Here is a 114,489-nt window from a genome sequence, read left to right as displayed (position 1 = left end):
TGTTAGGCCTGCCGCCAGCGTTCAATCTGAGCCATGATCAAACTCTTCAATTAAAAGTTTTTTGAAACCGAAGTTTCGTGCTCAATGAATACTGTGATGATATCTTTCGATATCGAATTGACTGTGCTGAATAAATTTCTTTATTCCGTTGGTCACTCACTTTCCATTTAAGGAAAAACATTGAGACTCTAAATTTGTTTGCGTCATCTAGCGAACTAGAATCTGCTGTTAGAACTCAATCTGTACGAGTGCCCACACAGATGATTGCTTCATATTTTTAAAGAACATTTCGAGTCGCTTTCGCGTCTCGAGGGCTGTGCATTCTACTCAACCCTGATTTGTTGTCAACACTTAATTTTGAGAAAGTTTCTTTTTTCAAGGAAAGCCTCAAAACTCAGTTTCACTTGACTCCCTGAGTCGCTAGCGCCTCGCTATGCGTTGCTACGCTGCGCGTCGCGCCTGCCGTCTCAGTGGGGTCGCATTATAGGGAGATTCGATTTCGACGCAACCCCTTTTTTAAAGAAAATTGCGAAAAATAGCCTTTTGCGTATCAATTGATTAATAAGCACCCAAAACCGGATGTTAAGTAGCCAAATTCAGGTCTTGAATTCAGGCCTTGTTATGATTCTTCCGTGGCAGGACTACTAAGTATTGAACAACTGCGGTAAAGATCAAGGTAGGAATCTAAAAATAATAACGGCGAGCCTAAGCTCGCCGTAGTCATATCTATACCTATATATGTAGGTACTCAAAAATAGCCCTAGTAAAGAATGCTATATAGTTTTCGACGTGACGCCGCCGCCAGGGCATCCCCCTCAGGTAGGCTGGCGATAATATCAAGATAGAACTTCTTCGCATCGGCAAAGTTAAGATCTTTCTTTAGCACTAAAAATAAAGTTTCGAGCGCTTCAGCTTTACGACCGGCATCATTAAAAGCCACCGCCAGTTTCACCTTAAGCTCTAAATTATCGCCTTGCTGCTCAATTTCCTGCTGCAATAAGCGGATCTCAGGAGAGTCTTGTGCTTGCTCTGCTTGCTCTAATTTTGCTTTGATATTGTTGTAGTAGGCGTCCTGATCCGCCAACGCTATAGTATCTAGCAAGGCTTTTGCATCATCCAACTTATGTATTTGGATGCAGATATCGGTTAGCACCAGCTTAATTCGAGCATTCTGCGGGTCGATTTCATAGGCCTGCTTGGCGTATTTAAAGGCATCATTCAGGTTATCCGCCGCCAACGCTGCTTTAGCCTGCTGTAATAAAGCATCTTCCGGCTGTGGCAGGTGCTTTTGCAATGCTTCTTTTATTTGTTGCTCGCTTTGCGCGCCTGGCAACATATCCACCGGCGCGCCACCTTTTAATAGCACTAAGGTAGGTAATGTCTGCAAACCAATTTGCTGCGCCAACTGGCTGGCCAGCGCTTGCTGAAGGTCACAGTCCAGGGTAGCAACGATAAGATGCTGCTGATATTGCTGCGCTAAACCATCGAGAATACGTGCCTGCTCTTGGCATTCATGGCTCTGCGCCGAGTAGAAGCTCAAGGCAACGATATTGTCTTCGGAAGTTTGTCCTAAAACCTGCTGAATATTTTCAGCAGTAAGTTGAATTTGATTCGTCATGGTTAAGTTGCCATCTATTTAGAATTAGGCTTTGATATGGAGTCAAAGATCACAATTACAAGTGTAAGGAATATTATGGGTTTTCTGCAAAATATGACAATAGCGAGCACGGCGTTATTATTAACCACGGCTTTGCCCGCCGACGCCGCTATTAAGGTTAACGAGCGCCTGCCCGAGCTGGAAAAGCTCTATTTGGACTTACACCAATCCCCTGAGCTCTCGTTACAAGAACAACAAACCGGCAAAAAAATCGCCAAGCAACTAAAACGTCTGGGCTTTGAGGTGACCACAGAGGTGGGCGGTTATGGCGTGGTCGGACTGCTAGAAAATGGTGCAGGCCCTACTATTATGATCCGCACCGACACCGACGGTTTACCCATCACCGAACAAACCGGCGTTTCCTATGCTTCTAAGGTGAAGGTGCTAAATAAAGAAGGGACTGAGGTCGGCGTGATGCACGGCTGTGGTCACGATATTCACATGACCAGCTTTATTGGCACCGCCGAGCACCTGGTCGCCCACAAAGACCAATGGCAAGGCACCCTAATGATGGTGGCCCAGCCCGCCGAGGAAGTGGGTGCCGGCGCCAAGGCCATGTTAAACGAAGGGCTCTTTAGCCAGTTTGCCAAACCGGATCATATTTTAGCCCTGCATGTCAGTGCCAGTGTGCCCGCGGGTAAGGTTGCTTTAAAGCCGGAGTACACCATGGCCAGCGTCGACTCTGTTGATATTCATGTCAAAGGCAAAGGCGGCCACGGTGCTTACCCACATACCACTATCGATCCCGTGGTGCTGGCTTCTCGTATCGTGCTGGCCTTACAAACGATCACCAGCCGCGAACTCTCTCCTCTTGAGCCTTCGGTAGTCACCGTAGGTTCAATCCATGGGGGCAGTAAGCACAATGTTATTTCCAACGAGGTCAAACTCCAGCTGACATTACGCAGCTATAACCCGGCGGTACGCGAACAACAGATTGCGGCGATTAAGCGCATTACCGCGGGTATTGCCGCCAGTGCCGGGCTTGAAGAATCACTTTACCCTGAAGTGGTGGTTCATGAGGCCGAGTCTATTCCCTCGACCTACAATAACCCAGAGCAAACCGCTCGCGTCACCCAGGCCATTAAAGCGGCCATTGGCGCCGATAATGTTGAGTTGACCGAGCCAGTCATGGCCGGTGAAGACTTTGGTTTATATGGCCGTACCGAAGACAAGCTGCCTATTACCCTATTCTGGCTAGGTGGTGTAGACCCTGATACTTACAAGGAGGCAATGAAAAACAATACCCAGTTACCGTCATTACATTCGAGTAAGTTTGCTCCGGATTACCAAAAGGCGATTCCAACTGGGGTCAACGCCATGAGTAATGCAGCATTGGCCTTGTTTAATAGAAACTAAGCCTTAGCTTTACTGCTTTTAGGGCGCGGGCTTTTTCTTCTCGCGCCCTTAAACTTCCTTTTTACCTGACTCTTGATATGTGAAAACTGACGACTGTCACAGGTTTTTGCTTCTTCTATTAATGCCCCTAGTTGCCCAACCAAGGGCTGCATAAAATCATCGTACTTAAGCTGTTTCTCTGCAATTTGTGCCAAGGCCATTTCCCAATGAGCGGTCATATCCGGTGTTGAAAGGGTGTCAGGCAAGGCATTGATCAGCGCCACACCCGTTTCTGTGGCAACAATGGTCTTGCCACTGCGAGCAAGGAAGCCGCGGGTAAACAATAACTCGATAATGCTGGCGCGGGTCGCCTCTGTACCCAGGCCATCGGTTTCCCGCAGCACCTTACGGATATCCGGGTCTTTCACATAACGGGAAATAGCGGTCATCGCTGCAAGCAAGGTGGCATCGGTAAAATGCGCCGGTGGTGTGGTGTTTTTATCTAAACGCCGCGCATCCTCGCACAGTACCTGCTGACCCACGCTTAAAGGCGGTAAGCTAGGCGCTTCTTTTTCTTCTTTATTAGGCAACAACACCTTAAAGCCGCGTTCTATCTCTTCTTTGGCCTTGGTAGTGAACGTGCCGCCGGCTATCTCTGCTTCCACATCGGTTTGGTGATAACGGTAGGCCGGCATAAATTGCATCAGGTACTGGCGACAGATCAGCTCATAAACACGGCGCTCCGTTTCTGTGAGCTGCGCCGAGGTCTTTTTATTGGTCGGCACTATGGCATGGTGAGCGGCAACCTTGGCATCGTTAAAGCAACGTGCTTTTCTTAACGGATCCGCGGTAGCCAGCTGCTCTTTTGAAAACACGCCGTTGGCAATCACGCTGTCGATAATGGCAGACGCCTGCTGAAAATGATCCTTAGGCAAATATCTATTATCCGAGCGGGGATAGGTGATCAAGGTGTGTTTTTCATAAAGGCTTTGGCAGGTATCAAGTACCGCTTTAGCTGGCAATCCGAAGCGCTTGGCGGCATCAATTTGCAGTGCCGACAGGTTATAAGGCAAGGGCGCCAGCTCTTGTTTTTCAGCCCTTTTGACCTGAGTGATCAATCCATGCTGCCCCTTGATACGGGAAACAACATTATCGGCCAAGGCCTTGACTAATACCCGACCCTGCTCGTCCTGATAAGGTTGGCAGGCTTCGCTCGGTTGCCACTTTAAGGTAAAGCCTTGTTGCTCTTGAGTGCGCATCAGGGCTTCTACTTCATAGAAGGGCTTGCTGACAAATTCTTTAATTTCTTTATCCCGCGCTACCACCAAGCCAAGGATGGGCGTTTGCACCCGGCCAACGGAGAGCACCCCCTTATAGCCGCCTTTTTGGCCCGCAAGGGTATAGGCCCGGGTGAGGTTCATGCCAAACAGCCAATCGGCACGGGAGCGCGCCAAGGCCGAGACGCTAAGTGGAATAAATTCCGCGTTGGCACGCAATTGTCCAAGGGCCTTTTTCACTGCGGGTAAATTTAGGTCACTGATCAGTAAACGCTGAATACTTTGCTTTTTAGCCTTGCTCACATTGGCTTGGGAGATCACCTCATCGACTAAGAGTTGCCCTTCCCTGTCGGGGTCGCCAGCATGAACAATTTGCGAAGCTTGCTTGATCAGCTTTTTGACCAAGGTAAGTTGTTTGCGGGTTTTGCTCTTGGCTTTAAGCTGCCATTGCTGTGGCACTATGGGTAGATGCTGTACTTGCCACTTTTTATAAGCGGCATCATAGTCATCGGGCTCAGCCTGCTCTAATAGATGACCGATACACCAGGTCACGCAATCGCCATTGCCCAGCTCGATATAGCCGTCTTTTTTGTTATGGGGTTTAGGTAAAGCGGCAGCAATGGCACGCCCAAGGGAAGGTTTTTCGGCAATATATAGCTTCATAGCACAACAACTGTTCATCCATACAGTAAGAAAGAGTGTAGTGCATTTTTAATTTTGATGAAAGAATATTAAGAGCAAGTGCTCACTAAGTAACGCGCACCCATGCTTTAAATTGCTACCGAGCCACTTCAAGTACTTAACCCTTTATTTAAAATCCGCAGATTAAAAACAGCTACACTGGCTCTAAGTGGTCGAAAATCATCACCGCCTTTGACCTGGTCACGGAATCCCCCTAAAATTGGCGCTCTTAGCAATTCAGTAACGAGAGCGCAGGCAATGGCCCAAAAAAAACCAGAAAACCTCACCTTTGAGGACGCAATCAATGAACTGAGCCAAATTGTCACTGAGATGGAACAAGGCGATATGCCGCTGGAACATTCTTTAAAGCAGTTTGAACGTGGGATCAGCCTGGCCAATGTCTCGGCGCAAAAACTGGATCATGCACAGCAAAAGGTAAGCATGCTGATGAGTAATGATCTCGACAGCGAATTAACGCCTATGGACCCTCAAGAGTAATAGTCACTGTGGAATTAAAACAAGCCTTAGCGCAAGCGCAGCAAGACGTAGTGCACACCCTGGAAAACTATTTCCACAGCCAGCAAGATGCCCAACCAAGGATCCTCGCGGCCAGCCAATACAGCGTACAAAATGGCGGTAAACGACTGCGTCCGTTTTTGGTTTATTGCGTCGGCTCCATGCTCGGTGCCAACAAGGGTGATCTTGATAAGGCCGCCGCGGCCATCGAATGTATTCACAGCTATTCCCTTGTGCATGATGACTTGCCAGCCATGGACGACGATGAATTACGCCGTGGTCGCCCCACCTGCCATATTGCCTATGATGAAGCCCATGCCATTTTGGCCGGTGACGCCTTGCAGAGCATCGCCTTTGAATTGCTAAGCAGCAGTGACTTTAACCTAGAGGCCGGTGCGCAAATTCGCTTGGTACAAAGCCTAAGCCGAGCGTCTGGTTTGCTCGGCATGGTCGGCGGCCAGGCCCTGGACATAGCCGCCACAGGAAAAGACATCAGTTTAAGCGAGCTTGAGCAGATACATAATGCCAAAACCGGTGCGCTCCTAAGCTGCGCCATCGAACTTGGCTATTTATGCGCCCCCAAGGGCGACAGCGATACGCAAGCGGCACTGCAAAAATACGGCAAGGCCATCGGCCTGGCTTTCCAGGTGCAAGACGATATTTTAGATATAGAAGGCGACACCCAGACCTTGGGCAAACCGCAGGGCTCGGATGAGGCCGCCAGTAAAGCCACCTACCCGGCTCTGCTTGGCTTAGATGGCGCAAAAGCCAAACTACAGCAGCTCTATGACGAGGCCATTGCCGCCCTCGATAACCTGCCCTATGACACCAGGATGTTGGCGCAACTGGCGCAATACATCATCGCCCGAGATCATTAAAAATTACTACAGATGGCCGTGCCCATTTTGATATACTCGGGCCATCGCAGTGAAGGATAATAAAACGCATGAATTTGGATAGTAGCAAGTATCCCCTTTTAAATCAGGTCGATGAACCTGCACAACTGCGCGACCTGGCTCAAGATAAGCTAGGCGCGTTTAGCTATGAATTGCGGGACTACCTACTGAACTCCGTATCACAAAGCAGTGGCCATTTTGCCTCAGGTTTAGGCACGGTGGAGCTGACTGTGGCGTTGCATTATGTCTATAACACGCCATTCGACCGCTTGATCTGGGATGTGGGTCACCAGGCCTATCCGCATAAGTTGATCACAGGTCGTCGCGAGCAAATGCACACCATCCGCCAAAAAGATGGCCTGCACCCTTTTCCTTACCGTGGCGAAAGCGAGTACGACACCTTTAGTGTGGGTCACTCAAGTACCTCGATTTCTGCGGCGTTAGGCATGTCGATTGCGGCGCAAAAAGAAGGTAAAGGACGTAAAACCGTAGCCGTGATCGGCGATGGTGCTATTACCGCAGGTATGGCCTTCGAAGCCATGAACCACGCCGGTGATGTGAAGTCGGATATGCTGGTGATCCTCAACGATAATGAGATGTCGATCTCGGAAAACGTGGGCGCCTTGAATAACCACTTCGCTCGTATTCTTTCCGGCAGCTTTTACACCAATATTCGTGAAGGCGGCAAAAAGCTGCTCTCCGGCCTGCCGCCGGTCAAAGAGCTGGCCAGCCGCATGGAAGAGCACCTGAAAGGCATGGTGATCCCTGGCACCTTTTTCGAGGAGCTGGGCTTTAATTACATCGGCCCCATTGATGGCCACGACGTTAATATGCTGGTCGACACCCTGCGCAATATGCGCAACCTTAAGGGTCCGCAGCTACTGCACGTGAAAACACAAAAAGGTAAAGGTTATAAACCTGCCGAAGCCGATCCTATCGGTTACCATGCGGTGCCCAAATTCGACCCAAGCGAAAGCAAGTTACCCAAGTCAAAGCCTGGCGCGCCGACCTTTTCCAAGGTCTTTGGCGACTGGCTATGCGATATGGCCGCCGAAGACAGCCGCCTGATGGCCATTACCCCGGCCATGCGTGAAGGCTCAGGCATGGTGCGTTTCTCCAAGGAATACCCAGAGCAGTATTTTGATGTGGCCATTGCCGAGCAGCATGCGGTGACCTTAGCCGCCGGTTTTGCCTGCGAGCAATTAAATCCTGTGGTGGCAATTTACTCATCTTTCTTACAGCGCGCCTATGATCAGCTGATCCACGATGTTGCCCTGCAAGAATTACCTGTGTTATTTGCTATCGACCGTGCCGGTGTGGTTGGCGCCGATGGTGAAACTCACCAGGGCACCTATGATTTAAGCTTCTTACGCTGCATTCCTAATATGGTGATCATGGCTCCGGCCAATGCCAACGAATGCCGCAACATGCTTTACACCGGCCACAAGCTGGATAAGCCAGCAGCGGTGCGCTACCCCCGAGGCAGCGCCGGTGAGGGTGAATTCGATGCACAAATGCAAGCGCTTGAAATTGGTAAAGGCCGTGTGCTTCGTCAAGGTAAAGGTGTGGCCATACTGTCATTCGGTACCCTACTCGAATATGCCGAGCCAGCCGCCGAAGCACTGGATGCCACCTTGGTAGATATGCGTTTTGTTAAGCCACTGGATACGGCGCTGATTGATGAATTAGCCGCTACCCATGAGCACCTGGTGACCTTGGAAGACAATGTGATTGCCGGTGGTGCAGGCTCAGCGGTAAGCGAATATCTGGCACAAAGCAAGCAGCTTAAGCCGGTATTACACTTAGGCCTGCCGGATGTCTTTATCAAGCACGGCACCCAGCAGGAAATGCACGCAGAGCTTGGCCTAGATAGCGCCGGTATCGAGCAACAAGTTAAGGCTTGGTTAGCGTAACTAGCAAAGCTAAATAAAAGCAAAAAGGAGCGATATCGCTCCTTTTTTATGTCCGTGTTTTGGCTCATAGAGGCCAAATACTTAGTTCTGGCTTAACGCATCCAAATCTTAATATCCGCCAGGGACGAGCTCTGCAGCGTCGCTATCTGCTCATCAAGATTCTCGCTTTGCTCGAACTCGAAGGCATCAAGCTGATCATCAAATTCGATATGTGCACAGCCATCACCGCCGCGCTTTTTCACTTGATGCAGAGCGATATCCGCCAGATTCACAGAGGTTTCCCACCCGATCACCTGGCCGCCTAATAAAGGCATGGGATAGCAGGACCAGCCCAGGGAGGCGCTGAGGTTAATCTTTTTACCATTAGGCAGTAAGAAGCTCTTACTGGCGATGGACTTACACAGATTACGCACAAAGAGATTAACCTGATCGACCTCAAAGTCACGCAGCAGCAATAAGAACTCATCGCCACTCCAGCGCGCCACATAGTCCGACCCTTGAGTACAGGAGTTAAGCAGGGTCGCCATTTGCTGCAAGCAGCTATCGCCGCTTAGCGGTCCGTAGGCATCATTAATGCGCGAGAAGTTGTCGATATTGACGATTACCAGCACCAGGGCACGACCCTGCTTTTGCAAGGACTCTGCATTGCGCTGATAGTGCTCTATATCCTTGGGCAGCTGATCGAACAAGAAGCGGCGGCTGCGCAGCCCGGTCAGCTCGTCGGAATGGCTCACTAACTTCAACTGAGAGTTAACCTGATTGAGCTTGTCGTTGGCGTCACGCAGCTCCAGGGTGCGCTCTTCCACCAAGCTTTCCAACGCCGCCTGTTTACGTCGCTCCTGTGCCCTAAAGACCCACAGCAACAGATACAAAATAAAGAAGAAGCAAGAAACGATCAGCAAACGGAAGTAAATGGTTTCATCAAATCGACGTGGCACGGTAAAGGCGTACTCGGCGCTGCTGGCCTCTTGCCAATTGCCGCTGGTGCGCTTGGCTTCAAGTTGAAAGACAAAAGGCCCGGGCGGTAAATTGGTATAAATGGCCTCGCGGCGATTATTGGCGTAGCGCCAGTCATTGTCCAAGCCCTGTAAGCGATAGCGAAACTCCACTTCCGCCGGCGCATAAAAGTCGATGGCGGTGTAGCTGATGGTAAGGTCGCGCTCATCGGTATCAAGCACTGGTTTCTTGCCCAAGGCGCCCGTGTAAAGGGTGCGTCGTGGCGTCGCTATGCTTTCCACCTGAGGAGCCAGAGGATCTTGGCCAAACAGCTGCACGCTTTTGGGAATTTCCACCACACCCTGCAAACTGGGGTACCAAATCGAGCTGCCATTGTCGGCAACCGCATCATGGCCTAAACCGGCACAGCACTGGCTGGCCTTACCGTCTAATTGGCGGTCATAGGAGGAGATCACCTGCTCCACCTGCAAGTTTCCTATTTCATCGGAGAATTGCTCCACCGGCATGCGATACACACCCTTCATGGTGCTGACCCAGACCCGCTGCAGATCTTTGTCATAATGCAAACTAAAGATGGAGCCATAAGGCAGACCGTTGGAAACATCAAGCTGATGCCAACGCCCCTTGGTACTGCGATAGAAAAGGCCATCATTGAGTGAGCCAACTAAAGTGCCCACCCCGTCTATTTCTAAGATACTGGTGACATAGGCGCTCTCAAGGGCGGTGTTATCTCCGGCACGCTCTATGCCTTTATCGGAGAAGATATAACCGCCCTGACTGGTGCCGATCAGGCCGTATTTGCCCTTATCGACGACAAAGGTAATAAATTTACTGTCGAGTACCGCATTATAAGTAAAGGGAGTCAGGCCATTGTAGCCGAGGCGATACATACCCCGACCGGTACCAAACCAAAGCCCTCCGGCGCTGGCCTCGCTAATGGCGAACACTGGATTAAGGCGCAGCTCACGGGCATCTATATTGAAGAGTTCTTCATTTTCAAAATACAACACGCCGCGGTCGGTGGCGATATAGAGGCGCTCGCCGACAAAATGCATATCGTGCACGGCGCTGCGTCTGAGCTTGGCGCGAGGAATACGATTAACGAAGTTATTGTCCTGATCGAAATAACCGACTCCAGAGCGGTTGGCAACCCAAAGTTGCCCCTTAGGAGAGAGGGTCAGCGCCATCACGGCTTCGGTCATGCTTGATAAGGCATTGTGGCGCTCTACCCGCCCGGCATGCGCCAGCCACAAGCCTTCACTAAAACTGGCCAGCCAAATATTGTTTTGATCGTCACGGTAAATGTCTGAAAACCAGATGCTTTGATCCAGTGCTGCCGGCTCCACCCACTGCCACTCTTTGGAGTTATCGCGATACAAAAGGCGGCCATAGGTGGAGATCCACAGCGCCCCATCGGAGTCACTCATAAACTTATAAACGGCGGCATTACTGGCGTTTGGCAAGGCAAATGGGCGCAGTTCATCGTCTATATCGAGGAAATAAGCACCGAGCTCGGACGCCAGATAAAGGGTGCCTTCAAGCCAGGCCATATCATGAATTATGGTTTGTGCCAAGCGCTCGGGCAAGGTCACCCGGGCAGTGATTTTTAAGCGCAGTCGAGATGACGAGGACGACATATTGGTTAGGCGCAAGAGGTGATTTTCACTGACCAACCAAACACCTTGCGGCGCCAGCGCCATCTTACTGACGGAAATCTGGTTAATCGCAGTTAAGCGGCTTTGCATGCGGCCGCTGCGGCGGCGCTGCTCTTCGTCAAGGTGAAAGGCAATTTGGTTGCGCTCGATATAAAAAAGCTCGCTGGCGGCAACCCAGATATTGCCCTTATCGTCTTGCAAGATATCGCGCACCGGACCACTAATGCCGAACTGAAAGTAGTTCATCGAATTGGGGTCGAGCACAGAAACCCCTTTCTTGGTGCCGATCCACAGCAGGCCTTCTTTATCTATCAGCAGCTTGTTAATGGCATTGCTGCTTAGGAAGTTGCTGTTTTGCTCATTAAAGTTGGTGAAGTGCTCACCATCGAAGCGACTGAGGCCGAACTGGGTGCCGACCCAAATATAACCCTGATTGTCCTGGGTCACACTCTTTAAGGATTGCGAAGGCAAGCCATTACGTGTGTTCCATTGTTTGACTACATAATCGGTAATAGATGCCGACGCCGTTGATGTTATCAGCGTCGCCGCCAGCAGCAAAAGTGACTGTAAAAACCGCAGCAATGTCACACCCATGTTCAAAACTTATAGTCCAGGCAAATAACCTACTTTAATTAACGCCTGTAGGCAAATTAGAGAGCAAATCCCGGCCAAAATATCGTCTGCCATAATGCCCAAACCACCGTGTAGGCGTTTATCCAGCATGCGTATAGGTCCTGGTTTGGCGATATCGAAGAAGCGGAATAATAAGAAGCCAACCAAAAGCGTTTGCCAATTCAGCGCCGCACCTATCATGGTGATATAAAAACCAGCCACCTCATCCCAGACGATTGCCGGGTGATCGTGTACGCCCAAATCATCAGCTGTTTTGCCACAGGCCCAGATACCCAGCACAGAGATCACCACCGCAAAAACCAGTTGCAGCCACAGCGGAAAGTTCATGGTCATAAAGATAAAGGGCAAGGCGGCAAAGGTGCCCACAGTGCCAGGCGCCTTGGGGCTTAAACCCAGGCCAAAGCCAAGACCTAAGAACTGATGGCCACGGCGTAAATTATAGCTGTTACTGGTCATGCTTAGCATGCGTCATCCTCGGCAAAATGTTCAAATCCCATGGCGCTGATATCCAGCTTATGCTCACCATCAAAGACGTCGACTTTGCCTTCGCCACCGCGGATCTGGCCGATACACACGGCATCGATACCATACTGGTTAAGCTTGTTATCGAGCATGGCCTTGTGGTTTTCCGGCACCGTATAAAGCAGCTCGTAATCGTCGCCATAGGCCAGAATATACGGCCATTTGGCTTCACCCTCGATACTTTGGCGGAACGCTTCCGTGGTCGGGATCTTATCGGCCTGTATGGTGGCACTGACCTGAGACATCTCAAGGATGTGCTCTAAGTCCGCCAATAAACCATCGGAGATGTCGATGGCGGCACTGGCATAACCGCGCAGCACCTGCCCCGCAGCAACGCGCGGCGTCGGGTATTCAAGCTTATGAGTTAATTTTTTCAGCCACTCCGGGTCTATGTCCAGGTGTTGCTTGCGTGCTTCCACCGCCAATCCGGCATCCCCAAGCGGGCCGGTGACATAAATCCAGTCGCCTGGCTTGGCACCACTGCGGGTAATAGCCTTGCCTTCGGGAACCGTGCCCTTGGCACAAACGGTTACCGTAAGCGGCCCTTGAGTGGTATCGCCACCTATGATCTGGACATTAAAATACTCGGCAATTTCATGCATGCCCGCAGTAAATTCTTCCAGCCATTGCGCATCGACATGAGGCAAGGTTAAAGCCACCGACACCCAGGCCGGCTCGGCGCCCATGGCCGCCAAGTCGCTCAGGTTTACGGCGATGGCTCTATGTCCCAAGGCTCGTGGTGACATATCTTCAAAGAAATGCACGCCACTGACCATGGTGTCTGTGGTGACCGCCAACTGGCTGTTTTGCGGCACTGTGACTAGAGCACAGTCATCCCCAATACCCAAGTTAACGTCGCGACGACTGATGCCACGGCCTTTAAAGTAGCGATTAATTAATTCAAATTCTTGCATACACAAAAAAGCCGGCCTGAGCCGGCTCTCCTTGTTGTCAGGTGCTTAGCTACGCAGTTCCTTGACCGCCTTATCCAGCACACCATTAACGAATTTATGGCTGTCTTCGGCACCAAAAGTTTTTGCCAATTCAATGCCTTCGTTAATCGCTACCTTGTAAGGTACGTCTTCACGGAACTTTAACTCATACGCGCTTAGACGCAGAATGGCTTTCTCAACCATGTCGATGTCTTCGTAAGGACGCGTTAGGTGCGGAGCCAAAATGGTGTCCAACTGTTTAAAGTTAACGGCCACGCCACGAGCGAGATCTTTAAAATACTCTACATCAACCTTAGAAATGTCGTTCTCAAGCAACATATTCTGTTCGATGTCGGCAATGGCATTGCCACTCATTTGCCAAGAGTAAACGGCCTGTAGGGCCAATACGCGCGCTTTGCGTCTAGCTGCTGGTTTCACTGTGAACCCTTAAATTTTGTCTAAAACATTAACCATTTCTAGGGCACTTAGTGCAGCTTCGCCACCCTTGTTGCCCATTTTTGTACCAGCACGCTCAATGGCTTGCTCTATGCTTTCCGTGGTTAATACACCAAAAGCAACTGGTACATCATACTCTAGCGATACTTGTGCCAGACCCTTGTTCGACTCACCGGCAACCAGATCGAAATGCGGTGTGCCGCCACGAATAATAACGCCAAGGGCGATAATGGCATCGTGCTCGCCTTTAGCTGCAAGACGCTTAGCCACAAGTGGTAACTCAACGGCGCCCGGTACGTAAACTACTGTGATGTCGTCGTCACTGACGTTGCCAGTGCGCTTTAACTCATCCACCGCGCCATCAAGTAGGCTGCTGCCAATGAAGTCATTAAAACGTGAAATCACGATGGCAAATTTTTTGCCCGGTGCAAACTTGTTACCTTCAATAATTTTCATTTATAAACCTTTATTGATATTGCCAACGCGTGATGCGGGGCGAATTAGGGGGTATCGCAAAATTGCCGCGCATCATACCATAACTGAAAAAAAATAGCTGCTTATTCTGGCTGTACGTATTCAACCACTTCAAGGTGGAAGCCCGACAGCGCGTGATACTTCTTCGGCATGCTCATCAGGCGCATCTTGGTAATGCCCAAATCCGCAAGGATTTGCGAGCCAATGCCCACGGTACGCGAGGTGCCCTGGAACTTACGATGATTGGCCTGTTGACCTTCATCTTCCATGGCAAACGCCTTGACCATGGCTTCGATATCCTCGCTGCACTCTTGTTTGCCAAGAATAACCAGTACCCCTTCATTTTTGGCAATGTAATCCATGGCCTTAGAAAGCGTCCAGCTGCGATCGGCGCCGCGATCGGATAGCAGAATGTCGTTAAAGGTACTTTGCAGGTGCACACGCACTAAGGTTGGGTCGTTAATTTCACCCTTCACCATGGCATAGTGAAGCTGACCATCGATAGTGTCTTTGTATGTTACCAGCTCGAACTCACCATGCTCAGTCGGCAGCTTACACTGGGCAACCTTCTCAATGGTGGTTTCATTAAGGTTACGGTACTCGATAAGATCGGCAATGGTGCCCATCTTAATACCGTGCTCCTTAGCGAACACTTCCAGCTCTGGGCGACGGGCCATGGTACCATCTGGGTTCAGGATTTCGACAATTACAGACGACGGCTCAAGACCGGCCAGACGGGCTAAGTCACAACCTGCTTCGGTATGACCTGCTCGGGTTAAAACGCCTCCTGGCTGGGCCATAATCGGGAAAATATGCCCAGGCTGAACGATATCCTCGGCTACCGCGCCTTTGGCCACGGCGGCCTGCACCGTGCGCGCACGGTCGGCGGCAGAAATACCTGTGGTTACACCCTTGGCGGCCTCGATAGACATGGTGAAGTTGGTCGAGAACTGGGCACCATTGTTTTTCACCATCAGCGGCAGTGCCAATTGCTCACAACGCTCTTGTGTCAGCGTTAAGCAGATCAGGCCGCGGCCATAGGTCGCCATAAAGTTAATCGCATCAGCACTGATGTGCTCGGCGGCAATAATCAGGTCGCCTTCGTTTTCACGATCTTCGTCGTCCATCAAGATGACCATTTTGCCATTTTTAATGTCTTCGATGATCTCCGCTGCGCTATTCAAACTCATATCTTGCCCACTATGTGTTATTTGATAAATCCGGCCTGCACCAGCAGGCTTTCGGTTACTGTTGATTCTGCTTTCGGAGCTTGCGCCCCTTGAATTAGGCGCTCCAAGTAACGCGCTATTTGATCGACCTCGAGATTGACCTTAGTGCCAACCTGAAATTCGGCGATCGTGGTTTGTGCCAGTGTGTGCGGCACTATGGTTAATTTAAACTGGTTGCCGTCGATTTCATTAACGGTCAAACTGGCGCCATCGATGCACACCGAGCCCTTGTAGGGAATATATTTCATCAGCGCTTCCGGCGCCGCTAACCAATAGTCGATGGCGCGGGCATTAGGGCTGACTTTTACCACCTCGGCAATGCCATCCACATGTCCGGAAACCAGGTGCCCGCCCAGGCGTGAAATCGGCTGCAGAGCCTTTTCTAAATTGACCCGCTGGCCGCGCTGGTAATGCGCAAAACGCGTCAGTGACAAGGTCTCTTTTGAGACATCAGCACTAAAACCATCGCTGAATTTTTCAGTAACGGTCAAACAGACGCCATTGGTAGCGATACTGTCGCCAAGCGCTACGTCACTCATGTCCAAGTTGTCACTTTGTACGCGCACGCTTAAGTCGCCATCAACCAAGGTCAGGGAGCTGAGCGTGCCCGTTGCTTCAATAATGCCTGTAAACATGGCTATTCTACTCTAAGTTGTTCTAAGGTAAGGCGAATATCCTCACCAACTGGGGTCATATCGCTAAAGTGCAGGGTTGGCACTTGAGTCATGGCCGTAAAGGGGCCCATAGTTAACAAGCCTTTGGCATCACTGCCCATTAATTTTGGCGCAATATAAACAATGTAGCTATCAATAAGTTGCTGCTGCGCCATGGCACCGGCCAGGGTCGCCCCCGCCTCCAACCAAACTGAGTTAATATCGCGCTGCGCCAGCTCCGCCAGCAAGGCGTCGAGATTAACCTGGCCATTTTCAAGGCCTTCGCACATCAACTCGGTTACATTGTTGGGCCACACGGACTGTTTATCAAGCTCTTTGCGCGTCACACTGGCTGTGCGTGAGCGCACTAATAATATCTCGCCGGGCTGTTGAAAAAGCGCTAAATCCGGGGTCAGCCGATAACGGCTATCTAAGATCACCCGCAGCGGCTGGCGCACCTCCGGCAGCACATACTCGGCCAGTTGCGTGTCGTCCAAACGCACATTGAGCTTAGCGTCATCCACCAGCACGGTATCGGCGCCACTTAAAATGGCACAGTGCTGGGCGCGAAACGCCTGCACATCTTTACGTGCCTCGGGGCCGGTGATCCATTTACTCTCACCATTAGCCAGGGCGGTTTTACCGTCCAGGCTGGCGGCCAGCTTACAGGTAACATAGGGGCGCCCGGTGCGCATGCGCTTTAAAAAGCCGAGGTTTAGCTTTTCGGCTTCATCGCCAAGCAAACCGGATGCGACTGCTATGCCCGCCTCGGCCAGCATCTTCATGCCGCGACCACTGACCTGTGGATTAGGGTCTTGCATGGCGCATATGACTTTTGCCACCTTGGCTTTGATCAGGGCGCCGGCACAGGGGCCGGTACGGCCGGTATGGCTGCAGGGTTCCAGGGTTACATAAGCGGTAGCGCCTTCGGCCTTGTCACCGGCCGCCGCAAGTGCATGCACCTCAGCATGTGCTGTCCCCGCTTGTTGGTGAAAACCTTCACCGATAATCTGACCATCTTTAACCAGCACACAGCCGACATTGGGATTGGGTGTGGTGGTGAATCGACCTAGATACGCCAGCTCAATGGCCCGGTGCATATAACGCTTATCGTCCGCACTGAAGATCATCTTAGTCTCCTAGGCGGGCGATTTCTTCACCGAATTCACGGATATCTTCAAACGAGCGATAGACAGAAGCAAAGCGCACATAAGCGACCTTATCCAGACCCTTCAACGCTTCCATAATGCATTCGCCTATCAGTTGTGAGCTGACTTCACGCTCGCCAGTGGCGCGAATTTGCGATTTAATTTGATGCACCACCTCATCGATTTGTTCTGTTTTTACTGGTCGACGTTCGAGGGCGCGATGCAGGCCATTTTGCAACTTGTCTTCATTAAAGGGCTCACGGGAACCATCACGCTTGATCACCCTTGGCATCACTAATTCCGCCCCTTCAAAGGTGGTAAAACGTTCGTGACAGTCATTGCATTCGCGACGACGACGAACCTGGTGGCCACCACCGACCAGACGTGAGTCAATTACCTTGGTGTCTTTAGCGCTGCAGAAAGGACAATGCATAGTGAATGGGGTTCCTGTAGATAACAAAAAGGCCGCAAGCTACTACATCGTGTTTACTGTGCACATTAGCACCCCATAAACACGAAAAGGCCGCAAAAATTGCGGCCTTTATCATACACAAACATTTGTGTAATAGCTATTTCACACTGTTATGCGTAAACAGGGAACTTAGCGCAAATTGCTTTCACTTTTTCTTTCACTTGTGCCTGAACATCAGTGCTTTCGATATTGTCTAGTACGTCACAGATCCAGCCAGCTAGCTCTTTCGCTTCGGCTTCTTTGAAACCACGGCGAGTGATAGCCGGAGAACCGATACGTAGACCAGAAGTTACGAACGGTGAACGCGGATCGTTTGGTACCGAGTTCTTGTTTACCGTGATGTTGGCATTGCCAAGGGCAGCATCGGCATCTTTACCTGTGATGTCTTTGTCGATCAGGTCAAGAAGGAACAGGTGGTTGTCGGTTTTGCCCGAAACTACCTTGTAACCGCGCTCTTGTAGCACTTCAACCATGGCTTGAGCATTAGCAACAACCTGCTGCTGGTATGCTTTAAATTCAGGCTGTAGCGCTTCTTTGAAAGCAACCGCTTTAGCCGCGATTACGTGACATAGAGGACCACCCTGGCCACCTGGGAATACGGCGCTGTTTAGCTTTTTGTAGATCTCTTCGTCACCACAGTTAGAAACGATTAGACCACCACGAGGACCAGCAAGCGTCTTGTGCGTAGTGGTTGTTACCACGTGCGCATAAGGCACTGGGCTTGGGTATACACCAGCGGCGATAAGGCCAGCAACGTGAGCCATATCAACAAACAGGTAAGCACCTACTTTGTCAGCGATTTCACGGAAACGTTTCCAATCAACGATACCTGAGTAAGCAGAGAAACCACCGATGATCATTTTTGGCTTGTGCTCAAGCGCTAGCGCTTCAACCTGATCGTAATCGATTTCACCGGTTGCTTCGTTTAGGCCGTACTGAATAGCGTTGTACATTTTACCTGAGAAGTTTACGTGCGCACCGTGAGTCAAGTGACCACCGTGTGCCAGGCTCATGCCTAGTACGGTATCGTGTGGCTGAAGTAGTGCTTGGAAAACAGCGGCGTTTGCTTGTGAGCCCGCGTGCGGCTGTACGTTTGCGTATTCGGTGCCGAATAGCTCGTTCGCACGGTCAATAGCCAGTTGTTCAACCACGTCAACATGCTCACAACCACCGTAGTAACGCTTACCCGGGTAGCCTTCTGCATATTTGTTAGTTAGCTGTGAACCCTGTGCTTCAAGTACGCGAGGGCTACAGTAGTTTTCTGATGCGATAAGCTCGATGTGCTCTTCTTGGCGAGCTACTTCTGCGTTCATCGCATTAGCTAATTCTGGGTCAAAGTCTGCAATGTTCATGTTACGTTCTAACATGCTGTCTCCTAGGTGCAACGTGATTGTCGATATGAAAGGCCGCTATTGTACGCTTAAACGGCGCGTTTGCCTATTGGCTAAGGTTGAGCTTATTTAAACAGGGATTGAAATTTTTTCACAGCCCTAAAAAAATGATATTTTTTTATCTAATACATAAAAATTTAAAATAAATTAACCGAAAGTCATTTTATTACTAATGAAAAAATCGACTCTTTAGAATTAAAGCCGGTAATTTATCACTGTGGTCGATTAAACGCCCAGCAATCACATGCACCACCCCTTTATGATGCTCCACCACACCTTTAACCTCCAGCAGGCGAGCCGTTAAAAACGCTTTTTGCTGCGCCTTGGCGGTGGCCAACCACACCACCACATTGATATTGCCGGTGTCATCTTCTAGGGTTAAAAAGGTCACCCCCGCGGCACTGCCCGGCGACTGACGCCCGGTGACCAAACCGGCAATGGTGACACTGGCGCCATTACGGCATTGGCTTAATTCGCTGGCTTTCTTGGCACGGGTAAACAAGCCTTGTTGACGTAAATAGGTTAATGGATGCGCTCCCATATTAACGCCCATACTGGCGTAGTCTTCCAAGGTATCCTGGATGCCGCTGGGCGCCGCCAAGACCGACTCTTCCTCCATAATGCTTTCATCATCGGCAAAGAGGGGCAAACGCTGCTGTTTATCCATAATTTGCCAGCGGCTGTTAAACCTGTCCTTGGCAATGGCCGCCAGGGCGTTGCTGCTGGCCAGCGTTTCCAGCTCCCCTTCTTGTAAACCATGATGGTAAAGCTCGCTAATGCTGCGATAGCCCGACGTGGGACGCTGCGCAATCAGCTTATCTGCACTTGCCGCGCTAAAGCCCTTGATACAGCAAAAACCCAAACGCACGGCAACATGCTCGCCCTGGCGTATGACTTGATGCTCCCAGAGGGAGTGATTTACGTCTACGGCCAGTATGTTGATATTGTGACGCCGAGCATCCTGAACCAATTGGTCGAGGGAATAAAAGCCCATGGGTAAGCTGTTTGCCAAGGCACAGAAAAACACCTCGGGATAATAGTATTTTAAATAGGCCGACACATAGGCCAATACCGCGAAACTGGCGGAGTGGGACTCGGGAAAGCCATACTCGCCAAAACCACAAATTTGCTGATAGATACGCTCGGCATACTGATAGTCATAACCACGCTGCAGCATGCCATCGATCAGCTTTTGTTTGAACTGGGTCAGCTCGCCGTCGCGTTTCCACTTGGCCATGGCGCGGCGCAGTTGATCGGCCTCGCCCCCACTAAACCCAGCAGCAACCATGGCCACCTTGATCACCTGCTCCTGGAAAATGGGCACTCCCAAAGTGCGCTTTAATACCTGCTCTACCTGCTTGGAGGGGTACTCCACCGCTTCATCGCCGTCACGACGGCGTAAATAGGGATGCACCATGTCTCCTTGAATTGGCCCGGGACGCACAATGGCGATTTGGATCACCAGGTCGTAATAACAACGCGGCTTCAGGCGTGGCAGCATGCTCATTTGCGCCCGCGATTCAATTTGAAACACGCCCACGGTATCGGCCTTTTGCAACATGGCATATACCTGAGGGTCATCCCCCAGGCGAGTAATATCGGCAATGCTAATACTGTGCTGATAATGTTTTTCCAAGAGCTTAAAACTGCGTTGAATAGCGCTCAACATACCCAAGGCCAGCACATCCACCTTAAGCAGTTTTAAACTCTCCAGATCGTCTTTATCCCACTGGATCACGGTGCGCTCAAGCATGGCGGCATTCTCAACGGGCACCAGCTCATGCAATGGCCCTTCGGAGATCACAAAGCCACCCACATGCTGTGACAGATGCCGGGGAAAGCCCTTTATTTCATCCACCAAACGGAAAAAATGCTGGTTAATGGTTGCCTCAGGGTCTAGCCCGAGTTGGATCAGCTGCGCCTGCCATTGGCCACCGCCGTGGCGGCGATTAAGCTGCTTAATGTAATAATCGAGCTGAGTGTCGCTAAAACCAAGGGCCTTGCCCACATCGCGCATGGCACTTTTTAAGCGATAGGTGATCACGGTCGCGGCCAGGGCGGCGCGTTGACGACCATATTTTTGATAAATGTATTGGAACACCTCCTCGCGCCTTTGGTGTTCAAAATCGACATCAATATCCGGCGGCTCATTGCGCTCTTTGGAGATAAAGCGCTCGAACAAAACATCGATTTGTCTGGGATCGACGGCGGTAATCTCCAGGCAATAGCAGACCACAGAGTTCGCCGCAGAGCCCCGCCCCTGGTACAAGATATCGTGGCGTTTGGCGAATTGCACAATATCGTGAATAGTCAAAAAGAAGGGCTCATAGCCTTGCTCGGCAATAAGCGCGAGCTCTTTGTCTATGGTAGCTTGGATCGCCGGCGGCGGCGCCCCCTTAAAACGCTTCCTCGCCCCTTGTTCTACCAGGGATTTAAGATGTTCGCTGGCGCTTAGACCTTGCGGCACCAGTTCATAGGGGTACTGATAACTGAGCTCATCCAGATTAAAGGCGCAGCTTTGCGCAATCTGCTCACTGGTTGCCAACTGGGTCGGACTGAACAGCTTTGCTAATTTGTCCTGCGGGCGCAAAGCCCGCTCGGCATTGGCTAGCAGGCTCTGTCCTAGCGAAGACACGGTTTGCCCTTGCTTAATGGCACTGAGCACATGCTGTAAAGGCAGGCGCTCCGGCGTGTGCATTAGCACGGCACCGAGCGCCACTTCCTTGATCTGCCATTGCTCGCTCAGGGTGCGCACATAGGCCAATTGCTCTGGTTCAAAGCCATTGAGTTCGCGGCGAACCCCCAGATAAAGCTGATCGCCATAATGGCGTTGCAACCAGAGCCCCCAGTGCCTATCCGACACTTTTGCTGCTTCGCTACGCCCATGTACGAGCCAGATCAGGATGCAGCCCTTCAGGGTTTTTAAATCCCATTCACTGAGTTGATAGCGCCCTTTTTCACAGCGCCTGCGGGCATTGGTGATCACCCGACAGAGCTGGCTGTACGCCGACTTGGTGGGGCACAACACCACCAGCTCTAATTCCTCGTAGCAAAGGTAACTACCAACGATCAGCTTAATGGGCAATTGCTGCGCCTTGATGTGGCTATGGGCCCTGACCACCCCCGCCACCGAACATTCATCACATAAGGCCAGGGCGCTGTAACCCAGCTCCGCGGCCCTGCCTACCAGCTCTTCCGGGTGTGAGGCACCGGTTAAAAAGCTGAAATTACTTTGGCAAAATAATTCACTGTACGTGCCGGCCATCAGGCAAAATACCCCTGAATAAACCAGCCCTTGTGTTTATCCCTAAACACCCAGCACAACTGGCCACGACTGTTTTCACCGATATAGTAATCGCGCTCTAACTGCGCTTGCTGCCACCAATGACTTTGGATCCGCTCCGGGCCGCGCAGTAAACAAAGTTGCTCCTGTAAGGGGACGGGTTCGATCATAAAGTTGGGTCGCAAGAGGGCCTGCGGTGATGCGGGCAGCCCATCTTGATAAGGATGCAAGGTGGCCTCCTGCACCTGAGTAAATTCGGGGATATGCGCCCGCCCCGGTTGCAGACGATAGCAATGCTGCGGCCCTAAACGGGCGTTAAGCAAACTCAGCAGTTGTTGCTTTGCCAGCCCCTGCTGGCGCTTGGCAAAAAGGTTTTCGCTGTGACCGTCGGCGCTGACAAATTCCTCGCACTGCAAACGTATGGCAATGACCGGCGCCGGCAGCACTAAAGCCGCCAGCTTAATTTCCAGCAAGGCCTGCCAGGGAGCCAGCTGTCCTTGTGGCTCAACACTGTCTAAGCAGAGTTCCAGTGCCACTTGCTCGCGAAAAAAAAGACTAAAAACCAGGCGTTGAGTATGCAATTGATGCTGGCGCAGATAACGACACAGGCACTCACACAACTGAGTTAAGGGCCGCAACAGACGCTCACTGTTATCGATTTCAAAATTCAGCTCCCGGCTTTCACTAAAGCTCTGGGTTGGCTGGTAAAAGCGATAATACCCGGACTTTTTCGCCAGGCCCGCATGGGGCAGTTGCCCCTGTAGACGGGTTAAATAATCCACCACCTCATAATGAAAGCGCTGGCGCAGCTGATTCATGGGCAGGGCTAGGAGCTGCTCGACCCGCTCAATGCCTAAGCGCGCCAATTGCTGTTTATGTTCGACTGCGAGTAAGAGATCCGTCACCTCAACGCGAGCCAGATGCTGGCGACAGACGCTTGCCTCATCACTGATAAAGTTCCGTTGCTCGCGGGCCAAGAGCTCCGCCGCCTCCATGCTCTCTCCCGAGGCATAGTAAAAATGCGGCACAAAGGCACGAATGACCGGCGCTAAGGCGCCAAAAAGCTGCTCTGTACTGGGATAGAGAGCCCGCATACTGGTGGCCACCACAATCAAACAATCACTGCCGGCCAGGATGATGTCGCCACAGACTTGATAGCAGTGCGCCGCGAGCTCCTGCAATAATTGCCGCTCCAGCTCAGGCTCGTAGGGATACACTTGTAAGGTGGCGCACAGCGCCGCGGCACTGGCCAGGCCCATACCCAAGCGCACACCCAGACGCTGCGCCGCAGCATTTACTTGCACCACATGCTCTTTGGCCACCAAGACCGCAGGCTCCTGCAACTGCCGACGCTGCAATTGCAAGTGCGTACAATACACAGCCAAATACATTTACCCTACCTCGTAATGCTGGGCAGCCGGTTGCAGCTGTGTCAAAGATGACGCCATTTGTTTGTGGCTATGGCGGAGAAAGGGCCAGAGCTGCACCTTACTCAAGGTCACCTCACCACGGGCAAAACGCCCTTGCTGACGCAATAAAACAAGCTGCAAGCCTTGTTGCTTCTGTTGCAATCGCATACTGATTTGCACCGGTAAGGCTGCGCTTTGACACTGATAATCCACCAGCACCAAAAGCGCCTGCGATTGCTGACACGCCAGGCTAAAGCGCCGCGCCTGAGTAAACGACAGACCCTGATGCCACAGCCACACTAGGGCACAACTGCTGCTGCGACAGCATTGCTCTGCGGCCCACAGCGCATGCGCCGTACTTTGCGGGCGTAAAATCAGTAAGCGAGCAGGAGCAACACCTTGGGCAAGCAACCATTGGATACAGGGCTCTGCCGGCGGATTAATGAGCACCACCAGGCCTTGCTCGCGCGCCTTCACCAGCGCCCCCTGTAGCAGGGTAAATTCGCCTATGGCCGGCTCGCTGCTAAGGTGGATCACCCCGCTCTGCGGCCAGCCGCCGCCAAGCAGCCGATCCAGGGCCGAAAAACCACTGCTAAGCACCGCCTCGCTTTCTTGCTGCTCAGCGCCCCGGTCTTGATTGGCGCTGAAGATCAGTCCTTGATGGTGCATCGCTGCTAAAGTTGTGTTCATCCACACCACCTCAAAATACTGTATATAAATACAGTATAAATGATTTTCGCGGATGCACAAAGGATCGATTTTATTCGAGCAAAAAGACAGGTGCAGAGGCTTGCCAGGAGGAGGAAAACAAAAAAGCCCAGCGTGTTGGACTGGGCTTGTAAGAAACTGAAAAAGCTAAAAACACCTTATTACGAATTAATAGCCAGGCATAGTTTGCTAATGCCATCGAGTATTCGGGTGCTGTAGCGATGCAGCAAATCGGCATCGATGGCGCGGATCGCCTTATTTTGTACCGCCGGGATCATGCCCCATTGTTGCCACTGCTGGGTTTGTTCGGCGGCATTTTTTTCACTGCTTAAAACAATAATATCCGGCTGCGCCAGAGCGACATTTTCGACACTGATCTGCGGATAGTCGGTGCTGTTATCGGCGAAGGCATTCTCGCCGCCACACAGGGTAATCGCCTTGCCAATCAAGGTGTTGTTATTGACCGTCATCATGGGCGCCGACCAAAGTTGATAAAACACCTTGGGCTTTTGCCCCTCACTGCGCCGATAATCTTGTTGCAAGCGCTGATAACCTTGCTCAAATTGTGCGGCCACCCGCTCGCTCTGAGACACATTACCGGTGAGCTTTCCTAGTTGTCGCAACTCGGTGGCAATGTCCTCCACCCCTTGTATGTTACTGATATACAAGGGCACCCCTAAGCGTTCCAGGGTTTCCACATCGGCGGCCTTATTGCCGCCTTGCCACACCACTACCAAGGTGGGTTTTAATGCCAATATTTTCTCTATTTGCACCCCGTAATAGCCGCCAACACGAGGCAAGGCCTTGGCCTGCTCCGGGTAGTCAGCATGATCGACGCTGGCCACTAGATGCTCGCCGGCGCCTATGGCATAGAGGTTTTCCACTATATGGGGAGAGAGGGCGACAATACGCTGCTGTACCGCCGTAGGCTCTTCACTTGCAGCCGCACTTGCACCCGCACTTGCAGCCACACTGGCAAAAAAGAGCGCCGTAAAGGTCGCTAACCAGCGAGAGATGCCCATTAGTAATCAAACCCTGCGCGTGCCTTAATCCCGGCATCGAAGGCGTGTTTCACATTGCGCACCTCACTGACGGTGTCGGCAAGCTCCACTAAACGACGGTGGGCACCACGCCCGGTGACGATCACAGATTGCATTTTCGGTCGATTTGCCAGCGCCTCCAGTACCTCGTCTAAATCGATATAGTCATAGGTCAGCATATAAGTGAGCTCATCGAGCAGGACCAGATCTAGGCTCTCGTCGGCGAGAAATTGCTTGGCCTGTTGCCAGGTTGCCTGCGCCGCCTGAGTGTCGGCCTCACGGTTTTGCGTTTCCCAGGTAAAGCCGGTTTTCATTACCGCAAAAGGCACACCCACCTGCTCCAGCAGGTTGCGCTCGCCACACTCCCAAAGACCCTTAATAAACTGTACTACCGCCGCTTTTTGCCCATGACCGACACAGCGTGCCACGGTACCAAAGCCGGAGGTCGACTTGCCTTTGCCATTGCCGGTGATCACCTGCAATATGCCCTGCTCCGTTTGCGCCTGCTCAATACGCTTATCCACTTCGGCCTTTACTTTTTGTTGGCGCTTTTGATGCTGCGCATTTTTATCCGTCATGCCACGACTCCATGAACTAAATTAGATTACTGATATCAAGGTACGATTATCACACCCCGACAGGGGCTCGTTTTAATGTTTATGCCTGTCGGCTCTATACCGCACCCATTATACCCATTCACAACGCACATTTTTACTTGCGAGAATACTGACAATATTGCAATGACCAAGATGCCCAACTTATCTCCCGTCGCCAATATAAGAACGTCGAGCATCAAAGTTGAAAGAACTAAGTCTTTATTATTAAGTGAAATATTTCATCTGATTACAAATAGTGGCAATCCCACAACTCGCGACTAGGCTTGACTAAAGGGCAATAAACGGAACCTTGTCATGCACGCCTATAAAGATCAACAATCCATAGCCAATTGCAACCAAACTCACCTTTGTGACGGCAGCGTTGCCGGCTTGTTTGCCCACCAGCAACAACGTAGTTTACTAAAGCAACAGCTCAGCACCCAAGTTTTACCAACACTTACAAAAAAAGAACTCCAAACACTTAACGCCGGCACCGCTGCCACCATTTTGCAAGCACATAAACCAAGCCGCGAGCTGGTTACCCCGCTTTTTAATTCGCTTTTTACGGCCTATAACGCCGTTTATCAACACGCCGATATTGCTAAAGCCGAACGCAGCCAACAGTTTATCAGTAAACACGGCCTGGTAATGGCACCGGATCACTGTATTCACACCATTAAAGATGGTTTACGGGTGAGCGCCTATATGCGCGCCATAGACAAGGCTATCACCGCCTTATTTGGTGGCGGCCAGGAAAAAATCTTTATCGCCTATCCCGCCTGCGGCCCCTTTGCTCCTTTATTGTTGCCACTGTTGAGTCACTATCAACGCCAGGGCATAAGCGGCGAGCGGTTGCGCATCACCCTTATCGATATTCAACCCGGGGCCATCGCCTCACTGCATAAGCTGATCACCGAGTTGGGGCTGCAAGAATACATACAGCAAATGTATTGTGGTGATGCCTGTGCTTATAACGCCCCTATGCTCTTCGATCTGGTCATTGTCGAGGCCATGCAACATGGCTTTAGTCGGGAAGGACACTTCGCCATTGCCCATCATTTTGCTCAGCAGTTAAGTAACAATGGTTACCTTATTCCGCAGCAGGTCGATGTTCACGCCATGCTCAATATAGCCCAGCTTGAGTATGTGGAGCAGTGGCGCAATGAGGGTCTCAGTGCCCAACAACTCAGTGAAAAATTAAGGGCCATTAGCCAACAACGCACCGAGCTCGGCGTGGTCATGTCGATCACGGCACAAAGCCTCAGGGCCATAGCTCCTAGCCAGATTGAACAACAAGCACTGCTTGGTGCCGCTACCTTGGTTCTGCCTCAGCTCGCCGAGCATGCCAATAAACAAACCCTGAGTCTGTACACCCAGATCAGCTTATTCGCCGATGAGCGACTCGGGTTGTATGACTCGGGGATCACCCATCCGCTTCCAGATCTCAGTGTCTGCATCAACTTTATCCCAAGCGACCCGCAAGCGGATGACACCTTGGCAAATTCTGGCGACACCCTGAAGTTTTACTACAGTTTAAGCGGTCTTCCCGGCTTTTTGGTCATTAAGGAATAGGCAATGAAGGAACAACCTAGGACGCTTGTGTATGCCAGCAGCCTGTTTGCCTGGCCCTGTATTGAGGCGCTATTTGCCACTGAGCAGCTTGTCGGGGTGATCACCCCGGACCCGCAAACATTGGGGCACAGACAAGAGCCTTTGCTGCAGCTGTTGAATCAACTGCAAACCAATGGCATTCCCTTTGAAGTGGTATGCAAGGAGAAGCTGCATTTAATTCCCAGCCACTTACCGCACTTTAACGCCGAGCTTGCCCTGTGCCTGGGCTTTAGTCATTTATTACCGCAACCGGTACTCGAACACTATAGGTTAGGAATTTATAACTGCCATGCGTCTCCATTGCCCGCTTACGGGGGAAAGGACCCCATTTATTGGCAACTGCGCAACCAAGAAACATACAGTGCCCTGACCTGGCATGCCATGAATGAGCACCTCGATAGTGGCGACATTCTGCTGCAGCTGCCGCTGCCCCTTGGCGGTCAAGATACTTATGCCAGTTTGGTTCAGCGCTTCGCTTATCTGGCTCTTAGCAGCCTGGAACAGCTTTTTCACCAGCTCACAACCGCTACAGTCGGACCGCCGCCAAAGGGACAAAAAGCAGATCAAACAAGTGCTGCGCCGGAATTTATCACACTGGATTTTAATGCCCTCACCGGGGCGCAAATTGAGGCGCTCACACGCGCTCATAACGGTCACTATGGCCGGGTGCTGCTCAATATTAAAGGTATGGCGGTTGAGCTTATTCAAGTCAGCCTGGCCGATTACCCGGGCTATGGCACGGCACCGGGCACCATAGTGATGATTTCCTCGACGCAGGGACTGGTCGTCAATACGCAGGATGGTTGTATTCGCCTGGATATTGTCGCCTGCGAATTAGGCGTTATGAGCGCCGAACGTTTAGCACAATTAATTTACCTCGATGCCGGTGAGCAGCTGCAACGCCCACCGCACCCATTACAACAGCAAGTATAAGGACAACTACATGGACCCCTTTATCGCTCAAATTCAGCCCTTTGGTTTTAACTTTGCACCAAGAAACTGGGCCACCTGTGATGGGCAATTGCTGCCTATCACTGAGTACACTGCGCTCTTCTCGTTAGTAGGCACCAACTTTGGCGGTGACGGTCGCACTAACTTTGCGCTGCCCGATTTGCGTGGCAGAACAGCGGTGAGCCAAGGCTCAGGACCGGGCCTTACGCCTTGGACCATGGGCCAAAAACGCGGTGCGGAAACACATATCTTATCGGTGAACGAGCTTCCAGCTCATACCGCCGAGGCTAACCTTAACGGCGTAACGGGAACCCTGAGCGCCACCACAGATGGCGGCACCACGGAAACGCCGCAAGCTGGCTATGTGCTTGCAACGACCGTAGCCGGCGATAGCCGCAGTGATACCCCGGAAAAAATCTATGCCCCCAGCAACAGCGCCACCGAGGTCGCACTAGGGGGTGTCACCCTCAGCGGCACCGCCCCGGTACAGAGCCCGGGCAATAGCCAGGCCTTTAATATCAGCCAGCCTAGCCTGGGGGTTAATTACTCCATGGCGTTAGAGGGCATTTATCCATCCAGAAGCTAGACTGTTTTATCAACAGGAAGTAACTCGGTGGCGTCACAAGGCGCCACCCTTTTGCGTTTATAAAGGTAGGAACAACAACAATGACGCAGTATCATTTTATTTCAGGCTTGCCCCGCTCTGGCTCCACACTGTTGGCCGGTTTATTAAAACAAAACCCCGCCTATCATGCCGCCATGAGTAGCCCGGTTGCCCCACTGATGGCCGGGTGTTTAGAGCAAATCGGTGCCGGCAGTGAGTTCGCCCCTTTTTTTAGCGAGCAAAAGCGCCGCGCCCTGTGCCAAAGCCTGGTGAATAGTTACTACAGCGAACACGCCGATAAGCAGGTGATCTTCGATACCAATCGTATCTGGACGGCACGTATGCATCAGCTGGTAGAGCTGTTTGACGATTTTAAGGTGATCTGCTGTGTTCGCAACCCTGCCTGGGTGATGGACAGCTTTGAGTGCATCTATCGTAAAAACCCCTTTGACTACAGTCGCATGTATTCCCCGCAAAGCCGGCAAACCGTATATACCCGCTGCGAGTCCATGGCCCATCATCAGGGGGTGTTCGGCAGTGCCTGGACGGCCTTGAAAGAAGCCTACTATGGCGAATATTCGCAGCGCTTATTGCTAGTGGATTACGACTTACTTACCCAGCATCCGGCGCGCACCATGGAGCTGCTCTACCAGTTTTTAGACTTGCCTACGTTCGACCACGACTTTAATCATGTGGAATATGAAGAAGGTGAATTCGATAGCAATATTGGCGTCAAAGGCCTGCATACGGTCAAAAAAGAAGTCAAATTCACCCCAAGGCGCAGCATTTTGCCACCCGAGTTATTCAACAAATACAGTGACATGGCATTTTGGCAAGACACATCGGGCACACAAGCCAGCCTGATCTGCGCCACAGCGCCTCAAGGAGATACCTATGCATCATTTTAAACTCAATAAGGCCGCCGCCTTGCTGATGCCCTTGGGCCTGAGCGCACTCCCCACCTTAGCCGGGGCCTACGGCGGTTATATTCGTACGCAACAACAGCGGCACACGCCACTGGCATCACACACGCTGGGCCAGGAGAGGCACAGGGCTTTTAATGCCAGCAAGATGCCAAGCAACAAAAAGCCGCTGTCACCGGCAGATTTAAGCCTGATGCAAGGCACAAAAACCGCCTCCCCCACTGCCCTGCCAAACCACTCTGGAATCGAGTTAAAAGCAGGACAGCTCAGCCAGGAAGTAATGATCATAGATGCCTCACTGCCTGATAAGTCCACTTTTTACAAGGCCCTAAAACCGGGCATAGAGGTGATAGAAATTGATGATCAGACGCCGATATTTGCCCAGCTTAATAGCAAGCTGGCTGCCTATAAAAGCCTCGATGCCTTACATTGGGTAAGCCATGGCTCACAGGGAAAAATTCATGTTGGCCAACAACAAATCAGTGCCGCCAGCCTCAATGATTATGTGGCCGATATCAAACGCCTAGGTACTAAACTGAGCGCCGGCGCCGACATTCGTTTTTATAACTGTAATCTGGCCCAAGGCGAACAAGGTATTGAGTTTATAGAACTCCTCAGCGCCCATACCGGTGCCGACATCGCAGCATCAAATGACCTAACCGGAGCCAGCGATAAGGGTGGCGACTGGCAGTTGGAAATCGTTCAGGGCGATATCGACAGCGAATCGCCGTTTGATACCCTAGCCTTGCGGGATTTTAGCGATGTACTGGCCGCCTATGATGCGGACAGCTTTTGCCCAAATGTCGACCCAGATGACTCCGAGTGCAATAAGCCGGCTCTCTCCAGTAATGGTAACCTGGCGGCCACGGGGTCGGGACCTTATATCAACCAGTTTGGCGCAACCAAATCCCTTTATTCCCCTTCAATCCCGGCATTGGCAACGGCCTACATAGAATTTACCAAAACCGCCAGTTACACCAACTTTAACCTGGATAGCCTGACCTTGGAGGTAGATGGCACCTGCGATGTGTTGGTGACCAATAACGCGGGCAATACCCTGTTCTCGGGCAATATCTCCACCGGTGTGGTGCCAATCACACTCTCTGGTAACACAAGCAATCTGACTTCTTTTAGAGTCACCAGCAGCAATTGCTCAAACAATACCAATTATCTGGGGGTGTATGCGTTCAATACTACGCCCTCCAATAGCGCGCCAAGCATCGCCAACCTAAATGGCGATAGCCTCAATACTTACCCCGGCAGTGCGACACTCCTAGACCAGGGCAGCAATGCTACGGTCAGCGACGCTGACAGCTCGGATTTTAGTGGCGGTAACCTCAGTGCCACCATTACCTCAGGAGAAGATGCCGCCGAGGATCTGCTCAGTGTCGATACCTCGGGCGCAGTATCCCTGTCGGGCCCCACGGCCGGCAGTAATCTGTCGGTGTCGGGGACAGTGATCGGCACGCTCGCGAATAATATCGCCGCCGGCAACGACTTTACCGCCAACTTCAACGCCAACGCCACCCCAGCCAGAGTACAAACCCTGTTACGGGCCCTCAGCTATGAAAATACCGACTCAGTCAGCCCCACCACGGGAGCTCGAAATGTACGTGTGACGATCAATGACGGCGATGGTGGCACCTCGGCGAACCAGGATATAACCGTCACCGTGTTAGCGGCTAACAGCGATGGTAATTTAAGCGCCGCGGATGGCGTAATTGAACCGGTCGCTCTGTCCACCACGGTCGATACCAGCGGCGAAGCGGTTAACCTCTTCGATTTCACCTTAAGCGATGGCGGCGGTGGCGATAATCTGGCCATGGCTGTGTCCGCTATCCGGGTGCAGGTCGCTGGCACCTCCAGCGCCCCTGAACGTGATAAAGTGACCTGGCGATTAAGTGGGCCTGACGCGAATAACGTCACAGGTGTGTACAATGCCCTCGCTGACGTGATCACATTTTCCGGGTTGAATATATCAATTGCCGATGGCGACAATGAAACCTATACCATCAACGGTTATTTCAATAACAATACGAACCTGACTGAAAAACATGCCTACCTGCTGAGCATTGATGGCGATACCGATGTCACCTTAGGTGCCGGTACACGCATGGGGGCCACCAGCCCAATCAACAATGGTACCGGGTCACCCATAGAGGTCTTGGCCACCCAGCTGCGCTTTAGCACTCAGCCGGCGGGCAGTGTCTCGGGCAGTGCGCTTATGACACAGCCCGTTGTGACAGCCTCCGACGCATTTGGCAATACGGATACCGACTTTAGTGAAACCATTACCCTGAGCGAAGGCTCGGCCGGTGTGCTCACTAACGCCAGCGCCAGCGCCAGCAGTGGTATCGCCACCTTCAGCGGCCTGACCTATACCGCCACCGCCGACCAACAAGCCTTTACGTTAACGGCCAATGACCAAGACGGCGTTGGCAGTGACCTACCCAGTGTCAACGCCAATGCCGTTATTGCCGATGTGGTGGCCACTAAACTGGTGTTTAGCACCGAGCCCGCCCCCACCTCGATACCCGCATGGCAAAGCACCAGCTTTACCACTGTGCCCGTGGTGCAGGCGGTGGATGCAATTAACGTGGTGGATCAGGGCTATAGCACCAGTATCACGCTCGCCGAGGTCAATGGCCCAGGCACCGCCATAATGACGGCAACTGGCGACATTGATGGTAATGCCAGCACGGTTTCCCTCACCCCGAGCTCAGGGGCGGCCACCTTCACCAACTTGCAATTAACCTACAGCCCCGCCGGAGCGGATTCGGAAGTCTTTAACCTGCAGGCCTCATCGGGGGGCTTGGCCACTGCCAACAGCACCTCGATCACCGCCTTGGATACCATACCGCCGCGAGTCACCGGTATTACACTGGTTGGTACTCCCCCGGCCAATGCCACACAAATCAGCTACCTGGTAAGCTTTGACAGTCATGCACAAAATATTTCCAGCGATGATTTCACCCTGACCACCCTCAGTGGCGATGCCAGCGGTACCCTAGCCACGGTATCGGCATCCAGTGGCAGCAGTGTCACGGTTACGGTCAATAACCTGGCGGGCAGTGGCTCCTTGCGCTTAGACCTGAAGGCGAATACGGATATTACCGACGCCCTAGGCAATGGGAATGGCAACAACGGTTATACCCCGGCCTTTACCGGGGGCGAGACGTATCAGCTTGATTTAGCAGGGCCCGTCATCAATACCCTGAGTATCGCCGATACGGCGCATAAGGTCGGTGATACGGTCAGTGTCAGTATTAACGCCTCCGAACCGGGCGCCAGCCTGGTTTTGGGTACGGTGAACGGCTATGCCTTAAACGGCTTTAGCGATTTAGGCGGTGGTAACTACAGTGCCGAGTTTACTATTGATGATGGCGGCCAGAATATTGCCGCAAGCGCCGATGTGCCGGTGAACCTGGTGCTGGCCGATGGCTTAAATAACCAAAGCAGCTATACCACGCCCATCAGCCAGGCGAACGATGCCATTTATGCCAACCTACCAGCCATTAGCCTAAGCAGTGACACCAGCAGCATAGACGAAGCCGGCGGCGTGGCGCAGTTGACCGCCAGCATAGGTAATAGCCTGAATAATCAATGGCCGGAAAATATCCTAGTCACCTTAAGTTACAGCGGCACCGCCGCGGTGGACACGGATTACAGTCGCTCGCCGAGTATTACCATTGGCGCTTTAACAAGCTCGGCAGGCATAGCCATTACCGCCATCGATGACGCTCTTACCGAAGACGAAGAAACCATTATTGTCGATATCACTTCCCTCAGTGGCGGAGCTATCGAGGACGCAACGCAACAAGTCATTATTAGTATCAAGGATGATGAGAACCTGGCACCTGTCATCAATACCACCAGCCTGAGCACAGAGGAAGATACGACGCTCACGGCCGAGCTCGATATTAGTGACGAAACCCCGCAAGCCGTGGAATTAAGCGTCAGTGTCGAGCCGGCACATGGTCAGGTCACTATAAACGGCATCACACTGAGCTATACGCCGGATGCCAATTTTAATGGCCAGGACAGTGTCACTCTGATCGCCAGTGACGGTAGCTTGCAAAGCCAGCCAACCAGCATACTGATCACAGTCAGCGGCGAAAACGATGCGCCCGTGGCGGAAGATGATGTTATTACCTTGGCCCGTGCCGACTCGGGGAGCTATTTCCTCGACGTTCTAGCCAATGACGGCGACCCGGATGCCGACGATAAACTGACCATCACCTCCGCTAACGCCGAGCTAGGCGGGGTCAGCATCAATGATAATGGCCTGATGTATACCCCCATAGCCGGGCTTAATGAAACCGTGGCACTAAACTATCGCGTGGTCGACAAAGCCGGAGCGGCAGACAGTGCCACTGTGCACTTTACCCTCTCGGGAGAGCTTCCCGCGGATACGCCGCAACTGACGGTGCCTGCCGATGTGGAAGCAAATGCTACGGGGCTCTATACCAAGGTGAATTTAGGTATCGCCACGGCACAAGACAACACGGGGCAGTCAATTCCAGTTCAGTTGCTTGATAACCCCGTGTACTTCACCTCGGGGGAGCACAAGGTCTATTGGCAAGCCACGGATGATGAAGGCCGCAGCGCCCTTGCAGCCCAGCATATCCGCGTCCATCCGCAGATCAGTTTCGCTGCCGACAGTACTGCCAGTGAAGGCGGCAGTCATAAGGTTCATGCCTACCTGAGCGGCTCTGCGCCCAGTTACCCCTTGGTGGTGCCCTACAGTGTCAGCGGTAGCAGTGACAACAGCGATCACTCCCTGGTCGACGGCGAGCTGGTATTTCATTCCGAGCACAGTACCCTGAGCATGGATATTTACGATGACAACTTGGATGAAGGCGATGAAACCATACTTATCACCCTCTCGGAGCAAAGTAACCTTGGCGAGCGCGGTGAACACAAGGTCACCATCAGCGAAGCCAATCTTGCCCCCGGGGTTAGCATTAAGGCTCAGCAAGGACAGCAAGTCCGTACCTTATATCGCCTGGATGAGGACATTCGGTTACATGCCCAGGTGACAGATGCCAATCATGGCGATAGCCACACCTACTCCTGGCAACTGGAGCCGGCCCTGACTCTCAGCGATGCCCACAGTGCCGATGTGACCCTGGCCGCCGACACCCTTGTCGAGGGGGTGTATAAGGTCACAGTGACGGTCAGTGACAATGGCACTCCGGCATTGAGCACCACAGTACAGGGGCAATTGGATATTCGCGCCACCTTGCCGCCGCTTGATAACGGCGACAGCGACGGTGACTTACTGCCGGATCAGGAGGAAGGTTTTATCGATCAGGATGGCGATGGCGTCAGCGACCACCTGGATGCCTTGCGTCCATGCCATCTAATGGCGGCGGTGGCGGGTCAGGAGCAAGACTTTATCCTCGCCAGTGAGCCGGGAACCTGCCTGCACAGCAGTCCCTATGCCGACAGTGCCCAGGCCGGTGCTCAGTTAAACCCTGAAGCTCTCAGCCCGGACCCAGACAAGCGCCATGTCGGCACCCTCTATGGCGTGGTGGTATCGGCATTAGCGACTCAGGGCAGCAGCGTCAATCTCGTGTTGCCCCAGCATCAGCCGCTGCCGGGCAATGCCCAGTACCGCAAGTTCGTTTCCTCACAATGGCAGGACTTAGATCTCGATGAGGGTAATGCGGTGGCCTCGGCCTTAGGAAGCCGCGGCTATTGTCCGGCGCCGGGCAGCGAGCAATGGCAAAGCGGACTGAATATTGGCCACTGGTGCGTGCAACTCACTCTTGAAGATGGGGGCGCCAACGACGGTGACGGCATGGTTAACGGCTATATAGACGACCCCGGAGTGATAGCCCTGAGCGTGTCGGGCAACCAGGCGCCGATAGCCAATGATGATGTCTATCGGGTGCCAAAAAACAGCGATACTTCATTGGATGTACTGAGTAACGACACCGATGCCGATGGCGACGAGCTGCAACTACTCAATGTGGAAAGCACTCTGGGTCAGGCGGAAATCCTCGATAATCAAATACTCTATCGCACCCCGAGTCAGTACCTGGGCATGGATACCCTGCTCTACAGCATTGCAGACAGCCAAGGCAATACACACAGTGCCAAGGTGCAGGTGAACATAGCCGCCAATCAGGCGCCAATTGCCAATGATGACCAGGCCGAAACCTGGTATCGCACCAAGGTCACCCTGAATGTGCTTAGCAACGACAGCGATCCTGAGGGGCGTGCCATTAGAGTGGTCGAGGCCAGCAGTGCACAGGGAGAGGTGACTATTAACGCCGACTACAGCCTGAACTTTACGCCTATGGATGAGTTTCGCGGCACCGCCACCATCGAGTATGTGATTGCCGATGAGTTTGGTGCCCAGGCGACGGCCAAGGTGACGGTGGAGGTGGTTGAGCCACCTAAGCGTAAGATCAGCAGTGGCGCGCTCAACATGTATTGGCTGCTGTTACTGGCAGGATTCGTGACCATTCGTCGCCGCGCCAAGCGCAACTGAGCCCGAGAGCCCCGCTTGGTTGCGGGGCTCTTATTTCTCTATTGGTGTTGACGCTGCTGTGTGTATAACAAAGCAAAGAAAAAGGCGCTGCCAAGAGATGCGGTGATCACCCCTATGGGTAATTCCTGATTGGTCATCATGGTACGGGCCAAGACATCCACCCAGAGCATAAACAGGCCGCCACAAACAAAGCTTAACGGATAGACTTGGGTGCTACTAAAACGCCCACTGAGGCGCACCAAATGAGGGATCATCAAACCGACAAAGCCTATGCCGCCACACACGCTCACCAATACGGCGGTGATCAAGGCACTGAGCAGCAACATAATAATACGCAGCATGGGCACATTCACCCCCAGGGTATGAGCACTTTCATCCCCCAACAAGAGGGCGTTTAGGGCGCGGCGCAGCAGCACAACCAGTGCCAGCACAATCAGTAACAACAAGGCGATGGGCAACAGCATGGCGAGATTGGCGCGAGCAAAACTGCCCAGGGTCCAAAACACCACGGCGCTGATCGCCTGGGGTTCGCTAAAATACAGCAATAAACTGGTGAGGGCGCTAAAACCGAAAGACAGAGCCACACCGCACAGCACCATGATGGAATTTTGCATATAGCGCAGCGATAAAGCCACGGATAGCAACAAGGCGGTGGCCAGCATGGCACCGATAAAGGCGCTGAGGGTCAACATAATACCGGCACTGATGCCAAGCAAAGTCATAGCCACCACCACGCCCAGCGCCGCCCCGGAGGAGATGCCAAACAAATAAGGATCGGCCAAGGGGTTGCGGGTCACGGTTTGCAGCATGGCGCCGGCTAAAGCCAACCCGGCCCCGGCCATAAAGGCCAAGGCCACGCGCGGTACCCTGAGCTGCCAGATAATCTGTTGCCACAGGGGGTCGCCCTCGCCGCCAAGCACAGCCAGTAACTGCGACCAGCTTAAATTAACCGCCCCCAGTTTTAGCGCCCATAAGGCGCTCAGCGGCACGATGAAAACAAGCGCGACAATGGCGATTTTACGCTGATTTATCATGACTTTTGGCTCCTATCAGCGTAGAAATAGTGCACCAGGGGCCAATGCTCTGGGTTTTGCGGATGAACGCCAACCTGAGTACAGACGCCAAACACCTCACTCAGTAAGGACTCGGTGATCACCGCTTTGGGGGTGCCATTGGCAACCAGTTTACCGCCATCGAGCACCAATAGCTTGTCGCACATGGCCGAAGCGAGATTTAAATCATGAAATGAAGCCAGCACGGTTAAATTTAACGAGCGCACCAGTTCCATGAGTTCGATTTGATATTTTATGTCTAAATGACTGGTGGGTTCGTCCATAATCAATAACTTAGGTCGCTGTACCAGAGCCCGGGCAATGTGTACCCGCTGCTGCTCACCACCTGAGAGTTGCGCCAGTTGCTTATGCTGCTGCGCCGCCAAGCCGACATCGGCAATGGCTTGCTGTACCCGCGCCAGCGCCTCGCTATCCGGCCTTTGCCACAGAGCCATGCCGGGCAACAAACCCAAGGCCACCACATCGACCACGGTCAAGGACATATCGCTTGGCACCTGCTGCAATACCACGGCCATATCCTGAGCCAAGGCTCGCGGTGCCATGCCTTGAATGCAGCGACCATCAAGGCGTACGGCATTTACGGCGCTGGAATAATAGCGATAAATGCAGCGCAGCAAGCTTGACTTACCGGCGCCATTGGGGCCGAGCAGACCGATAAACTCGCCCTGCTGCAAGGAAAAACTGATGCCGTCGAGCACTTGTCGCTCCTGTAAACGACACTGCAACTGCTCCACGGTCAGTAAAGAATGATGAGACACAACACCCACTTAGATAAACTGGCAAGACGCTATTATGAAAGCATAGCCAGCTAAAGTAAATTTTGTCTATCCAGACGTCTGTTCACTCGGCATATGCTGACGCTGCAACCACTTAAACAGCGCCCCTAAACCAACCAGAGCCAAGCCAAGACCGATAAAGGACAGCGCCCGCAATAACCCGGTTAAGTTGGCCATATCGACCAGGAACACCTTGGCGATCACCAAAGCCAATAAGGCCACACCGACACGCTGAATGAGCAGCTTGTTAAGCGTTAAGCTCACGGCGACTAAGGCGGCGCCAAGCAGTAACCAGATCACCGAATAGCTGTAGAGCTCCGCATCCTCCACGCCCATGGAAAGAGCAATAATGGGCCCCTGCCAATATTGCCGTACCAAAGCATTGATACCAACAAAGAGGTAAAAGCCCGTGGCACCAAAGAGCACACGACTTAAGCTCGCCTGAGACTGGCGCAGCTGATAACCAAGCCAGGCGCCAATACCAGCCGGCGCAAAATAGTATAACCAGGCATAACTGCTCAGCAAGGACTCGCCCATGGGCACGCGGTCAAACCAGGGGTTGTATTCCAGCCATAGCTGACTTTGCAACAAGGCCGCAGCACCGAGCAGAAGATAAGCACCAATGGTATAGTACTGCGCCATGGTTTGCGCCGCTTTGGCACGATACAGATAAACGCAGCCAAGTAATCCCCAGTTAATGCTCAGCACCAGCTTTTCGAGCAGCGACAAGTCTTCCAAATGAATGGTATGACCCACCAAGGCATAGCTGGTCAGTGCGCTTACCCACAGTGCCAACACGTGTAAAATCACGCCCAGCAGCCAAGGTTTCAAACCTTCACTGGCAAAGAATCGATAACCCAGGGTAAAGAGTGCCGCAACGCTTGGATATAACCATAAAGAAGGCTCGCTCAGCCCATTGCCATAAGATGGGTCAATCCACAAGATGGTGAGGCGCCCCGCCACTACAGTAACCAAGGCCTTAAGCAACCAAGAAGGAATGGGCTGCGCAAAGCGCTTGCTCAGATAAGTCATCAACACCACCTGAAGCGCCAGCGCCAAGGTCAGGGCATGAGTGCCCAACACCAAAGTCGCCGCAAAGGCCAGGTGAGCATTGATGGCACACCAGTAAATCATCTGCTGCGCCTTGTTGCGGGTGCGATTGGCAAGAAAGACCAAGAAGGCGCCGGCCAGTAATAACTCAATTACCCAGAACCATTTAACATCATCCAGCCAGACTTGCGGTAAGGCCAGATAAGCCAGCACCAAGGGCACCAGCACGGCGCCACCGGCTATAAAGCTAAAGCCCATATGCCGGGGTGAACGACTGGCAAACACAGAGCCGTAAACTAAAAACGCCACCATGGCAATTTGCGCCTGCCCCAGCGCTCCGTGGAACATCAAAAGGCCATCATGGTTTAAATCAACGTTCATCGGATAAGGCTGATCCAATAGCAGCGCCAGCAACACAGCACTGAGTATCGGCCACAGCTGCCAGCGGGTGTTAAGTAAGGCAGCAACCGCAAACAAGGCGCTCAGAAGCCAAAACTGCACGCTTAGCACGGCCATCTCCTGGCCGCTTGAGAAGAGCACAGTGGCACCAAAGATCACCAACAGCAAGGCATGATCCGGCTTTTGCAGCACCAGAGATTTAAACGACCAAACCCTGTGCTCAAGTTGCGAAAATGAGAAGCCCAAACGGGGGATCATAATCAAGAGCACCACGCTGATGGGCACGAAAACAACCATGGCCATGGCGTGTTCACGCGGGATGTCCACGGCAATAAGCAATAGCCATAACAGGTGCAACGCCCAAATGCTGTACCACAACCACATGCGCCTGACCTTGCGCACCACAAAGGTTAAATTCAGAGTCAGCACGCTTAAGAAAATAACCAGTTCAAGGTAATTTGAGGAGCCGGTCGAGACCCACAGAGGCACGCTATAAGCGCCCAACATGCCGATAATAGCCAGCAGTGGGCCATAACGCAGCGCCGTCCAACTGGCCGCCACAGATACCAAGGTCAACATCACAAAGGCGCTGCCCGGGGACAGCAGTTTATAACTCACCAGCGCCAGGGCGGTCAGCGCAAATAAACTGATATAACCACCGGCCGCCAGCGCCGCCGGCACATAGGCAATCATGGCGTATTGCGCCTCGCTGTCACGATAGAATTTACGGTGCACATATTCGGCACCGACCAATAACAGCAAGCCAAAGGCCGCACCTAGCACCAAACGTGCGGTGACCGACAAGAGCCCCGCCTCAAGAGAATAAGAAACAAAGAAAATGCCACCAAAGGCCAACGCCAGAGCGCCTATCCACACCATCCAGTGCTCTTTAAATTGAGCAGTAAAACGCTGCCATAAACCAGGCGTTGCCGGGTCTTTGGGCGGCAAAATAGAATCGTTTGCATCCTGATAGCTCGCTTCCTGCGGCTCCGCTGCTGGAGTAGCCACGGATGTGGCGGCAGGCTCAAGCGTGGTCGCCGCCGAAGGCTTTGCCATAGCCTTTGCAGGAGGCTTAGTGGTAATACTTGCCGTGCTCTGTGCCGTTTTTGCGGCAGCACTCTCAGCCGCACTGGCAGTTTCGCCTGCAGTCGCACTTGCAGCCGAGTCTTTAGCCGCGGTAGCGGACTCGGGAGGTGTCTGGGGTGGTGTTTCCTTAGCGGCAGCTGCGCCCATAGCACCCGGGGCAGCCTTTAATTGCCGTTGTAAATGCGCCAGTTGACGCTTAAGCTCACCTATTTGTGTGAGCGCGACTAACCCGCACACACTGCCGATCACTACAACCAGCATTAGTAAGCCCATAAAAGCGATCATCGTATCCATGGCCTAACCTTAAGTTATTGACTCGTTTAACTATACTCACAAAAATGAAAAAGGAAAGTTCGCCGCGTCAGAGCGCATTAAAACCTGATTTTGACTACATTCTGCTCTTTACCCGAGTAGTTGCCTGCGCATTCGCAGGATCGTCGGGCCAAAAATGCTTCGGATAGCGTCCCTTCATTTCCTTTTGCACCTCACGATAACTGCCCTGCCAGAACTGCGCCAAATCCTGGGTTAATTGCAGTGGACGCTGTGCCGGCGACAGTAATTCCATAAGAATTGGCAGCTTGCCCTGCGCCAGTTTCGGGCTCTCGGTAAGGCCATACACTTCCTGCATACGCACGCTCAGTTTAGCCGGGCCGTCAAGCTGATACTGGATGCGATGTGTCGACCCCGAAGGCACCACCAGCTTGCTCGGTAGCTGCTGATCCAGTTGCTGTTGCGCCGGGTAATCCAGCAAACTTAGCAAGGCCGGACGGTAATCGAGTTGCTGTAATTGGGCCAATGACTGCACCTCACTCAGATAAGGCGCCAGCCACGTAGGCGCCGCCGCCAGCAAGCTCTGCTCGTCGCTGTAGGTAAAAGGTGCGCCCACTAACTGGCCTGCCAGCAATAAGCGGGTTCGCAACTGTTGCGCCTGCGGATGCTTAAGCAGCGCCCACCCTTGTTTTTGCAACAACCCGAGCCAGGCTTGGCATTTCATTTGCGAGCTAATGGCTTGCGAGGAAGGCTGGCTACGCAAAGTAATGGCGCCCAGTTTAAAGCGGGTTTCATTGGTGAACTGCGCTGTTTTGTCGTTAAACTCGCACACCTCTTGCTCGCTAAATAAATGCGGCAACTGCTCCTGTAATTGCTGGGGGCAAAAAGCGGTGGCAGAAAAGATACGTTGGCCGCCTTGGCCACCCACCTCGGCAATGGCCAGGTAGTCTTCATCAAGCCAGTGCTCAGCGGACGCCTGCACTCCGGCGCCATTACTCATCAGCATGCCCTGCCCACGGCGCTTGGCCAGACGATCCGGGTAGGCCAGCGCCACTACCAAGGGCAATAAGGACATGGGCAAAGATTGGCTGGGCGCTAACTTGAGCCTTTGCTGCCAATACCTGAGCTGCTGGCGAAACGCCGGATGGGGGCGATGCAATTGCGCATTAAGCGCCGTGCTGAGCTCAGCGGCTGTGCTAATACGCGCTTCCATCAGGGCAACAAAATGGACCGCCAACTGTAAAAAACCCGGCCACTGGCGTTCAAACTTCTCGGCCTTATACAAAAGATGGGCAAAGCGCAATTCGGTACCCATGGCGTGCATGATGTGGGCCTGGGGCGATAATTTATCGCCTTCCAGCACCTCAAGCATCTGTAATAACACCTGGGCCTGCTGTTGCTGCGCCTGGGTTGGCGGATCCAGCAACTGCAGCTCGTCAAGACTGGCCCCCCAAAGCTTGGCCTCTAACAACAAGGGGCTGATATCACTGGTGAGCATCTCGGGGGCATCGTGACTGGCGCGGCGTTCAAGCTGCTCCCTGGCACCAAGGCGATAGACCACGCCAGGTTGCAAACGCCCGGCTCGTCCGGCCCTTTGGGTGGCGGAGGAACGCGAAATGTTCACGGTTTTAAGCTCGGTGACCCCGGTTTTTAAATTAAACTCGGCGGCGCGACGTTTGCCGCTGTCCACCACCACGCGAATGCCATCTATGGTTAAACTGGTTTCCGCCACATTGGTGGTCAACACCACCTTGCGCTTACCCTCGGGTGCCGGGGCAATGGCCTCTTGCTGCGCCTGTTTATCCAGCTCACCATAGAGTTTATGCACCTCGATGTCGGCCGGTAAATCCGCCAGTTGCTCGCCCACGCGGTTGATCTCGCGCTGACCGGGCAAAAACACCAACACACTGCCTTCTTGTTCGCTCAGAGCCTTCTTCACCAGCGGCGCCATGGCCTCTAACCAGCGCTCGCTCTGCGCCAGGGGTTCATACACTTCCTCTATGGGATAACTGCGCCCTTCGGCAGACACCATGGGACAATCGAAAAACTGCTGATAACGCTCGCCATCCAAAGTAGCCGACATGATCAGAATTTTTAGGTCATCGCGCAGCAACTGGCTTTCCAAGGCAAAGGCCAGGGCCGTGTCGGCGGCCAGTGAGCGCTCATGGAATTCATCGAAGATCACCAGATCGACGCCGCTCAACTCGGGGTCGCTTTGCAGCATGCGCGTCAACACCCCTTCGGTGACGATCTCCAGCCGCGTGTCGGCACTCACCTTGGTTTCCTGACGCAAACGCAACCCCACGCTTTGCCCCACCCGCTCGTTTTGTTGCGATGCCAAAAACTGAGCGATGTTGCGCGCCGCTAAGCGCCGGGGCTCAAGCATAATAATGCGCTGAAAGTGGCCATCGCGCAGCAGTTGCAGCGGCAGCCAGGTTGATTTACCGGCACCGGGAGGCGCTTGTAATAAACACAAGGGGTGGTTACTGAGTTGCTCTATAAGCTGAGGGTAGCTTTGTTGTATTGGTAGCACGGCGTTCACACGAAGCGATTCATGGTGGCTATTGTATGCCATTGTCCGCTCAGGATCAGCAGCTAGGGCTAATCCATGGCCACATCGTCGTCGAATACGACCCGGTTTTTACCACTGCTTTTGGCCAGATACAAACGCTTATCGGCAATATTGAGGCAATGATCTATGCTCTCACCAAACTGACGTTGGTGAGCACCTATGCTCAGGGTCATTTGCAAGCTATGGCCATCTGTGTGCAGAGCGTTATCCTGCAGATGTTGCATTATTTGCGTAGCAACCCGTTTGGCACTGCGCGCCGCGGTGTTATGCACCACCAGCAAAAACTCTTCACCGCCCCAACGAGCGACAATATCATCGGGCCCGGCATGGTCCTTTAAAGTCGCGGCGATAAAGCGCAGCACCTGATCGCCGACCTGATGACCATAGCCATCATTGATCTGCTTAAAATTATCGGCATCAAGCAACATATACACGGCACCGGCGCCGAAACCAGGCTGAGTCAGACATTCCAGAGCATAACGGCGGTTGCTGAGCCCGGTCATGGCATCGGTGCGCGCCAGTTGCTCATTAATCTGCAACTGCTGCATTAACGCCCGGCTGTATTTATTGCGGTAATACTCATAAAAGCCAGCCAGCGCACAGAGAATGGCAAAGCACAGCATCACACGAGCGGGAAAATGGTAATTATCGTATTGATACAAGCCTAGGTTGGGCGTAAAGATAAACAACAGCAAAACCACCACGGCCAGTAAAATAAGATCCACCGCCCCTTGCTTTAAACCACGAATGAAGAAGGTCACCGGCGAGACAATAAATAACCACAAGGGCCCGGTACCATGGCTGCCTCCGGATACCACCAGGTACGACATCAGCGCGTAAAGGGAATACAACATAAGCACAGCAATAAAGGCATCATGCTTTGTTATCACAAAGGGCAAGGCAAACACCAGCACGGCGCTGGCCAACAGCAGGCTAAGCAAAAGGTAGCCATCGAGGTAACTGTTGATGGCCATTATCAAGGAAGTACAGGCGCCGATCGCGGCAAATACACGTAAGAAATGGGCCTTATCGGCATCGGTGGCATTAAAAGTATCTTTCACTGATCCGCACTACTTATCCTTGTTATTCGATAACTTACTGTATCATAAAAATATTAATGCCCAAGTTCTGGGGTTGTTAAAAATTGTTCGGGGTTGATTGAACGCATAAAAAAAGGCGACCTCAGTCACCTTTTTTATTCAATATAATCACCTTAGTAGTCGTAGCCCAGATTAGGCCCGAGCCATCTGTGCGCTTCGTCCAGCGTCATGCCCTGACGCTCAGCGTAATCCTCAACCTGATCTCGCTGAATGCCCGCCACGGCAAAGTACTTGGAATCAGGATGGCTGAAATACCAGCCCGACACAGCCGCCCCCGGCCACATGGCATAAGACGAAGTCAGCTTCATGCCGATGCGCTCTTCGACGTTCAGCAAGTCCCAGATCTTGGACTTCTCCGTATGCTCCGGGCAGGCCGGATAACCGGGCGCCGGGCGAATACCCTGATAATTTTCGCGAATTAGCTCATCATTGCTGAGCGCTTCATCCGTGGCGTAGCCCCAATGTACCTTACGCACCTGCTCATGCAGATACTCGGCAAAGGCTTCGGCGAGACGGTCGGCCACGGCCTTGACCATGATCTTATTGTAGTCATCACCTTGGGCATCAAAGGCATCGGCCAGGGCGTCTTCTTCCAAGCCGCCGGTGACGGCAAAGGCGCCAAAGTAATCCGGCGTGCCCTTGGGCGCCACATAATCGGCTAAGCAGTAGTTGGCAAAGCCCTTTTTCTCGGTTTGCTGACGCAACTGACACGAACGCAACAACACCTGAGAGCGGGTTTCATCGGCGTAAATTTCGATGTCGTCGCCGACGCGGTTGGCCGGGAACAAACCTATCACCCCCTTGGGCTGTATGCTGCGCTCACGGGCAAACTTATCGAGCATGGCATTGGCATCGGCAAACAGCGACTGCGCCTGCTCGCCCACCACCTCGTCATTGAGAATGCGTGGATACTTGCCCGCCAGCGACCAGGTCATAAAAAACGGGGTCCAGTCGATATAATGACGCAAGGTGTCTATGGCCACATCGTGGAACTCCTGCACGCCCAGCTTACTGGGAACCGGTGGCACATAGTTTTGCCAGTCCAGCTTGGCATGATTGGCCCGTGCCTGCTGTAAACCAATGGGCTTGGAGCGCGGTTTCTTACGCGCCTGTTGCTCACGCACCTTCTCGTACTCGACCTTGGTTTTAGCCACAAAGTCCGCCTTGGCGGTTTTACTCAACAGGCTGGAGGCCACGCCCACGGCGCGGCTGGCGTTATTCACATAGATCACACCCTTGTCGTATTGGGGCTCAATTTTCACCGCCGTGTGCGCCTTGGAGGTGGTGGCACCGCCAATCAGCAGCGGTATCTCAAAGCCGCGACGGGTCATTTCCTTGGCCACATGCACCATCTCGTCAAGGGAAGGGGTAATAAGGCCGGATAAACCTATGATATCGGCGTTTTCATCGATGGCGGTTTGCAGAATTTTCTCCGCCGGCACCATCACGCCCAGGTCTATCACCTCATAGTTATTACATTGCAGCACCACGCCGACGATGTTTTTGCCTATGTCGTGCACATCGCCCTTTACCGTGGCCATAATAATTTTACCGTTGGTCTGCCCTTCTTCCTTTTCGGCTTCAATATAGGGGTCGAGGTAGGCCACTGCGCGCTTCATAACCCGCGCCGATTTCACCACCTGAGGCAGGAACATCTTACCGGCACCAAAGAGGTCACCGACCACATTCATGCCATCCATCAGCGGCCCTTCGATCACCTCAATGGGCTTGGCAAATTGCTGGCGACAGGCCTCTGTGTCTTCTTCGATGTAATCGGTGATGCCCTTAACCAGGGCGTGCTCCAGGCGTTTTTCCACCGGCCAGGAGCGCCATTCCAGGTCTTCCACCTTCTCGGCCTGAGCCATGCCCGAGTATTTGGGCGCCAGCTCAACCAAGCGCTCGCCCGCACCCGGGTCTTTATTGAGGATCACATCCTCAACCGCATTGCGTAGCTCTTCGGGAATATCGTCATACACCGCCAGCTGGCCGGCATTAACTATGCCCATGTCCATACCCGCTTGGATGGCGTGATACAAGAACACCGAGTGAATGGCTTCGCGCACCGGATTATTACCACGGAATGAGAAGGACACATTCGACACCCCGCCGGACACCTTACAGTACGGCAGGTTTTCTTTGATGCGGCGGGTGCCCTCTATAAATTCAACGGCGTAGTTATCGTGCTCTTCGATGCCCGTGGCCACGGCGAAAATATTGGGGTCGAAAATAATGTCTTCCGGCGGGAAGCCGAGCTCGTCTACCAAAATACGGTAGGAGCGCTCACAGATTGCAAACTTACGGTCTGCGGTTTCCGCCTGGCCGGTTTCATCAAAGGCCATGACCACCACGGCGGCGCCAAAGCGCTTCAGGATTTTTGCCTGATGACGGAACGGCTCTTCCCCTTCTTTAAGGGAAATGGAGTTCACAATGGCCTTGCCTTGAATACATTTAAGGCCCGCTTCAATCACCTCCCACTTGGAGGAGTCGACCATGATCGGCACCTTGGAGATATCCGGCTCCGAGGCGATCAGGTTCAAAAACTTCACCATTGCCGCCTTGGAGTCCAACATGGCTTCGTCCATGTTGATATCAATCACCTGGGCGCCGCTTTCTACTTGTTCGCGGGCCACATCCAGGGCGGTTTCATAGTCTTCTTCCATGATCAGGCGCTTAAAACGCGCCGAGCCGGTGACATTGGTACGCTCACCGACATTGGTAAAAATGGCTGTATTGGTCATAGTTGATAGCCCCTTAATTCAAGTTACAGGCTTCAAGGCCACTGAGACGCATGCGCACCGGCAGCTCGGGGAGCGCTCGTGGTGCGGTGTTCTTTAAGCCGTCGCTAAAAGCTTTAATATGCTCGGGCGTGGTACCACAGCAGCCACCAACGATATTGATAAAGCCCTGCTCGCCCCAGTCGATGATCTCCTGGGCCATTTCTTCGGCTTCCAGATCGTACTCGCCGAACTCGTTGGGCAAACCGGCATTGGGGTGCACCGAGGTAAAGGTTTCACATACGGTGGATAGCTCCTCCACGTACTGGCGCAGCAGATCCGGGCCTAAGGCGCAATTAAGGCCGATGGAAAGCGGCTTAATATGACGAATGGAGTTATAGAAAGCCTCTGTGGTTTGTCCCGACAGGGTGCGGCCCGAGGCATCGGTAATGGTGCCGGAGATCATCACAGGCAAACTGGTGCCGGCCTGCTCGAAGGCTTCTTCCACCGCAAAGGCCGCGGCCTTGGCATTGAGGGTATCAAAAATGGTTTCGATCAAGATCAGGTCGGCACCGCCTTCCATCAGCGCCAAAGTTGACTCGATATAGGCCTCAACCAGTTTATCGAAGGTAATATTACGATAACCCGGGTCGTTCACGTCCGGCGAGATAGAGCAGGTCTTGGACGTGGGCCCAAGCACACCGGCCACGTAGCGCGGTTTATTTGGCTCCTTGGCGGTAAATTCATCGGCCACCTTGCGGGCTAAGCGCGCCGACTCGAGATTAATCTCGCGGCTAAGGCTTGCCATGTCGTAGTCTTCCATGGAAATGGTGGTGGCGTTAAAGGTGTTGGTTTCTATAATATCCGCACCGGCCTCAAGGTATTCGCGATGGATTTGCGCGATCACCTCGGGTTGCGTCAGGCTTAACAAATCGTTGTTGCCCTTCACCAGCACATGCCAGTCTTTAAAGCGCTCGCCGCGATAGTCGTTTTCCTCAAACTTATGTTTTTGGATCATGGTGCCCATGGCGCCATCGAGAATTAAAATACGCTGCTTGAGGGCCGCTTCGAGGGCGTGACGTTTATTCGGCATAATTATCTGTCCTTACATCCTGGCTCACCAGATTAATATCATAGGGCGTGGTTTGATACACGTAGTAGTTTAGCCAATTGGAAAATAACAAGAAGGCATGGCTTTGCCAGGTTTTCGACGGTTTTAAGGCCGGGTTATCCTCGGGAAAATAGTTTTTCGGTTTATCCACATCCAGGCCCTTGTCGACATCGCGTTGATACTCTTTTTGCAAGGTATCGGCGTCGTATTCCGGGTGCCCGGTCAGGTACACCTGCGAGCCGCTTTGGTTTTTAAGTAAGTAGGCACCCACTTCCTCTGAGCCGGCAAGCACCACAAGATCTTCGCGCGCGGCAATTTTATTGATATCGATATGACCGTAGCGCGAGTGTGGCACCAAGAAACGGTCGTCAAAACCGCGGGTGAGCGCGCCGTGGTCGAAATAACACTGGTGTTCAAACACACCGCATAGTTTGTTGGCCTGGAGTTCACGTTTCAAACCGTAGTGATGATACAAACCGGCATGAGCGGCCCAACAGCTAAACAGGGTCGAGGTGACATGATGCTCGGCCCACTCGAAAAACTCCTGTAATTCCTGCCAATAGCCTACCTCATCATATTCAAGATGGGCCAGCGGCGCGCCTGTGATGATCACTGCATCATAGTTAGTGTCTTTAACGTCGCTGAAATAGCGATAAAACATGTCCAGGTGCTGCTCGGAGTTGGCGCTGGATCTATGGGTATCAAGACGCAGTAAGTCCACGTTGACCTGCAAGGGGGTGTTGGCCAGCAAGCGAATAAACTGCACTTCCGTTTCCACCTTATTCGGCATCAGGTTCAATATGGCCAAACGCATAGGCCTGATCTCCTGCGTGCTGGCACGACTTTTCGGCATCACAAAGACATTTTCTTGGCGCAATTGCGAAATCGCTGGCAACGCATCCTGAACCGTAATAGGCATAGTGAACTCCAATGCAAATATTAGAAGGGCTATTATGACCCTCCCACTGGAAATATCAACCTCTAGATGTTTAGACGTCCATATAAATTTTACAGCGCGGCTCTCCCTTGCCATAATGCCGCGCGTCGAATTAAGTATAAGGGACCCAAGGTGGGATTAGGAGAATTAGCAGCAATCTGTGCCGCCATTGTCTGGGCGTTTTCAACCCTGCTCTACAAAACCTTTAGCCATCACCTTTCACCCTTACAGCTCAATGTCAGCAAGGGCTTGCTGGCGTCACTGATGATGGTCGCAGCAATTGTTATCACCGCAGACTCTAACATCCCGCAGCAAGTAGCCGCCTGGGGTTGGCTGATTGCCGGCGGCATTATTGGCATTGCCATCGGCGACAGCGCCTACTTTGGCGCCCTGCGCAATATTGGTCCGGCGCGTACCCTGATCATAGAGTCACTTGCCCCCGCCTTGGCAGGCATACTCAATATCCTGTTGCTGGGACACTACCTGTCCACACTGGCTTGGGTCGGTATTATCGTCACCACGGTCGGGGTGGTGATTGCCATTCGGCCACAGCATGCCTTACCAAGCCTGGATAAGCGTCATTATGTAATCGGCGTATCCTTAGCACTGCTGGCGGCACTGTGCCAGGCCACCGGCATGGTGATGTCCAAAGGAGCAATGAACCTAGAGTCAATGAGTAGTTTGTGGGCGGCGATGATACGTCTGGTATCGGGCACCCTCACCGTGGCTTTGGTGGTGGCGCTGATCAAACACTCGGACCTATATCAGGCAATCCGCTTAAAAGGCATAGATAAGAAGCATTGGTTGTTGGTGGCGGTATTCTTCGGCACCTTTATCGGCCTGTGGCTGCAGTTAGCGTCGATAAAATACACCGACCCGGCCATAGCGCAAACCCTCTTTGCCACCGCCCCGTTGATGGTGATGACCTTCGGCTTTTTTAAACGTGAGCCGGTGAGCGCAAACATGATCCTCGGCGGCGTTTTAGCTCTAGCCGGCGTCGGCATTCTACTGGCAAATTAATACCTATTCCCTTAACAATTCTTCAAATTTTATGGAATGGCTTTTAATCGCCAGTCTCAGCAGCTCATATGACTCTGTGATTTGTAGCTTTTCATAAATATTGCTTTTATGGGCATGGACCGTCTTGACCGCTACATTTAACTTTTTTGCTATTAACTTTACCGAGTAACCAATGGCTAAAAGGTTAAAAACATCCTTTTCTCTTTGTGTCAGCTTCTGCACTTTGCTGGTCGAATCACTATGAGAGTTATAATAGATATTTTTAATAATATCCTGACCTAAATAACTATCGCCGTTTAGCGTACGCCTTATCGCCGTGATTATTTCATCGGATGCGTTTTGCTTGGATAAATACGCATTTGCACCAAGATTAATTGCTTCACTGACGTAGGGGTCGTTATCGTACATGCTCACAACGATAATTTTAGCCTCCGGAGAGCACCGCTTTATCAGGGGGATTAGACCTAGCCCATTCTTATCCGGAAGTGATATATCTAAAATAGCAATATCAAATGTACTAAGAGGTAGCTTCTGCTCTGCCGCCTGAAAGCTCGAGGCCTCTAGTGTTACGGTATGTGTATCATTGAGCTCGAGTAAGCGCTTGAAGCCTTCCCTGACAATGGAGTGATCATCTATGAGAGCGATATTAATCATGAATGTAAGCAATCCTTTTATACCAGAGCACCATTAAAACGCATCTGATCTAGAGACACAATTTTATTGACACTAAGGAGGGGTCCGTAAACAACTTAACGCCACCAGTTTAAGAGGTTTACCCAATAGATTACCTCTTCGTAACCTCTATAAAGACACCCAAGAATGGGTTAAGCTGGATGAACTCCACCACCATAACCTCCCAAAGCTCAATATTGTACAATTAATAATGAAAAAAATAAGTTATAGATACTTGGGTATTTTCTTTATTATCTCGGTCGCTTACTCTTCGCTTTGGTATCACTCCTGGTACCTACCGGTGAGCTTCGCAGTAATTGACAATACCGCCAGCTGGTTCTTACCGGCTGGCTATCGCTTTGCGGCTTTTTTATTCGCGCCAAAAAGATATTGGCTGGCTATTATTATTGGCGAATGGACCGCTATCATCCTAATAACTAATGAACGCGGCGAAATACCCGCCTTAAGTAATTTCATTGCTACTACTTTCCCCGCGTTATTTTATTTATGCGCCGCCACTTCTATTTAAAGCTTTATAGAAAGCCCGAATTAAAAACAACCCATCAGGTCTTTGGGTTAATTATGGGTGCTATCTGCGCTGCCACACTGACATCAGTAACACTGACCACAAGCATGATTTACCATAATGAGCTGGCGACGATCCCTAAGACTGAGCTCTTTACTCAAACGCACCTGCTCAACGCAACTGCATTTGCCTTTGGCGATATTGTTGGGGTGCTGCTTATTTTGCCGCTGAGCATCTTGCTCGTAGAGCTCTACGGTAAAAAAAAGCCTTCCTTAAAAATCACTAACAAAGGGATCTTTAAGATTTCATTTTCGCTTGCCCTATCCTTGTTGGCCATCTTAAACATCCAGCAAATACCTTTATATTATATAAAAATACTCTCGGTGACTTTCGTGATAGCGGCATCTCATAAATGGGGCTGGAAGGGAGCCACCTTAAGCGTGTTCGCTATGTGTATTTTAGTTGTGTATACCGCTCTGAGAACAGATGTAGCAATTTCGGTCATTGAAAACCAAGCCTATTTAATCACCATTGCATTTACGGCGCTCATTTTAGGCGCGGCAATCACCCAACAAAAAAGCGCAAATACAAAGCTACAGGAACAAAACTCAGCACTTAACAGATTAAATACCCGCTACAAAGAGCAAGCAAAGAAAAACCAGTTACTCGCGACAAAAGTCGTTGAGATCCAGGAGCTGGAGCGTAAAAAAATATCAACAGAATTACACGACGATATTGGCCAAACCTTAACAGCGATAAGAACGGAGATAACCATCTTAGAGCAGCTCACAAAGGATAAAAAAGTACTCCAGTCTGCACTCAATCTGCGCGCTCTATCGAACAAGGTGTATAACGTTACCCGCAGCCTGATCATTTTATTACACCCTCGAGAGCTCAATGATTTAGGTTTGCAAAAAGCCTTACAAGGTAGGTCCTTAACTAAATTACTTGATAGCGCCGGGATAAATTACCACTTAAATATTGCAAGTGACTTAGATAACTTATCGGAAGATAAGAAAATTGCCATTTATCGTATTATTCAGGAATCTTTTAACAACATAGTCAAGCATGCCGCTGCAGATAACGTCTATGTTGATTTATCTATTAAACAAAACCGGCTTCGACTCTCGGTGAAGGATGATGGCAAGGGCTTTGAAACCAAGAGGAAGGAGGCGTTCAATGGGGGTTTTGGCTTGCTCGGTATTGAAGAAAGAGCTTTGGCGCTAAAAGGAAGTTTCCAAGTAGATAGCTCAGGGTCTGGCACACACCTACTAATACAGCTTCCCGCTACCTAAGAAGTTTTCCTAGTCTTTTTAGGAAGTCTTCCCCTTAATTTAAAGACATCGATTTGTAAAACTAGCGACTGTTAAAAAGTTGTTACTGGCCTCTCAAATAATGAGCTTAAATAATCGCTTATCATTTGTGGAGTCACATCGTTTACAAGGAAATAATTGATGCCTAAGTTAAAGCTCCTCACCTCCCTGTGTTTATTCTCCACCCTGATCAGCGGCTGCGGTGGTGGCGGCAGCAACAGTGAAACACCTCCGCTCTCAAGTAACTCCGCCCCCAAGGTTAGGTTATCTGATATCAGCACCGATGAGGGCCTTTCACTGAGCATTAAGGCTGATGCAACGGATGCCGATGGGGATGCCTTAACCTACACTTGGTCACAAACCGGTGGCAATGAGTTGACTTATACCGTCACAGGTTCAGAACTCCAACTCATAGCACCTGAAGTTAATGAGGACACAAACTTTACCTTCGAAGTGAGCGTGTCGGATGGTATTGCTTCTACAACTAAATCAATGACACTGTCGGTAAGAGATATAGATTTAACACAGCAAGAAGCGTACGAGCAGCTATCTCAACTAGTATCAACAATTCCAGATTTGGAATGGCATCATTTTGGCGATATCGATTTAGGGGGTGATGGTGACTTGGACATTATTATCACCCGCGATATGAATAATGGCACCTCCCAAAATGCTACGGCCCTTATTTACGATTCTAAAGCTGGCTACACTATCAAGGAATTAAATATTGCGGCGGTTGCTCGTCGCATTGTAGTTAGTGACTTCAATAAAGATAACTTAGACGATATTTACCTTCCTAACCATGGGCGCGAATGGGGCGCTAACGACGAAATTGGCGGTAATAATAGTATTTGGCTGCAAGCGGATAACAGTGATCTCATCAGCACAGGTCAATTTGATCATATAGCCGATTATACGCATGGCGGATGCACTCTTGATTTCAATAATGATGGAGCGGTGGATATATTTGATGTCAATGTTTATCAACAAGCTCCCCGCCTCTGGCTGAATGATGGGCAGGGCAATTTTAATGAGCAACCCAACGCCTACCCAGAAGATTTAACAGCGGTTACGTTTACCTGGTGTGTGGCCGGTGACTTTAATAAAGATGGTTTTGACGACGTTATCATGGGCGCCAATAGCGGCAATGATCTGCAAGATGGCGGTGGCAATCAAGTTGGCAACTCACATGTGTTTTTAGCAGGTAACGGGACAGAATTTTCATATTCTGCGAACACCAGTTTAATACCCACCAATATAGCTAACCCAGCAGGCAATGATCCAGAATTTGGGGGAGCCTGGGCGGTAGCCACGGTTGGCATGGAAATTATTAACTACAACAATGACCAGTGCTTAGATTTTATTAGCTATACAACAGATTATTTATACCAACATCACTTTCAAGTTTGGGAAGGAAGTTGTGATGGCAAATTCAAAAACGCTTTTAGTCATCACAGCGAGAAAGACACCGCCGATGAAATTAATGTCGCAGGCTTAGGCTTTGCTGTCAGAGATATAAATGGTGATGGACTTCAAGACTTTTATACCTATGAAAATCACACCCCCATAAACGACGTAACCAAAGAGTTTGTATTTATTCAAACAACCGACGGTAACTTTTCTCAAACTGAGTTCACTAAAGCGATTGGCTATAACCTGTTACCAAGCCATTGGCTAGGTCTTAAGTGGCCAGAGTAAATTATCCCGAGTACTCTAACTTGAATCGGAGTGATTGGGGTATGTACTAAACCAGACATAGCAATCACTCATTTCCGCTATTTTCAAGCTGGATTTTAAACCTATACTGGCCTCCTAAATCAGGCCCTATGCGTTGACTGCTCCGTAGCCGAGACTCTACAATAGCGGCTGATAATTTTAGTCATATTGCAAAGGTTCCTTTCATGGTTTTACCTGATAAGTTTATTTTCTCGATGAGTCGAGTGTCTAAGGTTGTGCCGCCTAAGCGCACCATCCTAAAAGACATTTCTCTGCACTTTTTCCCTGGCGCAAAAATTGGTGTACTTGGTCTAAACGGCTCGGGTAAATCTAGCCTGTTACGTATCATGGCCGGCGTTGATAAAGATTTTGAAGGTGAGGCTCACCCTCAACCGGGCGTGAAAATTGGTTACCTGCCACAGGAGCCGGTACTTGATGAAAGCAAAACCGTGCGTGAAGTGGTTGAAGAAGCGGTAAGCGAAGTTAAAAACGCCCTGACCCGCCTTGATGAAGTCTATGGCGAATACGCCATGGAAGATGCGGACTTTGATGCCCTAGCCAAAGAGCAAGGCGAACTTGAAGCCATTATCCAGGCACATGACGGCCATAACCTGGACAACGCTCTAGAGCGTGCCGCCGATGCCCTTCGTCTACCTGCATGGGATGCAAAAGTTGAACATCTTTCCGGTGGTGAGCGACGCCGTGTGGCGATTTGTCGTTTGCTACTTGAAAAGCCAGACATGCTTATTCTCGACGAACCGACCAACCACCTGGATGCAGAATCTGTGGCCTGGTTGGAGCGCTTCCTGCATGATTACGAAGGCACAGTAGTGGCGGTAACCCACGACCGTTACTTCCTTGATAACGTTGCCGGTTGGATCCTTGAGCTTGACCGTGGTGAAGGTATTCCATGGGAAGGCAACTACTCATCTTGGCTAGAGCAAAAAGATGCCCGTTTGAAGCAAGAGCAAAAAGCGGAAAAAGCACGCCAGAAATCAATTGCCCAAGAGCTTGAGTGGGTGCGTTCAAACCCTAAAGGTCGTCAGGCCAAGTCTAAAGCGCGTATGGCCCAGTTCGCCGAGCTACAGCAAAGCGATTACCAAAAGCGTAACGAAACCAATGAACTGTTTATTCCACCGGGTCCACGCCTGGGCGATCAGGTAATCGAGGTTAAAGGTCTGAACAAGAGTTTTGGCGATCGTCAGTTGATCGACAACCTGGAATTCACCGTGCCTAAGGGTGCCATCGTCGGCATTATCGGTGCTAACGGTGCCGGTAAATCAACCCTGTTTAAGATGCTAAGCGGCGATGAGCAGCCGGATAGCGGTGAAATCACTATTGGTGAAACCGTAGAGCTGGCCACAGTGGATCAGTTCCGTGGCAATATGGACGATAGCAAAACCGTATTTGAAGAAATCGCTGACGGCCAGGACGTGCTAAAAGTGGGTAACTTCGAATTCCCAAGCCGTGCCTACGTGGGTCGCTTTAACTTTAAAGGCAATGACCAGCAGAAGTTTGTAAAAGACCTATCAGGTGGTGAGCGTAACCGTTTACACCTTGCCAAGCTGCTTAAAGCGGGCGGCAACGTCTTGCTACTGGATGAGCCTACCAACGACCTGGACGTAGAAACTCTGCGCGCCCTGGAGAATGCGATTCTAGAATTCCCAGGCTGTGTGATGGTTATTTCCCACGACCGTTGGTTCCTTGACCGTATCGCTACGCATATTCTGGATTACCGTGACGAAGGTCAGATCAACTTCTTCGATGGTAACTACACAGAGTACGAAGCCTGGTTGAAGAAAACGCTGGGCGCCGATGCCGCACAACCTAAGCGTATTAAATATAAGAAAATTGGTTAATTAACCAATTGCAAAAGCCCCAGCAATGGGGCTTTTTTGTATCCCCTGTTCATAGACAAAATTGCCCGTCGCCAACTACACTGACTAAATACCCTGCTTTTTAGGAGTGTTTATGCACGAGCGTCGCCACTTTACCCGGGTACTGTTTCAACGCCCCACTCTAGTCACCGACCATCAACATCTCTACCCCAGCCAGTTACTCGACCTCTCACTTACAGGTGCCCTGATCAGCCACCCAGAGAATTTCCACCCCAGCCTAGGGGCAGAACTGCAACTGAGCTTTACCCTAGCCGACACCGATATCGAACAGCCGCATATTGGTTTACGCTGCATCCTCATTGACTTAGATAGCGCCACGCATTTAAAACGTCTTATTGAACTTAATGTCGGGGATGATAAGCTATTGCACCGAGAGCTGGTACAGCCGGCCTCGGTGGAACAACAATAAAATAGACTCAGTGAGAGCAGCAATTATGATCATGGAATCCATGCAAGGGTTTATTCCCTTTTTGATGTATTTTGGCCTTGGCTACCTGTTGGTTTTGGCATTTTTGTTTTTATACACCCTAGTCACCCCCCACTGTGAGTGGACTTTGATGAAGGAAAACAATGCCGCCGCCGCAACTGCCTTTAGCGGTGCCTTTATTGGCTTTACCCTGCCGGTTGCCAGTGCCGCGGTGAACTCGGTATCCATTATTGACTTCGCCATCTGGGGTGTCATTGCCGGTGTTATGCAGCTTATTACCTTTTTCTTAGTACGCCTGTATATGCCTAAATTGTCTGAAAAAATTGCCAACGGCCATATGAGCGCCGGAGCCTTTTTAGGTATCGCCTCGCTGGCGACCGGAATTCTTAACGCCGCTTGTATTACCTACTAAGGAGCGGTGATTATGAAAAGGACGAGTAAATTAAAACTGACCCTGATGCTGGGTGCCACCGCAGGGCTTAGCGGTTGTGGCGATCCGGACGAGTCGGCTCTGCTCTTTAACGATACCGAAGACTGTATGAGCTTTGGTGTCGAGCAAGACGTGTGCCAGGCGCAGTACCAGGAAGCCCTGGCCAACCACGCCGAGGAAGCGCCTAAGTATGTCAACGAAGGCCTGTGTGAAAACGACTTTGGCTTTGACCAATGCGAACAGGAAGGCAGTATCTGGCGCCCCATTATGGCCGGCTTTATGATAGCCGCGGTGGCCGAGGCGGTCGATGAAGGCCTCGACCTGATGAAAAAGAAAAAGCGTAAAAAGTACGCCTATCTGGGCGGTAGCTACTACTCGGGCGCCAAGCCCCTGTATCGCTCCCGCGATGACTTTTTCAGTTTCCGTAATGCCAACAATGGCTATATAGGCTCGGTTAATAACCGCGGCACCACCATGGTGAAGAAATCGCAAATCCACTACTCAAGCAAGCCTAAAACCGTCACCAGTTCACGCGGTGGTTTTGGTCGTCGCGCCGCATCTCGCAGCAGCTTTGGTGGTTAGATGTTTCGCCAACCCATCACTGAGCGGTCAGACTTGGCCGCTCAGGCCGATTACTTCGGCTTCGAGTTCTGCAATATCGATGGCGAAAAGTATTGGGACGAGAGCGCCTATTATCAATTTACCCTGAAGCAAATTGAAAACGACCTGGAAGACCCGACCAACGAGCTCGAGCAGATGTGCCTGGAATTGGTCGATAAGGTGGTTCGGGACGAATACTGGCTAAAGAAGTTTGCCCTGCCCGAGCGCTTTTGGGATTTTGTCGCCACCAGTTGGCATAACAAAGAGCCCAGCCTGTATGGGCGCATGGACTTTAGTTATCAGGGCACAGGCCCGGCTAAACTGCTGGAATACAATGCCGACACCCCCACCTCCATCTACGAGGCGGGTTTTTTCCAATGGCTATGGCTGGAGCAACAGGTAGACAGGGGCGTACTGCCAAGGCGTGCTGACCAATTCAACAGCATCCAAGAAGCCTTGATCAGCCGCTTTAATCACTTCAGCAACCAGGATGCCATCCACCTTGTTCACAGCCGCGATTCGCTGGAAGACAAGGGCACGGTCGCCTATTTGCAAGACTGCGCCTATCAGGGGGGTATGCCAACCATAAGAATGGCCATTGAGGACATAGGCATAGACGCCAGGGGCCAGCTTACCGACCTTGATGACACGCCAATCTCCCAGTTATTTAAACTTTACCCCTGGGAAGAGCTGTTTTTTGATGAATTCGCGCCACAGCTGTTAAGCACGAATACCCTGTTTGTGGAGCCGCCGTGGAAGGCCGTGCTCTCGAATAAGGCTATTTTACCGCTGCTTTGGCAAATGTTCCCCGGGCATCCCAATTTATTACCCAGCTATTTTGCCGGGGAAGAAGGCGAAGGGCTCGAACAAGGCTATGTCAGCAAACCCTTATTTAGCCGTGAGGGAGAAAACATCACCTGGGTACACCCCAGCAAGGGTCGCGTTCATCAGGGTGGCAGCTACGGCGGTGAGGGCTTTATTACCCAGGCCTTAGCCCCACTGCCCGTATTTGCCGGCAACCACACCTTGATAGGCTCCTGGGTGGTGGGTCATAAAAGCTGTGGCCTGACTATTCGTGAGGATAATGGCCCCATCACCAAGGACACCTCGCGCTTTGTGCCGCACATTATTCTTGGCTAAACATCGGACACAAAAAAACCGCTTACTTAAGCGGTTTTTCTAACTCTGGTTACAGAATCTGATTCTCTTTCCAGGCTTGCTCTTTGGCCATGCGCTTTTTACGCTTGTCGCACGGGTCGTCGCAGTCACAGGCTTTTTCTATGCCTACAGAGCCCAGGCCACCACAGCTGCTGGCCATTGATTTGCGTTGAACGATAACACCTACCGCCATCGCCGCGATAATAATCAAAAGCAGACCAAAGGTAAGAAGAAATAGCTGCATTGTCTGTGCCCCTTAAAAATGACAATCAACGGCTGAGTCAGCCACGGGCGTTATTATACGCCCGCTTTAACCTGACTACAAATATGGCTTAAACGCCGGACTTGAATAGGTTTTTAAACCTTCCGATGTTTTGCTGATCAAATACACGGGTAGGTTATTGGCCTCGGCATAGGCTTTAGCGCGCTCCGTACCCATTACCGTTAGCGCCGTAGCCAGGCCGTCGGCGGTCATGGCACTGGGGTGTAACACGGTCACAGACACCAGGTCGTGCTTAATCGGCATACCGGTTTGCGGGTCAATCAAGTGCGTGTATACCTCGCCGTCCATCTCATAGAAGATACGATAATCACCTGAGGTCGCCACGCCCATAGAGCCCGGCTCTAAGGTACGATGGATTTTACGCTCACCCTTTGGTGCATCCGGTTGCTCAATGGCAATCACCCAAGGCTTGTTCCCCGGTTTGTGCCCGGCAATACGCATCTCGCCGCCAATCTCAACCATATAGTTGGCTATGCCTTGGCGCTCAAGTAAGTCTGCCACCTTATCTATACCGAAACCTTTGGCGGTCGCCGAAAAGCTCAGCTCCAAACCGTCTACCGACTTAGCTAAGCCCTGCTCGTTCAGGGTCAGCTTATCAACGCCGATATTGGCGACCATGGCATCAAGCTCAGCCTGCGTAGGTCGCTGGGTCGGGCGCTTATCCGGGCCAAAGCCCCAGAGGTCAATCAGCGGGCCCATGGTCACATCCAGGGTCTTGGTAGAGAAGCCCAAACGGATAGACTCCGCCGTCACGGTGCGAAAGTCCGCACTGATGGCCATCACCTCTCCCGCGCTCAAGCGGTTAAACTGGTTGATTTCCGAGTCGGGTATATAGGTCGACATGGACTGATTCACGGCTTTTAAGGCCTGCTCTATGTCGCCATGAAGATTCAGCGCTGCCAAATGCTCGCCGGTGGCATACAGCTTGATGTTATAGGTAGTGCCCATGGTTTTACCATGCAGCAGTAACTCTTGCTGATCGGGCTCACCGGCCTTATCACAGCCGCTAAGTAGGCCAAAGGTAAGGGCGAAAATCACTAAGGCCGTGACACGTAGAATAGGTTTCATCTGTAATACTCGCGTGAGAAAAAAGAAAAGGCTCCCTAACCTTAGCTAGGAAGCCCTTATACCTAATGTTAACGAATATACATCGTTAAATTAGCCGCCGAAGTCATCCAGTAGGATGTTCTCGTCTTCAACACCTAAATCTTTAAGCATGTTGATAACGGCCGCGTTCATCATAGGTGGTCCACACATGTAGAACTCACAATCTTCAGGCGCGTCGTGGTCCTTCAGATAGTTGTCATACAATACGTTGTGGATAAAGCCAGTGTAACCTTCCCAGTTGTCCTCTGGTTGAGGATCTGAAAGGGCTACGTGCCATACGAAGTTATCGTTTTCAGCAGCCAGGCCGTCGAAATCTTCTACATAGAACATTTCGCGCTTAGAACGTGCACCGTACCAGAAGCTCATCTTACGCTTAGAGTTAAGACGCTTAAGCTGGTCGAAAATGTGTGAACGCATAGGTGCCATACCTGCACCACCACCTACGAATACCATTTCTGCGTCTGTGTCTTTGGCGAAGAATTCACCGAATGGACCAGAAATAGTTACCTTGTCACCTGCTTTAAGCGACCAGATGTATGAAGACATCTTACCGCAAGGTAGGCTTAGGTTGTTTGGCGGCGGAGTCGCAATACGTACGTTAAGCATAATGATGCCGAACTCTTCTGGGTAGTTAGCCATTGAGTACGCACGGATTGTTTCTTCGTCAACTTTTGACTCTAGTTTGAAGAAGCCAAAACGATCCCAGTCTGCACGATATTCTTCAGGAATATCGAAGTCAGCGTATTTAACATGGTGAGCAGGCGCTTCGATCTGAATGTAACCACCGGCACGGAAAGGTACAACCTCACCTTCAGGGATAGCTAGTTTCAGTTCTTTAATGAAGGTTGCCTTGTTATCGTTAGAGATAACAGAACATTCCCACTTCTTGATACCGAAGATAGACTCTTCAAGTTCAATTTCCATGTCGCCTTTAACGGCAACCTGACACGCTAGACGACAGCCATGACGGGCTTCACCTTTAGAGATGTGGTCAAGCTCGGTCGGTAGGATATCACCACCACCCGATTTCACATCTACGCGACACTGGCCACATGAGCCACCGCCACCACAAGCAGACGATACGAAAATACCGGCATCTGCTAGTGCACCAAGTAGCTTGCTACCCGGTGAAGTTTTAATTGCTTTCTCAGGATCGCCATTGATCCCAATGGTGACGTCACCTGTGGGTACTAGCTTAGATTTAGCTGCAATAATAACTAAAACCAAGATAACCACGATAGCGACGAATACACCTACGCCTAAATATACCTCAAGCATGATTTCTCCTCGCTACCTTATAGTGAAATACCAGAGAATGACATAAAGCCAAGAACCATAAGACCTACTGTGATAAAGGTAATACCTAGACCACGCAGACCGTCTGGCACGTCTGAATACTTCATCTTCTCACGGATACCAGCAAGCAAAGTGATTGCCAGTGCCCAACCCACACCTGAGCCCAGGCCGAAAACCACTGACTCACCGAAGTTGTAGTTACGCTCTACCATGAAGGATACCGCACCGAAAATCGCACAGTTTACCGTGATCAATGGTAGGAAGATGCCCAGCGCGTTGTATAGCGGCGGGAAGAACTTATCCAGAGCCATCTCTAGAATTTGTACTAGGGCAGCAATAACACCGATGAAGGTTAGGAAGCGTAGGAAGCTTAAGTCAGCTTCAGGGAAACCCAACCACTCAAGTGCGCCTGGTGCCAATACCGCGTGATAAACCACTTGGTTTACCGGTACCGCAATACCTAGTACGAAGATAACCGCAATACCTAGGCCTAGTGACGTTTTTACTTTCTTAGATACAGCTAGGAAAGTACACATACCCAAGAAGAAGGCAAGCGCAAGGTTTTCAATGAAAACCGCTTTAACAAATAAGTTAAGATACTGTTCCACAACTCGCCCCTTATTTCGCTTCTACTTGGTCTTTCTTATAGGTACGAAGTACCCAGATGAATAGACCGATGATGAAGAATGCACTTGGTGGAAGGATCAATAGACCCATAGGCTGGTACCAGCCACCGTTTTGCACCAGTGGAATGATTTCCACATCGAATAGTGAACCTTTACCGAATAGCTCACGAATGAAACCAACAGTCAGTAGCACTACCGAGTAGCCAAGACCGTTACCAATACCGTCTAGGAACGACATCAAAGGCGGTGACTTCATTGCGTATGCTTCGGCACGACCCATTACGATACAGTTGGTAATGATTAGACCAACGAATACCGATAGCTCTTTTGCAGTTGCATAAGAGAAGGCCTGTAGCACCTGGTCAACCACGATTACCAATGAAGCGATAATCGTCATCTGTACGATAATACGAACGCTTGATGGGATCTGGTTACGGATCATCGAGATAAACAAGCTTGAGAAGGCTGTTACCAAGGTCAATGCGATTGACATGATCAAGGCATTTTTCAAGCTTGAAGTAACCGCCAGCGCAGAACAAATACCTAGTACTTGCAGGGCGATTGGGTTATTGGCGAAGACAGGTCCAAATAGAACCGACTTCATTTCTTTAGTATCAGCCATTATTTCAACGCTCCTTCACGTACTTTCGCAAGGAAAGGACCAAAGCCATGATCGCCAGTCCAGTAGTCAACCGTGTTATCAACACCGTTAGACGTCAGTGTTGCACCAGATAGACCATCAACTTGGTGAGCATTCTTGGCGCCACTTTTCACTAGGTCAATAGGAAGCTCTTTTTCTTGCCACTGAGCCGTCCAAGTTGGGTTTTGGATTTCGCCACCCAGGCCTGGAGTTTCATTGTGCTTGTAGAAGATAAGGTTTTTAACAGTTTCACCGTCGTTTTCTAGCGCTAGGAAACCATACATTACACCCCAAAGACCGTAGCCCTGGATAGGTAGAATGATAGAGTTTACTGAGCCGTCGTCGGCGCGGCTAATGTATACCGGCGCTTCAGTAGTACGACGTTGAATACCCGCTTTATCTTGAGCTTTAGTTAGCTTGATGCTCATTGCAGCATCGAACTTACTTTTCTCAAAATCGTACGCTTTAATCCAAGCGCTACGAGCGTCTTCGTTGTCAAACTGCACTTGTTGGCCGCTTTCAACATTAACAACTAGGGTTTCGATGTTTGCATCAAACGTAGATTGAACGTTTGTAACGCCTTCAAAACCAGCTGCAGCCAGGATATTGCTTTGAATATCTTTAAGCTTGTTTTCTTGCTGTAGTGGACGTAATTGTACTGATGCAAACGATACGATAACCGCACACACCAAACATAGTGACACTACTACACCAAGCGTTTTACCGATTGATTCGTTTTTACTAGCCACGTGCCAATCTCCTCTTGATGTTTGACTGCGCTACGAAGTGGTCGAATAGCGGCGCGAATAAGTTAGCAAATAGGATTGCTAGCATCATGCCTTCTGGGTACGCAGGGTTCACTACGCGGATCATTACCACCATGAAACCAATTAACGCACCGTAAGCCCACTTACCTTTATCGGTGAATGACGCTGAAACCGGGTCGGTTGCCATAAAGAACATACCGAAGGCGAAGCCACCCAGCACTAGGTGCCAATGCCAAGGCATAGCAAATGCTGCGTTAGTTTCAGAACCGATGAAGTTAAGTAGCATTGATGTAACCACCATACCTAGGAAAGTACCTAGTACGATGCGCCACGAAGCAATACGCACATAAATAAGGAATAAACCACCGATAGCAAGCGCTAGCGTCGAGGTCTCACCTACAGAACCTTGAATGAAGCCGTAGAAAGCATTCCACCAAAGTTCCATGTTGGCGTAATCCAATGCACCTGTAGCCGCTTGGCCTAGGTAAGTTGCACCAGAGAAACCGTCAACCGCTGTCCATACCGTGTCACCTGAAATCTGCGCAGGGTATGCGAAGAACAGGAAAGCACGACCCGCTAGTGCCGGGTTTAGGAAGTTACGACCAGTACCACCGAATACCTCTTTGGCAATAACAACACCGAAGGTAATACCTAAGGCTACTTGCCAAAGTGGAATAGTCGCCGGCAGGATTAGCGCGAACAGCACAGAGGTTACGAAGAAACCTTCGTTTACTTCGTGCTTACGAACCGATGCAAATAGTACTTCCCAGAAACCACCCACAGCAAAAGTGACTGCGTAGATAGGTAGGAAGAAACAGGCACCGTAGAACATCTTCGCACCCCAACCCGAATCAGCGGTTAGTTCACCACCGAACAGTTGGAATAAAGCTACTTGCCATGAATCGCCAAGTGCAAAGCCGTTCGCGATTGCGTCAGCCGCTTGGTGACCAATGTTGAACATGCCAAAGAACATGGCTGGGAACGTTGCCATCCACACTAAAATCATAATACGTTTTAGGTCGATGTTATCGCGAACGTGAGTACCGCCTTTGTTTACATGACCCGGGGTGTAGAAAATAGTCGCAGCTGCTTCATACAGGGCATACCATTTTTCGTGTTTACCGCCAGGTTCAAAATGCGGTTCGATGTCTTCTAAAAATTTCTTCAAGCCCATCTTAACCTTCCTTCTCGATGGTTGTCAGGCACTCACGAAGGATTGAACCGTACTCGTATTTACCAGGACAAACGAAGGTACACAATGCTAAATCTTCTTCGTCTAGCTCCAATGCGCCTAGGGTAATTGCGCTGTCTAAGTCACGTGCAATCAGGTCACGTAGCAGTAGCGTAGGCAAAATGTCTAGCGGCATTACACGCTCATAGTTACCGATTGGTACCATGGCACGCTTAGAACCACCTGTAGAGGTAGTCATATTGAATAGACGACTTGGTGCAAGGTGACCAAGGAAGGTGCGTGTTACAGAGAACTTGTTGCTACCTGGTGCAATCCAACCAAATAGTTCCTTCTCACGACCTTCAAGCAGTACCGACACTTGCGTGTGGTAGCGACCTAGGAAGGCGTGTGGACCAGTGGCGTTAGTACCAGAAAGTACAGAACCAGAAATCACACGGTTGTCACCGTCTTCTAGTTCGCCCGCAACTAAATCGTCTAGTGCAGCACCCATGTGGGTCTTAACTAGGCGCGGGTTTTTAACGCGAGGACCGGCTAAAGAAATCACACGATCTGTGTAAATTTCGCCAGTTAGGAAAAGCTGACCGAAAGCAATCACGTCCTGGTAGCCTAGGTGCCAAACCTGCTTAGATGCAGATACTGGATCTAGGTGATGGATGTGAGTACCAACAAGACCGGCTGGGTGCTTGCCACCAAACTCATGTACTTCAACAGAAGCAACTGATGAGCTAGGTACTTGCGCGCCCGCTTTCTTACATACGTACACTTTACCTTCGGTAAGGCGTGAAACCACGGCCAGACCGGCTTCGAAAGCATCAGCATTTTCGGCAATCACAACCACTGGATCAGCGGCTAGCGGATTGGTGTCCATAGCAGTTACGAATACTGAGCTAGGCTTAGCATCTACCGCAGGAACTTTGCTGAAAGGACGAGTACGTAGTGCGGTCCATTGACCAGACTTAACAAGTTGATCGACAACTGTGTCGCGATCTAGGCTTGCTAGTTGGCTTTGGTCGAACTTGGCAAACGTTTCTTGCTCAGTGCCATTAACTTCAATAACAACTGATTGCAGTACACGTTTTGCACCACGGTTGATTTCTTTTACTACGCCGGCAGCCGGTGCAGTGTAGATTACGCCAGGATTCTTTTTATCTTCAAAAAGAACTTGGCCTTTTTTGACTTGGTCATCCACACGAACTCGCATGGTTGGACGCATGCCGATGTATTCTTCACCTAGCACAGCTACTCGTTTAACGGGTTGACCGTCATGAATAACTTGCTGAGGTGCGCCCTCTATCGGTAGATCCAGACCTTTTTTTATGTTGATCATACGCACTTGCATTACATTAAAGGAAAGAAACTTAAAATCTCACCAACCGCGCCGCTTAGCATCGACCGACTGGTACCAAACCGCGTTGTAAATGTAAGGCCAACTCCCCCTAACGACGTTTTAAAAACATCAAAATGAGTAATTATCAACCTACATCAGTAATACAAACGGTATAAAAGAGCACCTATGTCAGCCAGTGTTTCAAGCAACGCAGCGAACTTGTCACACATCTGCCGAATTTTAACATCATTCACGGCGACTATGCGAGTTAAAAAGTAAAAATTATCCAAGGATCAGCGGCGTTCTCGAATGAATAAACTTCAATATAGACCAAAGTCTTAATTCCGCGTGTTCAATTGTGACTAATTGCTAATTAATCACATAACACCGTTACCCAGATACAAAAAAGCCAGTCTTAAGACTGGCTTTTTTAGCAGATACAACCCGATTACAGCAGGTTGTTGATGGCCACATCCGGGTTCACATCCGCGTCATAGTCAACGCCGGCTAAATCAAAGCCGAATAGATGTAAGAACTCTTTGTGGTAACCCACGTAGTCGGTCAGCTCGTCTATGGTATCGGTATCAACCGTATCCCAAATAGTCTGTATGCGCTGCTGCACATCGTCTTCAAGCTCTTTGTAGTTCTGGAACAGGTGACCGCCGTCATCAAAGCGTGGTGTTTCACCGTACAGGTTCTCTTTGAACAGCGCGGTAATTTGCTCGATGGTGCCTTCATAGGTACCGTCTGCTTTCATCACTTTGAATAGTGCTGAAATGTACAGAGGCATAATTGGAATAGCCGAGCTTGCCTGCGTCACTACTGCATTCAGTGAGCTTACATAGGCTTCGCCAGATAACGCAGCAGTCGATGCTTTGATCTCTTGTGCCGCACGGTCCAGGTCTTCTTTGGCTTTACCAATAGTCGCGTGACCATAGATAGGCCAGGTCAGCTCTTTACCAATATAGGTGTAAGCAGTAGTTTTGAAGTTGTCCGCCAATACACCTGCTTCATTAAGAGCATCGATCCACAGCTGCCAGTCTTCACCACCCATCACTTTAACTGTGTTGGCAATTTCTTCTTCGCTGGCCGCTTCAACGCTCACTTCGTCGATAACACGCTTTGAGGTGTTAAGGTTTTTAGTGGTTACGCTTTCACCGATAGGCTTAAGCGTTGACGAGTAAGTTTCACCTGTTTTCGGGTCGGTACGACGCGGTGACGCCAAAGAGTAAATAACCAGGTCTACTTTACCTAGTTCATTCTTAATGGTGTCGATAGCTTGCGCCTTGATTTCATCAGAAAACGCATCGCCATTGATGTTCTTAGCCCAGATGCCAGCTTCGTCGGCAGCCTGTTGAAAGGCCGCAGTGTTGTACCAACCTGCTGAGGCGGTTTTCTTCTCTGTGCCTTCTTTTTCAAAGAACACGCCCAGCGTTTTAGCGCCATGGCCAAATGCCGATACGATACGAGATGCTAGGCCGTAACCTGTTGATGAACCAATGACCAAAACGTTTTTTGGACCCTGGCCCAAGTCACCTTGGCTTTTTACATATTCTATTTGTTGTTGTACATGTGCCGCACAGCCTGCTGGGTGTGCGTTAGTGCATATAAATCCACGGATTTTAGGCTTAATGACCATGATAAAATTCCATATCTTGCCGAAAAATTAGCGCTAGTGTAGCGACTATTCTTCACTACACAGGTCTGATGACTCGCGCCGGGTGTTTAGTTATCAAATTTAGAACCGCCTAAACAGCTCGGCGACTCAGGGGCTTGCCCTTGCTTTTCGCTGAACTCTTCGGGGGTATAGGCATGGATAGCCAGCGCATGAATATGCTCACGCAGCTCCTGTGCCAAAATATCGTTTATAGCGCGATGACGTTGCAGCAGCCGCTGACCGGTAAATTGCTCACTGACCACCACCACCTTAAAATGGGACTCGCTGCCACGGGCATGCATATGGCTTTCATTTTCAACCCGCAGATGTTTGCAGGGAATGGCGGCGCTGAGTTTTTCCTCAATACGCGTTTGCATAGACATAAATAGAGTGCCTGCCAAATACTTAGGTGAGGCTACTATAGCAAAGACGAATCAATGTGGCGAAAGGTTAAATTGATACGCCCCTGAGTCACCTTGCGTTGCTTAGGCAGGCTATGAGCGTAGCAGTGCTGGCTTTGCCCCTTCATAATAAGCAGACTGCCATTGGTCAAGGCCAAGTCAGTTACCTCACCACTGGCTTTATGGCGTAATTTAAACTTGCGCAGCGCTCCTAAAGATATTGAGGCGATTACAGGCTCTGATCCTAATTCGGGTTCATCATCACTGTGCCACCCCATACAATCCAGGCCATGGCGATAGTAATTAATCAAGACCGCATTAAAGTGACAGCCCAAGGCACCGTTGAGACGCTGGCGCATGGCGTCGAGCTCAGGTACCCAAGGTGCGGGCTCAAAACGCTGCTGGGAATATTCATAGGCACTGTCGGCATCGCCCATATAAAGCTGCAAGCGCGGGATAGCGTGCCACTTGCCATAGACCAAAATACTGGGTTGCTGCCAAGGCAAGGTATCACGTAAATGGGCAAACAATCGCTGTGCCTTAACCTCATCAAGGGCATGAGGCTGATAGCTAAACATGCTCGCCGGTAAGCTCGCAGGCAATTGGTCGTTGTTTTGGGTGTGGGTGTTGGCACGCATCGTGATAAACTAGCGCCATTGTCAGTTAAACCTAAGTGCTCATGATAACATCAGCTCAACTAGGTGGTAATACCTACCACTTACATCGCTTGCCATTACAACAGAAAAACCGCAGCCTGCAGGCCTGGGATGCGGCGGATGAATACCTTGTCGACTATATTAACGAGCATCATGCTGATGCCAAGCGCTTGCTGATCCTCAATGATGACTTCGGCGCCCTGGCCTGCGCCTTTAACCAATTAACTTCAGATTCAGTTAGCGACTCGTACATTGCTATACAAGCATGGCAGCATAATCTCAAAGAAAATAACTTGAATACCGAGCAACTTACGCCGCTGACCAGCCTTGAACCGCTTGCCGACGATTATGACCTAGTGATCGGCAAAATACCGAAAAACAGCGGCTATATGCAGCATCAATTGGCGCAATTATCACAAAGTCTGAAGCCTGGTACCCCCGTGGTTCTGGCAGGCAAAACCAAAGCCATTCATACCTCGACCATTAATCTGGTGGAGCGCTATATTGGTTCTGCTACTACCACGTTGGCGCAAAAAAAGGCACGCCTTATCACCGCCACCATGCACAATAAAGCGCAGCAAAGCCCCTTCCCCAAAAGTTGGCAACTAGAAGGCAGCGACTTCACCTTGGTCAATCATGCCAATGTCTTTTCCCGCGACTCTTTGGATATAGGCGCACGCTTTTTCAGTAATTATCTGCCGCAGTCGAAAAAGCCCATTCGCATTATCGACCTCGGTTGTGGTAATGGTGTGATTGGCCTGCAAACCCTGATTAAATGCCCCGAGGCGCAAGTAACCTTTGTCGATGAGTCGGCCATGGCGGTAGCCTCGGCGCGCCAAACCATCCTAGAGAACCTGCCCGATGAACTGCATCGTTGTGAGTTTATCCATAACGATTGCCTAAGCGGTTTTAATGCCCAAGGTTATGACCTGGTGTTATGTAACCCTCCGTTCCATCAGCAAAATGCAGTGACCGATCATATCGCTTGGCAGATGTTTAACGACGCCAAAAAAGTATTGCGTCCCGGCGGTGAGCTTCGTATCGTAGGCAACCGACACCTTGATTACCATGAAAAACTAAAGCGCTTATTCGGCGGCTCCAAACTCCTTGGCTCAAACAAGAAGTTTGTCGTGCTGAGCGCGAAAAAAGTAATAGGATAATTATGTTTAACCGTTTTTCACTGTTGGCTATTATCGCTTTGAGCACGGCACTTACAGGATGTAGCAACCGCTCGGCACAAGCCATCTTAGACCCTTTCTACCAAAGCGGTCAGTTTACTAGCTATAACCAAAGCTTGTCGTTACAGGTGATTGACCAAAGAGCTAAGGCCCCAACCATTTCCATTGCCCAGGGCGAAAATCGTTATTTAATGTCCACCCCGGATTTAAATAACAAGATGCAAAAGGTTTTTACCCAGGCCTTAGAAGCTAACGGCGCCCAAATCAGTGCCATGGCTGGCACCCGTATGCAGGTAGCCATTCACACCTTAAACGCCACCGTGATGCAAAATACCGTGGATCACTACAGCGAGGCGCAAATCGCTCTGCAGGTGTTTGTCGAGCGCAATGGTAGTCAGTTCAATAAAATGTATAATGGCCAAAGCCAGTTTCGCGGTCCCTTTGGCTATGATCAGGCCAAGGTTGAGGCGCAACTAAATAAACTTATCGAACAGCTTGTGGCACGCATTATGAGCGACCCTGAGCTTAACAATTACATGCAAAAGGGAGCGATATGAACACTCGCCTCATCAGTGCCTTTTTTACCTTCTGTTTGTTGCTAACGCCCCTGGCGCACGCGGCGGTACAGGGTGAATTTGTGCAAAAGAGCAATTTATTTCCCCGCGTTGAGTTCACAACCAGCCTAGGCAAAATCACCGTTGAACTGGATCGTTCACGCGCACCACTGACGGTGAATAACTTTCTTACCTATGTGCAAGATGGCAGCTACAAGGGCTCGGTATTTCACCGTGTTGAGCGCGATGAAGAAAACGAGCGCGACTTTGTGATCCAAGGCGGCGGCTACGACAAAGACTATGATGGCCTGCATGAGAATGACCCCATTTTCAATGAAAGTGGCAGCGGTCTGAAAAATGATATGTACACCATTGCCATGGCCTATCAGGACAGAAAGCCGCACTCGGCCACTCGTCAGTTTTTCTTCAACATGGATAACAACGACCACCTTAACCCAGGCAGTGACTGGGGCTTTTCGGTGTTTGGTTCCGTGGTGGAAGGCTTTGAAACCTTAGATAAAATCATGCGCGTTGAAACCGATTACCAAGAAAAGATCGGCTACTCCTATGTGCCCAAACAAGCGGTGATTATTTATGATATCAAGGTGCTAGAGGCACAGCCGTACTAACTCTATCAGGGCGAGTCTAATCGCCCTTTTTCTTCTCGCTAATAATAAGAATAAACATGAGCCACACAGCCCTCTCTTTACGCGATTTCACCCAACATTTTCGCGACCGACGCCTGGTCACCGTGTTTATTTTTGGTATCAGCAGTGGCTTTCCCTGGGTGTTGATTGGCTCGGTCATGAGCGCCTGGCTTAAAGACGAAGGCCTCACTCGTTCGATGATCGGCCTGTTCGGCATGGTGTTTGGCGCCTACTCCATTAACTTTTTATGGTCGCCTCTGGTCGACCGGGTGCGCATTCCATTGCTCACCGATTGGCTGGGTCAACGCCGCAGTTGGATCTTATGCTGTCTCTGCATTGTGTTTGCTGCCACCCTGAGCATGGCGTTTGTCGATATCAGCGAGCAACTATTTGTTATAGCTCTGCTGGCACTGATTATTGCCATCGCCTCTGCCACCCAGGATATTGCCATTGATGCCTACCGTATTGATATACTGGCCGAAAATGAAAGTGAAAAAATGTCGGCGGCGGCGGCCATGGCAACCAGCGGATGGTGGACCGGTTATGCTCTGCTCGGCGCCATGCCCTTTTATGCCGCGGATATTCCCGGGGTGGATTGGCCGGATGTGTATTTGGCTTTGGCGGTTATTGTGGCGCTCTTGATCGTCTATGTATTCTTTGCCCAAGAGCCCAAGTCGAATCGCGAGCTTGTGCACGCCCGATTAGAGCAACAGTATCAGCAACAACTCGGTAAACACGCCACCGTTTTACCACATTGGGTGAATATCGTAATAGCCTGGCTTGGGGTGACCATTATAGAGCCGCTGCGCAGCTTCTTTACCCGTAACGGGGTTAAAACCGCCTTAGCCCTGCTGGCCTTTATATTCCTCTTTAAGATTGGCGAAGCCTTTTTGGCGCGTATGTCCATCGTCTTTTATAAGGAAGTGGGGTTTAGCAACTCGGATATTGCCACCTTTTCCAAGCTCGGCACCGCGGTGCTGACCATTATTTTTGCCTTTTTAGGCAGCCTCTTTAACAGTCGCTTCGGCATCGTAAAGGGCTTATTTATCAGTGGCGTAGCCATGGCGGCATCGAACCTTATGTTCTCCTGGATTGCCGTCGCGGGCCCTAAACTCTCGCTCTATGCGCTGGCCATATTACTTGATGGTTTTACCCAGGCCTGGTCTTTGGTGGCCATGGTGGCCTTTATTTCCATGCTCTGCGATCGCGCATTCAGTGCCACCCACTATGCCTTGCTTGCCTCTTTGGGCAATCTTGGACGCACCCTGTTATCGGGGTACAGTGGTGTCATAGTCGACGATTGGTTGCACGGTGATTGGTCGATGTTTTTTATTCTTACGGCGCTGATGGTAATACCGTCTTTGGTGTTTTTGTTCTTGATACGTAAACGCTTATATCAGTTAGAGCGGCAGTTTCATGAAAATGGAAGGAATGCCAAGGGGCAGGAATAATACCAATTCTGTTAAGTATGTGCTCAGAGATAGCGCTAGATAAATGATGTGCCAACAAGGTGGGATTTTTTATATGTAGTTATTCTACATCGAAAAATTTCAACCTAGTGAGCATGATATTTAGCCCGCTAGAATGATTAGCTATTTAAGTGAATTGGGATAAAACTATAGAGCCCTTCCTGGGCTCCAGAAAATAGGCTTTCAATGCTTATTTGAGTAGCGCTAACCCTTCATAAGGATCCACATCCAGTGCTTCGCAATAACGCATAAATTCAATCACGTCCAAGCGACGTTCCTGATTTTCAATTTTACCTATGAATGAATGCGGCGTACCCAGAACTTGTGCCAAGCTGCGCATGGTATGGCCTTTCTCGTGGCGTTTATCTTTCAGCCACTTGGTTAGTCTTCCATTTTCCTCGGAAGAAACGGTTTTACCCATCATAATTACATCTCCTACTAGATGAATTAAAGTTTCTATAATTATTAGCGAATGAAATTTGCCCGTCTCATTCAGCCAGTATTAAAGCACATGTCCCATTTTAGGTATAGCGTATGTACAAAAGTTTACCTAATTTCGGCGCGAAATAGTTTGCATACCTTATTCAATAAAATACTACTGATAAATTAGATAGATAGCTCTAATTTATCAGGCCTGCGCTAAGTCTTTAATTTTTCTTTAGAGGGTAGGAATTTTGCGCTAAAATTGAGTTAAATCGTCATTTTTGGGGAAAAGATGTTTCGTTTGCTGTTTTTGTTGCCCGTGATTCTCTGCGCCGCTTGGTGGCTGTTTCTCAATGCCAACAATATTCCCCTAAAACAGGGCCGTAAGGGGTTCTTTTATATTATTATATTCTCATTGTTCGTCTTGGGCTTTTTCACCTTGATGGTGTACATAACGAACAGCGATTTATAGACATCAAAAATAAAAAAGCCGCAGAAGCGGCTTTTTTCAAATTTATCTTAATTGCGTGGTTAAACGCTAAAGCTGGCACCACAGCCACAGGTGGTGGTGGCGTTCGGGTTGCTAACGAAAAAGCGCGAGCCTTCCAAGCCTTCGGTATAATCCACTTCACCATCAACCAGGTATTGCAAGCTCATAGGGTCAACTACTAGGGTCACACCATTTTTCACAATTTGCATATCGCCCGGGTTGGCTTCCTCGGCAAAAGTAAAACCATATTGGAAACCAGAACATCCGCCGCCGGTGACATAAACACGCAGCATTAGCGAAGGGTTTTCTTCCTCTTCGATCAACTGCTTAACGCGCGCTGCTGCGGCATCACTGAATTTAATTGGAACTTGCTCGGACATACCGTCTCTCTCACTACCTATTTGTGCAAATTATCTAATACCCGACTAAGTTAATCAAGTATTGGCTGCACCGCCTTGGTTTTTAGCCCCTAAGGCTAAAATACAAAGTCGCAAACCCTGATACTAAACAAGGATTTATTAGATAAGCTTTGATAAACTACTGTTAATAACCCTAGCCCCATCAAAGCCCAGAGGAATTGGTATGCATCTAGAGGCGCTGAGACGTCGCCTTGCCCGGCCAAAAACATCGGCACAACTGTGCTTATTAGGTATTGCCGCCGGCCTTATCGCTGCGGGCCTGATCATCATGTTTCGCCTGACGATTATCATAGCGCAGAACCTGTTCCTCGATGATTTCGACGACTTTACCACCCTCAGTGAACTGCAACGCTTTTTACTCCCGGTAGGCGCCGCCTGCGTTATTGCTTTTTTTGCCTATCTGACCGGCTTTAAGCATTATCGCCTGGGGATCCCTTTCGTTATTCACCGTATGAAGATGCACTATGGGCAAATGCCGTTTTACAACACGGTGAACCAATTTTTTGGTGGCGCCCTGGCGCTGATCAGCGGCTTTTCCGTGGGCCGTGAGGGCCCCTCGGTGCATATGGGCGCTACAGGTGCCAGTATTCTCGCCAATCAATTACACCTGCCTTATAACGCCATGCGTACCTTGAGCGGTTGCGGCGTGGCCGCCGGCATTGCAGCCTCCTTCAATACGCCGCTGGCGGCGGTGATCTTCGTAATGGAGGTGGTCATTCGTGAATACAAGGTGCATATCTTCGTGCCCATTATGCTGGCGGCTGTGACCGGTGCCCTAGCCACTCAGTTTGTTTTTGGTGCCGACTCAGAACTGGCATTGATTAGCGTAACCCCCTTGAGTTTTTGGCATTACCCTTACCTGGTGATCTGCGGCATGACCTTGGGTGCCGTGGCCTATGCCTTTAATAAGAATCTGATGCTGATTATCCGTACCTTTAAACCTCTCTCCATGTTGCCACGGTTGTTAATCGCCGGGGTTATCGCCGGTGGCATAGGCTATTTGGTGCCCCAGGCCATGGGCTCGGGCATGAGTGCCATTACCATCGCCATGACCTCCCCGGATAATGTGCAGCTGCTGCTTACCATATTAATCGCCAAACTGCTGGCCACCTTATTCGCTATCGGTTTGGGGATCCCTGGCGGTATTATCGGCCCGGTTATCGGCTTGGGCGTGGTGATGGGCACACTCATGTCCTTCTTTGCCCACCTTGTGGCGCCGGGCACAGATGTGGCCGGTACCTATGGCGTATTGGGCATGGCCGGCTTACTGGCCGCCACCTTACACGCTCCTTTGGCGGCGTTAACGGCTGTGATGGAGCTGACCTCTAGCCCGCAAATTATCGTGCCCGCCATGCTGGTGATAGTGACCGCCTATGTCACCGCCTTGCAGGTCTTTGGCAATCGCTCCATTTTCTTGCAACAGCTGGATTTCCAAGAGCTCACCTATCAGGTTTCTCCCGCCAAAGAAGCACTGCAGAAGGTCGGCATCATGGCGGAAATGAATGAAAACTTTAAGCTACTGTACTCCGCCGACAAGGAGCAGATCAAGGAATCCCTCGCTCATCTTGATGGGCAAACGCCACTTATCGTCTACGACGAAGATAACGGCTACCGCCTTGCGGAATACGATTTAAACCTGATGTCTGAAGAAAACATCAATATTCTCTATGTTGAACTCGATGGTGTAAGCTCACAGGCCACCTTGGCCGATGCCTTTGATATTCTTAAAGATAAACGCAGTGGTGCTGTGTATGTGTATGATATGCACGATGAAAAAGAAATCGTCGGTATTTTACGCTGGGATCAAATTCGCCACATCCTCACCATTCGTAACGCACTATTATAAAAAGGAAACCCCATGACCTTAGTGTTAGTTTACAAAGCCCTGCACCTGTTTTTTATGGTTGCCTGGTTTGCCGGTATTTTCTATCTGCCTCGGCTGTTTGTGTACCATGCTCTAAACGAAGAAAAATCATGCAGCGCCATGTTAAAAGTCATGGAACGCCGTCTGCTGTTTTTCGTCACTCCTTTTGCAATTTTGACAGCTGTGTTCGGGGTGCTGGCCATAGTGGAATATGGTCGCGAATGGTTCCGCGCCAGCATGTGGCTGCACTATAAACTGGCGCTGGTCTTGGTGCTCTATGCCTACCACGGCTACTGCTTTAAATTACTGGCCGACTTCAAACATGATCGCAACACCCGCAGCGATCGTTTTTACCGCATTTTTAATGAATTCCCGGTACTTATCCTCGCGGCCATTATCTTTTTAGCGGTATTGAAACCAGTACTCTAAAAATACCGAAAAATTTGCTATAGTGCGCAGCCAAACGCGGTGGCGTTTAAATGCCAGGGGCGCACTTGCAAATTCGCCTCTTGGTAGAACACCGAATTATTTACTTTAACGTTTGGGACGACCTCCATGCTACGCTTTCAAGGTGAACACATTCTCTCTGTAAATCAACTCGATAGAGACAGTATCGAGCATATATTTGCAGTCGCAAAACGGATGGAACCTTATGCCAAAAAACAAAAACGCACTAAGGTGCTCGAAGGCGCCATTCTTGCCAACCTGTTTTTTGAACCCAGTACCCGTACTCGCGTGAGCTTCGGCACCGCATTCAATCTGCTTGGCGGTTTAGTGCGCGAAACAACCGGCATGCAGAGCTCGGCATTGGCCAAGGGCGAGTCCTTGTATGATACTGCCCGGGTTATTTCCGCCTATGCGGATGCGGTGGCCATGCGCCACCCGGATGCCGGCTCGGTCGCCGAGTTTGCTACCGGCTGTAGCGTCCCCGTTCTTAACGGTGGTGACGGTCCTAATGAGCACCCAACTCAAGCCCTGCTTGACCTTCTAACCATAGACCGCGAACTAAGCCGTTTTGGCCAAAAGGTCGATGGTATGCACATTGCCCTGGTGGGTGATTTAAAATACGGTCGCACCGTACACTCCTTATCTAAGCTGCTGTGCCACTACAAAGATGTTCGCTTTACCATGGTGGCGCCGGATGGCCTGCAAATGCCGCAGAGCATTCTTGATACCGTGACCAATGCCGGTCACCAAATCGAACTGGTGGATAAAATGGAAGGCAATCTGGCCGCCGATATCGTCTACCAGACTCGTATTCAGGAAGAGCGTTTCCCCAGCCAGGAAGAAGCCAATAAATACCGCGGTGGTTTCCGCATCAGCCAGGCGATTTACAACGCCCACTGTAAGCCAAGCTCGGTATTGATGCACCCATTGCCGCGCGATAGCCGCAGCGATGCCAATGAGCTGGATAACGACCTAAATAGCAACGACAACCTGGCCATCTTCCGTCAGGTACAAAATGGCGTGCTGATCCGCATGGCCTTGTTTGCGCTAACCCTGGGCGTTGACAACCTGGTCGAGAAACATGAGACCACTGTGCCCTGGTTCAGCCGTAAACGTGAAGATTAATTTGCCAACCTAATAGGAAGCAACATGAGCAAAAGCCAAGATTTATTTACCCGCGCCCAAGCCTCGATCCCTGGTGGCGTGAACTCTCCAGTCCGTGCTTTCAACGGCGTTGGCGGTACCCCATTGTTTATCACCCATGCCGAAGGTGCCTACACCTTTGATGCCGACGGTAACAAATACATAGACTACGTGGGTTCTTGGGGACCTATGATTTTGGGTCATAACCACCCGGAAATTAAGCAGGCCGTGCACGAAGCGGTTGAGCGCGGCCTAAGCTACGGCGCGCCTACCGAAGCGGAAATCGATATGGCCGAAAAGGTCAAAGAGCTGGTGCCGTCTATCGACTCGGTACGCATGGTAAACTCGGGCACCGAAGCCACCATGAGCGCCATTCGTCTGGCTCGTGGGTACACGGGTCGCGACAAGATTTTAAAATTTGAAGGCTGTTACCACGGTCATGCCGACTCACTGCTGGTAAAAGCCGGCTCTGGCGCCCTGACTTTAGGTGTGCCTAACTCACCGGGTATTCCTGAAGACTTCGCCAAGCACACGCTGACCGTGTCTTTCAACAACCTAGATGAAGTAAAAGCGATTTTTGCCAAGTACCCAGAAGAGATCGCCTGTATCATCATCGAGCCGGTTGCCGGTAACATGAACTGTATTCCGCCGGTTGAGGGCTTCTTAGAAGGCCTACGTGCAATCTGTGATGAATATAAGAGCGTGTTGATCTTCGATGAGGTAATGACAGGTTTCCGCGTCGCCCTAGGTGGCGCCCAGGCTTATTACAATATCACTCCGGATCTAACCTGTTTAGGTAAGGTGATCGGCGGCGGTATGCCGGTGGGTGCCTTCGGTGGTAAGAAAGAAATCATGGATTACATTGCCCCGGTAGGCCCGGTTTATCAGGCCGGTACCCTGTCTGGCAACCCAATTGCTATGGCCGCAGGTCTAAAAGCCCTTGAACTTCTTAGCGAGCCAGGTTTGCATGAAGAGCTGGAAGCGAAAAGCAAGGCCATCTGTGAAGGTTTCCAAGCCGCTGCAGACAAAGCCGGTATCCCACTTACCACCAACTATGCCGGTGGTATGTATGGCTTCTTCTTCACCGATGCAGACAAGGTAACCAGTTACCAGCAAGCCACCGAGTGCGACTTAGAGCGCTTTAAGCGTTTCTTCCACCTGATGCTTGAAGAAGGCGTATACCTTGCTCCTTCTGCGTTTGAGGCGGGCTTTGTGTGCCAGGCACACGATGACGAAGCCATCGCCCAAACCATAGCGGCGGCCGAGCGCGCCTTCGCTAAGTTATAAGCTGGCAATGAATACTGAAACCGCCGCCCTGGCGGTTTCACACTACTGCAAAGACTTTTGCTTTACCGCTTACCCCAGTACCCAGTCATTGGTTTGTAGCTCAAAAAACCTTACAGTCGCTTACAGATTAACAGCCCACCCGAGATTACCCATTACCACCCTGTGAGTGCAGCCATCCCATAATGACAGCGCCCGCACCTTGATGCCAAATCCAACATAACCCTGCGCTGCCCATTCACCACCGGTAAACAATTAACTAAATTTTAACATTTGAAATTGCGTTTTGATAATCCATAGCTATGGTTTAAGTGCTGTACGAACGTGATCAAATTCAAGGGACTTTGTTATTCGCCTTGTTGGCGAAAAGCGCCTTTGCTTCGACCTGGTTTTTTATAAACAAATCACACGGAGAGTACTTATGACTACCCCCAACAAACGCCCTACGTTAGTTCCTGTTTCCCTGGCATCCGAAGTCAGCCAACTAGTCAAAGAATTACCCAATACCGTCTATCATAACGACACAGCCAGCTGCGTAAGTGCCATTGCGGAGTTTGCGCCTATGGGCGGTGTGCTAATCGCCTACCCTGGCACAGTGGCACCAAGCCAACCTCAGTTTCCGCCCTCTGGACCGCGCTCATTCGGTATTCCGAATGAGTTGATTGTCCGCATGCAGCAAAATGACACCTCAAACCCCGTCCATATTTTTGTGATGTGTGGCGATGTAAGCCAAAAACAAATTATCGATCAAGATCTTAGCGAAACGGCATCGGCACTGGGTTTAACCTATAACCCTGAGCACCTGCATATAGTTCCCTGGGATACGGATACCTTCTGGACACGGGATTTTGGACCTTGGTGGGTGCACAACAAGGATTCCGATTATTACGGTATTGCCAAGCATACCTATACCACCTTAGGCGGCGGCGAAGTGGGGTTAGTTGAAGGTGCGGAGAATGTCTCACCTAAGGAAGGCTTGGGGATCTTTAGACCCAATGATGATTACGGCGCCGTCAAATTTTCAGATTTTCTCAACAATCCCATTCGTCAGTGGAATAAGGCCCGCTGGCATAAAGAAGAGCCAACCAAGTTGACGCCCATCAAGGTGCATAATTTCTATTATTCAGGCTTACTCGATGTGGGCGGTAACTACATGGTTGATGGAAAGGGCAACATAGCTTCCACCTATCTGGTAGCAACGCAAAATGAACTACCCACCCACAATGAGGGGGACCTCTCTAGAAATGCGCCGGAGATCATAGAGAAGCGAATGCACTACATACTTGAGCAACTTAATCGATTTATGGGCATTAGCTCTTATCGCGTGCTCGATGACCCCACAGGCACCTACATCGGTCACATAGATTGTTGGGGTAAGTTTTTATCAGAGGATAAGGTACTGGTTGCCCAATCTGAAAATACCGAGATTAATGAAAAACTTAATGTCATTGCCGATAACTTCGCACAGGAGTATCAGGTCTATCGTGTACTTTGCCAAAACATGTATATTCCTAACGCCGACGAGCCTGCGACAACGGCTGCCTACACTAATAGCCTGATATTAAATAACTTTGTATATGTTCCTCTGTCTGGGCAAGGATACGAAAAATACGATGAAGCGGCCTTAACTGCCTATCGAGCTGCATTACCTGGCCATACGGTTGTTGGCATTGACAGTAAGCCTGAGTTTCCCTGGCTGGGTACCGATGCCATGCATTGTCGCACCCGAGGCGTACCCAGACAGGTGGTCGATAACTGGTTAGCCAGCCTTAAACCAACTCACCCTTAAACCTAACCCTTATAGATGAGGACACTAGTATGAATACCAGTCACACCCCGTATCGAGTTGGCGAATGGCTTCCGCAAGACCAGGAAACCTTAAATGATTGGCTGCGCCAGTTAGCCGCCAAGACCAAGCAGGCGGACTTGCCTTTACAGCCATGCATTCAAGCCTTTAAAGACTACATTGAAGGTGACGCCGGCGCCTTTATGCTCTTTACGCGCATGTTTAATGAACAACCTAAACGCCACAACACACCAATACATGGTGGCGACAGCGGCCCTGAGCCAGCGCCTATTGTCGAAAATTACCAGCAAATGCTGGCCATGTGTAACTACGTGCTCAGCATGCCTCCAGAATTTAACGAAACAGGTCTGGTGGGATTTCCAATCAACGCCATCCTTGATCGGGTGATGGCAACGGAAAGTGGCTACTGCGCCTTTCGGGATCCCACGGTGAACAAGCACTTCAAACGGATCCTCAATGACTGGGGCAACTTTTTAAAATCCAGTGAATCCGTGTCGGTCTTGAATGGCTCCCCCACGGGTTGGTTAAGCGATGCCGCCATGGCGAAAATGGCGGGTTCGCGAGAGGAATTTATTAAGACATTTGAGTGTGATCCAACGCTGCCCCACTATGGCTTTTCCTGTTGGGATGACTTCTTTACCCGTGTCTTTAAAGCGGATCAGCGCCCAGTCGCCGCGCCCGATGATAACAACGTCATCGCCAATGCCTGCGAGTCTGCACCTTACAAATGGGCAACCAATGTGCAGCTTCAAGATACATTTTGGATTAAAGGTCAGCCCTATTCCTTGCAACACATGCTCAATAACAATGCTGATTACTACCCGGAATTTGCCGGTGGTACCGTATACCAGGCATTTTTGAGTGCCACTCAATACCACCGTTGGAATAGCCCCGTCGATGGCGTCATTGAAATGGTGGAATTCGTAGATGGCAGCTATTACGCAGAGGCACCGGCAATAGGTGAAGATCCCGCAGGGCCCAATGAATCCCAGGGCTACATCACGGAGATGGCAACCCGGGCCATTATTTATATCAAGGCCGACAGCCCCGACATTGGCTTAATGGCCTTTATGGCCGTGGGTATGGCCGAAGTATCAACCTGTGACGTCACGGTGAAACCGCAGCAAGTCGTTAAAAAAGGTGACGAACTGGGCATGTTCCACTTTGGCGGTTCAACCCATTGCTTATTATTCAAAAAAGGCGTCAATCTCAGCTTTAACTTCCATGGTCAGGAACTCAATGAAGGGCAAAATTACCTGTTAACTTCGCCGATTCACGTCAAATCTGAAATTGCCACAGTGGTGCCTAATAAGCACTGAGTAAGTCACAACAAAGGAAGGGCAACCTTCCTTTTCTCTTTAAGGATTGATTATGTGTACGAGTGTAATAGTGGCTGCAAATGCAACGACACACGGACAAAATATTGTCTCCCGAAACGAGGATTGCGAGCGTGATATCTGGAACAAGTATTTTGTTTATCGCCAGCAACCGGAATATGCCAATGAGAAAGTCATTGACGATGGCCTGTGGCACCTGGGTAACGGACTCAAAGTACCTAAACCAACACAGGCATTTAGCTATAGTGCGGCACCAGACTTTGACGCCAATAACGAAGCAAGCAACCTAATGCCAGCAAAGTTTCTCTATGAAGAGCGCGGCATCAATGAAAAAAATGTCGCCATGTCGGCCACCAACACCCTGGCCATGAATGACAAGGCGGCGCTGGCCGATCCCTTGCTTAAACAAGGTGGGATCACCGAAGCCGTTATTCCGACCTTAATTTTACCCCAGGCCGAGTCTGCCCGGCACGGAATTCAATTGCTGGGACAATATATTGAGCAATACGGCAGCGCCGAAGTAAATGGTGTCACCATCGCCGACGTCAATGAGATTTGGTATTTTGAAAATGGCTCCTGCCACCATTGGCTTGCCGTCAAAGTGCCGGCAGACAGCTATCTGGTTGTAGCCAATGCCATGCGCATTCATGATATCGACCTGGACTCTCCCGAGGTTCTGCACTCACCTGGGTTATACGAGTTTGTTTGCCAACACCAATTATTACCGGATGCGGATAAACATCATTTTAATTTTGCTAAGGCCTTCGGTGTAACCGGCCAGCCTTATAATGTCGATCGCATTTGGCTTGCTCAGCTTAAGCTCACCCCTTCGTTAGCTCAGCCACCCCGGCAGCAACAATATCCGCTCTTTCTCAAGCCCGACGCCTTGGTGTCTGTTCCCGACGTCATTAGCGTGTTAACGGCCACCTATGAGGGCACCGAGCTTGAGGGTAAAGCAAATCGCCCCATTGGTTATGACAAAACCGCTGAAAGCCATATCATTACTTTAGATAAGCAACGATGCCATGAACTTCAGGGGGTGATCTGGCAGGCCGTTAGCACCCCACTGTGTGCCATGTATCTGCCCTTTTTCGGGGCGGTTCAGTCTTTCCCCGCTAGCTATCATAGCGGCACAAATAACTTTGATGCGCACGGCGCCTACTGGGCATATCGCACCTTGTTCACCTTGGCTTATGCCCACCAACAAAGCGCTGTGTCAGGCATTGGCAATGAAATAAGAGCACAGGAAATTGCCCTCAATAATGAGCTGACTCAATTACTGCCAAACCTCGCGGCCATGATGGCAAACTCGGCGGCGCAGACAATTTCTTTTCTCAACCGCTATACCCTGGGCAACTGCGATTTGATGCTACAGTTTGCCCATCAAAGAAGGAATCAATTGATGAATGAGTTAGCGACCATAGCTCCTGCCACCGAGTAGCCGCACCGAGTCAGTACCTTAGGTAAGCCGAAGGTAAGCCTAAGGTAAGCAACGCATAACACCCATAAAAAAACCGCCGATGGGCGGTTTTTTACATTCAGTGCGCGCCCTTAAGGACGCACACAGCTAGGTCTGGGGTTAAATTCGCTGGCCCGTATCGGCAGTTGAATCACCTTGCCACACCCTGGCGGTGCCTGCATACCGGTTTGCTCGTTAATAAAGGCCCAACGAATTCCCTCTGGACGTTCATCGGCAATGGACTGCGGATTTAGCTGACGCAGATAACGAATATACATCTCCAAGGCGCCCACCGCACCGGTCAGGCCTGTGCTTTGGTTATCATCGCGTCCCAACCAGGCCACGGTCACGGTATTTTGGTCAAAACCGCCATACCAACTATCACGCAGATTATTACTGGTACCGGTTTTACCCGCCAACTGTATGGTGGGGAAATGCTTATTCAAACGTTTACCCGTGCCGTCCTTGGTCACCCGCTTCATACCATATTTAGTCATATACATGGCATCCTTAGGGAAGCGCTGTTGCCACTGCGGCTTGTGCTGATACAGCAGCTTGCCGCCGTTGTCGGTCAAGGCCGAAATACTGGTTAAACGGGTATAGGCACCGTCGTTTGCCAAGGTGGTATAAAGTTGTGCCACCTCATAGCTGGACAGCTCCAAGGCCCCCAGCAGCAAGGAAGGAAACTGGTTGATATGACTTTCTACACCCAGGCCCTGTAAGGTATTGGCTACCTGTCGACGCCAATATCCAGGCCCAGATTCACCGCCGGAATATTAATACTGTTGCTAAAGGCCTTATACAGGGGCAAGGCACCGCGGAATTGGTGGTCGAAGTTGTCCGGACGCCAAACTTTACCGCGCTCGTCGGTGATTTCCAGCGGTTCATCATGCAGCAAGGTACCAAGATTATAACTGGGCACCTGCAAGGCGCTCAGATACACGGCCGGCTTCACCAAGGAACCAATATTACGCTTGGTATCCAGCACCCGGTTAAAGCCGGAATAACGCATATCACGACCGGCAACCAGAGCCGAGACCCCACCCACCTGACGATTCACCGAAAGCATGGCTGCTTCAAGTTGCTCGGTTTTCGGGCGCTTCTCTAAATAAGGCAAGGACTGGGCGATGGCATCTTCCATGGCTTCCTGCTTTTGCAGGTCCAGGTAAGTAAAGACCCGCACTCCGGCATCCAGGGTTTCCTTGTCGGTGAGCAATTCCTTCAACTGGCGATTAACCAGCTCTAAATAACCCGGATAGGTTTTGTCTATATCCCGGCGCATGGGCGCAACATCCAGCGGACGATTAAGGGCATTACGATATTCTGTGGTGCTGATAAGGCCATCTTCCGCCATCAGCCTGAGTACCAGATCGCGACGTTCCATGGTGCGCTCTTCATAGCGGCGCGGGTTGTAATAAGATGGCCCTTTAACCAAGGCCACCAGCAGGGCTATCTGGTCAAACTCCAGCTCGTCGATGGGCTTAGAGAAATAAAACTCCGCCGCCAGACCCATGCCATGTACACCCTTGGTATATGACTGTCCTAAATAAACCTCGTTTAAGTAGGCTTCAAGGATCTCGTCCTTGGTATAACGATAATCAAGAATAAGGGCTATCAAGGCCTCGTTGATTTTGCGCACCAGTGAGCGTTCACGAGTAAGGTAGAAATTTTTTGCCAGCTGTTGGGTCAGGGTGCTGCCACCTTGCACCGTGCGGCCGGCGCGAATATTGGCGTAAAGAGCACGCATAATGGACCATAAGGACACCCCATGGTGCTTATAGAAGTTGCGGTCTTCAACCACCAGTAAGGTGTCTTTTAGCAAGTCTGGGAATTTATCGAGCGGCACAAATTCGCGGTCCTGAGTTTCGTCATTACCGATACGGGCTATTTGCACCGGCTCCAAACGAGCACTCTCAAGACGTTGACCTATATTGTTTTTGACGCTGGCAACCTTGTTGCCGCTAAAGCGCAGCTCAATAATACGGGCCTCTTCATTGACGTCGGCAAACTCGAAGGCACGACGATAAATACGCAAGCGGGTTTTGCTTTGCTCATATTGGCCGGTGTGATTGAGCTTGGTTACCTGGGTATAGTTAAGGCGCTTAAGCTCCCATTCCACCTCGTCCATGGACAGGTATTGCCCCGGGTAAAAGGTCATGGCGCGGGCATATACCTGAGCCGGCAACTGCCATTTATTGCCCTCGAACTGTCGCGTTACCTTGGCATCAAGGTAAATCATATACAGGGCCACGCTGATAACAGTGACCAGGGCGATTTTCCAGGCTAAGGAAAATAACCGCTTACCCAGGCGCCTCATTTTTGACGGAGGTGCGGCCTTAGGTTTTCTCTTCGGTTGTTTCTTTGTCGGTGTCTTTTTTGTCGCCATAGGATTGAAAATGCGTGGCTTGAATGAAAAATTGGTGGAAGCTTAACATACTCATGAACAAAATTAATTGCCCAAGAGTATGCCAAGACAGGGTGCAGGTTAAGGCTAACTAGGGCTAGCTTAACTGGTACTGACTTTTGTTAGCTTATCAAAATCAGAATATATCTGACTCAGAGGCAGGCAGAGCTGTGTGCTTGGCTGTCTGCTCAGTTAGATGGGCTTAGCGGGTTGATACCCATAGGGCATGAATAACCGCAGGCAAAAAGAATAGGAAGCACAGAATAATATTGATAATTAAGTGCTTACCGGCACCTGCCTTTAGAAATACGGCAACGGGCGGCAAAAAGATTGAAAGTATGATCAGTAGTAATTTATTGTCCATGATTGGAACCTTTTAAAGGGCCTGAAAATGGAATTATAGTCATAAAAAACGGCGAGATAAACTCGCCGCTGTAAGTAATAACTAGCTGATTAACTTGAACGTACCGATACAAACTCGGGATAGGCATCGATACCGCAATCATGTTGATCCATGCCACTGAGCTCTTCTTCCTCACTCACGCGGATCCCCACCGTACTTTTTAAAATTCCCCATACCAGAGAGGATGCGACAAAGACAAAGCCAAAGATACATAAGATACCGATAAACTGAGTCGTGTAACTGGCCTCACTATTAGACAGAGGCACCAGCATCAGGCCAAGCGCTCCGCACACGCCGTGCACCGAAATAGCCCCCACGGGATCGTCGATATGCATCTTATCCAAAACCACAATGCTGAAGACCACCACCATGCCACCTATGGCACCAAGCAAGAGCGCCAACAAGGGTGATGGCGAGGCCGGATCCGCGGTGATCACCACCAAACCCGCCAGTGCACCATTGAGCACCATGGTCAAATCTGCCTTGCCCCAGTAGGTTTTACATACCAGTAGGGAAGCAATGGCACCGGCCGCCGCAGCAGCATTGGTGTTAAGCATGATTTTGCCCACCGCGGTAGCATTTTCCGCATCACTGATAAGCAGTTGCGAGCCACCGTTAAAACCAAACCAGCCCATCCATAGGATAAAGGTACCCAGGGTCGCAAGCGGCAGGTTAGAACCGGGAATCGGATAGATTTCACCATGCTTGCCGTATTTGCCACGACGCGCCCCCAGCAGCAAGACCCCAGCCAAGGCTGCAGCGGCACCGGCGCCATGCACTATGCCCGAACCGGCAAAGTCGACAAAACCCATGGCCGACAGAAAACCGCCGCCCCAGGTCCAGTAGCCCTCAATGGGATATAGCAGGCCGGTCATGACCACACAAAAGATCAAAAAAGCCCAGAGTTTCATGCGCTCGGCTACGGCGCCGGAGACAATGGACATGGCCGTAGCCACAAAAACCACTTGGAAGAAGAAATCAGACTCCAGCGCATGATCGGCGTCACTGGCCTGAGTGCCAATCAAGGAGCCAAAGCTGGGCACAAAACCGCCCTCGCTGTTACCCACATACATGATGTTGTAACCAACCAGCAAAAACATGGTACAGGCAATGGCATAAAGGGCGACGTTCTTGGTCAGGATCTCTGTGGTGTTCTTCGAACGCACCAAGCCGGCTTCCAGCATGGCAAAGCCCGCCGCCATCCACATAACCAGCACGCCGGAGATCAAAAAGTAAAAGGTGTTCAATGAGAATTGTAATTCAACTATGGTGTTTTCCATGACTGCGCCCCCTAAATCGCTTCTTCATCAAGCTCACCCGTTCGGATGCGCACGATTTGCTCAAGATCGAAAACAAATATCTTGCCGTCGCCTATTTTGCCGCTGTTGGCAACCCGGGTGATTAGCTCTACTACTCGCTCCACATTGTCGCTACGCGTGGCAATCTCGATTTTAATTTTGGGAATAAAGTCCACCCTGTACTCGGCACCTCGGTAGAGTTCGGTATGCCCGCGCTGGCGGCCAAAACCCTTAACATCCACTACCGTCATTCCCTCTATTCCCAGCTCTGCTAACGCTTCTCGCACTTCATCGAGCTTAAATGGCTTGATGATGGCACTGATCATTTTCATATGGCCCCCTCGTAGGCAATTCGGTTTATTATTCTTCCTCCAGATAAAATCAATCTTTGTGCCAAAATATTTTCTCTTTAATTAACAAAAAGATAACTTTTAATGCGCACAAAAAACGCACCAACTTGGTGCGTCAAAAGGGGGTTTTTGCCAAAGCTGTGCAAGGCACAAGGCCACAGCCCGTTTACTATGAAGCAATGAGAATAAGCATAGCTGCTTTTCCAGCCTCAAACGCCGGCAGCAACACACCATAGGCTTGAGCGCCGCCAACCGCGAGTCAGCTTAACTAGTTAACTTTCAACGTAAACATACGCATTTTGAGACCATAATGGACACTTTGACTTTACCCTTCACCACAGTTAGGCTGCCGCTTTCCCCTGCCGTTAGAGAGCAAAGTTATGGCTAAAATCATCGTCTCCGGTGCCACTGGGCTGCTGGGCCGCGCCCTTTTTACGCACCTAACCCCCACTCATCAGGTGACAGGCTTGGGTTTTTCCCGCGCACAGGCACCCATAGTCAAAGTAGATCTGTTTGATAAAGAGGCCATCAGCACCTTGTTCGCAACGCATCAACCGGACTTTTTTATTCACAGCGCCGCCGAGCGCAATCCGGACAAATTCGATAATGACCCCGAGCAAAGCATCCAATTTAACTGCGCGGTCACCGAGCATATTGCCAAGTGCTGTGAGCAGTTCACTTGTAAGCTGATTTTTATTAGCACCGATTATGTCTTCGATGGCCGCAACCCGCCCTATGCTGAGGACGCCGAGGTAAACCCGTTAAATCTTTACGGCCAATCCAAGGCGCGCAGCGAAGCCTTATTGCAAGCGCACTACCCGAGCGCGGCCATTGTTCGCATTCCCGTACTCTACGGTGAAGTTGGTTATCTCGGTGAGTCGGCGGTAACCGTCATTGCCGAGCAACTGCAAAACGGCGTCACCCACTTCGATAATGAATGTCAGCGCTTTCCCACCGACACCGCAGATATCGCCAATGCCTTGGCTGGTGCCATAACCACCTTGGGCTCTGAGCTAGAAGGGATCTATCACCTCAGTGCCCAGGAGCGCTTAACCAAGCTGGATATGGCCAAAGCCATGGCGCCGCTTTTGGACCTGGACGCAAGCGCCTTGAGCCCAGCCCCTGTAGCAGCCGCTAACAATGCCGCCTCGCGCCCCTTGAATTGCGCCCTTAAAGACACGCGACTTGTCTTACATGGAATTGAAATAAACAACGATTTTGCTAAGCGCATCGCAGAGGTGCTAACGCCCCACTTATCGCAATAACTTGTAGTTTCCAATGCAAGCTCCTTTAATGGAGCGAAAAGAAAAACCAAAAGGTAAATCATGTTTGCAACCCATCTAAAAGCCGTGGCCCTGTCTTTGGCCGTGGTGATCGCTCCATCGGCGCTGGCCGAGGTAGACCAACATAATGCCGCGGCCCATGGTCGCCAAATCGATATCGACAGCAAGGTCATTACCGAGCATAAGGCCCGCATTAACGGCGAGCGCATTTCTTATAGTGCCGAAACCGGCACTCAGCCGGTGTGGAATGATAACGGCGATGCAGTCGCCACCTTGCACTATACCTACTACAAGCGCGGCGGTGTGGATGACGATACCAAGCGCCCGCTGTTGATTTCATTTAACGGCGGCCCGGGCTCTGCCTCGGTCTGGATGCACCTAGCCTACACCGGCCCCAAGGTGCTAAAAATCGACGATGAAGGTTACCCGGTACAGCCTTATGGCGTAAAAGAGAACCCTTACTCGGTACTGGATGTGGCGGATATCCTTTATGTGAATCCGGTGAATACAGGTTATTCACGTGTGCTGGCCGGTGCCGATGGCAAACTGCCTAGTCGCGATCAGCAAAAAGACATGTTCTTTGGCGTTAATGCCGATATTAAATACTTGGCCGAATGGTTAAATACCTTTGTCAGTCGCCACAATCGCTGGCGCTCACCTAAGTTTTTAATCGGTGAAAGCTATGGCACCACCCGCGTTGCCGGTCTGGCGCTGGCGCTGCAAAACAGTCAGTGGATGTACCTTAACGGCGTAGTCCTGGTTTCACCTACCGAGATTGGTATTAAGCGTGAAGGCCCGGTAGAAGCGGCCAACCGCCTGCCCTACTTTGCCGCTACCGCCTGGTATCACAAGGCGTTGGACGCCGAGCTGCAAGCCCTTGACCTGGATGAGCTATTGCCTCAGGTTGAAGACTTTACCGTCAACGAATTGATCCCCGCCATAGCTAAAGGCGGCTTTATCGGCGCCGAAGAAAAGCAGCGTATTGTCGCGCAAATGGCGCGCTATGCCGGTGTATCGCCGACTTACGTGGAAAACAACAACCTGGATATTCCTACCTCGTCGTTCTGGAAAGAGTTGCTGCGCAGCCAGGGTAAAACAGTGGGCCGTCTGGACTCACGCTACCTGGGCATAGACAAGCGCAACGCCGGCGACCGTCCGGACTACTGGGCCGAGCTAACCTCCTGGTTGCATTCCTTTACCCCGGCCATCAACTACTATCTGCGTGAAGAGCTAAATTATAAAACCGACGTTAAATACAATATGTTTGGCTCGGTTCACCCTTGGGATCGCAGCAACAACAACACGGGTGAAAACCTGCGTTTGGCCATGGCGCAAAACCCGTATCTGAATGTGCTAGTTCAAGCCGGTTACTTCGACGGTGCCACCAACTATTTCGATGCCAAATACACCATGTGGCAACTGGATCCAAGCGGCAAGATGAAAGAGCGCCTGAGCTTTAAAGGCTACCGCAGCGGCCATATGATGTATCTGCGTCGCGCCGACTTAGAAAGCTCCAACAACGACCTGCGCGACTTTATTCTCAATGCCCTACCGGCAGAAGGGGAAGCGGCCAAGTACTAAGCATTTAGGAGCTGCTAAACCGCAACTGCGCCGCGCTTTTTAGTGCGGCGTTTTTTATGCCTTATGGGCGCCTACCGCTAGGTTTTTTCTTTTTAAATAAAAGGATTTATACTCAAGCCTAAGTGTGATCGAGTCGCCAACAGCACTGCCAATGATGGCCATGGGATAGATGAGTGAACAATATCGCCATTCGTTATTAATAATTATCCTGGTACTGATCACTGTGTTTCTAGCCATACCAGGTGTGAGCTATTCCTTATCTCAAACTGTTTAAATTTTAATATAAGAGCCCTATGCAATTTGACGAGCAACGTGTTGACATTCGAAAGCGAATGCGAAATTTACGCAAAAAGCTTACTCCAGAAGAACAAAAAAGTGCCGCGAACGCGCTTAAAATTAATATTTCTCAAGTCATAAAAGACCCTAAAAGCGCTCGAGTAGGCACCTATTTAAGCAATGATGGCGAACCCAATCTAGACCCCGTATTTCAATGGCTATGGCAAAATAAAGCGACCCCATTTCTACCCATTCTCCACCCCTTTACCGGGGTGCATTTGCTCTTTCAGAGATATGAAGAAAATTCACCCATGAGCACTAACCGCTATGGTATCTTGGAGCCCGAGTTGAATTGCAGTCATGTAAGCCCCGTTGCGGCGTTGGATTTTATCCTAACCCCCTTGGTGGCTTTTGATAGCCAGGGTAATCGCTTAGGCATGGGTGGCGGATATTACGACCGCACCTTTGCCCAGATACCACCGGATGCGCCCCATCGCCCCAAATTAATCGGCGTGGCGCACCAATGTCAGCACCTAGATACGCTGCCGGTGGCCAGTTGGGATGTGCCATTAGATTACATTGTCACCCCAGAGCGAATTTATTGCCCTCACGGGTAGTGGTACAATAGTCCGCAACCTTAGCTATTAACTCATTTGCGAGCACAACATGACTCAAGACGAAATGAAAAAGGCGGCCGCCTGGGCCGCACTCGATTATGTAAAGAAAGACACCATTGTTGGTGTGGGCACCGGTTCAACGGTTAATCACTTTATTGATGCCCTGGCAACAATGAAAGACGATATCCGCGGTGCGGTATCTAGTTCGCAAGCTTCGACCGAACGCCTAAAGGCTCTGGGTATCGAAGTATTTGAATTAAATGATGTTGATAGCCTGGACATTTATGTTGATGGTGCCGATGAAATCAATGGCGCTAACGAAATGATCAAGGGCGGTGGCGCCGCGTTAACCCGCGAAAAAATTGTTGCCGCCGTGGCTAAAGAATTTATTTGTATCGTCGATAGCAGCAAATTGGTCGACACTCTGGGCGATTTTCCACTGCCCGTTGAAGTGATCCCCATGGCCCGCAGCTATGTGGCCCGCGAAATTGTAAAACTTGGCGGTGACCCTGTTTATCGACAAGGCGTAGTGACAGATAACGGCAATGTAATTTTAGATGTGCACAACCTGCAGATCACAGATGCCAAGTCACTGGAACAAACTTTAAATCAGGTTGTTGGTGTGGTTACCAACGGCCTATTCGCTCACCGCGGCGCCGACACAGTGATCATCGGCACGCCGGAGGGCCCAACTACACGTTAGAGGAGTGAGGAACATGAGTAAGGTATCGTTAGCAAAAGATAAAATTAAGATTCTCTTGCTGGAAGGTGTACACCAAAGCGCAATTGAAACACTCAAGCGCAACGGCTACAGCAATATCGACTATGTCAAAACATCGTTACCTGAAAATGAGCTCATCGAGCGTATCAGCGATGCCCACATTGTGGGTATTCGCTCACGCACGCAAATCACCGAAGCGGTACTGGACGCGGCACAAAAGCTGATTGCCGTGGGCTGCTTCTGCATCGGCACCAACCAGGTGGATTTAAGCGCTGCCAAACAACGCGGTATCGCTGTATTTAACGCGCCTTTCTCCAACACCCGCTCGGTTGCCGAACTGGTATTGGGTGAAATCCTACTGTTATTACGCGGCATTCCTTTACGCAACGCCATGGCCCACCGCGGTCAGTGGTTAAAAACCGCCGAAGGCTCATTCGAAGCCCGTGGTAAAACCTTAGGTATTATAGGTTATGGCCATATCGGTACCCAGCTTGGCATCATGGCCGAAAACATAGGTATGACGGTGCAGTACTATGATATCGAAGACAAGCTATCTTTGGGTAATGCCCAGCAGATCCAAAACCTGACCCAGCTATTGCAAAGCTCGGATGTGGTCAGCCTGCACGTACCGGAAACACCGCAAACAAAAAACCTCATCGGCACCGCCGAGCTGGCAGTGATGAAAAAAGGCAGCATACTGATTAACGCCTCGCGCGGCACTGTAGTGGATATTGATGCCCTGGCCGAAGCTCTGGAAGATAAAAGCCTCTCTGGCGCCGCCATCGATGTATTCCCGGTGGAGCCAAAATCAAATGACGAAGAGTTTATCTCGCCGCTACGCCAATTCGATAATGTGATTTTGACTCCGCATGTGGGTGGCTCAACTCAGGAAGCGCAGGAAAGCATTGGTGTTGAGGTAGCTGGCAAGCTGGCCAAGTACTCGGATAACGGTTCAAGCATGACGGCTGTCAACTTCCCTGAGGTAGCCCTGCCGGAGCTGGCTAACCGCAGCCGTCTGCTCCATATTCACCAAAACCGCCCGGGTGTGCTAACGCAGATTAACCAAGCCTTTGCCCAGCACGGTATCAACATCGCCGCTCAGTACCTGCAAACGGACGAAAGCATAGGCTATGTAGTTATCGATGTAGACAGCGACCACTCGGAGGTGGCGCTAAAAGAACTGAGTGCCGTAGACGGCACCATTCGCGCCCGTATCTTGCACTAAGCTATCAACAGCAGTGCTCTGATATGAAAAAGCACAGCCTAGGCTGTGCTTTTTTGTGCCTGTAGATTTATTAATTAGTCCAAGTCGGCGGCGCTGTGGCGCTCGCGCAATTGCTCACCTTCGTCGCCCCAAGTACGATTAACGCGTCGACCGCGCTGTACCGCCGGACGTTGTTCAATTTTCTTCGCCCATGCAAGTAAATGACGATATTCATGCACGGATAAAAACTCGGCAGCATCGTACGCCTTGCCCAGCACTAGAGCACCATACCAGGGCCAAATAGCCATGTCGGCAATGGAGTATTCATCCCCGGCCATGTATTCGTTTTGTGCCAAGTGCTTATCTAGCACATCCAACTGCCGCTTGGTTTCCATGGCGAAACGGTTAATGGGGTACTCCATGGGCTCCGGCGCATAAGCATAGAAGTGACCAAAACCACCTCCCACATAAGGAGCACTGCCCATTTGCCAAAACAGCCAGTTCATGCACTCGGTTTTAGCCTGCGCATCTTGGGGAATAAAAGAAGAAAACTTCTCTGCCAAATACAGCAAAATAGAGCCCGATTCAAAGACCCGGGTCGCCGGTGAGGTGCTGGTGTCTAACAAGGCGGGGATTTTTGAATTTGGGTTGATGGCCACAAAATCAGAGCCAAACTGCGAGCCTTCGCTAATTTCAATCAAGAATGCATCATACTCCGCATCGCTGATCCCCTTGGCCAGCAGCTCTTCAAACATAATGGTTACTTTTTGGCCGTTGGGAGTGGCCAATGAATAAAGCTGAAACGGATGTTGCCCGCGCGGCAAATGCTGTTCAAAGGTTGCGCCGGATGTTGGTTTATTCAGACTGGCCCATTTGCCGCCATTTTCACTATCAAACTGCCAGACCTTAGGCGGAGTATAGGGTGTTGTGCTCATGAATGCTCCTTTGCATAATTTTGCGCCACTGAGTTACTAGACCTATGGTCGAAATAAAATATTACAAGGGATAACGCTCTAAAGGTAAGTCAAAGCCAATGCATAGCAATAAGTTAGCTGGTGTGTTTAACACGCGCCAAATAGGGAATAGGCTTATTAGCTTCTTATTAAAGCGCTAGTTAGGTGCTGAACTTTTCAAGATAAGGAGCATCATTCATGTAATCTGAGATGGCACTGCTAAGATTCAAATGTAGGCCTGACTTTCTGGCTGTACTATATGTCTCCATAGAATGAAGATGGCTTTGAATTGCGTCACTTTGAAATTGCACATAGTGGATGGCTTGCTTGAGTATTAGCGCTATATCCTGCTCAGAGGGTGTCATTCCTGGGCATTGCTTGCTAAATTGCTCATCTATTTCTTTTAAGGCAAATCTCATCCAAGACCCTGGAGATGTATACTCGGTAAAATTTTCCCAAGCTAAACCTCTGGCAATGAGTGCGGCCGAGCTTTTCCTTACCTTTGACTTATATGGCCGATTGATCAGATAAAAGACCCTTTCTTCTATTGCACATAAGTCCTTATCGCCCACCAGCATGGCTTGCACCCAGCTTTCACAAACAGCAGCCGAGGCCCATAAGGGATGAGAGCTATTGCGCGCGCCACTCTCAAAAGCCTGGTGTCTTAAGTCTTGATATGTATTGGCAAGATCAAGCAACATCACTTTACTTTCTTTGTCTGTCAGAGCGCTTGCTAGGAGCACTTTAGGCACAAGTCGAGCCAACATTTGGCTGATAGCAATTCTTGCCGATTTCTTGAAGAGGCCATCCGTTGCTTTTTCAATTTTCACTATTTCTTCTAAGTTAGAATTCATAACTATCCAAGCGCAGAGTGCTAGCCAAAAAATTTCCCACAAAAAAGCCGGGGCTGAATCCGGCTTTTCCTAAACAAACCCTAAAAGGTTATTTACCCGAGGCCTTTAAATTAAAATACTTGGCCAACTCTTCTGGGTGACCCATCAAGGTCATCATCTGCTCATTGACCTGGGCCACGGTTGTGCCCTCGGGTAAAGACACGGAAACCTTAAACTGCTCTGTGCCTTCGATAAAACCCAATGCCGCATCACGCAAAGTTTGCGGCGCTGGCGACATGCTTAGATGCTGCTGCGCCTGTTGCTGAAACTGCTCGTAGGTCAGGCCCTGCTCGGCAATCACCCTTTGTATCAGGTCCTTAAGTTTGCCGTTATTGTCCAGCTTAAAGCTAAAGCTTTTCGGCACCAACTCGGTCATGGCCGTCATCAACTGGCTTTGGAGCGCCAGTTGCTGTTGCAAATTACCCTGCCCGTTTTGTTCTAGCTCTTCAAATTGCTGGCGCAGAGCCATCAGCGACTGAGAGTTGGTCATGGCAAAGCTGAACTCAACATCGGCGAGCTTGCCGGCATTGATCACGGTCTTAGTGTCGGCATCACCGTTATCGGCGCTGTAATTAAATTCGCTGACCACATTGATACGCTCGCCGTCGAGCTCCTGCATCTCCACCACCACAGGACCCATAAAGGTCATGTTATTTATGGCCATGCGAGTATTATCGCTCGCCTGCATCGGATTGAAACCCGCTAACTCTATGCTGTCGATATCAGCAAATTGCACACCATCAGGCCCTTTAACCGCGACCCTATTAAGCTCCAGGCTTTGGTTGAAGAGGTTGCTACTTATTTCCTTATAGCGCACATCCAGGCCGGTTTGGGCCTGTAGCTGCAATAAGTAGTCGTCGACGTCTTTGCGGGCTTCTTTACTGACATAATAATTAGCGTAGCTATAACCGCCAAATGCCATGGCCCCGAGGGCGGCAACAATAAGTAGTCTCTTCATACTAAGTTCCTTTGGAGCTGTCCACGCTCCGAGTTAAATTAAGGGCACAACCCTAAAATAATGCTTCGAGAGCCTCGCTGAGGCTGGCAACCGCCTGCACCTGCATGCCCTCTATCGGCTCTTTCGGTTTATTATCTACCGGCACTATGGCCCGTTTAAAGCCGTGTTTGGCGGCCTCGCGTAAACGCTCCTGACCGCTGGGTACGGGACGAATTTCACCGCCTAGGCCGACCTCGCCAAACACCACCAATTCACGCTCCAAGCTGTAGTTCTTAAAGCTGGAAACCAGCGCCACAATTAATGCTAAATCGGCACTGGTTTCTGATACCTTAACGCCGCCAACCACATTGACGAAAACGTCTTGATCCGCCACCTGCAGGCCACCATGGCGGTGCAGCACAGCCAAGAGCATGGCCAAACGGTTTTGCTCTAAGCCCACGGTCACGCGACGGGGGTTAGCCAACTGAGAATAGTCCACCAGCGCCTGCACTTCCACCAACAGCGGACGCGTCCCTTCCCAGATCACCATGACCAAGGAGCCCGGCGTCTGCTCCTGGGAACGATTTAAAAAAATGGCAGAGGGGTTTTTTACCTCACGCAGCCCCTGACCCGTCATGGCAAACACACCCAGCTCATTGACCGCACCAAAACGGTTTTTATTGCCACGCAGGGTACGAAAACGGCTGTCGCTGCTGCCCTCGAGCAAGATAGAACAATCGATACAGTGCTCGAGCACCTTAGGACCTGCCAGAGAACCGTCTTTGGTCACATGACCCACCATAAGTATGGCAATCTGGTTTTGTTTGGCAAAACGGGTGAGGTAAGCGGCGCTTTCACGTACCTGAGAAACACTGCCTGGGGCCGATTGAATATCGGCCATATGCATCACCTGAATGGAGTCGATAACCATGATGCTGGGTTTTTCACGCAGCGCCAGCTGGCAAATGGTTTCCACATTGGTTTCCGCTAGGGTTTGCATCTTATCGGTAGGCAGGCCCAAACGTTTGGCGCGCATGGCCACCTGCTGCAGCGACTCCTCGCCGGTGACATACAAGGTTTTCATGTTCTCGGCCAGGCCACACATGGTTTGCAGCAAGATGGTACTTTTACCGGCACCCGGCTCACCACCGATCAAAATGGCGCTACCCGGCACCACGCCTCCCCCGAGCACCCTATCAAACTCGATAAAGCCGGTGGAGAAGCGCGGCAGGCTTTCTAAGTTAACTTCGTCCAGGGTTTGAATTTTGGCTTCTACCTGGCCGGCATAGCCGCTGGTAGCGCTGCTGCGGCCAGTGTTTTTAACCGAGGGCACGCGAAATTCGGTCACCGTGTTCCAGGCCTTACATTCACTGCACTGGCCTTGCCAGCGCGCGAACTCGGCACCACACTCGTTACATACAAAGGCTGTTTTCTTTTTTACCATAGTGAGGGCATAACTTTTACTTGGGTTGTGTTTAAACCTTGCGCTTAAACTTGCGTAATTAAAGAGTAAACAATAATTTGACTGTCAGTATAACGGTTTTTCACCTCTGGGTAATGGTTTAATAAGGGCGCAAGGGGAATGGGCGTCCTGCCATAAACGAGCTGATACCGCGCCTGGTGCAGGTGTATATAGGCGCCCACCAAGTCTGGTCGAGCACCCTATTAAGTGGTTACAAAGTATTGGTTAACGTGCCGGAATAGTTAAAAAATAAAGCAGTTGTGCCAGGCTGCCAGCGGTGATCGCCGCAGGGGCCTCGGCCACCACCTTGGCCTTACCATGCACCGCCACGCCTAAGCCGGCCTGATGCAGCATCGGCAGATCATTGGCACCATCGCCTATGGCCAGAGTTTGTGCTTTTGCCAGGCCCAGCTCATCGCGATAGGCACACAGAAAGCGTGCCTTTTCCTCGGCATCGACGATTTTCCCACTCACAGTGCCCACTAAGACCTGACCATCATCATCCAACTCATTGGCATGAATACGGTCCAGATCTAACAACCTTTGCACCTGAGCGGCGAAGGGCACAAAGCCCCCAGAAGCTATGGCCAGATGCCAATTATGTTGTTTCAAAACCTCACAGACCTGCTCTATGCCGGGCATAAGCGGTAACTGGCTTTGTAGTTCGGCCACCAGGTCTAACGGGATCCCCGTTAACTTAGCGACCCGCTGGCGCAGGCTGGCGCTAAATTCAAGTTTTCCGGCCATGGCCTGTGCGGTCACCGCCGCCACTTCTTCATAAACGCCACCTAGGCGGGCGATTTCATCGATACATTCAATGGTAATGGCGGTGGAGTCCATATCCATCACCAGTAATCCGGGCTCGCTCAGCTTAGGCGGATTAACCAGTGCCGCGCATTGCACGCCATTGTCGGCGCTATATTGCTTAAGTTGCTGCGCCAATTCCGGCATCCCGCCATGCACGACAAAGACAAAGGCCGGAGGCAAATCACTGTCCGCTTCAAAGCGGCAAACGGCGCTGACTTGACCCGACCATTGTTGTAATTGTTGTATTAAATTAGCCACTTGCATACCCAGTTGAAAACCGAATAGCAGTACATAAGTTGGGGGTTGAGGCGCGTTTTCTGCCACCAAAGACGGATGGTCGATGTCATACCAAAGGTTTAAACTTAGCTGATTACTTAAGGACAGATCGTCTTGCTGTGCTAAAGTGGAAAAGGCAATATTAGGCTGTGACATCAAAGGCTCCCAGGCGAAATGTAGTCGTGATACGGCATTGCCAATTTAATCACCGATAACCACGAAAGTCAGTAACCACATGAGTGATATGAAAAATAAACAAGTAAAAAATCCGGTGCGCAGCTCGCGATGGCAACGTCTTAGACGCTTGATCTTTGCCGCGCTGTGTTTTGTGTTACTGACCTGGATGGCCTTTAACACCAGCTTTCAGGGTCACCATATGCTTTACCAGCAAGGCTATCACAGTGCCAAAAGCCTGTCGCAACAGCTGGCGCTGACCGCAGCTGTGCCGTTGGAGCAAAACAACAAGCCTCGCCTGGGTGAGCTGGCCAATCAACTCAGCAGCGATGCGGTGATCCAAAGCGCGGTTATTTACGATATACATGGCACGGCTCAGGCACACAGCGAGGCCTACAGTCCCTATCAATCTGACTTGGGGATCACTCAGGCTACACCGGGGATCAGCAAGCTTACACAACCCATAGTGGTGCCCATCACCTCGCCACAAGACAACAAACCCATAGGTTTTGCCCGGGTCAACTACCTGCCGCAAACAGCTATAGACACCAGCCACCGCTATATTCATGAAGTGGGTCGCCAGGTGCTGCTGATGCTGTTTATTTGCTGCATCTTTACCTGGCAACTTGGGCGCGGTCTAAAGCGCTGGCAGTTAAAGCGCTACTTTCGCACAAAAGCCAAGCAGTTTAGATAAAGCTGCTCGCTTAAGGCCTCATAGTCCTGCCGTTGCAACAGCGCGGCCAGGGCTAAAAATACACTAGGTATGCGCTCTGGGGTATTTCTTTGCCCCTGATAACCACACAAGGGCATGCTGGGCGCATCGGTTTCGAGTAGCAGATGCTCGACGCCTACATGGCGCAAAGCTTGCTGAGTTTTTTGTGCTCTGGGATAGGTGATGGTGCCCCCCACCCCGAGTTTAAATCCGGCCTTGATGTAACTTTGGGCCACCTGCAGTGAGCCGGAAAACGCATGGATCACACCACCGAATTTGGGCGGGCAGCGCTTAAAGCTGGCAGCGATTAGGTCGTGACTTTGCCTGTGGTGGACAATCAACGGCAGCTCAAATTCATTGGCCAAAGCGATTTGCGCCTCAAATAGGCTTTGCTGTTTCTCTAGCTCACCGATACTTCTATCCAGACCACATTCACCAACGGCGACAAAACTGTCGCGATTGGCCGCAATTAAATCACTCAGCTCGGCGATATGCGAGTCGTGATGCTGGGCAAGAAAGTATGGGTGCAGGCCGGCGCTGATATAGGTCGTAGGGTATTGTTTGGTGAAGGTCAGCAGATTTTTGCATTGTGCCAGGCTCACGCCCGGCACCACAAGGTGTGTGACTCCCAGCGACAGAGCATTGGCAATACACTGCGCCCTATCCTCATCGAATTCACTAAAATCGAGATGACAGTGGGAGTCAATAAAGCGCATCAGGGGTTTAAGCGCTCAACACGCCAGCTGTTATCTTCCTGGCGAATATACATAAAGCGGTCGTGCAGGCGATGGGCGCCGCCTTGCCAAAACTCCACCTTGGTGGGCTTTACACAATAACCGCCCCAGAAATCCGGTAAGGGGATCTCCCCCTTGGCAAACTTGTTCTTCATTTGCGCGAATTTTTCCATCAGCACCTGACGTGAAGACACGGGTCGGCTCTGGCTTGATGCCCAGGCTGCGAGCTGGCTTTCTTTAGGACGGGATAAGAAGTACTTGGCCACATCGGATACCGGCAAGGGCTGAGCTTCGCCATAGACTATTACCTGACGCTCAAACATATGCCAGGGGAAATGCAGGCTGATCTTGTTGTTCTTCGCCAATTCACTGGCCTTACGCGAGCCGGTGTTGGTAAAGAAAACAAAGCCGTTTTCATCCAGATTTTTCAACAACACAATGCGCTGCGAAGGCTGACCATGCTCATCCACAGTCGCCACCACCATGGCCGTTGGGTCTGGAATTTGCGCCTTTATGGCCTGCTCTAACCACTTCTCAAATTGCACAATGGGCGTGGCCTCGAGCATGCTCTCATCCAACCCGCCTTGTAAATATTCACGACGAATATCATCAAGTTTCATAGCAAATCCTTCTAATTATCACCGCCGTCTAAAACACAAATGGCAAGGCTAAAGCCGCAAATATAGGTTGTAGATCGGAATTTAATCCCGACAAACGAACTCTCAGCTATCTTGTCGGCGCAGAGCACCGACCTACAAATCACATCAGCAAGTGTAGGAGTGCTAGCTAGGCAGAGAAATGATTTATGTCAAGGAGCATACATAAAGTATGTGACTCTGACTCAATCATTTCTCTAACGCAGCTAAAGCGAACTACAGGCCGCTGAGATTACATTTGCTCCATAACCTCGATGCCGAGTAAATCTAGACCTTGGCGTAAAGTCTTCGCCACCAGCGAGCACAGCACCAAACGGCTGTTCTTATCTTCCTCGCTCACACCCTCTTTTAATACCGGGCAGGCTTCGTAGAAGCTCATATACAGGCTTGCAAGCTCATACAGGTAACCACACAATACGTGCGGCGTAGCGTCACCGACCATTTGATCCAGCACTTCTTCAAACTGCATCAGTTTAATGGCCAACGCTTTTTCCTGTGGCTCGGCAATCACTACCGGTGCCTGATGCGCGGCGCTGTCGATGCCGGCCTTGCGGAAGATACTCTTAACACGAGTATAGGCATATTGCAGGTAAGGAGCCGTAGCACCTTCAAAGCTCAGCATGGTGTCCCAGTTAAAGATATAGTCGCTGGTACGGTTCTTCGACAGATCCGCATATTTCACCGCGCCAATACCCACCTTAGTGGCGATCTCTTCCTGCTCCTGGTCATTTAACGGCGACTCACGCTCAGACAGCTTGGCCTTAGCACGCGTCACCGCTTCATCAAGCAGGTCAGCCAGTTTTACCGTGCCGCCGGTACGGGTTTTAAATGGCTTGCCGTCTTCACCCATCATGGTGCCGAACGGGCAGAATTCGTAGCTGGTTTCATCGCGTAATAAACCGGCCTTACGGGCGGTGATTTCAACCTGGCTAAAGTGCAGGCTTTGACGGGCATCTACGAAAATCATGATGCGATCCGCACCTAGCTTCTGTGAACGATATTCACAGGCCGCAAGGTCGGTCGTGGCATAGAGGAAGCCACCACCAGATTTTTGCACGATAAACACCGAAGGCTCGCCATCTTTGTTGGCCAGCTCATCAAGGAATACCACCTGGGCACCTTGGTCTTCTTTGGCAATGCCTTGTTCGCGCAGCACATCGATCATGCGCTGTAGCTCGCTGTTGTAGGCACTTTCCGCGTAGATATCTTCACGCTTAAGAGTTACATTCAGCTTTTCGTATACCTCTTCTGAGTGCTTCACGGAAGTGTCGATAAACATCTGCCATAGCTTGTCGCAGTGAGCATCGCCTTGCTGCAGTTTTACCACGTACTCACGGGCACGATCGGCAAAGCCTTCCTCATCATCGAAACGCTTTTTCGCGTCACGGTAGAAGCTCTCAAGGTCGGCCAAGGCCACCTTTTCCAGGTCAACACCGTCATTAAGCAGGTCTTCGAGGTGCGCAATCAACATACCGAATTGCGTACCCCAGTCACCCATGTGGTTTTGACGAATGACTTTGTCGCCACGGAACTCCAAGGTGCGGGCAATGGCATCACCGATAATGGTGGAGCGCAGGTGACCCACATGCATTTCTTTGGCCAGGTTAGGTGATGAATAGTCAACCACAACCGTGTCGGCTTTCGCATGCTCGGCCACACCCAGTTTGGCGTCCTGGTTGGCGCTGGCAACAGACTCGGCCAGGAACTCAGGCTTAAGGTGAATATTGATAAAACCCGGGCCGGCGATTTCAACCTTATCCGCTAAATCAGATACGTCTAGCGCATCAATAATTTTTTGCGCCAGTTCACGGGGGTTGGTTTTTAATTTTTTGGCCGCGCCCATGGCGCCATTAATTTGATAATCGCCGAACTGCGGACGCGTGCTTTGCGTTACCGCTGGATTAGTGCCTTCTTCAAGCCCCGCAGCAAGCATGGCGGCATTGGCTTTGTCGATTAAAATTTGTTTAATGTTCATCGTTGCAGTTACCTTGCAATTGGGCCAGCATTACACTGGCCGGGATAAATTAGGGGCGATTAGTGTTCACGGGTCTCACTGAAGTTCACTTCAGGATAGCGTTCCATCGACAGATTTAAGTTTACACGGGTTGGCGCTATGTAGGTGAGGTTATCACCGCCATCAAGAGCCAGGTTCGCTTCACACTTACGTTTGAATTCTTCAAACTTCTTCACGTCAGCGCTTGATACCCAGCGCGCAGTGTTAACGTTCACGCTCTCATAAATGGCATCTACCTTGTATTCCGCTTTTAAGCGCGCCACAACCACGTCGAACTGCAGCACACCTACGGCACCTACGATCAAGTCGTTGTTGATAAGCGGGCGGAATACCTGCACCGCGCCTTCTTCTGAAAGCTGTACCAGGCCTTTAAGCAATTGCTTTTGCTTCAGTGGATCTTTCAAACGAATCCGGCGGAACAATTCAGGGGCAAAGTTTGGAATACCGCTGAATTTGAGCTTTTCACCGTCGGTAAAGGTATCACCGATTTGAATGGTACCATGGTTGTGCAGACCTATGATGTCGCCAGCGTAAGCATCTTGCGCGCGCTCACGGTCACCGGCCATAAATGTTACGGCATCAGAAATACTCACCTGCTTACCCAAACGCACATGATTCATCTTCATGCCTTGAGTGTATTTACCCGATACAATACGCATAAAGGCGATGCGGTCGCGGTGTTTCGGGTCCATATTGGCCTGAATTTTAAAGACGAAGCCAGTGAACTTCTCGTCTTCTGCGCTCACTTCGCGCTCATCATCGGTTTTACGCGGCATAGGTGCCGGCGCCCACTCGGTTAAACCGTCAAGCATATGGTCAACACCGAAGTTACCAAGTGCAGTACCGAAATACACAGGCGTTAGCTCACCGCTTAGGAACATTTCCAGATCAAATTCGTTTGACGCACCTTGCACCAGTTCGATTTCTTCACGCAGTTGCTCGGCCAGGCTCTCACCCACGGCGGCATCTAGCTCGGCGCTGTCCAGCCCCTTGATGGTGCGAACTTCCTGAATGGTATGGCCGTGACCCGTTTGATACAAGATGGTCTCATCACGGTGCAGGTGGTATACGCCCTTAAATTCTTTACCACAGCCGATAGGCCAGGTGATGGGCGCACACATGATGTTAAGCTCGGTTTCCACCTCATCCAGAAGCTCCATTGGGTCACGAATATCGCGGTCCAATTTGTTCATAAAGGTAACGATCGGCGTATCACGTAAACGCGTTACTTCCATCAGCTTACGAGTACGGTCCTCTACACCTTTGGCGGCGTCGATCACCATCAAACAGGAGTCAACGGCGGTCAGGGTACGGTAGGTATCTTCCGAGAAGTCTTCGTGTCCCGGGGTGTCCAGCAGGTTAACTAAGCGCTCATTGTAAGGAAACTGCATCACAGAAGTGGTTACCGAGATACCACGCTCTTTTTCCATTTCCATCCAGTCCGATTTGGCATGCTGGTTAGAGCCTCGGCCCTTAACCGTACCGGCCTTTTGTATTGCCTGCCCGAACAGGAGTACCTTCTCGGTAATGGTTGTTTTACCCGCATCCGGGTGAGAGATGATCGCAAAGGTGCGACGCTTATTAATTTGCTGTATTAATTCTGACATGCGGTCACTTATGAGCTGTCGACCCAACCACAACGAGGCGGTTAAGTCGCAATTAAATGTGTAGGGTCTGTTTACCTTTGCTGTTTGTTTCTGCAGCAGTTTGTAGTGTATTTATACAAGGCGGCACATGTGTGGTGTAGTTATCTACATGAACATGTAACAACACAGTAGAAATGCGCTACAAGCGCTGCCCTACGGGTTCATCTAAACGCATCCTGCTCTGTGTTGCTCGCTATGTACATAGAATGCTATGCAGCATAACGAGCGTCGTGATCAGAATGCGTTTAGATTGAACATAAAGTAAACCGCAAAGATAAACAGACCCTAAATAATGCCCGAGATTATACCGACTTTAGGGTGTGCACAAAAGCGTCGAATACAAGTAAAAGTGACTTCGTGACCCACCTATGTGTATTATTGCTGAGCATTTTGTATAATTTTTTTGTTGTGGCGATTACCATAACGCGCTCAGGCTATTTTAAGACGTTGCAAGGAGGCGCACCGTGAAAACAAGCAAGCTCAGTATTCGCTTATTGTGGTACATCACTCCTGTGGTGATCTTGCCCTTGCTGTTTTTAGGTGGTTTTACCCTTACCAATGTCACCAGCTCCTCGGAGCAACAGGCGCAGCTGATCGTCAGCCGCTTTGTTGAGCAGCAGCAGAACAAGGTGTTTCATTCGCTCAATGTCTATCATTCCACCACAGAACTGCTTAGCACCTCGCCGGTATTGCAAAACTTTTTACACCAGCTCAATCACCCCAAAAGCTCCTATACAGCGCATCTGGGTGCCCTGCTCGATGTATTTAGCAGTTATACCGAGGCCTACCCGGATATTCTCAGCATTAACTTTATTTCCAGCGAGCAGGAAAGTTACGCTTACTTTTCCACCACGCTGCAAAGTGCGCCTCCGCAATATCCGTTTTTCGAGCAATTGCTGACCAGCTCTTTGCGCCGCCAGCAGTTTATGGTGCAAGAAGACAATGGCGAAACCAGCCTCTACTTTGCACAAAAGGTGTTTGCCCCGGACTACCATTTAGAGCGCCCTGTGCTGCTGGGCCACATTATATTACGGGTACAGCCGACGGTTTTAAACACCGCAATTTTAGAGGCGCCCTATAACAACACCTTGAATTTATTGCTGACCGAGCAAGGTAAGGTGCTGTTTAGCTCTAACCACACCTTGCTTGGCAAAACCCTTAGCAAACAGGATTTAGAGGCCATAGATCTCTGGGCCGACAATGGCCGCCTCAATGAAATTGTGCTTGAGAGCGTCGATAAGACGGAGCGTATGCTCTATGGCGTGCAAATGCCCGACGGCCATTATTTCGTTACCAGCATCCCGAAAAAAATGCTCTACCAGGCCGGTAAGCTGATAAGTCTCATCACCGCGCTGATCGTGCTGATCTCCATTATCACCCTGCCGGTGTTGATCTTTATCGTGGTGCGCAACTTGCTACTTAACCCCATAGAGCAACTGGGGGCTGCCAGTCACTGTGTCGGCAACAACAATCTGGCCGTGCGCCTTGATGACACCCGCACCGATGAGGTCGGTCAGCTGTTTAGCGACTTTAACAACATGGTGAGCAAGATTTATCACTCCCAGGTCGAGCTAAAAAATTACAAAGACACCTTGGAACAAAGAGTTGAAGAGCGCACCCTAGAGCTGGAGCAAACCAATAAAGCGCTGGAACAGGCCATTGAACAGGCGGAGCAGGCCAACCAGCTAAAAAGCCGCTTCTTAGCCAATATGAGCCATGAAATTCGCACTCCCTTAACCGCCATCATGGGCTTTACCGAGCAGTTGCTGGAGAACAGCCAGATTGATGATGACAAGGTGCAACACCAGCTTGCAACCGTACTGCGTAACTCGCGTCACCTGCTGGAGCTAATCAACAACATCTTGGATCTATCAAAAATTGAGGCAGAAAAACTGGCGGTGAACCGCGAGCCAGTGTCACTCTATGAGCTGTTTGACGACTTAAACTCCATAGTCGAGCCCCAGGCGCAACAAAAACAGCTGGAGTTTGCCATCAACTACCAGCTCCCCTTACCCAAATACATTAACAGCGACCAGACCCGCATTAAGCAGATCCTCCTTAACATCCTCACCAATGCGGTTAAATTTACCGCCCAAGGCCAGGTGCAATTGGAGGTCAGCTACCACGACGACTTGCTTGAGTGCGTAGTCAGTGACACCGGCATAGGTATCTCAGATCAAGAGCTAACCCGTATCTTTAAGCCCTTTGAGCAGGCCGACACCACCACCACCCGTCGCTTTGGCGGCAGTGGTCTGGGCCTGTGTATCGCGAAAAACCTGGCGCAATTGCTTGGCGGTGATGTCCATGCTCATAGCCAGCAGGGCATTGGCAGTCGCTTTACCATTAGAATCAAGTGTAACCAGGTGTATGATGCCCCAGACTTCTATTATGGTGCCGAAGAAATGCAGCCGGTCAGGGAGCCTATGCCGACCTTAAGCTGGCAGCAGTTTGACGGCGAAATTCTGGTGGCCGAGGATAATCAGGACAACCAAGCGCTTATCTCTTTGCTGTTGGAGCGCTGGGGGATCACCCCGGACTTTGCCAATAACGGCGCCGAAGCGGTGGAAAAGGCCTTGGTTAAAGACTACCAGCTGATCTTAATGGATATGCAGATGCCGGTGATGGGCGGTGAAGAAGCAACGCAAATGCTGCGCCATGCCGCCTACGACGGGCCTATTATTGCGCTGACCGCCAATGTGATGAAACATGATATTGAGCGCTATTTAGCGGCGGGCTGCGACAAGGCACTGGCCAAACCCATAGACAAGGAGCAGCTTGAACATACCCTGGCCACCTATTTAAGTCTGCAGCAGGAGGCCAACTCCAAGTGGGACGACATATTGAAAAGCGAGCGCTTTTTACAGATCAATGAAAACTACAAGCAAAAGCTCCCCGACTACCTTGAGCAGGTCTTGGCTCACCAAAAAGCTAAAGAATGGGAGCAATTGCAGGCCATTGCCCACAGCATTAAAGGCAGCGCCAGCTGCTTTGGCTTTAACGCTGTGGCCGAAGCCGCCAGCGAGCTTGAATTATCGCTGCGCAAAGGTGAATGCGACCACCACGAATATCCGGTGCTTAAACTTGAGCACGCCATCCGCTTTGTTTTAGAAAAGGATGCCACCAGACCCCTTTAGGTCGACTTAAAAGGCGTTAGTGTTACGGAGTAAGATATGCACATAGAATTAAGTGCCACCCCCTCAGAAGCGGATTTAAAAACCATCAGTCAGGGAATCCAGTCTTATAATCAAGACCATCTGCCAGATCAGCTGGTGTTCGAGCCGGATACCCGCTTTGCCGCGTTTGCGCGCAATGACAAGGGTGAGGTGGTTGGCGGCATTCGTGCCAATGCTTTTTGGAATTATTGCATTATCGAGCTGCTGTGGTTGTCGGCGCAAACTCGTGGCAGTGGCGTGGGCTCACGCCTAATGGCCGCGGTTGAAGCTCATGCCAAGGCTCAAGGCTTTAACTATATGCGCACGGAAACCTTGGACTTTCAGGCCAAGCCCTTTTATGAAAAGCTTGGCTATAAGGTATATGGAGAGTTAGCGGATTGTCCTAAGGGACACACAACCTACTGCCTGATTAAAGCGCTCTAGTCAAAGCGCTCAGCTTAACTATCTGAAGTATTCGACTGTGCTTAATTCGCACATCATCAGGGTGGCATCCTCACCATCGGGATAATATTTCTTGCGCACGCCGTTGGCGATAAAACCACATCCTTCATACAGGGCGATGGCGGCCACATTGCTTTCGCGCACTTCTAAAAACAGCAGCTCAGCATTACGCGCGTTCGAGTCCTTAATGAGCGATTGCATCAACACCTTACCCAAGCCCTGCCCTTGTTGGCTCGGCGCAACGCAAATATCCACCAGGGTGATATCGGGGCCGGCTTGCTCGGCGACATAAAAGCCCAACAGCGTGTTATCACTGAAGAGCCCGGTGCAAAAATAGCGTCCGGACATACAAGAGCGCATCAGCGTTTCGCTCCACGGGTGGCTGTGACAGGCTCGCTCAATTACCATCATATCCGCCAGGTGTTGTTCGCCTAAAGGCGCCAGGCTATGCATGGCTAAGTACCTGCTCGCATTCACACAATTGCTGCCACAGGGCCTGCTTATGTGCCACTGATAAGTTATCACTTGGAAGGTAAACGCGATTGCCTTGTAGTTGTGGTGTACTTACATTGCCTAGGTGCACTTCGCTACCCGCAGGAAGCAGGCGCAAAATATCCTCGGCCAGAGTGCCAGACAAGGGTTGTGAATCTTTGATTTGTTCACCATCAAGAGGCTGTGTGTCTTGTGTTCGATAAGCTGCACGTAAGCGCACCGGCTGTATAGCAAAAATATCGGCTAACTGTGATTGCATAGGGAAATTATTAACTGCATTTGGCGGCTGCCAGTGTAGCGTAAAGACGCTCAGGAAAGAAGTGGCAGGGGCGGAGAGATTCGAACTCCCAACCGTCGGTTTTGGAGACCGCTGTTCTACCAATTGGAACTACGCCCCTGCAATGTCGACGCATTATAATGAGCTTTTTATAAAGGTAAAGAAAAAATATCACCGCACCTGTTCAATTGCTTTGAAAATAAACAACTGCAGAAAAAACAGTCTATTTTAGCCGTATTAAGGCGTAAATACCCCACGCAGCAACTGCTGCGCTCTGGCAATCCTGGGGCTACGCAACGCCCCCGCCCGCCAACACAAGTGATACTGTATCGCCGGGTTTGACTGAGAGCCGCCTATGGCGACTAAACGTTCGTGTTTTAAATCATCACTCACCAGGTACTCGGGTAACACCGACCATCCTAATCCCGCCAGCACCAGGGTACGCAAGCAACGCAGATCTGGGGCGGTGATAATCTCATTTAAGTGCCCCAAGAATAAACCATTATGACTTACCCATTGGCGCACCAGGGTACGGCCCAGATCATAGGCCACCAAGGGTTGCTCACTTAATACCAGCTCCAGGTCCTGGCTCATTTGCCGCGCCCTGGCTGGGCTGGCGACCAAGAAAACCCGCTCCTCTCCCAGTAAACAGTAATCCAGTTGCCCGTCTTCCGGAGGCGTTAAACACAAGGCAAAGTCCGAGTTACCATCTTTCAGAAAGGTAAACATGTCGTCATCGTGACTGGGGTGTAAACGTATTTGCGCCCCGGCATCGGTGAGCGGTTGCAACTTTGGGGCAAGCATACTCGAGAGCATATCTATGGGGCCGTTTATATGTATCACCCCGTCTATTTTGCTGCCGTGCGACTTCATTTTTGCCAACACGCCTTCGGCATAATCCAGGGTATCTCCCAGTTGTATCGCTAGTTCATCGGCAATACGGGTTGGCCGCACTCCGCGCACATGACGTACAAACAAACGGTGATCCAATTGCGACTCGAGTGAAGCGATATGACTGGAAACCGCAGGTTGAGTGATATGCAAAACATCGGCGGCCTTGCTAAAAGAACGCTGACGGTAGACCTCAACAAAGGTGCGTAGTTGGTGAATGGACATAAGCTTCAGCTATAAATTAAATTATATTAAACCAAGTTTAGATTATTTTTCCTCTATCTGCTTCTCACGCATACTGGGTCCCAACAGAGTAAGAGCCAACAAGGTAGCCAGTATGATTTATTCAACCACAGCCATTGCCAGTGGTGGCCGCGATGGCAGCGCCAAGCTAGCCGACGACAGCCTGACCCTTACCATGACCACACCGGGTACCAGCGCACCTGGGCATAACCCGGAGCAGCTGTTCGCCATGGGGTACGCAGCCTGTTTCGACAATGCCCTTATTCTCACTGCCAAGCGCTTGAAGATGGCACTTAAGGGCTGTCAAACCCAGGTTACCGTGGGCCTGGATAAGGTCGCCGAGCAGTATCTGCTTGATGTAACCATAGATGTCTCAATAGAAGGCCTAGAGCCAGCACAGAGCGAGCAGCTTATCGCCCTGGCCCATGAGGTTTGCCCTTATTCAAATGCACTGCGCGGCAATGCCAAGGTGCGCGTTAAAAACCTTGAACAATCCGCCTAAAGATAAATTTTGGAGTCCGTATGAACACAATGAAAGCCGCCATGTATACAAATACAGGCCACCCCGCAGAGGTGCTAGACGCCCGTGAAATAGCCATTCCCGAGCCACAGGCGGGGGAGATCCGCGTGCGTATGACACGCTCGCCCATACATAACCATGACATCATGACCGTCCGCGGCGAGTACGGCAGCCTACCCGAGTTGCCCGCCATCGGCGGCAGTGAAGCCGTAGGCATTGTTGATGCACTGGGTGAGGGCGTTGTAGGCCCCGCTGTTGGCACACGAGTAAACGTGGCCGGCGCCGCTGGCACCTGGGCAGAGTACTTTATTGCTCCTGCTATGGCGGCGGTGCCGCTGCCGGATAGCATCAGCGACGATATCGCCGCGCAATTATTAGCCATGCCGATGAGTTCGGTAATGGCGCTTAATAAAATCCCCGCCAAAACAGGTGATTGGATCGTGGTTAACGCCGCCAACGGCGCCGTCGGCAAAACCGTGGCCCAAATAGCCAAAGGCCGTGGCCTTAAGGTACTGAGCCTGGTTAACCGTGGCAGCTCCAAGGCGCAACTTGACGAGCTGGGTATTGGCAACGTCTTTGCCATGGACGAAGCCAATTGGTTTGAAAGTGCCCTCGCCGCTATTGACGGCCCCGTGGTCGGCGGTATCGAAATGATTGGCGGTGAAGCCGCCCGTAAGCTGATTAACCTGGTCGGAAACGGTGGTACTGTCCTGTCTTTTGGTGCCATGTCCAACGAGCCCATGGCGGTGGATGCGGCCGATCTGATCTTTAAGGAAATCACCGTAAAAGGCTTTTGGGGCATGGTGGAATTCAGCCGTTTAACACCGGAGCAAATCACCGACTCGGTACTGGAGCTGATTGGGTTAGCCGAGCAAGGCGAACTAACCTTGCCGGTTCATGAAACCTTTGCCATCAAGGACATTGCTAAAGCCGGTGCCACCTATGACCAGCCGCGTCAAGGCAAGCTCATGATTCAGCCTTAAGCAAAGAAATTCAGAGTAAGTCATTTAAGTAATGTGACGTCAAAAGGCCCCAACCAGGGCCTTTTTTTTGTCCATGAGCAGCACACCTACAAATATAGGTACAAGTGGATTGACACCCTTGTAGGCTGCTTGCTATTTTCCTTAACGGCCTATTTGGCATTGAAACGGATGCCAATAAAAATCAAATGGATAGCGCTTTTATAGGCATGGCTTATGGCCAAAGCGCTAACAAGCAAATAAGGACGTTAAGATGAAAAAAGCCAATAACTGGTTAGTACCCTTGTGCACCGCCCTCGCCCTGCTGGCAAGCACGCCGACTCTGGCAAAGAATTACCTAAATATCGAAGTAGCGGATGAAATACTGGCACTGGGAGAGCAATACCAGCTGTCGCTCAGCGAGAGTATTCTCAACGAGAAAAAACATGAGGTGAACAAGAAGCGCCTCACCTTTATGCCCGAGGACGACAAGGTCTTTTACGAATTTACACTTAGCATCAAAAAAGACGACAAAGTGTGGATCAGTGATGTCTTTATCTTTAGCAACCAAAAGAACTTTTTAGACTTTAACACCCTGCTTTTTTCAAAGCTTGTTGATGAGAGCGACTTTTATCATCTTGATCACAAGGCCGGATACAATTTCTTCTCGTCTTATTCGCAGCATATCCCACAAGGCTATACCAAGTTAAAAGCCGAATACGACAAGGGCCTGCCGCACTATTTTAGCTACACCAGCGCATCGACCGACTACCAGGCTTACCTGGCAAATATTTATCCTTTGTCGGAAAAATTGAAGAAGGCGGTTAAGGACACCCAGGCGACTAAGGTCACACCCCATGAAGAGATCATTACGGACTTTATCAGCGCAGTAAACGCCAAGCGCTCGGCACCATTATTAAAGTATCGCGACCCCAAGGCTTCAGAAAAGAACAAGGATATTTATAAGCGTGGACTGCAAACCCTGTTCGCCTACTTCGATAAAATTGGTAACCCCAGCAAGTTCGAGGTGGCTCAACACAGGCGCTATGAAAACATCAATCAGCCTGGTGTTGATTACTACCTAGTCGAAATTCTTGAACATAATGGACAGCTGGATAACAAAATAGAGATGGAGTTTTTCTTTAGCGATGTGCACGGTAAACGCTACATCAAGGAATACGACATTACGGGTATTCATTTTCAATAACAAAAAAGGGCTGATATCAGCCCTTTTTTAGTGTGCTTATCTCATTGAGAGATAGTCAGGAATTATTCCCACTCGATAGTCGCAGGCGGCTTACCTGAGATATCGTAAACTACGCGAGAAATACCGTCGATTTCGTTGATGATACGGTTTGAAACCTTACCTAGGAAGTCATACGGTAGGTGTGACCAACGCGCGGTCATAAAGTCGATGGTTTCAACGCAACGTAGGCTCACAACCCAGTCGTATTTACGGGCATCACCCATTACGCCTACCGACTTAACTGGTAGGAATACAGTAAATGCTTGCGACACTTTATGGTAAAGATCTGCTTTATGCAGCTCTTCGATGAAAATCGCATCGGCACGACGAAGCAGGTCGCAGTACTCTTTCTTGATTTCACCCAGTACACGTACACCTAGACCAGGACCCGGGAACGGATGACGGTAAAGCATGTCGTAAGGCAGACCTAGCTCTAGACCTATCTTGCGTACTTCGTCTTTGAATAGCTCACGTAGTGGCTCAACAAGGCCCAGCTCCATATCTTCAGGAAGACCGCCCACGTTGTGGTGTGACTTGATCACGTGCGCTTTACCTGTAGCTGAGGCCGCTGACTCGATTACGTCTGGGTAGATAGTACCCTGAGCAAGCCATTTCGCGTTTACGCGCTTGCCAGCTTCTTCGTCGAATACTTCGATAAAGGTGTGACCGATGGCCTTACGCTTGGCTTCTGGCTCGTCAATGCCTTCAAGGGCTTTCAAGAAGCGCTCTTCTGCATCAATCTTAACTATGTTCAGACCGAAGTGGTCGCCGAACATGTCCATTACCTGTTGGCCTTCGTTTAAACGCAGTAGACCGTTGTCAACGAATACACAGGTCAGCTTGTCGCCAATCGCTTTGTTGATAAGCATGGCCACAACCGATGAATCAACACCACCAGAAAGACCTAGAATAACTTCGTCGTCACCTACTTTTTCTTTGATACGGGCAATTGCATCTTCGATGATTTGCGCCGGAGTCCATAGTTTTTCACAACCACAGATATCAACGACAAAGCGCTCAAGTAAACGCTGACCTTGTAGTGTGTGCGTTACTTCCGGGTGGAACTGAACGCCGTAGAAGCGCTTTTCTTCCCATGACATGGCC

The 114,489-nt window shown here is 50.7% G+C and carries 96 protein-coding genes, 1 tRNA gene and 1 pseudogene (1 of these 98 only partly in view); 41 read left to right on the top strand and 57 right to left on the bottom strand.

Annotated features, from left to right (window positions below):
* Positions 1–760: 760 nt before the first annotated feature.
* The gene (locus C2M17_RS04975) at positions 761–1,618 is read right to left on the bottom strand and encodes a tetratricopeptide repeat protein (RefSeq protein WP_105199743.1); all 858 of its coding nucleotides are present in this window, start codon (positions 1,616–1,618) and stop codon (positions 761–763) included.
* Between the two features lie 75 nt (positions 1,619–1,693).
* Between C2M17_RS04975 and C2M17_RS04970 the strand changes: the two genes are divergently transcribed.
* The gene (locus C2M17_RS04970) at positions 1,694–3,013 is read left to right on the top strand and encodes a M20 metallopeptidase family protein (protein WP_442792593.1); all 1,320 of its coding nucleotides are present in this window, start codon (positions 1,694–1,696) and stop codon (positions 3,011–3,013) included.
* On the opposite strand, the gene C2M17_RS04965 is transcribed toward C2M17_RS04970, so the two are convergent.
* Positions 3,010–4,932, bottom strand: a complete 1,923-nt coding sequence (locus tag C2M17_RS04965) for a DNA topoisomerase III (RefSeq protein WP_105199742.1) — start codon at positions 4,930–4,932, stop codon at positions 3,010–3,012. The two genes, C2M17_RS04970 and C2M17_RS04965, sit on opposite strands and share 4 nt — an antisense overlap.
* Positions 4,933–5,208: 276 nt before the next feature.
* Between C2M17_RS04965 and C2M17_RS04960 the strand changes: the two genes are divergently transcribed.
* From C2M17_RS04960 to dxs, 3 genes are all read left to right on the top strand, one after another.
* Positions 5,209–5,448: an exodeoxyribonuclease VII small subunit gene (locus tag C2M17_RS04960; protein WP_105199741.1), complete on the top strand. Its 240-nt coding sequence runs from the start codon at positions 5,209–5,211 to the stop codon at positions 5,446–5,448.
* An 8-nt stretch (positions 5,449–5,456) separates the two neighbouring features.
* Positions 5,457–6,344, top strand: coding sequence for a (2E,6E)-farnesyl diphosphate synthase (ispA, locus tag C2M17_RS04955; RefSeq protein ID WP_105199740.1), 888 nt, complete (start codon positions 5,457–5,459; stop codon positions 6,342–6,344).
* Positions 6,345–6,412: 68 nt separating this feature from the next.
* Positions 6,413–8,275, top strand: a complete 1,863-nt coding sequence (gene dxs / locus C2M17_RS04950) for a 1-deoxy-D-xylulose-5-phosphate synthase (RefSeq protein ID WP_105199739.1) — start codon at positions 6,413–6,415, stop codon at positions 8,273–8,275.
* A 92-nt stretch (positions 8,276–8,367) separates the two neighbouring features.
* Here the strand turns inward: dxs and C2M17_RS04945 are convergent, their stop codons facing one another.
* The 15 genes from C2M17_RS04945 to cobO form a co-directional block, all read right to left on the bottom strand.
* Entirely contained in the window at positions 8,368–11,481 is a 3,114-nt protein-coding gene (locus tag C2M17_RS04945; RefSeq protein ID WP_105199738.1) for a diguanylate cyclase domain-containing protein, read from the bottom strand.
* 9 nt (positions 11,482–11,490) lie between these two features.
* A complete protein-coding gene (locus tag C2M17_RS04940) occupies positions 11,491–11,976 on the bottom strand; it encodes a phosphatidylglycerophosphatase A family protein (protein ID WP_105199773.1) in 486 nt (161 codons plus the stop codon).
* Positions 11,977–11,978: 2 nt separating this feature from the next.
* Positions 11,979–12,956 (bottom strand): thiamine-phosphate kinase, encoded by a 978-nt coding sequence (thiL, locus tag C2M17_RS04935; protein WP_105199737.1) that lies wholly within the window; start codon positions 12,954–12,956, stop codon positions 11,979–11,981.
* Between the two features lie 45 nt (positions 12,957–13,001).
* The gene (gene nusB, locus C2M17_RS04930; protein WP_105199736.1) at positions 13,002–13,412 is read right to left on the bottom strand and encodes a transcription antitermination factor NusB; all 411 of its coding nucleotides are present in this window, start codon (positions 13,410–13,412) and stop codon (positions 13,002–13,004) included.
* 9 nt (positions 13,413–13,421) lie between these two features.
* Entirely contained in the window at positions 13,422–13,886 is a 465-nt protein-coding gene (gene ribH / locus C2M17_RS04925) for a 6,7-dimethyl-8-ribityllumazine synthase (RefSeq protein WP_105188120.1), read from the bottom strand.
* A 101-nt stretch (positions 13,887–13,987) separates the two neighbouring features.
* The gene (gene ribBA, locus C2M17_RS04920; protein ID WP_105199735.1) at positions 13,988–15,094 is read right to left on the bottom strand and encodes a bifunctional 3,4-dihydroxy-2-butanone-4-phosphate synthase/GTP cyclohydrolase II; all 1,107 of its coding nucleotides are present in this window, start codon (positions 15,092–15,094) and stop codon (positions 13,988–13,990) included.
* Positions 15,095–15,111: 17 nt separating this feature from the next.
* Positions 15,112–15,768 (bottom strand): riboflavin synthase, encoded by a 657-nt coding sequence (locus C2M17_RS04915; RefSeq protein ID WP_105199734.1) that lies wholly within the window; start codon positions 15,766–15,768, stop codon positions 15,112–15,114.
* A 2-nt stretch (positions 15,769–15,770) separates the two neighbouring features.
* Complete coding sequence (gene ribD, locus C2M17_RS04910) at positions 15,771–16,916, bottom strand: bifunctional diaminohydroxyphosphoribosylaminopyrimidine deaminase/5-amino-6-(5-phosphoribosylamino)uracil reductase RibD (RefSeq protein ID WP_105199733.1); 1,146 nt, start codon at positions 16,914–16,916, stop codon at positions 15,771–15,773.
* A gap of 1 nt (position 16,917) precedes the next feature.
* Complete coding sequence (gene nrdR, locus C2M17_RS04905; protein WP_105199732.1) at positions 16,918–17,367, bottom strand: transcriptional regulator NrdR; 450 nt, start codon at positions 17,365–17,367, stop codon at positions 16,918–16,920.
* Between the two features lie 149 nt (positions 17,368–17,516).
* Positions 17,517–18,773 (bottom strand): serine hydroxymethyltransferase, encoded by a 1,257-nt coding sequence (gene glyA, locus C2M17_RS04900; protein ID WP_105199731.1) that lies wholly within the window; start codon positions 18,771–18,773, stop codon positions 17,517–17,519.
* Positions 18,774–18,966: 193 nt separating this feature from the next.
* Entirely contained in the window at positions 18,967–22,062 is a 3,096-nt protein-coding gene (locus C2M17_RS04895) for an error-prone DNA polymerase (protein ID WP_105199730.1), read from the bottom strand.
* A complete protein-coding gene (locus C2M17_RS04890; protein WP_105199729.1) occupies positions 22,062–23,471 on the bottom strand; it encodes a Y-family DNA polymerase in 1,410 nt (469 codons plus the stop codon). The genes C2M17_RS04895 and C2M17_RS04890 overlap by 1 nt, the downstream gene beginning before the upstream one ends.
* A complete protein-coding gene (locus C2M17_RS04885) occupies positions 23,472–24,179 on the bottom strand; it encodes a hypothetical protein (RefSeq protein WP_158683977.1) in 708 nt (235 codons plus the stop codon).
* Between the two features lie 179 nt (positions 24,180–24,358).
* On the bottom strand, positions 24,359–25,219 hold the full coding sequence (locus C2M17_RS04880) for a cobalamin-binding protein (protein WP_105199727.1): 861 nt from the start codon (positions 25,217–25,219) through the stop codon (positions 24,359–24,361).
* On the bottom strand, positions 25,219–25,815 hold the full coding sequence (gene cobO / locus C2M17_RS04875) for a cob(I)yrinic acid a,c-diamide adenosyltransferase (RefSeq protein ID WP_105199726.1): 597 nt from the start codon (positions 25,813–25,815) through the stop codon (positions 25,219–25,221). Before cobO ends, C2M17_RS04880 begins: the two co-directional genes overlap by 1 nt.
* Positions 25,816–26,148: 333 nt before the next feature.
* On the opposite strand from cobO, the gene C2M17_RS04870 reads away from it, so the two are divergent.
* The 5 genes from C2M17_RS04870 to C2M17_RS04850 all read left to right on the top strand — a co-directional run bounded on the left by C2M17_RS04870 (position 26,149) and on the right by C2M17_RS04850 (position 36,421).
* Positions 26,149–27,405 (top strand): hypothetical protein, encoded by a 1,257-nt coding sequence (locus tag C2M17_RS04870; RefSeq protein WP_105199725.1) that lies wholly within the window; start codon positions 26,149–26,151, stop codon positions 27,403–27,405.
* Between the two features lie 3 nt (positions 27,406–27,408).
* Complete coding sequence (locus C2M17_RS04865) at positions 27,409–28,377, top strand: formyltransferase family protein (RefSeq protein ID WP_105199724.1); 969 nt, start codon at positions 27,409–27,411, stop codon at positions 28,375–28,377.
* 10 nt (positions 28,378–28,387) lie between these two features.
* Positions 28,388–28,981, top strand: coding sequence for a phage tail protein (locus tag C2M17_RS04860; RefSeq protein ID WP_105199723.1), 594 nt, complete (start codon positions 28,388–28,390; stop codon positions 28,979–28,981).
* A gap of 80 nt (positions 28,982–29,061) precedes the next feature.
* Positions 29,062–29,907, top strand: coding sequence for a sulfotransferase family protein (locus tag C2M17_RS04855; protein WP_105199722.1), 846 nt, complete (start codon positions 29,062–29,064; stop codon positions 29,905–29,907).
* On the top strand, positions 29,894–36,421 hold the full coding sequence (locus C2M17_RS04850) for an Ig-like domain-containing protein (protein ID WP_105199721.1): 6,528 nt from the start codon (positions 29,894–29,896) through the stop codon (positions 36,419–36,421). Before C2M17_RS04855 ends, C2M17_RS04850 begins: the two co-directional genes overlap by 14 nt.
* Positions 36,422–36,459: 38 nt before the next feature.
* On the opposite strand, the gene C2M17_RS04845 is transcribed toward C2M17_RS04850, so the two are convergent.
* From C2M17_RS04845 to C2M17_RS04810, 8 genes are all read right to left on the bottom strand, one after another.
* Complete coding sequence (locus tag C2M17_RS04845) at positions 36,460–37,455, bottom strand: FecCD family ABC transporter permease (protein ID WP_105199720.1); 996 nt, start codon at positions 37,453–37,455, stop codon at positions 36,460–36,462.
* Positions 37,452–38,252 carry an ABC transporter ATP-binding protein gene (locus C2M17_RS04840; protein WP_233997914.1) on the bottom strand — a complete coding sequence of 267 codons (801 nt, stop codon included), beginning with the start codon at positions 38,250–38,252 and terminating at the stop codon, positions 37,452–37,454. The genes C2M17_RS04845 and C2M17_RS04840 overlap by 4 nt, the downstream gene beginning before the upstream one ends.
* A 66-nt stretch (positions 38,253–38,318) precedes the next feature.
* On the bottom strand, positions 38,319–41,099 hold the full coding sequence (locus C2M17_RS04835) for a DUF2339 domain-containing protein (protein WP_105199718.1): 2,781 nt from the start codon (positions 41,097–41,099) through the stop codon (positions 38,319–38,321).
* 94 nt (positions 41,100–41,193) lie between these two features.
* Positions 41,194–43,608 (bottom strand): ATP-dependent helicase HrpB, encoded by a 2,415-nt coding sequence (gene hrpB, locus C2M17_RS04830; protein WP_105199772.1) that lies wholly within the window; start codon positions 43,606–43,608, stop codon positions 41,194–41,196.
* A 68-nt stretch (positions 43,609–43,676) separates the two neighbouring features.
* On the bottom strand, positions 43,677–44,708 hold the full coding sequence (locus C2M17_RS04825) for a GGDEF domain-containing protein (protein WP_105199717.1): 1,032 nt from the start codon (positions 44,706–44,708) through the stop codon (positions 43,677–43,679).
* A 152-nt stretch (positions 44,709–44,860) separates the two neighbouring features.
* Positions 44,861–47,485, bottom strand: a complete 2,625-nt coding sequence (gene metH, locus C2M17_RS04820; protein ID WP_105199716.1) for a methionine synthase — start codon at positions 47,483–47,485, stop codon at positions 44,861–44,863.
* A 13-nt stretch (positions 47,486–47,498) separates the two neighbouring features.
* The gene (locus C2M17_RS04815; protein WP_105199715.1) at positions 47,499–48,554 is read right to left on the bottom strand and encodes a homocysteine S-methyltransferase family protein; all 1,056 of its coding nucleotides are present in this window, start codon (positions 48,552–48,554) and stop codon (positions 47,499–47,501) included.
* The gene (locus tag C2M17_RS04810) at positions 48,544–49,491 is read right to left on the bottom strand and encodes a homoserine O-succinyltransferase (RefSeq protein WP_105199714.1); all 948 of its coding nucleotides are present in this window, start codon (positions 49,489–49,491) and stop codon (positions 48,544–48,546) included. Before C2M17_RS04810 ends, C2M17_RS04815 begins: the two co-directional genes overlap by 11 nt.
* A gap of 150 nt (positions 49,492–49,641) precedes the next feature.
* On the opposite strand from C2M17_RS04810, the gene C2M17_RS04805 reads away from it, so the two are divergent.
* A complete protein-coding gene (locus C2M17_RS04805) occupies positions 49,642–50,529 on the top strand; it encodes a DMT family transporter (RefSeq protein WP_233997913.1) in 888 nt (295 codons plus the stop codon).
* 3 nt (positions 50,530–50,532) lie between these two features.
* Here C2M17_RS04805 and C2M17_RS04800 read toward each other — a convergent pair whose 3' ends face one another.
* Positions 50,533–51,183, bottom strand: a complete 651-nt coding sequence (locus tag C2M17_RS04800; RefSeq protein WP_105199712.1) for a response regulator transcription factor — start codon at positions 51,181–51,183, stop codon at positions 50,533–50,535.
* A gap of 229 nt (positions 51,184–51,412) precedes the next feature.
* On the opposite strand from C2M17_RS04800, the gene C2M17_RS04795 reads away from it, so the two are divergent.
* The 8 genes from C2M17_RS04795 (at position 51,413) to C2M17_RS04760 (ending at position 59,251) form a co-directional block, all read left to right on the top strand.
* Positions 51,413–51,730 (top strand): hypothetical protein, encoded by a 318-nt coding sequence (locus C2M17_RS04795; RefSeq protein WP_105199711.1) that lies wholly within the window; start codon positions 51,413–51,415, stop codon positions 51,728–51,730.
* A gap of 53 nt (positions 51,731–51,783) precedes the next feature.
* On the top strand, positions 51,784–53,022 hold the full coding sequence (locus tag C2M17_RS04790) for a histidine kinase (protein WP_158683976.1): 1,239 nt from the start codon (positions 51,784–51,786) through the stop codon (positions 53,020–53,022).
* A 159-nt stretch (positions 53,023–53,181) separates the two neighbouring features.
* On the top strand, positions 53,182–54,738 hold the full coding sequence (locus C2M17_RS04785) for an FG-GAP repeat domain-containing protein (RefSeq protein ID WP_105199709.1): 1,557 nt from the start codon (positions 53,182–53,184) through the stop codon (positions 54,736–54,738).
* A gap of 203 nt (positions 54,739–54,941) precedes the next feature.
* Positions 54,942–56,615 (top strand): energy-dependent translational throttle protein EttA, encoded by a 1,674-nt coding sequence (gene ettA, locus C2M17_RS04780; protein WP_105199708.1) that lies wholly within the window; start codon positions 54,942–54,944, stop codon positions 56,613–56,615.
* 112 nt (positions 56,616–56,727) lie between these two features.
* Positions 56,728–57,063 carry a PilZ domain-containing protein gene (locus C2M17_RS04775; protein WP_105199707.1) on the top strand — a complete coding sequence of 112 codons (336 nt, stop codon included), beginning with the start codon at positions 56,728–56,730 and terminating at the stop codon, positions 57,061–57,063.
* Between the two features lie 25 nt (positions 57,064–57,088).
* Positions 57,089–57,493 carry a DUF350 domain-containing protein gene (locus C2M17_RS04770; RefSeq protein ID WP_105199706.1) on the top strand — a complete coding sequence of 135 codons (405 nt, stop codon included), beginning with the start codon at positions 57,089–57,091 and terminating at the stop codon, positions 57,491–57,493.
* A 12-nt stretch (positions 57,494–57,505) separates the two neighbouring features.
* Positions 57,506–58,093, top strand: coding sequence for a DUF1190 domain-containing protein (locus tag C2M17_RS04765; protein WP_105199705.1), 588 nt, complete (start codon positions 57,506–57,508; stop codon positions 58,091–58,093).
* Positions 58,094–59,251 (top strand): glutathionylspermidine synthase family protein, encoded by a 1,158-nt coding sequence (locus C2M17_RS04760; RefSeq protein ID WP_105199704.1) that lies wholly within the window; start codon positions 58,094–58,096, stop codon positions 59,249–59,251. It begins immediately after the preceding gene.
* Positions 59,252–59,300: 49 nt separating this feature from the next.
* Here the strand turns inward: C2M17_RS04760 and nqrM are convergent, their stop codons facing one another.
* The 11 genes from nqrM to C2M17_RS04705 all read right to left on the bottom strand — a co-directional run bounded on the left by nqrM (position 59,301) and on the right by C2M17_RS04705 (position 69,203).
* Positions 59,301–59,513: a (Na+)-NQR maturation NqrM gene (gene nqrM, locus C2M17_RS04755; protein WP_105199703.1), complete on the bottom strand. Its 213-nt coding sequence runs from the start codon at positions 59,511–59,513 to the stop codon at positions 59,301–59,303.
* Between the two features lie 75 nt (positions 59,514–59,588).
* The gene (locus tag C2M17_RS04750) at positions 59,589–60,620 is read right to left on the bottom strand and encodes an FAD:protein FMN transferase (RefSeq protein ID WP_105199702.1); all 1,032 of its coding nucleotides are present in this window, start codon (positions 60,618–60,620) and stop codon (positions 59,589–59,591) included.
* 90 nt (positions 60,621–60,710) lie between these two features.
* Positions 60,711–61,937, bottom strand: coding sequence for an NADH:ubiquinone reductase (Na(+)-transporting) subunit F (nqrF, locus tag C2M17_RS04745; RefSeq protein WP_105199701.1), 1,227 nt, complete (start codon positions 61,935–61,937; stop codon positions 60,711–60,713).
* A gap of 17 nt (positions 61,938–61,954) precedes the next feature.
* Positions 61,955–62,563, bottom strand: a complete 609-nt coding sequence (nqrE, locus tag C2M17_RS04740; protein ID WP_105199700.1) for an NADH:ubiquinone reductase (Na(+)-transporting) subunit E — start codon at positions 62,561–62,563, stop codon at positions 61,955–61,957.
* A gap of 10 nt (positions 62,564–62,573) precedes the next feature.
* Positions 62,574–63,203 carry an NADH:ubiquinone reductase (Na(+)-transporting) subunit D gene (locus tag C2M17_RS04735; protein WP_105199699.1) on the bottom strand — a complete coding sequence of 210 codons (630 nt, stop codon included), beginning with the start codon at positions 63,201–63,203 and terminating at the stop codon, positions 62,574–62,576.
* Positions 63,203–63,970 carry a Na(+)-translocating NADH-quinone reductase subunit C gene (locus tag C2M17_RS04730; protein ID WP_105199698.1) on the bottom strand — a complete coding sequence of 256 codons (768 nt, stop codon included), beginning with the start codon at positions 63,968–63,970 and terminating at the stop codon, positions 63,203–63,205. Before C2M17_RS04730 ends, C2M17_RS04735 begins: the two co-directional genes overlap by 1 nt.
* Positions 63,963–65,162, bottom strand: coding sequence for an NADH:ubiquinone reductase (Na(+)-transporting) subunit B (locus C2M17_RS04725; protein WP_105199697.1), 1,200 nt, complete (start codon positions 65,160–65,162; stop codon positions 63,963–63,965). The genes C2M17_RS04730 and C2M17_RS04725 overlap by 8 nt, the downstream gene beginning before the upstream one ends.
* 1 nt (position 65,163) lies before the next feature.
* On the bottom strand, positions 65,164–66,507 hold the full coding sequence (locus C2M17_RS04720; RefSeq protein WP_105199696.1) for a Na(+)-translocating NADH-quinone reductase subunit A: 1,344 nt from the start codon (positions 66,505–66,507) through the stop codon (positions 65,164–65,166).
* Between the two features lie 448 nt (positions 66,508–66,955).
* Positions 66,956–68,146, bottom strand: a complete 1,191-nt coding sequence (fabV, locus tag C2M17_RS04715; RefSeq protein ID WP_105199695.1) for an enoyl-ACP reductase FabV — start codon at positions 68,144–68,146, stop codon at positions 66,956–66,958.
* Between the two features lie 86 nt (positions 68,147–68,232).
* Entirely contained in the window at positions 68,233–68,547 is a 315-nt protein-coding gene (locus tag C2M17_RS04710; RefSeq protein ID WP_105199694.1) for a BolA family protein, read from the bottom strand.
* A gap of 35 nt (positions 68,548–68,582) precedes the next feature.
* A complete protein-coding gene (locus tag C2M17_RS04705; RefSeq protein ID WP_105199693.1) occupies positions 68,583–69,203 on the bottom strand; it encodes an alpha-ketoglutarate-dependent dioxygenase AlkB family protein in 621 nt (206 codons plus the stop codon).
* Positions 69,204–69,244: 41 nt separating this feature from the next.
* Here C2M17_RS04705 and C2M17_RS04700 point away from each other — a divergent pair, with 41 nt between their 5' ends.
* The 4 genes from C2M17_RS04700 to C2M17_RS04685 are packed head-to-tail and all read left to right on the top strand — an operon-like array spanning position 69,245 to position 73,051.
* Entirely contained in the window at positions 69,245–70,381 is a 1,137-nt protein-coding gene (locus tag C2M17_RS04700) for a methyltransferase (RefSeq protein ID WP_105199692.1), read from the top strand.
* Positions 70,382–70,383: 2 nt separating this feature from the next.
* Complete coding sequence (locus C2M17_RS04695; RefSeq protein WP_105199691.1) at positions 70,384–70,956, top strand: YajG family lipoprotein; 573 nt, start codon at positions 70,384–70,386, stop codon at positions 70,954–70,956.
* Entirely contained in the window at positions 70,953–71,582 is a 630-nt protein-coding gene (locus C2M17_RS04690) for a peptidylprolyl isomerase (protein ID WP_105199690.1), read from the top strand. The genes C2M17_RS04695 and C2M17_RS04690 overlap by 4 nt, the downstream gene beginning before the upstream one ends.
* Before the next feature lie 56 nt (positions 71,583–71,638).
* Positions 71,639–73,051, top strand: coding sequence for an AmpG family muropeptide MFS transporter (locus C2M17_RS04685; protein ID WP_105199689.1), 1,413 nt, complete (start codon positions 71,639–71,641; stop codon positions 73,049–73,051).
* A gap of 208 nt (positions 73,052–73,259) precedes the next feature.
* Here C2M17_RS04685 and C2M17_RS04680 read toward each other — a convergent pair whose 3' ends face one another.
* A complete protein-coding gene (locus C2M17_RS04680) occupies positions 73,260–73,493 on the bottom strand; it encodes a helix-turn-helix domain-containing protein (RefSeq protein WP_105199688.1) in 234 nt (77 codons plus the stop codon).
* A gap of 291 nt (positions 73,494–73,784) precedes the next feature.
* On the opposite strand from C2M17_RS04680, the gene C2M17_RS15995 reads away from it, so the two are divergent.
* Positions 73,785–73,964, top strand: a complete 180-nt coding sequence (locus tag C2M17_RS15995; RefSeq protein ID WP_105199687.1) for a hypothetical protein — start codon at positions 73,785–73,787, stop codon at positions 73,962–73,964.
* Between the two features lie 59 nt (positions 73,965–74,023).
* Here C2M17_RS15995 and erpA read toward each other — a convergent pair whose 3' ends face one another.
* A complete protein-coding gene (gene erpA / locus C2M17_RS04670; RefSeq protein WP_105199686.1) occupies positions 74,024–74,362 on the bottom strand; it encodes an iron-sulfur cluster insertion protein ErpA in 339 nt (112 codons plus the stop codon).
* A gap of 202 nt (positions 74,363–74,564) precedes the next feature.
* Between erpA and C2M17_RS04665 the strand changes: the two genes are divergently transcribed.
* The 7 genes from C2M17_RS04665 (at position 74,565) to C2M17_RS04635 (ending at position 83,724) form a co-directional block, all read left to right on the top strand.
* Positions 74,565–76,247, top strand: coding sequence for a chloride channel protein (locus C2M17_RS04665; protein WP_105199685.1), 1,683 nt, complete (start codon positions 74,565–74,567; stop codon positions 76,245–76,247).
* 12 nt (positions 76,248–76,259) lie between these two features.
* Complete coding sequence (locus C2M17_RS04660) at positions 76,260–76,694, top strand: CopD family protein (RefSeq protein WP_105199684.1); 435 nt, start codon at positions 76,260–76,262, stop codon at positions 76,692–76,694.
* A gap of 126 nt (positions 76,695–76,820) precedes the next feature.
* Complete coding sequence (locus tag C2M17_RS04655; RefSeq protein ID WP_105199683.1) at positions 76,821–77,837, top strand: aspartate carbamoyltransferase; 1,017 nt, start codon at positions 76,821–76,823, stop codon at positions 77,835–77,837.
* Positions 77,838–77,861: 24 nt separating this feature from the next.
* The gene (hemL, locus tag C2M17_RS04650; protein WP_105199682.1) at positions 77,862–79,142 is read left to right on the top strand and encodes a glutamate-1-semialdehyde 2,1-aminomutase; all 1,281 of its coding nucleotides are present in this window, start codon (positions 77,862–77,864) and stop codon (positions 79,140–79,142) included.
* A 418-nt stretch (positions 79,143–79,560) separates the two neighbouring features.
* On the top strand, positions 79,561–80,928 hold the full coding sequence (locus C2M17_RS04645) for an agmatine deiminase family protein (RefSeq protein ID WP_105199681.1): 1,368 nt from the start codon (positions 79,561–79,563) through the stop codon (positions 80,926–80,928).
* A gap of 29 nt (positions 80,929–80,957) precedes the next feature.
* Positions 80,958–82,265: a phosphatidylserine decarboxylase family protein gene (locus C2M17_RS04640; protein ID WP_105199680.1), complete on the top strand. Its 1,308-nt coding sequence runs from the start codon at positions 80,958–80,960 to the stop codon at positions 82,263–82,265.
* A 52-nt stretch (positions 82,266–82,317) separates the two neighbouring features.
* Positions 82,318–83,724 (top strand): C69 family dipeptidase, encoded by a 1,407-nt coding sequence (locus C2M17_RS04635; RefSeq protein WP_105199679.1) that lies wholly within the window; start codon positions 82,318–82,320, stop codon positions 83,722–83,724.
* Positions 83,725–83,834: 110 nt separating this feature from the next.
* Here the strand turns inward: C2M17_RS04635 and mrcB are convergent.
* From mrcB to C2M17_RS04615, 4 genes and pseudogenes are all read right to left on the bottom strand, one after another.
* Positions 83,835–86,128: pseudogene (mrcB, locus tag C2M17_RS04630) on the bottom strand (penicillin-binding protein 1B).
* Positions 86,129–86,348: 220 nt separating this feature from the next.
* Complete coding sequence (locus C2M17_RS04625; RefSeq protein WP_105199678.1) at positions 86,349–86,510, bottom strand: YqaE/Pmp3 family membrane protein; 162 nt, start codon at positions 86,508–86,510, stop codon at positions 86,349–86,351.
* 89 nt (positions 86,511–86,599) lie between these two features.
* The gene (locus C2M17_RS04620; protein ID WP_105199677.1) at positions 86,600–87,829 is read right to left on the bottom strand and encodes an ammonium transporter; all 1,230 of its coding nucleotides are present in this window, start codon (positions 87,827–87,829) and stop codon (positions 86,600–86,602) included.
* Between the two features lie 11 nt (positions 87,830–87,840).
* Entirely contained in the window at positions 87,841–88,179 is a 339-nt protein-coding gene (locus tag C2M17_RS04615; protein WP_105199676.1) for a P-II family nitrogen regulator, read from the bottom strand.
* 398 nt (positions 88,180–88,577) lie between these two features.
* Between C2M17_RS04615 and C2M17_RS04610 the strand changes: the two genes are divergently transcribed.
* The 5 genes from C2M17_RS04610 to serA all read left to right on the top strand — a co-directional run bounded on the left by C2M17_RS04610 (position 88,578) and on the right by serA (position 93,900).
* Positions 88,578–89,462: a dTDP-4-dehydrorhamnose reductase family protein gene (locus C2M17_RS04610; protein ID WP_105199675.1), complete on the top strand. Its 885-nt coding sequence runs from the start codon at positions 88,578–88,580 to the stop codon at positions 89,460–89,462.
* A gap of 60 nt (positions 89,463–89,522) precedes the next feature.
* On the top strand, positions 89,523–91,061 hold the full coding sequence (locus C2M17_RS04605; protein ID WP_105199674.1) for a S10 family peptidase: 1,539 nt from the start codon (positions 89,523–89,525) through the stop codon (positions 91,059–91,061).
* Between the two features lie 293 nt (positions 91,062–91,354).
* Complete coding sequence (locus C2M17_RS04595) at positions 91,355–91,954, top strand: 5-formyltetrahydrofolate cyclo-ligase (RefSeq protein ID WP_105199672.1); 600 nt, start codon at positions 91,355–91,357, stop codon at positions 91,952–91,954.
* A gap of 49 nt (positions 91,955–92,003) precedes the next feature.
* Positions 92,004–92,657: a ribose-5-phosphate isomerase RpiA gene (gene rpiA / locus C2M17_RS04590; protein WP_105199671.1), complete on the top strand. Its 654-nt coding sequence runs from the start codon at positions 92,004–92,006 to the stop codon at positions 92,655–92,657.
* 13 nt (positions 92,658–92,670) lie between these two features.
* Positions 92,671–93,900 (top strand): phosphoglycerate dehydrogenase, encoded by a 1,230-nt coding sequence (serA, locus tag C2M17_RS04585; RefSeq protein ID WP_105199670.1) that lies wholly within the window; start codon positions 92,671–92,673, stop codon positions 93,898–93,900.
* Positions 93,901–93,974: 74 nt separating this feature from the next.
* On the opposite strand, the gene yghU is transcribed toward serA, so the two are convergent.
* The 5 genes from yghU to serB all read right to left on the bottom strand — a co-directional run bounded on the left by yghU (position 93,975) and on the right by serB (position 99,363).
* Positions 93,975–94,814: a glutathione-dependent disulfide-bond oxidoreductase gene (gene yghU / locus C2M17_RS04580; RefSeq protein WP_105199669.1), complete on the bottom strand. Its 840-nt coding sequence runs from the start codon at positions 94,812–94,814 to the stop codon at positions 93,975–93,977.
* A gap of 179 nt (positions 94,815–94,993) precedes the next feature.
* On the bottom strand, positions 94,994–95,686 hold the full coding sequence (locus tag C2M17_RS04575; RefSeq protein ID WP_158683975.1) for a hypothetical protein: 693 nt from the start codon (positions 95,684–95,686) through the stop codon (positions 94,994–94,996).
* Between the two features lie 88 nt (positions 95,687–95,774).
* Entirely contained in the window at positions 95,775–96,683 is a 909-nt protein-coding gene (locus tag C2M17_RS04570) for a hypothetical protein (RefSeq protein WP_105199667.1), read from the bottom strand.
* A 52-nt stretch (positions 96,684–96,735) separates the two neighbouring features.
* A complete protein-coding gene (gene radA / locus C2M17_RS04565; protein WP_105199666.1) occupies positions 96,736–98,106 on the bottom strand; it encodes a DNA repair protein RadA in 1,371 nt (456 codons plus the stop codon).
* Between the two features lie 243 nt (positions 98,107–98,349).
* A complete protein-coding gene (gene serB / locus C2M17_RS04560) occupies positions 98,350–99,363 on the bottom strand; it encodes a phosphoserine phosphatase SerB (protein WP_199775993.1) in 1,014 nt (337 codons plus the stop codon).
* 88 nt (positions 99,364–99,451) lie between these two features.
* On the opposite strand from serB, the gene C2M17_RS04555 reads away from it, so the two are divergent.
* Positions 99,452–100,075, top strand: a complete 624-nt coding sequence (locus C2M17_RS04555) for an AhpA/YtjB family protein (protein WP_105199770.1) — start codon at positions 99,452–99,454, stop codon at positions 100,073–100,075.
* On the opposite strand, the gene C2M17_RS04550 is transcribed toward C2M17_RS04555, so the two are convergent.
* From C2M17_RS04550 to prfC, 4 genes are all read right to left on the bottom strand, one after another.
* The gene (locus C2M17_RS04550) at positions 100,042–100,809 is read right to left on the bottom strand and encodes a TatD family hydrolase (protein ID WP_105199665.1); all 768 of its coding nucleotides are present in this window, start codon (positions 100,807–100,809) and stop codon (positions 100,042–100,044) included. The two genes, C2M17_RS04555 and C2M17_RS04550, sit on opposite strands and share 34 nt — an antisense overlap.
* Entirely contained in the window at positions 100,809–101,447 is a 639-nt protein-coding gene (gene pdxH / locus C2M17_RS04545) for a pyridoxamine 5'-phosphate oxidase (protein ID WP_105199664.1), read from the bottom strand. Before pdxH ends, C2M17_RS04550 begins: the two co-directional genes overlap by 1 nt.
* A gap of 268 nt (positions 101,448–101,715) precedes the next feature.
* Entirely contained in the window at positions 101,716–103,458 is a 1,743-nt protein-coding gene (gene argS, locus C2M17_RS04540) for an arginine--tRNA ligase (protein WP_105199663.1), read from the bottom strand.
* 59 nt (positions 103,459–103,517) lie between these two features.
* Complete coding sequence (gene prfC / locus C2M17_RS04535) at positions 103,518–105,104, bottom strand: peptide chain release factor 3 (RefSeq protein WP_105199662.1); 1,587 nt, start codon at positions 105,102–105,104, stop codon at positions 103,518–103,520.
* A gap of 503 nt (positions 105,105–105,607) precedes the next feature.
* Between prfC and C2M17_RS04530 the strand changes: the two genes are divergently transcribed.
* Together C2M17_RS04530 and C2M17_RS04525 are read left to right on the top strand one after the other, a co-directional pair.
* Positions 105,608–108,277, top strand: a complete 2,670-nt coding sequence (locus tag C2M17_RS04530) for an ATP-binding protein (RefSeq protein WP_105199661.1) — start codon at positions 105,608–105,610, stop codon at positions 108,275–108,277.
* A 36-nt stretch (positions 108,278–108,313) separates the two neighbouring features.
* Positions 108,314–108,739: a GNAT family N-acetyltransferase gene (locus tag C2M17_RS04525; protein WP_105199660.1), complete on the top strand. Its 426-nt coding sequence runs from the start codon at positions 108,314–108,316 to the stop codon at positions 108,737–108,739.
* An 18-nt stretch (positions 108,740–108,757) separates the two neighbouring features.
* Here C2M17_RS04525 and rimI read toward each other — a convergent pair whose 3' ends face one another.
* The 4 genes from rimI to C2M17_RS04505 all read right to left on the bottom strand — a co-directional run bounded on the left by rimI (position 108,758) and on the right by C2M17_RS04505 (position 110,642).
* The gene (gene rimI, locus C2M17_RS04520) at positions 108,758–109,210 is read right to left on the bottom strand and encodes a ribosomal protein S18-alanine N-acetyltransferase (protein ID WP_105199659.1); all 453 of its coding nucleotides are present in this window, start codon (positions 109,208–109,210) and stop codon (positions 108,758–108,760) included.
* Positions 109,203–109,508: a hypothetical protein gene (locus C2M17_RS04515; RefSeq protein WP_105199658.1), complete on the bottom strand. Its 306-nt coding sequence runs from the start codon at positions 109,506–109,508 to the stop codon at positions 109,203–109,205. Before C2M17_RS04515 ends, rimI begins: the two co-directional genes overlap by 8 nt.
* 62 nt (positions 109,509–109,570) lie before the next feature.
* Positions 109,571–109,647 (bottom strand) — tRNA-Trp (locus C2M17_RS04510).
* Positions 109,648–109,763: 116 nt separating this feature from the next.
* Positions 109,764–110,642 (bottom strand): LysR family transcriptional regulator, encoded by an 879-nt coding sequence (locus C2M17_RS04505; protein WP_105199657.1) that lies wholly within the window; start codon positions 110,640–110,642, stop codon positions 109,764–109,766.
* Positions 110,643–110,754: 112 nt separating this feature from the next.
* Between C2M17_RS04505 and C2M17_RS04500 the strand changes: the two genes are divergently transcribed.
* The 3 genes from C2M17_RS04500 (at position 110,755) to C2M17_RS04490 (ending at position 113,346) form a co-directional block, all read left to right on the top strand.
* Entirely contained in the window at positions 110,755–111,162 is a 408-nt protein-coding gene (locus C2M17_RS04500) for an Ohr family peroxiredoxin (RefSeq protein ID WP_105199769.1), read from the top strand.
* Between the two features lie 20 nt (positions 111,163–111,182).
* Positions 111,183–112,163 carry a zinc-binding dehydrogenase gene (locus C2M17_RS04495; RefSeq protein ID WP_105199656.1) on the top strand — a complete coding sequence of 327 codons (981 nt, stop codon included), beginning with the start codon at positions 111,183–111,185 and terminating at the stop codon, positions 112,161–112,163.
* Positions 112,164–112,413: 250 nt separating this feature from the next.
* Positions 112,414–113,346, top strand: coding sequence for a hypothetical protein (locus C2M17_RS04490; RefSeq protein WP_105199655.1), 933 nt, complete (start codon positions 112,414–112,416; stop codon positions 113,344–113,346).
* A 62-nt stretch (positions 113,347–113,408) separates the two neighbouring features.
* Here C2M17_RS04490 and guaA read toward each other — a convergent pair whose 3' ends face one another.
* On the bottom strand, positions 113,409–114,489 hold the 3' portion of the coding sequence (guaA, locus tag C2M17_RS04485) for a glutamine-hydrolyzing GMP synthase (protein ID WP_105199654.1). The gene runs 497 nt beyond the window's last position; only the last 1,081 of its 1,578 coding nucleotides appear in the window; its start codon lies off the right edge, out of view — the gene reads right to left on this strand; the stop codon is at positions 113,409–113,411.

Origin of the sequence: Pseudoalteromonas sp. T1lg10 (assembly GCF_002964545.1) — a bacterium.
In the GTDB taxonomy this organism is placed as follows: domain Bacteria; phylum Pseudomonadota; class Gammaproteobacteria; order Enterobacterales; family Alteromonadaceae; genus Pseudoalteromonas.
This window is presented reverse-complemented; position numbering and strand designations above follow the sequence as displayed.

Bases quoted from the DNA above. Each gene is read 5' to 3' on its own strand.
- C2M17_RS04975 (WP_105199743.1), bottom strand. From the start codon at position 1,618: ATGACGAATCAAATTCAACTTACTGCTGAAAATATTCAGCAGGTTTTA.
- C2M17_RS04970 (WP_442792593.1), top strand. From the start codon at position 1,694: ATGGGTTTTCTGCAAAATATGACAATAGCGAGCACGGCGTTATTATTA.
- C2M17_RS04965 (WP_105199742.1), bottom strand. From the start codon at position 4,932: ATGAAGCTATATATTGCCGAAAAACCTTCCCTTGGGCGTGCCATTGCT.
- C2M17_RS04960 (WP_105199741.1), top strand. From the start codon at position 5,209: ATGGCCCAAAAAAAACCAGAAAACCTCACCTTTGAGGACGCAATCAAT.
- dxs (WP_105199739.1), top strand. From the start codon at position 6,413: ATGAATTTGGATAGTAGCAAGTATCCCCTTTTAAATCAGGTCGATGAA.
- C2M17_RS04945 (WP_105199738.1), bottom strand. From the start codon at position 11,481: ATGGGTGTGACATTGCTGCGGTTTTTACAGTCACTTTTGCTGCTGGCG.
- C2M17_RS04940 (WP_105199773.1), bottom strand. From the start codon at position 11,976: ATGACCAGTAACAGCTATAATTTACGCCGTGGCCATCAGTTCTTAGGT.
- thiL (WP_105199737.1), bottom strand. From the start codon at position 12,956: ATGCAAGAATTTGAATTAATTAATCGCTACTTTAAAGGCCGTGGCATC.
- ribH (WP_105188120.1), bottom strand. From the start codon at position 13,886: ATGAAAATTATTGAAGGTAACAAGTTTGCACCGGGCAAAAAATTTGCC.
- ribBA (WP_105199735.1), bottom strand. From the start codon at position 15,094: ATGAGTTTGAATAGCGCAGCGGAGATCATCGAAGACATTAAAAATGGC.
- C2M17_RS04915 (WP_105199734.1), bottom strand. From the start codon at position 15,768: ATGTTTACAGGCATTATTGAAGCAACGGGCACGCTCAGCTCCCTGACC.
- ribD (WP_105199733.1), bottom strand. From the start codon at position 16,916: ATGATCTTCAGTGCGGACGATAAGCGTTATATGCACCGGGCCATTGAG.
- nrdR (WP_105199732.1), bottom strand. From the start codon at position 17,367: ATGCATTGTCCTTTCTGCAGCGCTAAAGACACCAAGGTAATTGACTCA.
- glyA (WP_105199731.1), bottom strand. From the start codon at position 18,773: ATGTTAGAACGTAACATGAACATTGCAGACTTTGACCCAGAATTAGCT.
- C2M17_RS04895 (WP_105199730.1), bottom strand. From the start codon at position 22,062: ATGGCCGGCACGTACAGTGAATTATTTTGCCAAAGTAATTTCAGCTTT.
- C2M17_RS04890 (WP_105199729.1), bottom strand. From the start codon at position 23,471: ATGTATTTGGCTGTGTATTGTACGCACTTGCAATTGCAGCGTCGGCAG.
- C2M17_RS04885 (WP_158683977.1), bottom strand. From the start codon at position 24,179: ATGAACACAACTTTAGCAGCGATGCACCATCAAGGACTGATCTTCAGC.
- C2M17_RS04880 (WP_105199727.1), bottom strand. From the start codon at position 25,219: ATGGGCATCTCTCGCTGGTTAGCGACCTTTACGGCGCTCTTTTTTGCC.
- cobO (WP_105199726.1), bottom strand. From the start codon at position 25,815: ATGACGGATAAAAATGCGCAGCATCAAAAGCGCCAACAAAAAGTAAAG.
- C2M17_RS04870 (WP_105199725.1), top strand. From the start codon at position 26,149: ATGCACGCCTATAAAGATCAACAATCCATAGCCAATTGCAACCAAACT.
- C2M17_RS04865 (WP_105199724.1), top strand. From the start codon at position 27,409: ATGAAGGAACAACCTAGGACGCTTGTGTATGCCAGCAGCCTGTTTGCC.
- C2M17_RS04860 (WP_105199723.1), top strand. From the start codon at position 28,388: ATGGACCCCTTTATCGCTCAAATTCAGCCCTTTGGTTTTAACTTTGCA.
- C2M17_RS04855 (WP_105199722.1), top strand. From the start codon at position 29,062: ATGACGCAGTATCATTTTATTTCAGGCTTGCCCCGCTCTGGCTCCACA.
- C2M17_RS04850 (WP_105199721.1), top strand. From the start codon at position 29,894: ATGCATCATTTTAAACTCAATAAGGCCGCCGCCTTGCTGATGCCCTTG.
- C2M17_RS04845 (WP_105199720.1), bottom strand. From the start codon at position 37,455: ATGATAAATCAGCGTAAAATCGCCATTGTCGCGCTTGTTTTCATCGTG.
- C2M17_RS04835 (WP_105199718.1), bottom strand. From the start codon at position 41,099: ATGGATACGATGATCGCTTTTATGGGCTTACTAATGCTGGTTGTAGTG.
- metH (WP_105199716.1), bottom strand. From the start codon at position 47,485: ATGACCAATACAGCCATTTTTACCAATGTCGGTGAGCGTACCAATGTC.
- C2M17_RS04815 (WP_105199715.1), bottom strand. From the start codon at position 48,554: ATGCCGAATAAACGTCACGCCCTCGAAGCGGCCCTCAAGCAGCGTATT.
- C2M17_RS04810 (WP_105199714.1), bottom strand. From the start codon at position 49,491: ATGCCTATTACGGTTCAGGATGCGTTGCCAGCGATTTCGCAATTGCGC.
- C2M17_RS04800 (WP_105199712.1), bottom strand. From the start codon at position 51,183: ATGATTAATATCGCTCTCATAGATGATCACTCCATTGTCAGGGAAGGC.
- C2M17_RS04795 (WP_105199711.1), top strand. From the start codon at position 51,413: ATGAAAAAAATAAGTTATAGATACTTGGGTATTTTCTTTATTATCTCG.
- C2M17_RS04790 (WP_158683976.1), top strand. From the start codon at position 51,784: ATGGGTGCTATCTGCGCTGCCACACTGACATCAGTAACACTGACCACA.
- C2M17_RS04785 (WP_105199709.1), top strand. From the start codon at position 53,182: ATGCCTAAGTTAAAGCTCCTCACCTCCCTGTGTTTATTCTCCACCCTG.
- ettA (WP_105199708.1), top strand. From the start codon at position 54,942: ATGGTTTTACCTGATAAGTTTATTTTCTCGATGAGTCGAGTGTCTAAG.
- C2M17_RS04775 (WP_105199707.1), top strand. From the start codon at position 56,728: ATGCACGAGCGTCGCCACTTTACCCGGGTACTGTTTCAACGCCCCACT.
- C2M17_RS04770 (WP_105199706.1), top strand. From the start codon at position 57,089: ATGATCATGGAATCCATGCAAGGGTTTATTCCCTTTTTGATGTATTTT.
- C2M17_RS04765 (WP_105199705.1), top strand. From the start codon at position 57,506: ATGAAAAGGACGAGTAAATTAAAACTGACCCTGATGCTGGGTGCCACC.
- C2M17_RS04760 (WP_105199704.1), top strand. From the start codon at position 58,094: ATGTTTCGCCAACCCATCACTGAGCGGTCAGACTTGGCCGCTCAGGCC.
- nqrM (WP_105199703.1), bottom strand. From the start codon at position 59,513: ATGCAGCTATTTCTTCTTACCTTTGGTCTGCTTTTGATTATTATCGCG.
- C2M17_RS04750 (WP_105199702.1), bottom strand. From the start codon at position 60,620: ATGAAACCTATTCTACGTGTCACGGCCTTAGTGATTTTCGCCCTTACC.
- nqrF (WP_105199701.1), bottom strand. From the start codon at position 61,937: ATGCTTGAGGTATATTTAGGCGTAGGTGTATTCGTCGCTATCGTGGTT.
- C2M17_RS04735 (WP_105199699.1), bottom strand. From the start codon at position 63,203: ATGGCTGATACTAAAGAAATGAAGTCGGTTCTATTTGGACCTGTCTTC.
- C2M17_RS04725 (WP_105199697.1), bottom strand. From the start codon at position 65,162: ATGGGCTTGAAGAAATTTTTAGAAGACATCGAACCGCATTTTGAACCT.
- C2M17_RS04720 (WP_105199696.1), bottom strand. From the start codon at position 66,507: ATGATCAACATAAAAAAAGGTCTGGATCTACCGATAGAGGGCGCACCT.
- fabV (WP_105199695.1), bottom strand. From the start codon at position 68,146: ATGGTCATTAAGCCTAAAATCCGTGGATTTATATGCACTAACGCACAC.
- C2M17_RS04710 (WP_105199694.1), bottom strand. From the start codon at position 68,547: ATGTCTATGCAAACGCGTATTGAGGAAAAACTCAGCGCCGCCATTCCC.
- C2M17_RS04705 (WP_105199693.1), bottom strand. From the start codon at position 69,203: ATGCGTGCCAACACCCACACCCAAAACAACGACCAATTGCCTGCGAGC.
- C2M17_RS04700 (WP_105199692.1), top strand. From the start codon at position 69,245: ATGATAACATCAGCTCAACTAGGTGGTAATACCTACCACTTACATCGC.
- C2M17_RS04695 (WP_105199691.1), top strand. From the start codon at position 70,384: ATGTTTAACCGTTTTTCACTGTTGGCTATTATCGCTTTGAGCACGGCA.
- C2M17_RS04690 (WP_105199690.1), top strand. From the start codon at position 70,953: ATGAACACTCGCCTCATCAGTGCCTTTTTTACCTTCTGTTTGTTGCTA.
- C2M17_RS04685 (WP_105199689.1), top strand. From the start codon at position 71,639: ATGAGCCACACAGCCCTCTCTTTACGCGATTTCACCCAACATTTTCGC.
- C2M17_RS04680 (WP_105199688.1), bottom strand. From the start codon at position 73,493: ATGATGGGTAAAACCGTTTCTTCCGAGGAAAATGGAAGACTAACCAAG.
- C2M17_RS15995 (WP_105199687.1), top strand. From the start codon at position 73,785: ATGTTTCGTTTGCTGTTTTTGTTGCCCGTGATTCTCTGCGCCGCTTGG.
- erpA (WP_105199686.1), bottom strand. From the start codon at position 74,362: ATGTCCGAGCAAGTTCCAATTAAATTCAGTGATGCCGCAGCAGCGCGC.
- C2M17_RS04665 (WP_105199685.1), top strand. From the start codon at position 74,565: ATGCATCTAGAGGCGCTGAGACGTCGCCTTGCCCGGCCAAAAACATCG.
- C2M17_RS04660 (WP_105199684.1), top strand. From the start codon at position 76,260: ATGACCTTAGTGTTAGTTTACAAAGCCCTGCACCTGTTTTTTATGGTT.
- C2M17_RS04655 (WP_105199683.1), top strand. From the start codon at position 76,821: ATGCTACGCTTTCAAGGTGAACACATTCTCTCTGTAAATCAACTCGAT.
- hemL (WP_105199682.1), top strand. From the start codon at position 77,862: ATGAGCAAAAGCCAAGATTTATTTACCCGCGCCCAAGCCTCGATCCCT.
- C2M17_RS04645 (WP_105199681.1), top strand. From the start codon at position 79,561: ATGACTACCCCCAACAAACGCCCTACGTTAGTTCCTGTTTCCCTGGCA.
- C2M17_RS04640 (WP_105199680.1), top strand. From the start codon at position 80,958: ATGAATACCAGTCACACCCCGTATCGAGTTGGCGAATGGCTTCCGCAA.
- C2M17_RS04635 (WP_105199679.1), top strand. From the start codon at position 82,318: ATGTGTACGAGTGTAATAGTGGCTGCAAATGCAACGACACACGGACAA.
- C2M17_RS04625 (WP_105199678.1), bottom strand. From the start codon at position 86,510: ATGGACAATAAATTACTACTGATCATACTTTCAATCTTTTTGCCGCCC.
- C2M17_RS04620 (WP_105199677.1), bottom strand. From the start codon at position 87,829: ATGGAAAACACCATAGTTGAATTACAATTCTCATTGAACACCTTTTAC.
- C2M17_RS04615 (WP_105199676.1), bottom strand. From the start codon at position 88,179: ATGAAAATGATCAGTGCCATCATCAAGCCATTTAAGCTCGATGAAGTG.
- C2M17_RS04610 (WP_105199675.1), top strand. From the start codon at position 88,578: ATGGCTAAAATCATCGTCTCCGGTGCCACTGGGCTGCTGGGCCGCGCC.
- C2M17_RS04605 (WP_105199674.1), top strand. From the start codon at position 89,523: ATGTTTGCAACCCATCTAAAAGCCGTGGCCCTGTCTTTGGCCGTGGTG.
- C2M17_RS04595 (WP_105199672.1), top strand. From the start codon at position 91,355: ATGCAATTTGACGAGCAACGTGTTGACATTCGAAAGCGAATGCGAAAT.
- rpiA (WP_105199671.1), top strand. From the start codon at position 92,004: ATGACTCAAGACGAAATGAAAAAGGCGGCCGCCTGGGCCGCACTCGAT.
- serA (WP_105199670.1), top strand. From the start codon at position 92,671: ATGAGTAAGGTATCGTTAGCAAAAGATAAAATTAAGATTCTCTTGCTG.
- yghU (WP_105199669.1), bottom strand. From the start codon at position 94,814: ATGAGCACAACACCCTATACTCCGCCTAAGGTCTGGCAGTTTGATAGT.
- C2M17_RS04575 (WP_158683975.1), bottom strand. From the start codon at position 95,686: ATGAATTCTAACTTAGAAGAAATAGTGAAAATTGAAAAAGCAACGGAT.
- C2M17_RS04570 (WP_105199667.1), bottom strand. From the start codon at position 96,683: ATGAAGAGACTACTTATTGTTGCCGCCCTCGGGGCCATGGCATTTGGC.
- radA (WP_105199666.1), bottom strand. From the start codon at position 98,106: ATGGTAAAAAAGAAAACAGCCTTTGTATGTAACGAGTGTGGTGCCGAG.
- serB (WP_199775993.1), bottom strand. From the start codon at position 99,363: ATGTCACAGCCTAATATTGCCTTTTCCACTTTAGCACAGCAAGACGAT.
- C2M17_RS04555 (WP_105199770.1), top strand. From the start codon at position 99,452: ATGAAAAATAAACAAGTAAAAAATCCGGTGCGCAGCTCGCGATGGCAA.
- C2M17_RS04550 (WP_105199665.1), bottom strand. From the start codon at position 100,809: ATGCGCTTTATTGACTCCCACTGTCATCTCGATTTTAGTGAATTCGAT.
- pdxH (WP_105199664.1), bottom strand. From the start codon at position 101,447: ATGAAACTTGATGATATTCGTCGTGAATATTTACAAGGCGGGTTGGAT.
- argS (WP_105199663.1), bottom strand. From the start codon at position 103,458: ATGAACATTAAACAAATTTTAATCGACAAAGCCAATGCCGCCATGCTT.
- prfC (WP_105199662.1), bottom strand. From the start codon at position 105,104: ATGTCAGAATTAATACAGCAAATTAATAAGCGTCGCACCTTTGCGATC.
- C2M17_RS04525 (WP_105199660.1), top strand. From the start codon at position 108,314: ATGCACATAGAATTAAGTGCCACCCCCTCAGAAGCGGATTTAAAAACC.
- rimI (WP_105199659.1), bottom strand. From the start codon at position 109,210: ATGCATAGCCTGGCGCCTTTAGGCGAACAACACCTGGCGGATATGATG.
- C2M17_RS04515 (WP_105199658.1), bottom strand. From the start codon at position 109,508: ATGCAATCACAGTTAGCCGATATTTTTGCTATACAGCCGGTGCGCTTA.
- C2M17_RS04505 (WP_105199657.1), bottom strand. From the start codon at position 110,642: ATGTCCATTCACCAACTACGCACCTTTGTTGAGGTCTACCGTCAGCGT.
- C2M17_RS04500 (WP_105199769.1), top strand. From the start codon at position 110,755: ATGATTTATTCAACCACAGCCATTGCCAGTGGTGGCCGCGATGGCAGC.
- C2M17_RS04495 (WP_105199656.1), top strand. From the start codon at position 111,183: ATGAACACAATGAAAGCCGCCATGTATACAAATACAGGCCACCCCGCA.
- C2M17_RS04490 (WP_105199655.1), top strand. From the start codon at position 112,414: ATGAAAAAAGCCAATAACTGGTTAGTACCCTTGTGCACCGCCCTCGCC.